Genomic DNA, 115,343 nt, shown 5'->3' with positions numbered 1-115,343 from the left:
ATAACCGCCTTCACGGCAGATGTTCCTATGTCCAGCCCCAAATACATTTGCGTTCCCTAATTAAATGACACCCAGGCCGCGTTACGTTTTGATGACCTGACGCAGGCATCGATAAATTGCACACCCTGCAATCCATCCTGAACAGTTGGATAAATAACCTCAGGGGGGCATTTTTCACCTGAGCGCGCTGCAATAATTGCCACGGCAGCCTCGCCATAAATATTTGCAAAACCCTCTAAATATCCTTCAGGATGACCGGGTGGGATCCGGCTCATCCGTGCTGCAGCTTCTCCGGAACCGGCTCCCCCTCGGGTTATCAGGCGCTTAGGTTCACCAAAGGGCGTATGCCACAGATAATTGGGGTCCTCTTGTGCCCATTCCAATCCGCCTTTTTCGCCATACACACGGATACGCAAGGAGTTTTCATTTCCGGGCGCAACCTGGCTGCTCCATAACATGCCGCGTGCACCGCCTTTGAAACGCAGCATTACATGAGCATTGTCATCCACGGCTCGCCCGGGAACGAAAGCCTGTAGATCTGCTGCCAAGCTATCCAGTTCCAGGCCAGTAACAAAACTAACGAGATTGAACGCGTGTGTTCCTATATCCCCTGTAGAACCACCAGCCCCGGCTCTCTCCGGATCGGTCCGCCATTGCGCTTGTTTATTGTCTTCGGCAACGGTTAGCCAGTCTTGAGGATATTCAACCTGAACAACACGGATGGCTCCAATCTCTCCTGCATGGATCATTTCTTGAGCCTGTCGCACCATCGGGTAACCGGTATAATTATGAGTAAGGATAAACAAAGCATCTGAAGCGTCTGCAACTTTCACTAACTTCTTTGCATCCCTTAAAGTGGATGTCAGAGGTTTATCACAAATAACGTGAATACCGCGCTTTAGAAATTCACGAGCGGCAGCAAAATGCACATGGTTCGGCGCAACTATCGACACTGCCTCAACACCGTTTTTGAGGCGTGCTTCGCGGATTGCCATTTGTTTGAAATCACCATAAATTCGATCCGGCGCCAACCCAAGCGCTTCACCCGATGCCCGCGCCTTCTCCGGTGTCGATGATAGGGCACCCGCTACCAAATCGAACTTTCCATCAATCCGGGATGCGATCCGATGCACCCCGCCAATAAATGCGTCATTACCGCCGCCAACCATTCCCAGGCGAATACGTCCAGCCGCCGTCATTACGAAATCCCCAGCATTTTTTTATTGGCCTCTTCATCTGTGCCGCCATCTGCGAAGTCATCAAATGCCCGTTCGGTCACTCGAATAATGTGATCTTTGACAAATTGAGCTCCTTCACGTGCGCCATCTTCAGGATGCTTGAGACAGCATTCCCACTCGACAACTGCCCAACCATCAAAATCATTCGCCGCCATCTTGGAAAAAATAGACACGAAATCGACTTGCCCGTCTCCTAAACTACGGAACCGTCCAGCTCGATCGACCCAAGGCTGATATCCGCTGTAAACTCCTTGTCTGCCTGTCGGGTTAAACTCCGCATCCTTGACGTGAAACATCTTGATACGGTCTTTATAAATATCGATATGATCGAGATAATCGAGGCATTGCAGAACATAGTGTGACGGATCATACAGCATGTTACAGCGAATGTGGTTATTGACCCTTTCCAGAAACATTTCAAAAGTGATGCCGTCGTGTAAATCTTCGCCGGGATGAATTTCATAACATACGTTAACGCCGCAATCTTCTGCGTGATCCAACAATGGCCGCCAGCGCTTGGCCAATTCGTCAAAGGCAGTATCGATAAGCCCTGCCGGCCGTTGCGGCCATGGATAAATATAGGGCCACGCCAGAGCGCCGGAAAACGTCACATGATCTGTCATTCCTAAATTCTTTGATGCGGATAACGCCATTTTCACCTGATTGACTGCCCATTCTTGACGCGCCTTTGGGTTTCCATGAACTTCTGGTGCGGCAAACCCATCAAATGCTGCATCATAAGCTGGGTGTACAGCGACCAGCTGTCCTTGCAGATGCGTCGAGAGTTCGGTTACCTGGATACCGTTTGCCGCGGCTTGGCCAGCAAACTCATCGCAATAATCTTTCGAGGTGGATGCCGTCGACAGATCAAATAATCGTGCGTCCCAACTGGGAACCTGCACGCCGCTATACCCGCATTCTGCGGCCCATTTGGTTATATTGTCCCATGAATCGAATGGTGCCTCGTCGCCAGCAAATTGGGCTAGAAACAGTGATGGACCTTTTATCGTTTTCATTATTTTCTCCCTGTTAAATCTTTTCGTCTAAAGGCGGCATGTTTTCACGAAGATAAACGTCAATTCTGATACGTTCTTGCGAAAGGTTAATTGGCAAATTGTCGACATTCGCACGTAGCACGCGGATCGTGCTTCTGACCAAATGACCTGTATCTTGTGAAATAATGGCATTGAATGACCCATGTTCAAGTGCTTCACGTGACAAGGCTGTGAGTTCATGAGCAACAACCATGACCTTATCGTCGAGGCTCGTTTTTCGCAGAAAGTTGATGAGCCCGGCATTTCCCGCAGCCGAAGAATAAATACCGGTGATATCGGGATGCTTGGCGAAAACACCGGGCAACAATTTTTCCAGCAGATCCGGGTCGTCCCGACCCTCCAGAGAGGACAGCACGTCGACCCCGCCAAAACTTTCATTGATGACCTGATCAAAGCCTTGCCTGCGCTCCAAATGATCTCGCGCGAGCATTGACCCCGTTATTACCAAGACCTTACCCTGGCCATTCGGTAGAAAATGCCCCATCAGTTGCGCTGCCGTCCGTCCGGCCGCAAGATTGTCAATTCCGACAAAATAATCACGTTCAGAGCTCGGCAAATCCGACACAAGGGCGATAACAGACATGCCACGTTTCTTGATTTGATCTATGGCTTCCTTGACCGCCGCCGTTTCCGGCCCAAAGATCGCAACTCCGTCTACATTCTCGGGATCCATTCGGGACAGAATACTGGCCAATGCTTGCGGATTAAACGCCGGGATTTTCTCGTAACTTATCTTGGTCCGCTCCAAAGCCAATACCTTGGAGATGCCCATAATTTGGTGTTCTAACGATGTCACAAATTCATTATTACTTTGCGGTAATAGAAATTGAAAATTGTAGACCCGCCCTCGCGCTAAATTTGCGGCTGCCGTGTCCCGGACATAACCGAGTTCCTGAATAGCGTCATAAACGCGTTCAATTGTAACGTTTCGGACGCCTGGACGGCCATTTAGGACCCTGTCCACCGTGGCAAGACTAACACCAGCCACCCGAGCAACGTCATTTACGGTCGGTTTCAAGCCTATATTGCGTCCATGCTTTCCCATTTCCGTCGTTTACGCCTCCCCAATCAACATCGGGCAGAAACGCCATGGATTTGACTTTCTACTCATAATCACGGCTTTCTCCAAGAAGGCACTTCAATCGACATCCGTATGGTGAACCATATTTTTTTATTGAAGGCAGTCTAATTGAGGTACATCTGTCAAGTCCATCATTTTTTGAGGTGCGTACCTCAAAACTGAGAAAAATCTGATTTGTTGTAAGTTAATTTTGAAGCCTCATTAGCCAAAATTACAGTAATATTCAACCTCAAAATACGATTTAATACTTAATAATTTACATTATAAATTTCTTTTAACTATATATTTATAATTAGAATTAAGTTCTTAATCAAAGAAATCCGATTTGAATTGACTGGTAATTCACCCTCAGCCCATTAACTGGCATTTTCCAAAATATTTTATTTAACCGGTGTTTTTCCGTCTCCCATATCCCAGAATAGACCCGTCATCATTTGCAACCCTTCGCGCATTATTGGTGCCAGTACATGTTCATTGGGCGCATGTTGCGAGCATGCCGCATAAGAATGTGGCACCCAAATAGTTGGCATACCGATGACGTCAGAGAAAACATCATTTGGCAGTGACCCTCCGAGATTTGGTAGAATTACTGGTGGCACTTTCATGGTCTTTTCAATGGATGCTGAGGCCCATTGCACCCAAGGATGATCTGGCAACAAACGGGTGGCTTGCATCATAAACCCGTCTTCCTGCTGACCGACAGCGACATCGTCAAAACCATGCTGATTCAGATGATCGCGAATGATGGATAAAAAAGTATCCGGGTCTCTATCGACGGTAAACCGAATTTGGCACCAGGCAGTAGCGCGCGGCGGCACCGCATTCACAACTTTTTCCGGATCGCCCGCTTTCATCGCTAGAACTTCAAAACTATTCCAAGCGAAGACTTGTTCTGCTGGCGTTAAACCAGGCTCGCCCCAATCCGGATCAACCTCCGGTGCCCCTTCCCCGCCCTCAATGGAACAACCCTGGAGCGCCTGGCGAACAGACTCAGGAATCTCTGCAGGTTTTAGTCCCGCTAAAAGAATTTTTCCTTTTTTATCGACAATACTCGAAATTGCGTTCGCAAGACGGATGCTGGCGCTAGACAACAATCCTCCCCAGTTTCCGGAATGATGCCCACCTTCTCGGAGATTAATAGTTAGTTCAAAATTTATGGCGCCGCGCGTCCCCATAAATAGAGTGGGTGCATCGGGTCTTAATCTAGGCCCGTCAGATCCGATTAGCACATCTGCTGCCAACGCCGCTTTCTGCGCCTGACAAAACTCCCGCAATCCGGCCGAGCCGGTTTCTTCTGAAGTTTCAATGAGGATGCGGGAATTAAAGCCAAGAGATCCCCTTGTTTTTAAAACATGGGCCAAAGCCGCAATATTAATTGAATGCTGGCCTTTGTTGTCTGCGGTTCCACGCCCGTACCACCGATCCCCCTGTTTTTCCATTTTCCACGGTGAACGCTCGTCACGCCATTTTCCTTCATGCCCGCGCACAACATCGCCGTGACCATATGTCAGGACTGTTGTTAAATCATCTCCTTCGTGGCGCTCGGCGATAAGCAAAGGTCCGCCGATAGGGTCGGGATTCTCATGAATGGAAATGCCATAGCCCATTTTTTCAAGGCAGGGACCAATTTCCTCAATCAAATAGGCGTAGAGAGCTGGTCTCTTCTCTGGATCCTGGCTTGTTGAGGGAATAGCGATGCGACGCGCCAGGTCTTCATAGAAATCGCCTTGATCAAAATATTCTTCTACGCTGCCGATGGCTGCTTCCCGGGTCATTTTTTTATTTCCTTCGATTTGTTTTTGCTTTTTATGCTCTCACTTAGAGACATCTCTTTTGTACTAGTAACAGGCTCCCTGAAAATTGACTCGCTTTCAACCACAAAAATAATCACACTTGCCGAAAGCAACCTAACTGTGAGCAGCCAATGGCCAGGCGGTACTATAATCTTCCCCCACTCAATACACTGGCTTCTTTCGAGTGCGCCGCAAGAAACCTGAGTATCAAGGATGCGGCTCAAGAACTTAATGTCACGCCTGGCGCTGTAAGCCACCAGATTAAAGCACTTGAAGGCGAGCTCGGAATTGCCTTGTTTGAGCGTAAGCATAGAGGTATCGGCCTGACGAAAGACGGTCAGAGGCTTTTTGTTTCCCTTCAAAGAAGCTTTTCGGATGTTTCGAGCACATTGTCTCATTTGCGCCGAACGAATTTCGATCATTCCGTCACCATTGCGGCAACAACAGCTGTCTCTTCGCTTTGGCTAACGCCACGATTGTCGCGATTTTGGAAAGAACATGGCAATATTCCAATTAACCAGTTGCTTTCCGATCATGCGCCGAAACGAGGCGAACGCGTGGATTTGAGAGTAAAATACGGCAAGAGTAGGGATACCAACAAAACCCATCAAAAGCTTTTCAGCGATCATCTGGTCCCAATTTGCAGTCCGACTTTGGCAAGAAAGTTTGCCGGAGCAGATTTAGAAGCCCTCGCTCAAATGCCACTTATTCACACAGAAGCGGAGGATGAGAGCTGGACAACTTGGACAAGCTGGTTTCGAGAACTCGGCTATTCAGGTGAGATTGCAGCCGGTATACATGTAAATAATTATACCATCGCGCTACAATCCGCGCAGGATGGGGCCGGAATTGTCCTTGGCTGGCAAAGATTAATACGGCCACTTCTCGAAAAGAAGGAGCTCATTCCATTTGGCCCGCATGTGTTAACCGCACCACATTCCTTTTATATTATTACGGACAGTGAAGACATGCTCAGCGACAATACGAAGCTCCTCCGGGATTGGTTGCTTGAGCATATTTGAACAAAAGCAAGTTTAGTTTTTTTGATCCAACATGGAATTTAACTGATGTTGAACATCAGCATTATTTGGCGCAAAGTTTCCCGGAAATCATAGTTGATGGGAGCCTTTTAAATGACACAGCATTCCTCTATCAATCAAGTGTTGGTCCCGGTAAACAAAGCGAAGGGGCTTCCAAACGAGCATTACATTTCACCAGAGATGTTTGCAGAAGAAAAACAATCTGTTCTGTTCAAAAATTGGCCAGGAATTGGTTTTGGCGTTGATGTTCCGAACCCCGGAGACGCCAAGCCAATTGACTTTCTGGGCATGCCGCTTCTTATGGTCCGAGACCGAGATCGAACAGTCGGGGTGTTTCAAAACACCTGTCGACACCGTGGTATGATCCTCGTAAATGAGCCAAAAAATATCCGCGGCACCATCCGCTGCCCGTATCATAGCTGGTGCTACGATCTAAATGGCAGTTTGCGCTCTACACCCCATGTCGGTGGCCCCGGGAATAATACACATGAAGATATTAATTGTGATGAACTTGGCCTTATTCGCATCCGATCCCATGTTTGGAAAGATGTTGTCTTCGTAAATATCTCAGGTGACGCACCTGAATTTGAAGAAGTTCACAAAAATCTTCTAGACCGCTGGAAAGAATTTGACCAACCCATGTTTCATGGTGGCAAGACCTCTTCTTTCAAGCTGGAAGTAGAAACGAATTGGAAACTGGCCGTCGAGAATTATTGTGAATCCTACCACCTTCCGTGGATTCACCCGGGCCTCAACAGCTATTCAAGACTTGAGGATCACTATCATATAGAAGTGCAGGGCGCATATTCCGGGCAGGGCACCTATGTTTATAGGCAGCTTAAAGATGATGATGGTCAGGTATTTCCTGATTTCGAAAATCTGAGCAACCAGTGGAATGAGGGTGCAGAGTATATAGCCGTCTACCCAAATATCCTCATGGGGATACATCGAGACCATTATTATTCGATATTGCTAGAACCCGTTGGCATCGATCGAACCGTAGAGCATGTAGAAATCTACTACCCCGAAGATTGTCAAAATGATCCAGCCTATACCAAATTGATAGCGAAAAATGCGGAGCAATGGAAAGGTATATTCGAAGAAGATTTGTTCGTCGTAGAGGGCATGCAGAAAGGCCGCAAAGGCGACTTGTTTGATGGCGGGAAATTCTCTCCGGCCATGGATGGTCCGACCCATAATTTTCATCACTGGGTAGCGTCTCAAGTAAAACAAAACCGAATGGAATAGATAAAAATAGCTTCCCACAAGCTTAGAAAAAAGACATTGGAAATTCTATTATTATTGTAATTCTTTGGAATATATATCACTTGACCGCGAAAATTCAGGTAATGAAACAGGTTTTATGAAGGAACAATGTGTCGGATTTGAACCAGTGAAAACATGCAAAAAAACTAAAATAGTATGGTAAAATACAAATGGATGGTGCGTAAAAGAGACATAGAATCTCTCTGCAAGCTATTGAGATAACAGTAAGATTTACTTAGAAACAGGGGAGAAGTATTATGTCGATAAAACCGCCGTTTACGGATCTGGATATCAATAAATCCGGATCTGGTTTTTATGAAGGCCATAGCGTCGAGATCGCGGTGCTTAGTAAGGGGATCATGGCCGCTCTTGTAATCTGGGCGCTTATGTGGCCAGCAAATGCGAACGGTGTCCTTGGCAGCCTCAATTGGAAATTACTCGAAGACTTCAACGTCTTCTATATCGTCATTGTCGGGTTTTTCGCCTTCTTCCTACTGGTCGTTGCGGTCATTCCGCAAACTGGAAAGCGCATTATGGGCCCGGCTGGTGAGAAACCGGAATTTTCGAACTTTTCATGGTTTTCCATGATGTTTGGCGCCGGACTTGGAGTTGGCCTGATGGTTTTTGCCACAGCAGAACCTCTTGGCCTTTGGGGATCAAACCCGGTCACAGTAGCAGGTGCGGTTGCGCCGAACACGGAAGCGTCCCTAACCAGCGGCTACCGATATACATTCCTGCACTATGGTTTTCATGCCTGGGCGATCTACGTGGTGACGGGACTTTCCCTCGCTTATTACGCCTATACTCGTAACATGCCGTTGACCATCCGATCCGCTCTAACTCCCCTCTTCGGGAAGCTCATGAACGGTGTTCTTGGCCATATTGTGGATGTTCTCGGCGTTGTTGCCACCATTCTCGGCGTTTCCGTGACGATCGGCTTTGGTGTCAGTCAATTTATTGACGGTATGTATGCAATTACCGGCATGGACTGGATGATGGATATGTCAGGCGACGCACCAGCCCCCGGCACCGTCGGGCTCATTGCTGGATTGCTCGTTATCATGGGGCTCTCTATTATTTCGGCTGTCTCTGGTGTTGGACGTGGCGTGAAGTATCTGTCGAATTTGAACCTTGTTCTGTCGATAATTCTCCTCATGACGTTCGTTATATTCGGTTCATTCGTGTTTGCGATGACTACATATGGAACGGCTTTCGTTGATTACATCCTGAACTTTGTCTCATTGAGTTTCGGTGCTTACGGGCCTCAATCTGCTGACGCCTTTGCCAGCGCATTGCCCGAAGCTGCAAAGCCTCTGGCAGGAGATTTGATGGCGGGTGCAACCAATGCCTGGGGATCTTTTGACGGATTTAAATCAGGTCTTGAAGGCGCAGCGGCGGCGCTTCCAGAAGAAACTCTGGCGGCTGTTTATGCAGCCGGCAATGACGGACGTCAGTTCGGTTGGCAAGCTGGTTGGACAACCTTCTATTGGGCGTGGTGGATCGCGTTCTCACCATTTGTTGGCTTGTTCCTAGCACGCATTTCTAAGGGCCGGAGTGTTCGCGAATTTATCGTCGGGTGTGTCTTCGCGCCAGCCATGGTTTGTTTTGCCTGGATGACGATCCTTGGTGGTACGGCTATTGATCTGGAGCTTACTGGCGGCGCAGGCGGTGCCATTATTGGAGCATCCAATACAGCCAAGCTGTTTGTGACGCTCGGTGCCATGATCGATGGTGGTTTCCTTACAGGGATTACCATCATGTGTGTTGTGCTTATCATGACATTCCTGGTGACATCTGCTGACTCAGGTATTCTCGTGATGAATACGATTATGTCCGGCGGCGCTCAAGAAACCGGTATAAAGCACCGGATTGTCTGGGGCGTTATCTTGACTTTGGTTATCGGCACATTACTGATTGCGGGTAAAACCAACGGGGGAGCGGATCCAATGGAAGCATTGAAGAGTGCCATGATTATTGGTGCCCTGCCCTTTACCATTGTCATGGGCCTTATGTGTATCTCGCTGATAAAAGCGCTTTACAGAGATGGGATGCGAGACAAGCATGCCGCGTTGGCGGAACAACCGGCAGAATAATGTCGATGCGCTTTCGCATTTAAGAAACTACGACAAGGGTCAGCATATTCATGCTGACCCTAACCTGATCAGTTTATAAAAACATCTTGTCCAATTGAGGACATCCCCATATTTCCTTCATTATGAGTGCTGAGGCCCAAATATGAGATCCCACGCGCAGGTCGTTGTCATAGGTGGCGGAGTAATCGGCTGTTCCATCCTCTATCATTTGACTAAACTCGGTTGGTCGGATGTTGTCCTGCTGGAACGTGATGAACTAACCTCCGGGTCTACTTGGCACGCCGCTGCCAATATTCACGGTTTGCATGATTCAACCAACATCAGCCGCATCCAGCATTACACTATGAATCTATACAAACAGTTGGAAGAAGAAACGGGACAAGGGTGTGGTGTCTTCCAGCCGGGATCGCTCTATCTAGCGCAAACAGAGGCACGTGAACATCAATTGCGGCTGCAAGCGGCCAAAGCAAAATACTATGATATGAATTTCCATGAAGTCACGCGCGCTGAAGCCGAGGTTTTACACCCGCTTGTCAATTATGACGGCGTGTGCTGTATCATGTTTGAACCGGATGGCGGTAATGTAGACCCTTCCGGTGTGACGCAGGCTTATGCCGCGGGTGCTCGCCAAAACGGGGCTGAAATTCACCGATTTACGCCCGTCACTGCGACAGAAAGTCAGCCCGATGGCAGCTGGATCGTTCGCACGGACAAAGGTGATATTCGCACCAAGTGGATCGTCAACGCGGCCGGTTTATGGGGCCGTGAAGTCGCAGCGATGGCGGGTGTCGAACTGCCTCTTCTTCCGACGGAACATCAGTACTTTGTGACGGAAGCGATTGTCGACATCGAAAAGATGGATCGACGGTTGCCCTCTGTTGCTGATAGGGATGGTGAATACTATCTTCGCCAAGAGGGAAATGGCCTTCTTATCGGCGCCTATGAAAAGGATGTGCGGTTCTGGGCAGAAGACGGAACCCCCAGTGATTTTGGTCATGAGCTGTTTCCCGATGACCTTGAGCGGATCATGGACAATGTGATGCGTGCCATGGACCGGGTACCGGTCGCTGCGGATGCGGGTGTTCGGCGGGTTATCAATGGGCCGATGATTTGGTCACCGGATTCAAATGCCTTGTTCGGGCCTGTGCCGGAAAAATCTGGTTATTTCTGCTGCAACGGCATCATCCCTGGATTTTCCCAATCCGGCGGTCTCGGAATGTTGACGGCAGAATGGATTGTTACCGGGGAATCCCATCTTGATATGTTCGCCTGGGACATGGCGCGGTTCGGAAGCTGGGCAGATAAAAAATTCACGAAAGCCCGAGTCGAAGATCAATATGCCAATCGGTTCGCCATCCATTTCCCAAATGAAGAACGATCGGCCGGCCGGCCGGCGCGTGCCCGCCCCGTCTACGAAACCCAAAAAAGTTTAGGTGCTGTTTTTGGCCTCAATTACGGATGGGAGCATCCGCTGTGGTTTGCGGAGGCACCCGGCGAAAAAGACACCAACGGTTTTACCCGGCAAAACTGGTTTGAGCCCGTGGGGCGTGAATGCCGGATGCTACGTGACAGGGCCGGTATCATTGATATTTCCAATTTCGCCAAATATTCCGTGAAGGGCGTTGGCGCAGAAGACTGGCTCAACAACCTTTTTGCCAACAAAATACCTAAAGCCGTCGGCCGTTCCTGCCTAACCCCGCTCATTGGCGTGCGCGGCGGTATCGCCGGTGATTTCACTGTGACGCGGTTGGCAGAAGACGAATTTCTCATCGTTGGATCCGGCATGGCGGAACGATACCATAAACGGTTTTTCGACGCGGTTCCCCTGCCGGACGATACGGTTTTCCAAAGCCGGACTGAAGCTATGTGCGGCTTTAACGTGGCTGGACCCCTGTCCAGAGATATTTTACAGCGCCTGACTAACGCTGATCTGTCGACCGCGGCCTTTCCGTTCATGCGCTCCCAGCATATCGAACTGGCAGGGATCAAGCTCATAGCTATCCGTGTTTCCTTTACCGGTGACCTGGGGTGGGAACTGCATTGCAAAGCTGACGACCAAGAGGCGCTGTATGAAGCGCTTTTAGAGGCAGGCAAAGAGTTTAATGCCGGACCGGTTGGCAGCCGCGCCCTGATGTCGCTGCGGATCGAAAAGGGATATGGCAGCTGGAGCCGCGAATACTCCCCAGAATATTGGCCACAAGAAGTAGGCCTCGATCGACTCATCAAGACCGGCAAGGACTTCCTGAACAAGGATGCCTATATAGCACTTCAGGACAATGCGCCGCGCGAGCTGCTCTGTATCATGGAGATTGAGGTGGCAGAGGCTGACGCCACCGGTGGTGAGCCTATCTTCCTTATCGATGGAACGCCGGTTGGCCGGGTCTCCTCTGGCGCTTATGGGTATTCCGTTGAAAAATCTCTTGCCTTGGGCTTTATCAAAACTAATCAGGCACAGCCGGGCACAAAACTTGAGGTCTATATTCTCGGACAGCCACATCAAGCCATCATTCTGGCCGAGCCCCCATTTGATCCCTCGGGAGAAAAGCTCAGAGCCTGAAGCTTATCACCGGCTATTGTCTCGACGCGCAAAGAAAGGCTAGATTGAGAGGAACAAGCCCGATATAAAAGACAGATACATTTTCTCCCGAACAAATAAACAAACAAGAATGGAGATAAGACGAAAATGAATCTCAATGGAAAAACCGCTATTATCACAGGTGGCGCTTCTGGTTTAGGGGCCGCAACAGCTCGAAAACTTGCCGCAGCAGGCGCCAAAGTCGGCTTATTTGATCTTAATGAAGAACTCGGCAACACCGTAGCCTCGGAAATTGGCGGCGCCTTTGCGAAAGTCGATGTTACCTCCGAGGAGCAGGTTGATGCGGGCTTCGCTTCAATCCGGGCCGCTCTTGGTCAGGAAAGTATCCTCGTCAATTGTGCCGGAACGGGCAATGCCGTCAAAACTGCCAGCCGAGATCGGGAAACCGGTGAGATAAAGCATTTTCCGTTGGACCGGTTCGAAATGATCATTCAGATCAACTTGATCGGTACATTCAGATGCATTGCAAAATCCGCCGCCGGCATGATGACCCTTGAACCAGAAAACGGGGAACGCGGCGTCATTATCAATACGGCTTCCGTTGCGGCCGAAGACGGTCAAGTCGGACAGGCGTCTTATTCCGCGTCAAAAGGCGGCGTCATCGGTATGACCCTGCCCATCGCCCGTGATCTGGCCCAAGAATTTATCCGAGTAAATACCATATTGCCGGGCCTCTTCGACACGCCGCTGCTGCAAGGCGCACCAGATCATGTCAAGGCGGCCCTCGCCGCACAGGTTCCAAATCCCTCTCGGTTAGGCAAACCAGAAGAATATGCCTCATTGGCTATTCAAATGTGTGAAAACGCCTATTTTAATGGAGAAGATGTCCGCCTTGATGGCGCAATTCGAATGGCACCGCGATAGCAATCAGAATAACACCACTAAAAATGGGAACTTAAAAAATGACCGACGCATATATTATTGATACCTGTCGCACACCCCGCGGCATTGGCAAGGTTGGTAAGGGCAGCCTTTCCCACCTCCACCCACAATATCTCGGTGCGACTGTGCTAAAAGCCCTTGCGGAACGCAACGATTTCAACACGGCAGAGGTCGACGATATTATCTGGGCTACTTCGTCGCAAACGGGAAAGCAATCCAATGACCTCGGCCGCATGGCTGCTCTGACAGCAGGATATGACCAAAAATCTTCTGGTGTTACATTGGACCGGTTCTGCGGATCGGGCATTACAACGGTCAATCTGGCCGCTGCACAAATCATGGCCGGTATGGAAGATCTAGTCATTGCTGGCGGGACGGAAATGATGAGCTATTCGGGATCTGTCGGAAACCCCGATGTGCTGCCCATGCTCGATCAGGGCAACCTGAAACTTCGTGAAATGCATCCACAATCACAGCAAGGAGTTTGTGCCGACGCTATTGCCACTCTTGAAGGGATCGATCGCAAAGCCGTCGATGAACTTGCCGTTGAAAGCCAAGTACGCGCTGACCGCGCCATTCGCGAAGGCCGGTTTGATAAATCGGTCATTGCGGTAAAGAACGAAGACGGATCTGTGGCCCTCGATCGTGAGGAGTTTCCGCGCCCCGGTACGACAATGGAGTCTCTCGCCGGTTTAAAAACCGTCTTCAGCATGTGGCGCGATATCCCGGTTGATGATACCGGGGAGACTTTCGGTACGCTGATCCAGCGGCAGTATCCGCAGATCAAGGAATTCGATCACGTGCATCATGCCGGTAATTCGTCTGGTGTCGTTGACGGGGCCGCTGCATTGCTTCTTGCCTCACGGGAGTATGCCGAGAAGAACAATCTTAAACCCCGTGCACGGATTGTCGCCACGGCCAATATGGGTGACTGCCCCACATTGATGCTCAATGCTCCTGTTCCTGCCGCACAAAAGGTTCTCGCCAAGGCAGGTATGACCACGGACGATATTGATCTGTGGGAAATCAATGAAGCCTTCGCCGTTGTTGCCGAGAAATTCATCCGCGACTTGAAATTGGATCGCGATAAAGTCAATGTCAATGGCGGTGCGATGGCTTTGGGACATCCTATCGGCGCGACTGGCTCTATTCTAATCAGCACCTTGCTGGACGAGTTGGAACGACAAGACAAGAAACGCGGATTGGTTACTATGTGTGCGGCCGGCGGAATGGCCCCAGCGATCATTATCGAACGGGTCTAATCCACCTGACAATCAAAAACAAGGTAACCCCACGCGGTTTCAATGTGCCAAATGCGTGGGGTTTCGTTGTTTTCTCAATCTAGTCAGGTATATCACTGACCTGACGAGCAATCTCGATGATCTTCTGGATCAGAGGTGAATTATTGGCAGTGGCGTAAATGCTGTAGAATGAAATGGCGGGCAGTTCAGGCTCGGTTTTCAGGACCTGCATGGTTGCCGCTTTTACATCTCCATCATAGTAATTCAAGGGCAGCAACGACACCCCAAGACCCGACCGCACAAGCCCCGCACTGATCTCCATGGAATTTGTTCGATCCTGCTTTTTTGGTCGGGCATCATGATCCTTGAACCAGCTTTCCTGAAGATCTGACAAAATGGAATTCGGGCCCAACGAAATTAGCGGCCAGTCTTCCAGATCTTTCGGCACCAACTGACGATCCGGCACCCCTAGTTTGGGCGACGCCATAAAGGCAAACCTGATGGCGCCCAAGGAAATGGCTTCAATCCCCTCTCCGAATTTTCCATTGCCGGGGATGATGCCAAGGTCCGTATCGCCGCTGAGTGTTTTCTCACGGATATCGCCCGCCAACCCGACTTCGAGCTCGATATCAATGTTGGGGAAAAGATGGCTGAGATTCGCGACCAGATCCGGCAACCAAGTCAAGGCGATAAGTTCGGCAACACCGATTTTAATAGATCCGGTCATGGTTTCAGGATTAGCAATTTTTGCCTTGAGTGCCGTCACCTGCTCATGAATATTTGTAGCATATTCCAGTAAATCCATACCGCTTCTGGTTAGCTTTATCTGTCGTTTAGTCCGATCCAAGAATTGAACACCCAATTCATTTTCCAGCTCGGATATACGCATAGAAATGGTGGATTGTGTGGTGTTTAATTTAACCGCTGCCTTGGTAAAAGAGCCCAATGCGGCAACCCAACGAAACGTTTCCAGCTGCTGCAGATTCATCAATAAATCCGATCAAAATCATCATATTTAATCATTTCCTATGATACTATAGTTCCTCTAACATACAGAAACAAATTTAAAACAACGCCGAAGATAAAGGATTTGACCATGATGGAACGCCCCTTTCGCGAAATCACCTCAGAAGAAATCGCGACATTTCATAAAGACGGCGTTGTCTTCCTGAAAGGTTTTTTCAATATCAGCTGGGTGGAGAAACTCCGCGAAGAGGCAGAGATTGACCTGGCCTCACCCGGCCGTCTGCATCAGGAATTGACCCAGGGGGATAGTAGCGGCCGTTTCTTTTTTGATACTTTTCTGTGGACTTTCAATGAAGGCTTCAAGGAATTTGTCATGTCCTCTCCCGCTGCCGAAATTGCCGGTCAAATGATGAAGGCCGACAAGATCAACGTGTTCTTCGACCAGCTCCTGATCAAGGAACCTGGCACTGCAGATCGCACGCCCTGGCATCAGGATCTACCCTACTGGCCTGTGGACGGAGAGCAGGTTTGCACCCTCTGGTTGGCGTTGGATCCCGTAGACGCGGAAACAGGCGCTGTGGAATATGTGAAGGGTTCACATCTGTGGGGTCAGGGCTACAAACCGCCGGCGTTCGCGGGGGATGACAAATACAAATTGCCACTGCCACCAGTACCGGATATCGAGGCACAACGAGATGAGTTGGATATTGCCCAATTTGAGTTCGAACCCGGCGACTGCACCATCCATCATGGCAAGCTGGTGCATGGCGCGCCCGGCAATGCCCGCTCTGACTTGCGACGGCGGGCCTATGTAACCCGGTGGACTGGAGACGATGCCATCTATACACCGGATCCGGAAAAACAGGAAATGATGTGGGATCCGGAGATAGAGGCCGGCGGACCGCTCGACAGTGATTTGTGGCCCGTTGTTTGGCGAAGGCCGTGATGCCAGACATGTAGGGCACCCAATTTGACCAGGAACTCGGAAGCGAATAGGTTTGACGAATGAATACGCCTGACAAGATAGATATTGGTATTAATGGGCCCACGGCCTGGACGACAAGCAGTCTGGGTCCGGATGGCGGTTTTTTTAATCTATCGCAACCCTGCCTTGATGAAATTCTGCAAATCAGTAATTTTCTGGAAGAAAACCCTCTTCCGGTTACCAGTTTGAATCCTAAGGAATTGGATTTACCGCTCTGCCGGGCAGCCATGCTGGATGTTCAAAAGGAACTGGATAAAGGCTGTGGTTTTGCTCTTATCGATAGACTTCCGCTAGATCATATACCGCCCGATATCGCAATTTCTGTCTACTGGATTCTCATAGGCATGATCGGACGGCCGGTCGCCCAGAAATGGGACGGAAAAATGGTCTATGGCGTGGCAGATTCCACGGGCAAGAAACCCGGCAATGGCGTTCGCGCCGATGTGACCAACGCAGAACAGAACTTTCATACCGACAATTCCTACAATATCTGCCCTCCCGATCACGTCACGTTACTCTGTCTGCATCCGGCACGCGAGGGCGGCATCAGCCGCGTCGTCAGCCTCAATTCGGCACATAATCGATTACGCACTTCGCATCCCGAGCTACTAGATCGGTTGTATGAACCCTTTTATTTTGACCGGCAGCGGGAGCACGGGCCAAAGGATGAGAAAATCATTAAACGGCCAGCCTTCTCTGTGGAAAATGGTCGCTTGAAATCCCGCCTCTCCGCCTCGCTTATCCGGCAGGGATATGAACTGACCACTGAGAAATTGGATACAAAGGGACAGGAGGCGGTTGCCGCGCTCTACGAAATCCTCGATGACCCGGAATTATATCGCGAGTTTTTCTTCAAGCCAGGACAGATACAGATTGTCGATAACCGGATGCTAGCGCATAAAAGAACACAATTTGTCGACTGGCCCGAACCGGAACGAAAGCGCCGACTCATCCGGCTCTGGCTCCGCGAAGACGGCAGAACCTTCTATAACGGATAAACGCCGCAATGATCCGACTGACAAAATTGACCGGGTTTATGGGTGCCGAGATTGATGGCGTTGATTTGAGCCGACCAATTTCCTCCGACCTTCGCACCGCCCTTCAAAATGCCCTGAATGATCATCATGTGATTATCCTACGGGATCAGAAATTGAGCCGCGAGCAGCATAAAAACGTCACGGCGATTTTTGGCTCTCTGATGAAGTTGCCCTATGTGGAACCGCTCCCCGATGATGACTATATCATAGCCGTCCTGAAAGAGACCGAAGAACAGGGAACCGGCGTATTTGGCGGGGAATGGCATTCTGATTTCAGTTTTTTGAAAAACCCACCGGCGGGATCCATTCTTTATGCTCATGAGGTACCGACCGTCGGCGGCGACACCCTTTGGGCCAGTCAGGCGGCAGCTTTTACCAGCTTGCCTGAGCAATTAAAAGAATTTGTTACCGGACGATATGCCATCCACGTAGGCGCCCCCTATGGTATAAAACACGCTCCACCCATTGACGCTCAAGCCAACGCCTCCATCCGTATGGCCCGAAATAATCCCGAGGCAGATCGAGAAATACAGCATCCCGCCGTGGTGACAGACCTGAAAACGGGCCGTAAATCGCTCTTTCTTAACCCCATTTATACGACCCGTTTCGAAGACATGAGTGCTTTGGACAGCGCCGACATCCTGCAAGAAATATACAGACATGCAACCCGCCCAGATTTTTCCTGCCGGCATCAGTGGAAAATCGGGGATGTCGTCATTTGGAATAATCGCACTTGCCTGCATTATGCGACCAATGATTATGATGGGAGTCGTCGGCTTCTGCACCGAACTACCTTCACGGGAGCGCCCCCGAGCTAAAATATTACTGACTTTTGATTGCAAGGTTGTCCCCGTCAAACGAGGGCATTTATGAGACAATATGCGCAGAATGTGAACTGCGACACAAAATTAGCGATAATTTCGACACTTATCGAAAGATCGAGTGACAACAATCTGCGTATGCCTATAGTAACCATCGGGGCGCCATCAGCAGGAGACTTTAAGAATGGGGACTGCCATCATTATTGGCGCGGGCGAAGGTTTATCCGCGTCTCTGGCGCGCAAACTTCACCATCGCGGACACAAACTAGTTTTGGCCGCGCGTAATATCGAGAAACTTGACGTATTGCAAAAGGAAACAGGTGCAACACTGGTTGCCTGCGATGCCGCAGATGCAGGCGACATGGAAAAAGTCTTCGCCGCCGCCGACGCCCTGGGCGGGCCCATTGAAATTGCCGTTTATAATCCATCGGCCCGAGTTCGCGGTGGCATAACAGAACTTGATCCTGACGCCGTAAAATCCGCCATTCTGATCACCAGCTACGGGGCCTTTCTTATGGCCCAGCAAGCCGCGAAACGCATGATCCCTAATGCTAGTGGCGCGATTTTATTCACTGGTGCGTCCGCTGGCGTTAAGGGGTACCCGAACTCATCCACTTTCGCCATTGGTAAATTTGGATTGAGGGGGCTGGCGCAAAGTCTTGCGCGGGAACTTCATCCGCAGGGCATTCATATTGGACATTTCGTCATTGATGGCGGTATCCGCAGTGCCGGACGGCCGGAGCGCATCGAGTCTCCAGATAATCCGGATTCCCTGCTGGACCCTGAAGCCATTGCCGACAGTTACCTGCATCTCCTCGATCAGCCCCGTTCGAGCTGGTCCTGGGAAATGGAAGTCCGCCCCTGGGTGGAAACATTCTGACCGCACTCGCAACGTCTATTTAATTCCAATCGACCTTCACCTATATTGTACGTACAACACAACAGCGATTGAACGCTGACGCATCACAGGAGATTACCAATAATGACTGAATCCTCACCTTATGTCCCACCAAAAATCTGGAAATGGGAAAGTGAAAACGGTGGCCAGTTCGCCAAAATCAACCGGCCAATCGCCGGTCATACCCATGAAAAGGAACTGCCTGTCGGAAAACACCCCATGCAACTCCACTCGCTGGGCACCCCCAATGGCGTGAAGGTGACGATCATGCTGGAAGAACTTCTGGCATTGGGTTTTGAAGGCGCCGAATATAATGCCTTTATCATCAACATCGGTGAGGGGGATCAGTTCAGCAGTGGCTTTGTCGATATCAATCCCAATTCAAAAATTCCCGCGCTTCTCGATCGCAGCACTGAGCCGCCCACAAGAGTTTTTGAATCTGGTGCCATCTTGCTCTATCTCGCCGAAAAATTTGGAGCGCTTATGCCCAAAGACCCAGCCCACCGGGCAGAATGCCTCTCTTGGCTCTTCTGGCAAATGGGTAGCGCGCCGTATCTAGGCGGTGGATTCGGCCATTTCTATGCCTATGCGCCATTTAAAATTGAGTATGCCATTGACCGATTTGCCATGGAAGTGAAGCGGCAACTGGATGTTCTGGATCGTCATCTAGCGGACAACCAGTATATGTGCGGGGATGAGTACACCATTGCCGATATTGCTATCTGGCCTTGGTATGGTCTTCTGGTCGCCGGTAAAGCCTACAGCGCCGGTGAATTTCTTGATACTAAATCTTACAAGAATGTAACACGCTGGATGGAGCAGATTGCAAAACGCGACGCGGTAAAACGCGGCCGCATCGTCAACAAAGCCAGCGGCGAGCCGCATGAGCAGCTGCGCGAACGTCATGATGCCAGCGATTTTGACACTAAGACACAAGATAAAATCGCCGACGAATAGATAAATTAGCGCAATATCCGGCGTCCGATTGGCGGCCGATATTGCGCTTTTAATTCTTAGCTCGACGGCGGACAATCGTAAAATTCGACCGGCGTCATAAGCCGGTTTTCTTGACTTTCCAACGCGCCAAGCTCCCCACTATGCTTTACATATTCAAGCCATTCCGCATCCGCCCAAAGGGCCGCGCGTTTGGCTTCGCGGTCACCCGCGTCTTTGAACATCCAAATATGTACAAACTCGTTGATATTTCCCGTTTCCGTTTTCAAGAAGGCCAGCGGTACCCCCAGTATTCTGGATTGCGGCGCTTTACCATATTTTTCATACAGGGCCAAATGGGGGTTCAGTTTTCCGGGTTTCGTCACATAGGTTCGAACATCGAGTAGCATCGGAGCCTCTTTCTTCTTGTTATCCTATAAGCCATCAAGGTCCCGCACCGTTTCTTCCATTGCGGATCTTGATATCTGTTTCGCGCCATAAGGACGATATCTCCTTCTGCGACATGGTTACAAGCCTTAACTAAAGGGTGCCGCAAAGGTAAAGATTTTCATCCCTCGCGGAATGAGGTAAAATGCGCCCAATCACACAATCAAAAAGAAAGTCCCGAACAATGACCGTGCCATCCGACGCCCAACTGGACCTGCAACTAGCCGCCCGCTCTCTCGCGCAATCTGACATTGGCCCCAACGCGGCCCTTACAGATAAGACGGAGCAGTATCCGTGGGACAATGTGGCGAAATTGACCGAGGCCGGGTTTATGGGCATGACCATTCCGACGGAATATGGCGGGCGCGGCCTCAGCTATTATGACGCGGTGCTGGTGATCGAGGAAATGGCCAAGGTTTGCGGTGTCACGGGACGGATTGTGGTGGAAGCCAATATGGGCGCCATTGGTGCGGTCATGAAATATGGATCGAAGGTGCAAAAGGAACTGGCCGCGAAACATGTCTTGGCCGGAGACAAACCCGCCATCTGCATCACGGAGCCCGGTGCGGGCAGCGCGGCGACGGAAATGACCACCACCGCCACCAAGAAAGATGGCCGTTATGTAATCAACGGCAAGAAGCACTGGATCACCGGCGGCGGGGTGTCAAAACTGCATATGATTTTCGCCCGGGTCATGGAAAATGGGGTCTCGCAGGGCATTGCCGGATTTCTCGCAGTACGCGATGAGACTAAGGGCCTGATCATCGGCAAACGCGAACCGGCCATGGGCTTACGCGGTATCCCGGAAACCGAAGTGATTTTTGAGAATATGGAAATCGATGAAGAGATGGCCGTCATCCCACCGGAAGGCTTGAAGCGAGGCTTTGCCGGACTGATGAAGGCTTATAATGGCCAGCGTATCGGGGCGGCCACAGTCGCCCTCGGGATCGGCCAAGGGTCCTACGAAGTGGCGCTTGATTACGCAAAATCTCGACATCAGTTTGGTCGTCCCATCGCTGAATTTCAGGGACTACAATGGAAACTGGCGGACATGTCCATCGGATTGGAAGCCTCCCGTGCGCTGATCCATAATGCCGCCGCTGGGGCCGGAGGTGGTTTTCCCGATATGCGCGCCGCGGCACAAGCCAAGGTGCTGGCCTCCGAGACCGCCATCAAGGTCACCAACGAGGCCCTGCAGATCCACGGCGCCATGGGCTATTCCCGCAATCTACCCTTGGAGCGCATGACCCGCGACGCCCGCATGTTCACCATCGGCGGTGGCACGGCAGAAATCCTGCGCACCCAAATCGCCGGCTCAATCCTCAGCATGAAAACCCCTCAGAACCGCGATGGCTATGTGAATTACTCCCGCGAAGCTGCGGAATAGGACGGCGTCATCGATTTAGGCAAAGCCGATCGTTCTTAATTGATGTCCCGTGTTGCCCCGGATACCCTAATTGAGCTGCCGGGCACGGAATCGAATTCAGCCGTTATCAATGAACGCGATCCCATATCTTCGCCTTGTATGAGGCTGAGCTTTCCGCCGTGGGGCCAGTCGATATCCCGCAAATACCCGGAAAAGGCGGCCGCGGCGGCCCCGGTTGCCGGATCTTCCAGAACGCCGCCAGACGCAAAGGCATTGCGCACGTGAAAGAGTTGATCATCTTGACGATACACCAACATGATCGTAATTAGCCCGCGTTTTCGCATAAATTGCCGTCCTGCATCCAGATCATATTGCATTGCCCGAAGGTCCTCCCGGCTCCGTAGCGATAGGACATAATGTTCTGCCCCACCATGGACACGCGCCGGCGGGATTCTCTCGTCCAGTTGTGACGCCTCATATCCGAACAATGCGAGTGACGCCTCAATCTCATCGGCATCTAATTGCTCACTCCTCGTAGCAGGCGATTGCAAAGCCGCGGTAAATTCATCACCATCCGCCGAACCCTCAACACTGATTTCGGCCTCGTTCAGCCGCAGCATGTATTTGCCCGGGCCCTTTTTCTCAGCCAAGGCCGCCCCGAGGGCTATGGTCGCATGACCGCAAAAGGGAACTTCAGATTCCGGCGAAAAATATCGAACCCGCCATGATTTTTTATCCGCTTCCAGGGCGGCAAACGCCGTTTCTGAAAAGGCGACTTGGACTGCCTTCGCCTGCATGACCTCCGGCGTAGGAAGCTCGTCGCATAACACAACGCCCGCCGGGTTGCCGCCTTCACGACCATCGGCAAAGGCCGCTATTTTCAAAACGTTCATCTTCATTCTCCATCCTATGGTTCGACTATAACCTTGAACATAGGGACTTCCTCACGCATACTACATAGCTAAACAACGTACTTTTCGCTAGTTACCTTCATATTATAAGGCAAATTGTAAAAATGGTCTCTGAAATTGAAAATTCCCTCGACGCGATGGACCTGACTATCCTTCAAAGCCTACAAACGGATGGCAGGATGAGGATGAGTGAGCTTGCCCAGATAGTCGGCATGTCAGCACCCAGCGTAAAAGATAGAATTCGGCGCATGGAAGACCGAGGCTTCATTCGAAAATTCACCATCGATCTCGACATGCGGGCCCTCGGCTATCAGCTGGAAGCAATCGTTCGAATAAAGCCACGGCCTAGCAATTTGCATTTGGTCGAAAAAATGATCGTCGAGGAACAGCGATTTACGTCTTGCGACAAAGTCACCGGCGATGATTGCTTTATTGCCCGCCTTGCCTTGAAAACCATCCAGGAGCTCGACGATTTATTAGACCCGTTTCACGAAAAAGCCGAAACCAATACATCGATCATAAAATCTTCGCCTATCAAAAACAGAACGCCTCTGAGCAGAAAATAAAATTCCGATACGGCCCTCTCCCGATTATCGCGGGTTGGTCAAGCCCGGCGTTCTCGCATTTCGCAGGCTCGGCAGGCTTGAGATAATAATACCCGGGGTCAGGATGATCAGGCTCACCACCCCCAGCCATGTCGGTGTTTCCCCAAGAAAAATATAAGCCAGAAATGCCCCAATCGCAGGCACACCGGACATCAATGCGGCGGTCACCGAGGGGCCGATATTGCGCACGGCGATAGAGATTAGGACGAGACCAATAATGTTGGGCACGATCCCCTGATACCCCATCTGGAACCAGAGTTGATCCATCGGGGTCTCACTGATACCAGAGGGCAGGAACAAAAAGTAAATGGGTAAAAACATGATTGCATTGAGGATCGATCCACAGAGCCAGATCTGTGTCACCGACAGATGCCAGACTCGATTGAGGATCATATAGCAGGCAAACAAGGACCCTGCGACGACGAACAGAAAATCGCCAAACCAGGTGGTAGCAATATCAAACCCGGCAATACCGAACGCTGCGAATCCCGCACCGATAATGATCAGGACTGCACCTACTATATGCTGCTTTGTCGGTTTTTCGCGAAACATGAAATAGCCCAAAACCATGATCAATGTGGGCAGCATGCCGTTCATGAACACTGCTCCATGGGCCGCCGGTGCATCGTGGAAGGCACTGAAAATTACCAGTGAATAGGGCAAGCCAATGATCGCCGTTGTCACCCAAAGCTGCTGAAATGTCATATGGCGCCACGGCTTGGCGTAGAGCACGAAGGGCAGTGCAAAAAGACTGGCGATGCCGAAGCGAAAGGCTAGCAAATCATAGACTGTCAGGCTCGATTGCACACCAGCGCGGCTGGTTACCAACCATCCCGACCAGATAATGACAATGGTCGACGCGGCCAGAAGGCCTAGCCAGGGGCGTGCCGGTTGCGTGTTTTCTGTTTCTTTTTTTTCTTTGGACATGCGGCAAACCCGGACGGGCTTCTCCTGAATGAATTTACGGAACAAATGCTAAGGTGGGAACGCGCAGCAATCGTTTGACAATAAACCTTTTATGATCCGCGTAAACGGTTAGTTGATCAGTATGTGCGTCTCGCTACTCAATCTCTGCCATCAATCGAGCAGATGTCATTGCCACAATCAATGGTCGGAATATTTTGCCCCAGCAACCGCATTAATGTCAGCGTAAGTGCAATGCCAATCATCATGGCGACGAAGGCTGGTAGAGCATGGGGTGATAGTGAAGGCAGCCCTTGAAACATCAACACATCATTGCCGCCAGGGATGAAACCGGCCCCCGCCCCCATAAGCACGCCACCAAACAAATAGTTAAGCCATTGGCGATTGGGAGCCAGAATCAGGCGAAACCGCCGGCCCTGCCAAGCGGAGAGAAAAACACCGATAACCAGCGCGGCAAAAAGCAGCCAGTAAATTGCCGCCGGCAGTGCGGATCCTGCCACTATGTCCCGCGCCGAATGACCCAACACATAGGTATAAGGCCAGGCGCCCACAAACACATAGAGGACAGCATTGCTTAGCCCCATCAATAATGCTGCCGTGGATAAGCGATAATGAGCGGCCGTGACTTTGCCTTTCCATCCTGAAGGACTAAAGCTATGCCGTAACTTTGCCAATTCCCAAATCATCCATGCAGATAAGGCGATGGCCAGCGGCAGGTGCCAGCTTGCCATAAGCGACATGCCGGTTTGTGTATCCATGGCCATGGGCGTGAAGTCGCCTAAGGGCACCAGTTCCAGCAATGCGGCACCGGTAACAAACCCGAACAGCGCAACCAGCATTCCCAAATTTCCCGCGCCGAGCCGGGTCAAAGTGGAAAAGGCACATCCGCCATTTATGGTCGCGCCAACACCGAAGAGCAATCCCCCTACCAAGGTCAAAAGAGACAGTTCCTTGCCCACCGTCATCATAACATCCACGGGCACAAACAAGGTAATCAGAAGCGTTGCCCCCATCACCCACAAAACAGACTTTATGAAACTGGCAATCATGAAGCCGCGCCTCGTCGTCAGCAACTCCTCCACTGCGCGGACCGAACACAGACTGGCGCGATGGGCGGAAAATCCAATAACTCCCGCCAAACCAACGCAAACAATACCAATCCAAAGTTCCATTTTCACCTCTTATACCAAATGCTAATTTGGCTGTTTAAAAACAACTTCCTTATGGCATGAAATCAGTGCGCCAAGAAACCCATCATAATCACATCTTCGCGCTTTAAGACACTCAACCCTTAAAGGTCTCCGCTAGATGACTGATCAGGGCCCGAATACGCGCCGTTAGATGGCGCCCCGGCGGATAGACGGCATTCAAGGTAATTTCCGTTGCTTCCTCTTTTTCAAACAAAATTTGCAATGTCCCTGCCTCCAGAAAAGGCTTCACAGAATAATGCGGACACATTCCTATCCCCGTGCCACCCGAAGCCATATGGGCAATGGCTCGCGGCGAATTAGCATGAAACGGCCCATCAACAGGGAAGGAAGCCACGTTGCCATTGATGCGGAACTTCCAGTTGTAAGGATCCGCAGAAGTAAGCTGTATCAAGCAATTATGGGTTTCCAGCGCACTTGGGTGTTTAGGCTCACCATGCTCTGCCAGATAATCCGGAGACGCGATGACCACCATGCGCATATCCATCATCTTCCGCGCCATCAGGCTGGAATCCTTCATCGCACCGAAGCGAATGGCCAAATCGAATCCGCCCTCAATCACCGCCACATGCTGATCAGACAAATGCAGGTCAACGGAAACATTGGGATGCGCCATTTGAAAGGGGCGCAATGCATTGACCAGCTCCCGGCTGCCAAACCCGGTGGGCGCCGTGATACGGATAGGGCCCGCAAGTTCTGATTGCCGTTCCTGCACCAGCCCTTCAAGCTCGTCGAATTGATCCAGCAAAGGCAGACAACGTTCTAGATAAGCTGTTCCCGTATCAGTGAGGCTCACACTGCGGGTGGTGCGGTTAAACAGTTGGGCGCCCAGATGTTCCTCAAGTTGGCGCACATATTTACTGGCAAGCTTGGTACTAATGCCCAGCTGTCCGGCGCCACCGGTAAAGGATTTCTGGCTGGCGACGGCCACAAATGTGCGCATGCCATCTATCGTATCCATGGGAATATCTTTCTCTACAAATATATTATCTCCAATATGTACATAATATATCTCCAAAAAGGCATATTATCAACAAACGGGTCAAGTGCTAAGTAAGGGTCATCACAAAATGAAAACCAAAGACTCTCTCTTGAAAAGGAAAATCAATGTCAAACGCTATCAAAATCCATAGCTTCCCCCTCTCCGGTCATGCCCATCGCATCGAGCTGTTCGCAAACCTCGCTGGTATCGCCCACGAAGTTATTTTTGTCGACCTTGCGGCCGGGGAGCACAAACAGGCTCCGTTTCTTGCTTTAAATCCCGCCGGGCAGGTGCCGGTGATCGAAGACGGCGATACGATCGTCACGGATTCAAATGCAATATTGGTATATCTGTCACGTAAATATGCCCCGGACTATCTTCCGAGCGATCCAAAATTGGAAGCCGAAGTCCAGAGGTTTTTAACATTGGCAGCGGGCGAGCTTGCCTTCGGTCCCGCAGCGGCTCGCCTGATCACTGTCTTCGGCGCGCCGCTTGACGTAGATTTTACCCAAACAACAGCGGCCAAGTTCCTCGGGAAGTTGGAAGCCCATATGAACGGTCGTAATTTTCTTGTGGGAGACGGCCCGACAATCGCTGACATTGCGATTTACAGCTATACTGCACATGCACCTGAAGGCAATGTCTCACTGGAACCCTACCCGAACGTCCGACGCTTGCTTGGTAATATTGAGGCACTTGAAGGATTTGTTCCCATGCCAGAGACCAAAGTCGGTCTTGTCGCCTAACATACGATTACTGACGTGGCAACCACGATGTCCTGCGGTTGCCACACTCCGACACACGCCCTAAAGGAGACTGAAAATGCAAAAATCGACTGATCCGGATGCAGCGACGTCGCCATTTCATCCGGGCGAACAGGAACTTCAGTCCCTTACGGGCAAACGCGACATGATGGAAAAGTTCGGTCGTCGCGCCATACGCGATCACATGCCGGATCAACATCGCGGCTTTTTCGCACAACTTCCTTTTCTCGTCGTCGGCAATGTCGATGACGCCGGCTGGCCATGGGTATCAATTTTATCCGGAAATCCAGGGTTCCTAAGCTCTCCCGACGCCAGTACGCTGCGGGTCACGGCGACAGCGGCAAAAGGTGATCCTCTCGGTGGTGCCCTTAGCAAAGACGGTGCACCACTTGGCTTGCTCGGCATAGAAATGATGACGCGACGCCGCAATAGGATGAATGGCCGCATTTCCGAAATCGGCCCATCCCATTTTGCAGTGACCGTCGATCAATCCTTCGGTAACTGCCCGCAGTATATTCAAAACCGGTCCGTAGATTTCGTTCGTGACCCAGCAATCCCAGCCAAAGACGCGCTTGCGGAAATATATACCAGCCTTGATCTCGAGGCCGTCCAGTTGATCCAGAATGCCGATACTTTTTTTGTCTCTAGCTATCTAGCCCCCAAAGATCAGCCGGAAATTGAAGGTGTGGATGTCTCCCATCGCGGCGGCATGCCGGGCTTTGTGAAAGTAGAAGGCGACACGCTCACAATACCCGATTACCCGGGCAATTATCATTTTAACACTTTTGGCAATTTCCTGCTTAATCCAAAAGCAGGCCTGACTTTCATGGATTTCAACACGGGTGATTTGCTGATGCTCACAGGTAGTGTGGAACTGCTATGGGACCAAGATGAAACCGTGACCGCTGTCAAAGGATCAGAACGGGCTTGGCGTTTTACGCTGGATCATGGCATCCGTTTAAAAGATGCATTGCCCTTCCGTGCAAAATTCTTCGACTATTCCCCCCATTCGGAAATGACCGGCACCTGGGCACAAGCCGACGCTTTAAAAGCCGCCGAAACGAAACGCGAAGAATGGCGCCCCTATCGCCTCGCCCGCATCAAAAACGAAAGCTCGGTGATCCGGTCTTTCTATTTTGAACCCGCAGATGGCCACACCCTATTGCCGTTTGAGGCAGGACAATTTTTAACGCTGCGCCTGACCACCGGGGAAAATACTGAGCCGGTCATCCGCACCTATACAGTCTCCTCGGCACCGGGAGAGGATTTCTACAGGATTTCGGTCAAGCGTGAAGATGAGGGCTATATCTCCCGCTATCTGCATGACAGACTAAAACCCGGCGATATCATCGAAGCCAAAGCACCACGCGGAGATTTCTTTATTGATCCTACCGAAATACGTCCTGCTGTTCTGTTGGCCGGTGGTGTTGGCATCACTCCCATGTTGTCCATGGCGCTGCATGTTGTCAGTGAAGGGGTCCGCACCCGGCATATGCGTCCACTCACCATTTTCCATTCAGCTCAAACGACAGAGCAACGCGCCTTCAGTGACCTGTTTAATCTCTTGCAGAAGCAGACTGAAGGGGTCCTGACCTTTTACTCATTTATTTCCAATCCAGCAGCGGATGAAAAGCCCGGCGTTGATTTTAACGGTCGTGGACGCATTCAGGCGGAGGCTTTCCGCCAAGCCCTCGGTCTCGATGATTACGATTTTTATCTCTGTGGTCCGCCCGCCTTTATGCAAGCCATGTATGATACGGTACGCGGCTTGGGCGTAAGAGATGCCCGTATTTTTGCCGAATCCTTTGGTCCCGCCTCTCTTGCTCGCTGGCCCGATGACGGGGCGACGGTATTTGAGCCGGAAGAAGAAGCAGAGCTCAGCATCATCACTTTCGCCGCTTCGGGCTTTGAACAACGTTGGAATGCCGGAGACGCCACCCTACTAGAGACAGCAGAAAATCATGGCCTTTCCCCAGCATTTAGTTGCCGGGATGGCAAATGTGGTTCCTGTGCCACCAAGATCAAAACTGGCAGGGTTGCTTACCGCACAAAACCAACGGCTAGCCTGGCTGAGGATGAAGTGCTTCTGTGTTGCTCTGTGCCCGCCAAAGGGTCAGATGTTATTGAGCTCGATCTTTAAAATAGTGAAAGGAAATCTTATGGAAACACGCCCCCCACTCCCGCCGTTTGATCGCAATACCGCCATCCAGAAAGTTCGCCTGGCCGAAGATGGTTGGAACAGTCGTGATGCATCAAAAGTCGCTATGGCTTATACTTTGGATACCAATTAGCGGAACCGATCTACCTTTATCAAAAATCGTGCCGAAGCCGAGGCGTTCCTCAGCGGAAAATGGATCAAGGAGCTGGATTACCGTCTAATCAAAGGGCTCTGGGCTTTTACGGAGAACCGTATCGCCGTTCGGTATGCCTATGAATGGCACGACGACAGCGACAACTGGTTCCGGTCCTATGGGAATGAAAACTGGGAATTCGCCCCATCAGGTCTGATGCAAAACCGGTTCGCCTGTATCAACGATTTACCAATCATGGTAGCGGATCGAAAGTTCCATTGGCCGCAAGGCCGCCGTCCCGATGATCACGCAGGCTTATCCGATCTCGGACTCTAGTATCCAAAAATGCTCTTCATCACGTAATTTCCATAAATACAGATTAGCAGTAGCTAAAAATACTGCTTACGTGACAGTAGAATGACTTAATCTCGAAAATTCCTTTAAAATTAAGGGCTTGAAAATTTTTCTTCGGCCAAGCATGTCATTTTTATGAATGCATTCATATTTTTGAAACGTTTCATATTGACAGCCCGAAACTGTCATGCTCAACTTATACCAGTCGCAAAGAACGACATAAAATCTAACGCACAAAACCTAGAAAATTGAGGGAGGTTGATATGAAACTAATGAAATTTGCCGCGATTGCCGTCACCGGTATCGCCCTTCTAACTGGCACTGCCCATGCAGCGGACAAGCCTGTAGTTGGTTTAGTAATGAAATCATTGGCTAACGAGTTTTTCCAGAATATGCTGGAAGGTGCAAAAATGCATGAAAAACAGCGGGGCGATTATGAATTGCGAGCTGTTGGCATGCAAAATGAAACGGATTTTGAATCTCAAATCAACGCCGTTGAAAATTTCATCACACAAGGTGTAGACGCCATTGTTATAGCCCCTGCCGATTCGAGAGCCATGGTACGTCCGCTTAAAAAAGCGATGGCCGCAGGTATCGTTGTAATCAACTTTGACGTCTCCTTGGACGCAGAAGCAAAAAAACAGCAAGGCGTTGAACTGGCCTTTGTCGGACCAGATAACCGCGGTGGTGCCAAACTTGCAGGTGATGCTCTCGGTAAGAAACTGGGCGCGGGTGCAAAAGTCGTCATCATCGAAGGCAATCCTGGCGCTGATAACGCCAACGAGCGTCGCCTTGGTTTTGAAGCCTCTGTCGCAGAATACAAAATGAACCTGCTCGACAGTCGCACCGCCCATTGGGAAACCGAAGAAGCAAACGCTGTCTTTTCAACAATGCTGACAGCCCATCCCGATCTGCAAGGTGTTATGGCTGCCAATGATTCAATGGCAATCGGTGTTGTCAAAGCGCTAGAATCAGCTGGTCGCAAGGATATCACGGTTGTTGGTTTCGATAATATTCCAGCTGTTGGTCCTATGATTTCAGATGGACGCATGCTCGCTACCGTTGATCAGTTTGGCCAGCAAATGGCCGCAAACTCGATCGATCTTGCGTTGGATATCATTGCCGGCGGTCCGAAATTGACAGGTTGGGTTAAAACCCCGATCGAGCTCGTTACAAAAAAGTAACCTACCTGGGATAGTTCCCGCTCCGCTTAACGGCCAACGCTGGCCAAAGGTGCGGGAACTATCTAAAGTTCTGCTATATCAACGAAAATGGGAAACGATTGATGGCGTCTGGGCAGCTTACCGATCAACAAAAATCGACGGATGCAAAGAACTTCCTCCATGTCGACGGCCTTAAAAAGCATTTTGGCGGCGTCAAGGCACTGGACGGCGCAAGCTTTTCTCTGACGCGCGGAGAAGTCCACGCCCTTGTCGGCGAAAATGGAGCCGGCAAATCCACTTTGATCAAAATATTATCCGGGGTCTTTCCTTTTGATGCCGGGACGATTTTTCTTGGTGGTACCCCTTATGCGCCGACCACGCCACATGAAGCGAAGGCGTCCGGTGTCCAGGTTGTCCATCAGGAATTTAACCTCCTCAATCATCTGAGCGTTGCCGAGAATATTTCCATTGAGGCCCTGCCTCGCAACCGCTTCGGTCTGCTGGATATTCGGGAAATGAACCGACGTGCCCGCGTCGCACTGGATGCTGTCGGTATGCAGGATGTGGATATCCGTACGCCTGTGGAAACGCTTGGTATTGCCCATCGACAACTGATAGAAATTGCCCGCGCTTTGCAATCGGATAGCAAGATACTTATCCTCGACGAGCCGACAGCGACCCTAACAGAGCGGGAAACGAAACGACTGTTTAAAATCATTGAAGGCATTAAGGCAAAGGGTGTGACCGTTGTATTCGTCTCCCACCACTTGGAGGAAGTTTTTGCCATTTGTGACCGGGTTACCGTTTTCAGAAGCGGCGTCACCATCATCACGGAAAATATCGCAGATACAACGCCCACCGGAATCGTCCAGCATATGGTCGGCCGCCAGCTGGCGCAGGAGATGGAAACCGGGCTGGACACCCATATCCTCGACCATATCGCCCTCAGCGTAAAAAATCTCTGCGTCGCAAAAAACCCGCGAAATGACGGCATCACCTTCGACTTGCGTTACGGAGAAATTCTTGGCATCGCCGGACTGGTTGGTGCTGGCCGAACGGAATTGCTCCGCGGTATTTTCGGTACCGATCCTGTTCGGTCAGGTACCATCGAGCGGGACGGAAAACCTGTAAGCTTTTCAAACCCTCGGGATGCGATCGCCTCTGGAATTGGATTTGTCACAGAAGACCGTAAAGATGAAGGGCTCATCCTTGATATGTCCATCGCCGCCAATATTTCGCTAGCAAATTTGAGTAAGCTGTCTTCCTACGGTTTGTTGAGATTCCCCGAAGAAGCGCAGATGGCGCGGAGCGGCGGCGAGCGTCTCAAACTGAAATATGGAAAACTTAGCGATCCCACATCCAGCTTGTCTGGTGGCAACCAGCAGAAAGTAGTTCTGGCTAAATGGCTAGCAAGAAATCCGAAGGTCCTTATTCTGGACGAACCAACCCGCGGCGTTGACGTGGGAGCCAAAGCGGAAATCTATTCAATACTGAAGGGCTTGGCCCGGGAAGGGGTAGCCCTTCTCATCGTCTCGTCAGAGCTGCCGGAATTAATGACCTTGTCTAATCGGATCCTTGTTATGGCTGGCCACCGCGTCAGCGGAGCCCTCGCCCGACCGGATTTTTCCGAGGAGAGCATCCTTAAACTGGCTTATGGTCAAAATATGAATGTCGAAGGAGACGCTCGTGACACTATCCATTGATCCGGCAGAAGATAGAGACCGGCGCGGTATTTCCGTCCGGTCCATTATCAATAGCGCTGGAATCGGCCTTGCCCTGATTGCCCTGATTATCTTTTTTTCAGTCTTCACAGAGCATTTCCTAAGTCCCAACAATCTGACCAACATCCTGACGCAAATTACCATCAACATGATATTGGCCGTTGGCATGACCTTCGTCATTCTAATCGGTGGTATTGATTTGTCCGTCGGATCTGTGATGGCATTCGCCGCAGTTGTTGCCGGCAAGGCTATTACATTACCCGGCTTAGGTCCTGTCGAATTAATTATTCTAGCTACCGGTGCTGGCTTGCTGGCGGGTGTCGCCTGCGGATTGATCAACGGCTTGGTCAGCGCCTATTGGGCCCTGCCGTCTTTTATCATCACCTTGGGTATGCTCAATATTGCGCGTGGTGCTGCGCTTCATGTTTCGGATGCAAAAACCATTTATTCGTTCCCCTTCGCTTTTGAAGAATTCGGGTCAATGTTGTTGTTCGGTATTCCTGTCGTTTTTCTGGTAGCATTAGTACTTGTTTTTATTGCGTGGTTTATCCTCAACCGAACGGTATTCGGTCGATTGCTCTATGGTATCGGCAATAACGAGGAAGCCGTCCGTTTAGCCGGACACCCCGTTTTTTGGTACAAGGTCGCGGCTTTCGCCATTTGCGGTCTGACAGCCGGTATTGCCGCCATTGTCTATATGGCCCGCCTCAATATCTCGAGCCCCATTGCCGGTATCGGCTTTGAACTTAATGCCATTGCCGCGGTAATTATTGGGGGTACTAGCTTAAATGGCGGACGTGGGTCCATCATCGGTACCTTGCTTGGTGCTTTCATCATCGGCGTTCTGGCCAACGGTCTGATCCTGATTGGCCTCAATGATTTTATGCGACAGATGATAACTGGAGTTGTTATTATTATCGCTGTAATTCTCGACCATTATCGCGCGAAGTATATGTCACGATGAAAAGAACACTTCTTCTAAATCGGCACCTGAGTGCCCTCATTGCCCGACTTGGGCATCTGGATGAAATTGTTGTCGCCGATGCCGGTTTACCGATGCCGGACAATGTGGAAGTCATCGATCTTGCGATCATTCCGGGCCTCCCAAGATTTGTTGATGTTCTACGTGCCTTGCGTACAGAGCTGATCATTGAATCAGCAGTTCACGCATCGGAAGCAGCCCCGGACCTTATCGATGACATGCAAAAGGAGCTAGATATATGGTCAAGAGAATGTGATCAGAAGATCTCTTTTCAAGGTATTCCCCATCAAGATTTCAAACGTCGTTCCGCCAATGCGAAAGCCGTTATCCGCACGGGTGAAGTCATCCCGTACGCTAATATTATTTTAATCAGCGGGGTGGCGTTTTGACGGATGTCATTGTTGTCGGTAGCGTGAATATTGATTTCACCAATTACTTGATCGACTGGCCCCGTGTAGGAGAAACAGTCAATACGCAGGACACGAAAATATCCTTAGGCGGCAAAGGAGCCAATCAATGTGTTGCCGCATCTAATCTCGGAAGTACAGTTACCATGCTCGGTGCCATCGGCGATGACAGCTTCGGTCGGGAAGCCATACACGCCTTACAAAGACCAGGCATCACTCTACAGTTTGAACAACGATCTGATGCCACAACCGGTATGGCATTTATCGATGTTGTCTCCAACGGATCGAATGTGATCCGGGTCGCCGCCGGAGCTAATAATTGTTTGACCACTGGACTTATCGAAAAAAACGCGCACCTGTTTGCCTCAGCAAAAGTAATCTTACTACAGAATGAAATCCCTCTGGCCGTCTCCCTCACCGCCGCGCGAATAGGGCGTGAAAATGGCGCACTAGTCGTTATGGATCCAGCGCCAGCGCCGAGCGAACTATGGCAAGGCTCTATTCATTCGGCGTTCGATATCCTAACGCCGAATGCCGAGGAGGCACATTTGCTTCTCGGCGAGAAACCAGTAACCCTTGAAGACGCATTGGGAGCCGCCAATGCTGTTCGAAATTTGGGTGCCCGTGGGGCGATTGTCACCATGGGAGGAAAAGGTGTTTCTTGGTCGCTCCCCTCTTCCAGCGGAACTATGGCGGCACCAATGGTGAATGCTGTCGATACAGTTGCCGCAGGAGACTGTTTTAATGGTGCTCTGGCAGCAGCTTATGTCGATCAGAAGAATGATGAAGAGGCCATCCGCTTTGCCATGCTTGCGGCCGCCCTGACAACGACGAAAAAAGGGGCTTCAGAGGCCATTCCAGTAAAAGCAGATGTATTGGCGATGAAATGGCCAGAACCGCAAATTTCTTGATATAGTCCTAAGATGCGATCGCTAGATAAATCATACCTGCTGCTGGAGAGCTCCAAATGACGACGGTACGAGATGTTGCAAAACGGGCAGGCGTTTCTGTCGGCACCGTCTCTCGTGTCCTGTCCAAGAATGAAACAGTGAAGCAACCGTTGAAAGAACGGGTGCAAAAGGCCATGCAGGATCTTGACTATAAACCCAACCTTGCGGCGCGGGCTTTGCGAACAAGTCAAGTTGCTGTAATTGGCCTGGTAGTCCCCGATATCACCAATCCATTTTTTGCTCAGCTGGCAAAATGTATCGAAACAGAGGCCGCAAAACGCAATCATTCGGTAATGCTCGCTAATTCCCATGATGACGAGGAGACAGAACGTAAACAAATTTCTGCTCTACTTGATCATGCGCCGCGCGGCGTCATTGTCGTCGCCGCCTCAGACACAGGCGCGTTGGGCTATGAGACTATCGTCCCTATCATCTCTCTAGACAGGAGATTTGAGAAATATCCTCTTATTGCCACGGATCATTCGGATGGTTCGGCGAAAATCGCTGATCACTTATACGACCTTGGCCATCGCAAAATCGCCTATATCTCTGGCCCCCAAAATACCGAGGTTGGGCGATCCCGTAGAAATGGCTTTCTCTCTCGTATCAAAACACTGGGGCACGACGGAGATCCAGTTACTTTGCAAGTATTCGAAGGACAGTTCGACTATGAGCATGGTGAAGAAATTGGACGTGAGATTTTGCAGTCGAACAATTTTGAACGACCGACTGCCATTGCAGCCGCTAGTGATCAGCTCGCCATCGGCGTGCTGCGCGCCGCCCGCGATTTAAAAATTGATGTCCCAACTGAGCTTTCAGTAACTGGCTTTGATGACATTTCCCTCGCCCGCCTTGTTGTCCCGCGCTTGACAACTATTCGGCAACCAACTGACTTGTTGGCGCAAACTGCCCTCGAACAAATTTTCGAAGAAAGAGGAACCCGAGAAGAACAAGCCCTCAAAGGAGATATCGTTATCAGAGGCTCCACAAGTCCACCATCGCTTTGATTAATTGCCCGTCATTAGATAAGGCTACTGTCCTTTGTATTGGAAAGTTCGGGAAACCATAATATAACTTAGTAGGTTAGAGTAATACAGTAAGCAATTGTAATTAAATCAGTAATTGAATTTTTATAATAACTGGTTAATATTATTAAACTGGGATAAATAATATTCTGTCGAAAATTTATCCGAGATCATTTGATACAGGTTGTTTGCACCTCACGCTGCCTTATCGTATGTAGTTAGGTATGCCAAAAAAGTATCTGCAAGATGTTGCTCTGAAGCTCATCAACTGGTTTAATTCTGAAGGCCGTCTGATCAATGAAGCAGGTGTGCTGGATCAAGCAATCGTAGATCGATTACTGGCCACGGGCATTCCCCTTTATCGGTATACCACTGGCATGCCCAGCCTGCATCCCATGGTCGACAGTTTTTCCACCTTATGGGAAGAAGGTAAGGGAATTACTTTTCGGCAATTCAAACGGGCAGATTTCCCCAATTTAGGCGTTTCTACCAATGCCTTCCAGACAGCCTACAAGACTGGTGGAAATGTCCGCTGCCGCCTCGATGGCCCACCGGAAGAAGATATTTTCGATATTCTGGCCGAACTCCGTGCAGAAGGATGTACAGACTATCTTGTCATAGCCCTGCCTTTTTCGGATGGAGCCAACAAGGCGGTAGGTTATGCAACGCGTGCTGCCGGCGGATTTTCTGACGATCACATTTTCTTGCTGAAGCAGATCCGCTTTGCCATGGCCGCGACACTGGCAGTTCGCTACTTACGGCATATGGCCTCAACCGTGATGAACACTTATGTGGGTCCGACCGCTGGTCAGCGCGTCCTCGACGGAGAAATCAAGCGTGGCACAGGCGAGACCATTCGCGCCGCCCTTTGGTTCAGTGATCTAAAAGGCTTTACTGTCCTTTCCGAAAGTCTCGACAGTGAATCCTTGCTGGAGCTTCTTAACGCCTATTTCGATGCAATCACCGGCGCCATCGAAGCTAATGGTGGTGAAGTTTTGAAATTTATCGGCGATGCTGTGTTAGCGATCTTCTCTCCGCCAAATGCCGATGAAGCAGCCGCTGCCCAAAATGCGTTAAGCGCTGCCCGCGCCGCCATGTCGAGCCTTGCGGATATAAATCGAAAGCGACACGGCGAGAACCTAACGGAAATTCAATACGGAATCGCACTGCATTTTGGGGATGTCTTCTATGGCAATGTGGGCGGTAAGACCCGTCTTGACTTCACAGTCATCGGACCGGCGGTCAATCTCGCTAGCCGCATCGAGGGACTGACCCGAGATCTCGGAAGAAATATCCTGGTCTCCCAAAATTTTGCTGATCTTCACCCGGAAAAATTTAGCAGCAAAGGCCATTTCTCTTTGAAGGGCATCGCCGAAGAAGCAGAGGTTTTTGTCCCCACTAAACTCCGTTGACCCCGCCATTTAGGATCCGTCTACCAGCACAAACACTACCCGGCAAATGGCACCAGAGCGATTAGCCCAACCGTGATTTGTACCTCGCTGGATCAAGATATCCCCGGCCTTGAGAACGGTTTCCCCTTCGTCCATTATAGCCGTCAGTTCACCCTCAACAACGATGGCATAGTCAACGGTGCTGGTTTTATGCATGCCATAATGTCGGGTATCGCTGGGCGCATGATCGGCGTCCGGATAAAGCTGCTTGAACGTCTCATCCATTATCTTCTGAAATTCTTCCGGATCCATGGGTTCGGGCGGAATATCAATGGCTCGGATGACCGTCCCCATCTGCTGCGGCATTACACCGTGATGATCAATGATATCATCTTCGGCAAGCACGTCGGATGGGGATTTTCCGGTCCGCCAGATATTGGTGACGGCGTATCCTGGACGGACGTCAATGGTTTTGATGGCGGGCGACGGACCATCTTCTTCTATCACACTAGCCCCGGCCGCATTATGGCCAGTCACCACACGACGCACGGGTTTGAGTTTCTGAGGCATTTTTTTAACTTTTGCGCTTCCTATCGGTTTGTCAGACAGCAAAGAGTATCATATTCGGCTAACACCGGAAACTGTCTCGGGCAAATCAGAGATCTAGCCTTCAAATACTACCGTGCGGCTGCCATTGATGAAAACCCGCTGTTCTGCATGTAGTTTGATGGACGCGACAGCACATGGGCTTCGATATCGCCGCCGCGGCCTCAAATTGCCTGATACCAACAGAGGCATAGTATAATGGCTAATTTCGAAATAATGGATTGAACAATTAAGAGACATGATCAACAGTGTCCTGACCCTATGGCACAATGGGAGGAGACCATGTCCGACGCACCCTTGATTGATCTGCATCATATCACGACGTATCAAAATGATGGCGTGGTCTTGATTAAAGGCCTTTTCGCGGATTGGACGGACACTATCTCCGCCGGGATCGAACGAAATATGCGTGATCCCGGTCGTTACGCGTCGGAAAACCTTCAAGCGGACGAAGACGGGCGATTTTTTGACGATTACTGCAACTGGAACCGCATACCAGAATTCGAGCAGGTGGTCCACCAATCTCCAGCCGCCGCCGCTGCTGCGGCCCTAATGAATTCAAAGCAAGTCCAATTGTTCCATGACCATGTGCTGGTCAAGGAACCCGGAACCTCGAAGCCAACGCCGTGGCATCAGGATGCACCTTACTATTTTGTAGAGGGAGAGCAGACGGTCTCGTTCTGGTCTCCCATGGATCCTGTGAAAGAGGCGACTTTGCGATGTGTCGCGGGATCTCATAAATGGGAGAAACTGGTCTTGCCCATGCGCTGGTTGTCGGGAGACGGCTTTTACAACAACACGGATGAGTATATGCCAGTACCCGATCCTGATTCAGATCCTGATTTGTATCGGGTGGCGGAATGGGAAATGGCGCCGGGAGATGCCATCGCTTTTAATTATAGGACCCTTCATGGCGCACGCGGCAACAATACAGCCATTCGGCGACGGGCATTTTCGTTACGCTTTGTCGGCGATGATGCGCGCTATACGGCGCGGCCAGGACCAACTTCACCGCCCTTTCCAGGACACGGCATGACGGAGGGTCAAAAATTGCGCGAGGACTGGTTTCCAATCGTCTACCGCGACGAATGAAACCTTTAAAGCTTATGGCCTAAGGCCGCCATCACCCTATTCTTGATATACACACCATCGCGCGAGGGAAGAACTCGCGGTACTTCCACCGCGTCAATGGCAATGGTTGCACAGTTGAGCGCATTTCGCGCGTGAATACGTTCGCGAAGATCCTGAACTCCGGTCATATCCAATATTCGCGCGGTCCAGTCGAACTTGACACTTGCCGCGACCTTATCGAGCTCCACACCGCGACCTGCATGACTGAGCTGCATGCCGGTTTCACCGTAATAACCATTATCCAGAATGGCTATGGTCAGATTTTTAGGGGCTTGTACGGCAATGGTGGCAAAAGCCCCCATGGCCATGAGCATTTCCCCGTCCCCCGTAACCACCAGCACATTATGATCGGGTCGCGATTTCGCCAGCCCAAGGCCAACCATGGCCGCCCCGCCCATGGCGCCCCAAAGATAATAATTCAAATCATGATCGCCCGCGGCCATCACATCGTAAGACGGCGACCCTAACCCAGTGACGACGATCGTGTCACCACGATCCTGCAATAACTCGGTAACAACTTCACGGCGTTTCAAGAGAATATGGGTCATATTATTTCGTCCACTCCTTTTTCCCTATCAGACGCTGCCCGAGCAGTACCGCACATGCTTGATCCCCATCGAATGCCATCGTAGCCGCACCGCGCACAAGTGGTTCCACATCTTCAGGTCTGTCGGCGCGCCATGTGAGAACCCCCATCAAATTCAAGGCTGCTTCTGCTGCCTGCCCCATGGGATTTTGCCATTGATTAAATTCAGCCCAATCACCGCGCATGGTAATAAGCATCAAAAGTGGAAAACGGGCGTTGTTTTGCAGGGATAACATGTTGATGCAATTGCCGGCACCGCTGGATTGCATGAGCAACACGCCGCGATCACCGCCAAGGCTCGCTCCCGCGAGATACGGAATCCCCTCTTCTTCCGTCGTCAAAACAACGGCTGTCACATCGCTGTCCGCTTCAAATTGTTTGATGGCCGTTGCGTGTCCAGCATCCGGTACATAGGCCATATGTCGAACATCAAATTCTTTCAGAATATTATAGATCTGAGATTGCCAGTCTGTCTGAGTATCGTTCTTCGGTGTCATACGCGTCATAAATGCAATCCAATAGTCTATGTTTTCTTTTAAAAAACATAACAGCTTATTTTCGACTGCACAATTTGCGTCGTTAGCAAATTGTTTAATGCAGCATGGTCTTGGCCGGATTGGCTATGACCCTGAAAGATGCTCTTTTCTCAATCGCCGCGATATTAGGCGTCACCTGCCGTAAGGCTAAGCGCCGCATTGGCAAGTGAAGCGATCGGTCCGACAACTCCTGTGCCCAGCCAATTATGACTGGTTGGGCGACGCGCACCGTCGCTGGTTCGAGAAAATGTGATATCAGTTGCGTGACTTGCACTTCGTCGCCAGCTTGCGCCAACGCGATGGATTGCAGTATTCGCCATTCATCATCTGATATCCCGCCGCAGCACGGGCAGCGAATATCTACTGCACGGCTGTGGCCAGAAATTACTAGCGACAGCAGATTATCGAGGGCTATCAGACCATTAGAACATCTAGCGCGCTGATAAGCTTCACGCAATGTTGCATAAGGAGAGTAGTTTTGCCGGTGTCCATCCGACCAAATACGAATACTCCATAGCGTTAATTGTTCAGGATAGGATAGATCCTTGAGATGGTTTGGAACTGTTTCACTAAATTTCATAATCAATCTCGTTTAATAATGTAATTTATTAATAATGATAATCATTAGCAATAAAGCAAGAACTATTTCAATATTCTTATTTAGTTTGGAAACAGCCCTTTTAATCCCTATGTAAATATGTGGAGATTCAATGATGCAATACCAAAATCTGCGCCGCTATATGAAGACATTTGCTGCGGCCGCGGTGATGCTGAACCTTCTGATCGGTGCCCTTACTGCAACTACAAGCGCAACTCCAGCAGTTACAACATTGCAATCGAACACCCCTCACGCATGGCCAGAAGAAGACTGGGATATATTTAAGGAGAAGATGGCTTGGGCCGGCGAGCAGCGGCTTGAGGAACTGCCAATTCGGGAGATCATCCTCCAATTTGGACTATCCTTTCAAGGCGCGCGTTATGCCGCACATACACTAGAGAAAAACACAAGTATAGAACGACTGGTAGTCAACTTCCGCGAATTCGATTGTGTTACTTTCATTGAGAATATGCTTGCGATGGCCCGCCTTATCAAAGACGACCGGTACACACCGCAACTGACGCCCGAAAAGACACGCGCCCTATATGAAAAGATCTTGAGTGGCATACGCTATCGAGATGGCATCATAGACGGTTACCCAAGTCGTCTGCATTACTTCACGGACTGGGTTCGAAGTAACACCGCTAACGGTACTGTCATGGACATCACGGAAGATTTACGAGGACAGCAGGAAAGCAATACCATCAATTTCATGAGTAAAAATCCAGACGCTTACCCGCGTCTGTCAAATCCTGAAAATCTAAATCGTATCTTACAAAATGAAGCAGCTATCACAGAAACTGCCCGACATGTTATAGCACAAGACACGATTGCCCTGATCGAACATAATATCCGCGACGGCGATATCGTGGCAATGACAACACCCTTGGAGGGTCTCGATGTCATCCATGCGGGGATCGCTATCTGGCGTGCCGGCCAACTTCACATTTTGCATGCACCCCTTCCTGGCCGACCTGTTGAGGTGAGCAATCGAACACTCTCCAAACGGACGCTAGAAATGAGAAATCAAACCGGCATCACCGTGGCTCGACCGTTGGATAACTAACGAGCCAACGGCGGTCTTGGAGTCTCCATCGCCGAATGTTGATGGTAAAATATCTAAGCCCGCATATTCGCACCATTCGCATCATAAATCGGCGCGCCGAGAATATTCGCGTTATACAATTCTCCCAATATTTCCACCTCCACCAATGTACCTGGTGTTGTATGCCCAATATCCACATAGCCCATGGCCATGGATTTCGAAACATGATGTGCGTATCCGCCTGAGCTGATGTAGCCCACAGCTTTCCCGTTTTTTAGAATGGCTTCATCATTGGACACATCGATGCCGTCCACATCAATTGTCAGTGTCACCAGCTTGCGGCGAACACCGGCAGTTCGAATTTGCTCGGTCGCCTGTTTGCCCACAAAATCTTTCTTCCAATTGATAAATACATCCATGCCCGATTCAACTGCATTGAAATCCGGGCGGAAATCTAAGGTCCAGACACCCCAGCCTTTTTCCAATCGCATCGACATCAATGACCGTGCGCCATACCAGCCATAGCCAAGGTCTTGGCCCGCCTCCTCGACCGCCTCGGCTAAACGCAAAAGATATTGTGGGCGGCAGTAAATTTCGTAACCCAGTTCGCCCGAAAAACTGATCCGATTTAGGATAACCGGTACACCGCCGACAAATGTTTCGCGCATATCGCGAAACCGGAACGCCTCAGACGACACATCATCGCGGGTTAGCCGAGACAAAAGCGTCCGCGATTTTGGTCCGGAAAGCGCTATCCCATGCCAGTCATCTGATACATTGGCATAAGTCACATTTTCCGGCAGGTCTTTTTCGAACCAACGACGATGAGCGTCCTGCATGGCGCCAGAGCCAAAAATCATGAAATGATCCTCTGCGAGACACGCAACGGTTAAATCCCCGTAAAGCTTCCCTTTTGGTGTCAACATCGGCGTCAAGGTGAGTCGCCCAGGTTGGGGAACGTATCCTGCCAGAATATAATCAAGATAAGTACGGGCGCCCGCGCCCTTAAATTCATGCTTGGCGAAATTGGCGATTTCGATGCCGCCCACAGCTTCACGCACCCTCTTGATTTCCTGCGCGACGTAGTCATGGGATCGATTGCGTTCAAACGTTGGTTCTTCATGGGCGGTGTCCGGCCCATCTGCGAACCACAAGGCATGCTCAAGGCCAAAGGCCTGCCCCATTACCGCACCTTTCGCAACCAGCCGATCATACAACGCCGTAGTTTTTTGCATCCGCCCCTTAGGCAGCGTTTCGTTTGGGAATGTCATGACGAACCGACGTTCATAATTTTCCGTCGATTTGATGGTTCCCCAATCAGGGGACGCAAAATCACCAAACCGGGCCACATCCATAGCCCAAACGTCAATGCTCGGTTCACCATCAATCATCCATTCGGCCATTGTTAGACCTACCCCGCCGCCTTGGCAAAAGCCGGCCATGACACCCACAGCAACCCAATAATTTTTCATGCCCGGCACAGGTCCGATCATCGGATTTCCATCAGGGCCGAAGGTGAACGGTCCGTTGATAAAATTCTTGATCCCGGCCTGACCAATAGCCGGAAGGCGATCGAAGGACATTTCCAATCGGTCTGCGATTCGATCAATATCTGGCGGCAGCAACTCATGACCAAAGTCCCAAGGTGTGCCCTCTACTTTCCATGGTGTTCCTTTGGGCTCATAGGTCCCCAGCAGCATTCCCTGTCGTTCCTGTCGAAAATAGATGTTGGCTTCGTAATCGATGCCCGCAGGCAACCTCGTTCCGTGATTTTTTACGGCATCAATATCTTCGGTTATCAGGTAATGATGCTCCATGGGCTGAACTGGCAAATTAATACCTTGCATATGCCCGACCTCACGAGCCCACAGACCGCCGCAATTGACGATATGTTCTGCATTGATAACGCCTTTAGGCGTTGTCACATCCCACGATCCATCGGGGCGCTGACGGGTGGCGGTCGCCGGCGTATGCGTGAAATACTGGGCACCATGGACTTTCGCAGATTTGGCAAAAGCATAGGTGGCGCCAGAGGGATCTAGGTCGCCATCCTGATCATCCCAGAGTGCCGCATGATAATGTTTCGGATCAATCAACGGATGGCGGTCTGCCACTTCTTGCGGTGAGATAAATTCCTGACGCAATCCCATATGGCGCGCTTTAGACCGCTCCCGTTTGAGATAGTCATACCAGTCTTTGTTCGAGGCCAAATAAAATCCGCCGGTGATATGCAGCCCGACGGAATGTCCGGAAGTCTCTTCAATTTCTTTATATAGGTCAATCGTATAGCTTTGCAGGCGGGAAATATTGGGATCGGAACTAATCGTATGTATTTGGCCGGCTGCATGCCAGGATGAACCAGAAGTCAGTTCATCTCGTTCCAGTAGCACCGCATCTTTCCAGCCGAATTTTGCCAGGTGAAAAAGAATGGAACACCCAACTACACCGCCACCAATTACCACCACCTTGGCATGTGAAGGTAACTTCTTTTGCGGCACGCTTGTATCTTTTAGAATTTCAGGCATCAGGGTCTCCGGATCTTTCAGCAGGCTAAAACACTCGAAATTAGAAGGATCAATACCAGGCGTCAGGAAGCTCTTCTTTCCGTCTGGCGACAAATTCTTGCAAGGCTTCACGCTTGCTATCTTCGATCGGCGGTGGTTGATAGTCGCGCAACATACCAGTCCATTTTTCGTAGGCGCGGGTTCGCATATCAGTCGAGCCTCCCTCTTCCCAGCTTTCAACATTTTCACTGTCAGACAACTGGGCTTCATAAAATGCCGTCTGGTAATTTCTCATCGTGTGGGAGGAGCCTAAAAAATGCCCTCCGGGTTCCACTTCACCATAGGCGTCCCGTGCGAAGGCCTCGTCCGAGACATCCAATCCATGGTCGAGTATTTTCTGATAGCTTCCCAACCGATCCGCATCCATGATCAGTTTTTCGAACCCAGTACAAAGCCCGCCTTCCAGCCATCCTGCCGCATGCAACACGTAATTAGCGCCAGCCAGCATGGTGGAATGCATGGAGTCGGCTGATTCATAGGCAGCTTGTGCATCTTCAATTTTAGACGCAGTCAATGAACCGCCACACCGCAACGGAAGCCCCACCCGACGAGCAAGCTGGCCGATGACGTAATTACTCAAGACTGGTTCTGGCATCCCAAAAGTTGGTGCACCGGACTTTAGGGACATGGAAGACAGAAAATTACCTAGGACAAACGGCGCGCCCGGCTTTACCAATTGAGAGAAAGCGCAGACCATCATGGCTTCTGCCATGGCCTGAGTAACAGACGCGGTCGTCGAGGCCGGTCCCATGGCGCCACTCAAAATAAAAGGCACGACAATGATCCCCTGCCCACGAGAACAATAAACCTGTATAGCTTCGGTCACGACTTTGTCGACCAGCATTGGCGAATTGGTGTTTACATTGCCAAGAATAACGCAGTTTTTCTCCATAACCTCTTTGCCAAACACGATTTCGGCCATATCGACACTGTCCTGGGCCCGCGACATTTCTGTTATGGCCCCAAGATGCGGTTTATCGCTTAGCGTCATATGCGTATAGAGCATATCCAGATGCCGCTTGGACACCGGAACATCGCAAGGTTCGCAGGTGACAAAACCACCATGATGCAAATTTGGATGCATATATGTCAGTTTGACTAGATTCTCAAAACTATCCATATCCCCATAACGTCGACCTTCTTTTAAGTCTCGCACGAACGGCGCACCATAAATTGGAGCGAAAACTTGATTGGTCCCACCAATTGTTACAGTCCGCTCGGGATTGCGGGCTAGTTGCGTAAACTCGCTCGGGGCACTCTTACATAAATCCCGGATCCAGTCAGCCGGCGCGCGAATGATATCACCGTCAATCTTCGCCCCAGCTCGGCGCCAGATTTTATGGGCTTCCGGGTCGTCGCGAAAGGCAACACCCACATCCTCAATGAGCCAATCCACTTGGGCTTCCAACTTCGTCAATTGCTCATCATCTAGCACATCGTAAAAAGGCAAGCGTCGCTGGATATTAGGCGATGCAGGAATACCTGTCGCCGCCATATTGCGATCCCTTGAGGCTCTTGAACGACGTGCCATCATTTCCCCTTTTTGTATTTTGTCTTATGCTACACCATCACACATATGTTGTGATGCTTGAAAAAACTGATTAATTGGATAATGTCAGCTTATGCAAGAACTCTGGAAATTAATATCGTCTCCACGCCATCTAATCGTCTTCGAAGCGGCCGCGCGGCATGCCTCCTTTACTCAGGCGGCCCGGGAACTGAATGTACAACAGCCTGCCGTTAGCGCTGCTATCAAGCAACTAGAAGATAGCCTTGGAGTTTTATTATTCGAACGCACCCACAAAAAGGTTTCCCTGACCAGCTCCGGACAACGTTTTTTTGTCGATGTCTCGAAGGCACTTGACGGACTATTGGCCTCGGCACAAACGCTGCATGGTAGCACCCAGAATAATCAGGTTACACTGAACGCCTCTTCTGCTTTCAATTTTTACTGGATGATGCCACGGCTCCACGATCTGCGTCACCAGTTTCCGGGAATCGACCTTCGGCTGCAAACCAGCGATCACGAACCTAATATCGACGCAGAGAATATTAACCTGGCGATCCGGCGCGGGAGCGGTGACTGGGAAGACTGCCACTCAGCTATAATCGCTAGTGAAGTCATTTATCCTATTGCCAATCCACGCGTAATTCAGTCAACAATTGACTTGAAAACCATCGCTAATCTGCAATATGAACGGTTAATTCACTTGGAAGAGCCGATCCGCGAACGGCCAACCTGGAAAGATTGGTTTACCCATTTCGGCGTGGCCAATATTGGCGCATCATCGACAATCCGTCTAAACGACTATGCTCTTGTTCTACAAGCCGCCATCGCCGGGGAAGGCTTCGCATTTGGCTGGAAGCATCTTACAGATCCTTTGATTGAGCAAGGACTATTGGCGGGCCTCAAGGACTGGTCCTGGGAAACCGGCCTCGGTTTTTATCTCGTCTGGTCGCAACGCAAAGAACTTAGCCCAAAGGCAAAATTCGTTCGCGATTGGATTTTGTCTTCTTGTAATTTTAACGCCCGATAAAAAGTGGCTAGCTTCAATAAATTGTCGGCAAAGAAAAGCCTCGTTATTGCTTTGTTGCTGGAAGCCAGGCTTGTCCTATGTTTGAGTTTATTTGGCGAGGGCGCGAAGTAGTCGCCGTCGCCAACCATGAAATAAACCAGCTCAGGATTACTTTACAGCCTTTCAATATTTTGCATTGTCATTCACCAGGTTACACAAGATGATACACATATGGATCCTACCTTGATAACCCTAAGCGTCACCGTCTTCTTTGCCGCGGCATTGCAATCTGCAACGGGGATCGGATTTGGCGTGATTGCCGGTCCTATCATGTTATTATTATTAAACAGCAGCAACTCCATTCAGATTAGTATCGTCTTAAACCTACTCATTGCTGTTTTACTGGTACGCAGTATTCGACTTGAGTTTGATAAAACTATTCTCATACAACTTCTTATCGGATCTGCCGTTGGTCTACCGTTGGGGCTTCTGATCTTCTTGAATGTTGATGTGGTGATGTTAAAATTTTTTGCCGGTACGGCCGTCGCACTTACCGCCCTTCTCGTTATCCGAAACAATATCATAAAATCGAAACCCGCGGCGGCGGTCCCGTCCAACATCAGCGCACTAGCTACTGGAATTGTCTCTGGTTTGATGAGTAGCAGCTTGGCCATGCCGGGTCCCGTCGTGGCCGCGTGGATGTCCGCAACAGGAATTGAAAAACAAGTGGTCCGCGCGACGACCCTGAAGTTATTCGTATTTTCCTTCGGAGCGGCTCTTTTATTCCAGATCCCGTTTGCTGGAATTGAAACGGGCACCCTGTGGATCTGTCTAAAATTGGCACCTGCAACGATTGCTGGTATTTATGTCGGGCGATTGATAACAACCTGGATCACAGAGCGTATCTTCTCATGGATGATTATTGTCATCCTCCTGTTGACGGCCACTTTCCTGTTCACCACAAGCGTTTAAAAAGGGGTATTTTTTATGAATTCGACCATTAAATCTGCCAAAGACCTTGGACGGCTTTATGATCTCCCCCGTGCACGACTTTTTACGGGAACACCCCCTATAGAGGCGATGCATAATTTAGAGAAAACATTAAGTACATCCTGTAACCTATTTATAAAAAGGGATGATTGCACGGAGTTAGCTTTTGGCGGAAACAAAGTTCGTCAATTAGAGTTCTACCTTGGTGAAGCCGTCGCAAGACAAGCTAACACGATCCTGATCACAGGCGCGGTTCAGTCAAATTTTGTCCGTTTGGCAGCAGCGGGTGCCCGCAAGCTCGGAATGGATTGCCATATCCAATTGGAAGAACGGGTCAAGAAAAACAACCCCGATTACTACAAATCCGGCAACGTTTTTCTAGATCATCTTCTTGGCGCGACCATGCATAGCTATCCTGAAGGAGAAGACGAACATGGCGCAGACCAGCAGTTAAAAACTATTGCCGAAGAGCTGCGATTAAACGGAAAAATCCCTTATATTATACCCCTAAGTCCAAATCATCTGCCATTGGGTGCATTAGGGTATGTCGTCGCCGCGCAGGAGATTTTGGAGCAGCTTTACGCTCAACAAATCAGTATTGATGAAATTATCGTTGCCTCTGGTAGTGGAGCCACCCATAGCGGGTTACTTTTTGGCCTACGAGCGCTCGGATCGAACATCAAGGTGAGGGGTATTTGCGTCCGCCGTGCCGCAACTGACCAGATGTCGCGCATTACCGACAAGTGCCGAAAAATTAGCACCATGCTTGATATTAAAAACCCTGTTGTCAAATCGGATATCATTCTTGACGATACGTTCTTGGCTCCAGGCTACGGACAAGCTGGAAAAGATTGTGTTGAAGCCATTAAACTATGTGCCCGAACTGAAGCGCTGATCTTGGACCCCACATATACTGGAAAAACAATGGCCGGATTTATCCATCGGGTAAAATCCTTGAATGCAGGGCAATCCTTTCTGTTTATACATACTGGCGGTACACCCGCCATTTTCGCGTATATGGACGATCTCGCTTGAATGAAATTCTTTGATCCGACCGCTAAATGAATAACGACATACTGTAGGGCGCCCCAAGAATTCAATCCTATTTGAGGCTCCTCAAATTATTTTTTCATTCGGATCATTTTGCAATCGTTCTGACCAGAATTTACCGACACTCGCCAAATGTTGTTGGAGGATTTTTTCTCCTGCGTCAAAATCACGCTTACGCAGCGCTGCCAGCAGTTTTACATGATCTTGATGGGAACGGAAGCTTTGTTCCATCGTTTTGAAAAATACCTTTCGGCGCGCGCGTGACGTCAAATAGAACGAATTAACAAGGCGCAAATACACTTGATTATGGGCCGCCTCGACCAATGCTAAATGAAATACGGCATCCTGTTCAGCCAAAGTTATTCCAGCTTCAAGATTTCGCTCACAAGTTTCAATGACATCAACTAAGCGTTCGATATCTGCGTCGGTATGGCGCTGACAAGCCAACCGGAATGATTCAATTTCCAAGATGCGCCGTGTTTCCAAAAAATCTGACACCTCTCCTTCCAGCAACGGAACACCCGCGTCCGAGAACATTACCATTGCATCAACACTGGTATCCTTGCCAAGCGCTTGTAAATATATGCCGGAGTTTGGTCTCCTTTCAACGACACGCATAATTTCCAACGCTGTCAAGGCTTCACGAACTGAATTACGGCTTGCATTGAATTTTGTGCACAAGTCGCGCTCAGACGGTAGTCTATCACCAGCATCCAGCCGGTGATACCGTATATAGGGGAGCAGTTCTGCAACTATTCTTTTGACTTCAACCTGGTTCATGGAATTACCTTAGTTAGAGAAATCTCATTGCGTTTTCAGATAAAGGCCGTAGCCCCACGCCGAGGCAAGAGCAAGCGCCACAGCTATAGCAAAAACCAACAGAACAATGCCACCAACTTTTATAAGCTTTCGAGGACTTCCTCCGGCGACGCAAAAAGGCATAAGATTAAAAACAAGGCCACCAACAACTACGCCAATACAACCCGCAGAAAACAGAAATTGGCTGAAGGGCTGGAAAATACAAAATAACGCTAATGCGCAAAGTCCGATAATGCCATATTCAAGCCACTTAGCTTGTTTGACAGAAAATCCAGTATTTATTTTTCCGCTCATGAGGTGACCAACCTTTCCTCATTGTCAAAGATAAGGACTTGATCAGCGCGCGAAACCACATTTAGCTTTTCACCAACGCTCACTTGCTGCTCACGTTCAAGCACAATTCGAATTTCCATATCTTCCACCATTGCATGGATGAGAGTTTCTGCGCCCATGGGCTCGATTAAATCGACAACAACGGCAAGACTGCCTTCAGTGGGTTCTGAAACGAGCTTGAATGCCCGCGGCCTAATTCCAACGGTAACCGAGGTATCTTGAGAAAGGCGAGAGATTTCCTGGCCCACTGTGAGTGACACATGTTGTCCGCATAAATCTATATTCCCCTGCCCTTCACTCAGGCTTTTCAACGTGCCTGGTATCAGGTTCATCGCTGGTGTCCCAATAAATCCGGCAACAAACAAATTTGCCGGTCTTGTAAATATTTCATGAGGTGTCGCAATTTGTTCGATTGCCCCATTTCGCATTACAGCAATGCGATCTGCCATGGTCAATGCTTCCAATTGATCATGGGTAACGATCACGGTTGCTTTTGACAATCCGTTAAGGATTTCCTTTATTTCTCCCCGCATGGTTTGGCGCAAAGTCACATCAAGACGGCTTAACGGTTCATCAAAAAGGAAGCAATTTGGATCTCGGATCACGGCACGGGCAACAGCCACCCGTTGCTTTTCTCCCTCACCTAGTTGACCTGGCGTTCGGTTCAAGACTTCTTGTAACTGTAACGACTTCGCCACTTCGTCAATACGACTAGCAATCTTTTCTTTTGAGAGCGCACTTGATCTCAAAGGGAATCCGATATTCTGCCCAACAGTCAGTGTTGGATAAAGCGCATAGAACTGAAACACCATGGCGATATCGCGATCAGAAGGTGAAAGATGATTAACTTGTTTTCCGCCAATGAAAATATCACCTTCTGATTCCTGCTCAAGGCCGGCGATCATCCGCAATGTCGTTGTCTTGCCACAACCGGAAGGCCCTAGAAGACAAAGGACTTCACCTTCTTCAATCCTCATATGAACTGCGTCAACAGCCGTTAGAGCGCCAAATCGCTTCGTTAGATTTTCAACCTGTATTGATCCCATAAATCTGGCCTACTTCTTAACTGTGCCGAAAGTGACACCGCGCAGCAAATGGTTCTGCAATAGATAGGTCACCACAAATACTGGAATGAGGAATAATGTGATAATTGCCGCCAACAACCCCCAGTCTACTCCAAGCTGTCCACCCATTGATCTCGCCATTGCGACGGGAACTGTACGGGTATCGTTGCCAGTAAGTAAAAGTGCGAATAGGAATTCGTTCCATGTCAGAATGATCGCAAAAACTGATGTAGCCGCTAGCCCTGCTTTCAATTGAGGGACGCAAATTTTGAAGAAAACTTTCCATTCTCCCGCGCCTTCCAATCGCGCCGCATCCTCCACATCCGTCGAGAGTTCATCGAAGAAACTCTTCATCATCCAAACTGAGAAGGCCAAATTAAACATGGCATATAAAAGGATTATTCCAATATAGCTGCCGCTCAGGCCGGTGATGCGGAACATCAAAAAGATTGGAACAATCACAACAATCGGCGGCAACATGCGGGTGGTCAAAATTACGAAAAGATAGGTGTTGTTACCTTTAAGCGGATATCTGGAAAATCCATATGCCGCACTCGTACCGATTACAACTGCCAGCAAAACACCTCCGCCGGCGATAAAGATCGAATTAAAGAAAAACAAGGACATGCCAGTCGACATTTGCTCTCCATCTGACGTTAGGCGATAGAAAACACGAACGAAATTATCAAGAGTCGGAGTGAACAAAAAACTGGGAGGCGTGGCAAGTGCCACTTGCCGGGTCTTAAAGGCCGTCGAAATAATCCACAATACCGGGAAGAAGTAAATTAAACCAACGATACCGCAAATGATAGAACGCCCCCATCCAGCTTCCCGAATACCGCGTTTTTTCCGTGATCTACGGAACATGATCAAACCTCCTGTTCGCGGCGATTAACAAAATACAAATACAGGTTTGTCAGCACGATTACGACAAACAGGAGAATATAGGAGAGCGCAGACGATTGACTTGTCTTGAAAAATTGAAAAGCCATCCGGTATACGTAAACGGCAATGGTTTCCGTTGATGTTCCTGGGCCACCGGCCGTAATAATGTAAACAACATCAAATAGCTTAAAAGTCTCGATTGTGCGAAACAAGAGGGCTAGCAATAACAGGCCTTTTACATATGGAAAAGTGACAGTCTTAAATCGTTCCCACGCTGTAGCGCGATCAACTTCCGCAGCCTCATAAAGATAGTTCGGCACGCTTACTAGACCCGCAAGTACTAAAAGCATGACAAAAGGTGTCCACATCCACGCATCAGCAATTACAATCCCGGCAATAGCACCCCACGTCGTTGACAAAAGAGCAAAAGGTTCCCCGGTAAAATAAATAAAGGCCTGGCTGATCAACCCGAAAGTCGGCTCATAAAAAAGTTTAAAAAACACACCCACCGCGACAAATGACAACATCATTGGTGTTAAAATCAGCATCAATATTTCACGGCGTAACGGGAATTTTTTGGCAAAAAGTAGAGCTAAAGCAAAACCAAAAACCATTTGCACAAATACACTTGAAGCAACTATAAGGGCTGTTGTTTGAAAGCGCTCCCAAACGACGGGATCGCTGAGAATTTTTTCATAATAATACAAACCCGCAAACCGAGGCGGTTTAAGGGAAGAAGCCTTATAATGGAAGAAACTCAATCCAAAGGACCACATCAGCGGAAAGATGTTCATAACAAACAGCAATATGATTGCTGGCGTCACAAGCAACGCACCTCGACGTTTTGGATCCATTATCCAGTTAAAAAATCCGCTCATTTTGGATATTCCGGTTCATTAGGCTTAGAAATAATACGCTGAAAGACGGAGCGGGCATCTCATGCACGAGACTCCCGCTCCACACTTTTAAGGAGCGCCTTAATTGATACGACCGACTTCCGTCAGCAATTCTTGCTGATACTTAGCAATCGCATCCATGGCTTCCTTAGCCGTAACTTGACCTGTGATGGCTTTATCAAACTCTTCTTGTTGCTGTGTCAGCAGTTCGAAGAATTCAGGAACATGCCAGAAGTCCAACTGCCATGGTAGAAGTTCAACATGAGCTCTGTTCCAGGGCTCAAGATCACTATAGCCAGGAGAGTTCATCACACTTTGAAGAGCCGAGCTTCCGCCATTTTTTGCGAAATTAGTTTGCGTATCACCTGATAACCACCATTTCACAATATTTAGAGACTCTTGAACAACCTCCTCATCATTCCATGATGTCAGAACAAACGGCTGACCACCGATGTTATCCCAGCGAACCATCTTGCCATCAACCATGGTTCCGGGGGGAAGTGCGTAAGCTGTTTTATCCGCGACTGTTGATACTTCAGGATTTACAGCTGTCGCCGATACAGCATTCCAGTTGATGATCGCTGCAATTTTACCCTGCATATACAAGTCATTTATTTGGAAAATGTCCATCTGACCAGTTTTCCATACAGGCGGTGCATATTGTAGATAGCTGAGATACTTATCGAACGCTGCAACTGCTTCTGGTGAGTTTACGACACCTTCGGCTTGCGCATTGGGTTGGTCTGATTCATCCCAAATTGACGCACCACCCTGCCAGATGAAGGCATTGATTTGACCAGACGAGAAATCATAGCCTTTACCAGCTTGATATGCGACGCCGTAAAAATCCTCGGTAAGCGTTTCACCCGCAAGTTTTTCACCAGCTTTACGTGTAAAAAATTCACCGATATTTCCCCAAGTATCCCAATCAACGGCTTCCCAGTCTTCGTACGAGCATGGTAGAACCTTGCTGTACTTCGCTTTAAATGCCGCTCTCTCCCCTGCCTCACAGAAAAGGTCTGTTCGGTAAACACTGACTTTAGTGTCGGGCATCTGAGGAAAGCCATAAATATTCTCAGATTTATAGGGATAAGTAGCATAAGCCGTCGTCAACGCCGGATGTACATCTTTCAAGATGCCCTCTAATTCGGGATCCTTATCGATATATTCGTTCAGTTTCATGAACTGGCCGCCCTCGATAAAGGTACCGATCCACTGACTGTCAGAAACAACAAGCTGGTATTTCTTTTCGCCAGACGCCATAGAGGCTGCCACGCGTTCATAAAAACTTGGCCATGGAATAAAATCAATCGCAAGCTTTACATTATTGCCGCTCGGTGACTTGTAAGTCTTGTCTGCATATTCCTGCATAAACCGTGTTGGGCCCCAGTCCGGCGCTGCCATTTGAATAACAATGTCTTTGGCAGAAGCAGAGGTTGTGAACCCTGCCGTCAATGCCATCATCGCGGTTGCCGCAATGATGCCTCCCTTTACAATGACATTTTTCATCTTACTCTCCTTGATTATTGTCCTGAAAAATGAACAGGTGATTTCATTTTTTCCGGTAAGCTCACCCAATTACTGTACCGGTTTCCTTCGCAAATACATGTGTCGCACTTATTTGAAAACCACAAGTCAGCTCATCTCCTACATTGAACAACACGGCTTTCTCTTCTGGAAGAACCATTTTAAGGCGGCAGTCATTGGCCACTAAATCAAGAATTACGACATCGCCTAGTGGCTCAGTTAATCGAATTTTGGCGTTGAAGGTCGGTCCATCATATGATTCTCCAGTTCCGACCAATTTGATATCATGCGGTCGCACTCCAAATAGCAATTCTTCCCCGACAGCGAAGTCACCCAACGCTTTCCCCCATTTTCCGCCAGAATACTCTCCAAGCCCTATGGAAATACTAGCTTGACTGTCAGAACCTTTTCGGTGGCCCTCAAGAAAATTCATCGGCGGCGAACCCACCATTCGCGCGACAAACTGACTATCGGGACGGTCGTAAAGTTCATAGGGGGTGCCCACTTGAACCATTTTACCATCTCGAAGAATTCCGATGCGATCACCCATGGTAAGTGCTTCCAATTCATCCGGCGTTGCGTAAATAATTGTAATTCCCCGTTCCCTTTGAATTCGTTTGAATTCAGCTCGGGTATCATGACGTAACTTGGCATCCAAATTCGTAAGCGGCTCATCCAATAACAAAAGCTCTGGTTTCTGTATCAGCGCGCGTCCAATAGCAATGCGCTGCTGTTCACCACCGCTCGCCGTTCCAGGTTTACGGTCTAATGTTTGCGACAATTTTAGCAACTCCGCTATTTCTGCTATTCGCCTTTCAATTTCATTCGCATCCAGCTTTTGTGCGGTCAGTGGAAAACGAAGATTATCACGGACGGTCAAATGCGGATAAAGTGCAAACGTTTGGAAAACCATGGCAACACCGCGATCCCGCATTGGCGCGTTCGTCTTATCAACACCGTCGAATTCAATGCGCCCAGCACTTGGTGTTTCAATGCCACAAATCGTTCGAAAGGCAGTAGTTTTTCCGCTCGCACTTGGCCCCAAAAGCACGTAAAATTCACCTGTATTGACCTGCAGATCCAATCCGTCAACAGCTACGACATTATCAAAATTCTTGACCAATCCTGTAACTTTCAATGCAGACATATCCGGCTTATCCTTGAGCAAAAAATATAATAGGACTGAACATCACGCGGTTCCTGCATAGATTGACAAAGGCGCCGGTTGCTTATTTTGCAAAATCGCAGACACATTGTCGGCAATAAAGTTGCTCGTCTCAGCCCATGTCTGTTTGGTCAGGGAAGCCATATGCGGCGTCACAGCGCAATTTTCATGGGCAATCAGCGAATTATTCTTCTGTGGTGGTTGCACAGCCATCACATCCGCCGCGTAAAAGCCTATTGCGCCATTATTCAGGCCATCGCAAATATCGTTTTCATCAATAAGGCCGCCACGCGACGTATTGATCAAAACAACACCTGATTTACACAGACGAATAATATCGCCATTAATCATGCCTTCAGTTTCGTCGTTCAGGGGCAAATGAAGCGAGATCAGGTCCAAAGACGACGCAACGCTACCCAGCTGCTTTATCAAATGGTCATGACCTTCGCCATCTCGACTAATCATGAACACATCCATTGAAAAAGCACGGCACAAGTCGGCGACTCGACGGCCAATACTACCTGATCCGATAATCCCAACTGATTTCCCTCTCAGATCATCTCCTTCATAGGTTTCTCGGTAATCCCAGTTACCACTTTTTACTTCCCGCGATGCTCTTGGTCCCCGACGTAGGCAATTTAACATCAGCATCAAAGTATGTTCCGCGACGGCTGCGGCGTTCAAACCAGGTGCAAAGACGACTTTTATTCCTGTAGCTTTCGCTGCGTCCAAATCAAGATTATTAAGTCCTGCACCTGCCCGTGCTATCACTTTCAATTTTGGACAAGCCGCCATCAATTGCGCATCAATACGGCCTAAACCACGGGTGATAATCGCTTCAACACCATTAAATGGTAAATCGTGGCTCCGAGCATTTGGATCGGGAGACATAACAAGATCATGAAGGTGGTTTAGTTTATCCATTGCAGATTGATCGAGTGTTTCAAGCATAAGAACGGACATCAATCTGTTCCACGTCGCTGATCATTCCGTCCGGAAACAAAAAGCTCATTTCCTTCTGTCAATTCGAGCGCAGAATTGGATGCAACATCTGCATCTAGCTCTGAATCTCGAAGACTCGCGATTTCCAGTAAGTTGCCGGAAGGATCACGCGCAAACATCTGCATACTACCCGAAGGTAACCGGCGCCCTTTACCCCACGGCTCAATATCAATGGCCCCCGCTGCATCAAGCCGCCGAAAAACGCTATTAAAATCATCTACAACAAGGCAAAAATGGGCGCGAAATGGCCTTGTTTCGGCAAATTCATTCATATGAATTTGAGCACCATTGGCAAGCTTGAAAAATTGAGCCGGAAAATCAAGCGCCGGTGTGTCGTCCAAAGTCAGGCCAACAACATCGCGATAGAATGCGACACCTTCTTCAAGATTATCAACCAGTATATTTATGTGTTGTAATGCTTGAGTTGCTGACATTTTTCCAATTTCCGCTTTCGTTTTTGTGGCAACTATTTTGAAAATTCGGTGACGAAGTCTTGATTGAGCGTCAATCCCCAACCACTACCAATCGGAGGTGAAAATTTACCGCCGTCCGATTCAATCACTTCGTTGACCATTTCTTTCAACAATGGATTGGCCCCCAAAGAAAATTCAATTAATCGTGCTGCCGGGCTTGCAAATGACAAGGTTAGCCCGGCGATAAATGAAAAAGCTGACCCCCAACAATGCGGTGCAAGCTCGAGTTGGTTGGCCACCGCCAGAGCTGAAATCTTCAACCCCTCCGTCATGCCCCCGCAAATGGCCATATCAGGCTGAAGTACATCCGCGGCATCACGGTCAATCAAATCCTGAAAGTCGAAGCAAGTAAATTCGCTTTCACCCATGGAGATAGGCATGGTCGCATTCTGTTTTACAGATCGCATGGCACCTCTTGCATCGGAACTTACTGGCTCTTCAAACCAGCGCAAATTCAATTCTGCAGTTCTACGACAAAATTCACGTGCTTCCGCCGGGTTAAAGGTGCCATGCGCATCAACCATAATCGCACAATCAGAGCCGAGTGCCTCACGAGCGGCAGTAACGCGTGCGACGCTCGCATTGACAGAACCATCCATGATCCCTACCCGCATTTTCACGGCATCAAAACCATGTTTCGTGTAGGAAATAAGTTGCTCACCAATATTGTCCACATCAGCCCATCCGCCGCTGGCGTAGCCTTTCATGACGTCTTTTGATGCGCCCCCTAACAACTCGAGCACCGGAACGCCTAGACGTTTGCCGGCTAAATCCCAAAGAGCTAAATCAACGCCACTCATAGCCGAAATCCAAAGGCCCTTACGGCCTAAAACGTGAAAAGAACGACCTTCACTCTCTGCATATCCCGCACGTGGGCCATTGTACAAACAGCCCCATAACTGGTTAATATTACGGCTATCTTTACCCACTAACTGCGGCTTTAAATCATTTTCAATGACAGCAACCAAACTCTGGCATGAGCCTTGACTGCCAACAGCCGCTTTTGCTTCACCATATCCTACAAGGCCATTTTCCAGAGTGATAGTAACGAGGGCCATATCAAAACTATCGATCCGGCCAAAATCAGAAACATGCTGTTTTTCATATGGAATAGGACAGCTTATCCAGGTCGCTGTAACGTCAGAAATGTACGTGCTCGTGTCTAACATTATGATATCAACGGTACAATATGATTGCAGGACCGTTTGACCATTTCAGTATAGAATTCTTCACTCAACAGGCTACTGCCATGGTCCTCAATGAATTTCAGTTGCTCCGGCGAAATATCTACAGGATTGGTTTCTACCTGATTGGTCCATTTAGTTACAGGCGTGCGGTCAATGGGTGTCACGAATTCAAGTGTCAAAGCGCCGTCGTATCCTACACCTTTCAGTGTCTTTACGATGTCTGCCCAGTTGAGCTGACCCATTCCAGGTGGCATTCGGTTATTGTCGGCGACATGAAAATCAAACAATAAATCACCGGCCGTGTGAATGGCGGCCATGAAATCGTCTTCCTCAATATTCATGTGAAAAGCATCCAGGCAAACACCCGCATTGGGGCCAACTGCTTTCGCTAACGCTACTGCCTGGTCTGCCCGATTAAGGAAATAGGTTTCAAATCGGTTGAGGGGTTCGAGCGCCATTTTAACCCCGTATTTCTCTGTTAATTCGTAGACCTCTTTCAATCCATCTACGACCCACTGCCATTCTTCCTCTGGCGCCCCATCCGGGCTTACTTTCCCCACGGTCGCAGGGACTACTGTAAGTTCCGTTCCTTCCAGTTCATGTACCATTGTCGCGACACTTTTCATATAATCAACGGTCGCTGCACGCTGCCCCTCATCTTTAGAGGCAAGGTTACGATCCCCCAATGTCAACGTCACGGAACCCCAGCAGAACATATCCAATTCCTTTAGAACGGATCGTACGTCGGAGGTTTTATATTGCTCTGGTTCACCACTGATCTCAATACTTTGCAATCCCCACTGCTTACCACGCCGCAGCGTGGTTTCTACTGGCTCGGCACGCATCCAGTTATGAGTTGACAGATGCATCTTATTTCCTCCCGCGGTGATTTTCTACTATCGTTGAATGACTACATATCTTCTTTGCATCCGGTTTCCGACGTCCACTTCTTCTGCAAGAATTCGTCCGAAACTATTCTGCTATTTTTGGAGTACCAATTTGGCCCAACCAATTCAAGCACCATTTTTCAAATTGCTATCGTTTGCGTTTTGATAAATTCTAGAAATTTGATTAAAATGTTTAAATACAGACTGTTAGAGAAAATTAAAAATATGAATTCGCTCTGGAAAATTCAGGTATTTTTAGAAATCACAGCCTTTACTATAGCCATTTAGGCACCCTTTTTCACAAAAACAAGCGAGATATGGTCGAATCAACAATTTAGGTCGGGTAAAATTATGGCCTAAAAACTATACGGCTGATCACGAAGATACACACCTTAATTAAGAAGCTTTAGTATTCGTCAATTGTATTGCTGTGGCATGTGACGCGGCACGAATTTCTTCTGCTAATTCGGAATCTGGCAGCGTACGAGCCAATACCATACCGCCCACGCAAAGGGCCGCGAGGGACAAGATCTTTTGGCGATTATTTTCATCATTATCCACTATACTATTTTCGAACAGCCAAACCATAGCGTTCAGTAGTTTCTGATATGAATTTTGAACTTCAGGACTCGAACGAGCCACATCGGATGGCAATGCAATCATCGGACATTGACCATCAAGATCTCCAAGATGTTCTGAAGAAAGATAAGCATCAATCATATGATGCGCCATTTCCGGCTTAAGGTCTGCCATATCTATGCCAGCTTCTGATCTCCAGCGAGCACCTCTCCCCATCAGAAAACTTGATACAGCTACTTCGAACAAGGCTTCTTTATTTTTGAAATGGTTATAAAAACCCCCTCGTGTCAGGCCTGCCTCAGCCATGACCATGTCGATTGTTACATTCTGAAAACCATATCTGTTAAACAAAACCCGAGCAGTTTCTATTATGTTGGCCCGTGTCTTTTCTTTGTGCTCCGCGCTATACGGCATATAATTCCCTCCACTTTACTAAGACTATATCAACAATCTAAATATGTTCTTTATCATATACAGAAGCATGTCATAAAGATGATCTCTTTTTCTAAATCAGGAGTATCTTTCATGCCTAAATTCGTACTCGCCTATCACGGAAGCCCACAATTCAAAACGAAAGAAGAAGGTACGGCACATATGGTCGCCTGGAGACAATGGAGCCAGGGTTTGGGTGACGCCGTCGTCGACCCTGGAATGCCTGTCGGATCTTCCAAAACTGTCAGCGCCACTGGTGTTGAAAATGGCGGCGGAGCGAACCCCCTGGCCGGTATAACAATTCTTCAGGCCGAGACGATTGATGCCGCTGTAACCATGGCGCAAGCCTGCCCTCACCTTGATGCTGGTGGTACTATTGAGGTTGCAGAAGCCATGGAAATGGAAATGTAGACCTATTCCTGATCCCCAAATATGTTAGCAAGCAAAATCTGTAGGCTTGGATCGCGAGATTTCAACGAGCTTTTTTAGGAACTCGACGGCAGTTTATTTCGCATCAAAAAATTCTGTGTCGTCGCCATCTGCCTCTGGATTTTCAATGTAAAATTTCGCACGTTTCAAATAATGTTCAGCCACGCCGTCCTCTGGCCAATTCTGAACGAATATTTCGAGTAACGGAGCCGCTTCAACCCAATAGCCCTTCCTAAAGTAGGAGAACAATATTTGCCAACTCTCCACCATTTTTAAGAACTCCGAATTATCGGTATCTTTCCGGCCAAGCAGTTCAAATATATCGACCGGCCTACTCACTCCTTTTGGTGCCACTCGACCTACCGGTCGCCAAAGGAATTCCTCCCCTGCCGCTTCCTGAACTGACGATGACGCCAAGATTTCTGTACCAAAAACCTTGTTTAGGCCTTCCAGACGACTTGCCAAATTAACTTCGGATCCCATGACAGTGTAATTTAATCTTTCAGTCGAACCAACATTGCCGACAATTACATTTCCTTTGTGTAATCCATACCTTGTGATGAAGACCGGGTCGCCCGCAGCCAGCCATTGCTGGTTTTGCATTCTCAGCTTTTCCCTTGCTGCTAACACCGCTAAGCAGGCGTTTTTTTCCATCTCCGGATCTTCAAGAGGCGCATTCCAAAAAGCCATAATCGAGTCACCAATATACTTATCAATCGTTCCGGCATGCTCCAATATTGCATTGGATTGAGATTCCAGATAATCGGACAATTGCCGCATCAAATCTTCGGAGGCTGCTGCTTCTGCAATATTTGTAAAGTCCTTAATGTCGCAAAACATGATGACCATGTCACGGCGCTTGCCGCCGAGTTCGCCCCCTGTTCCTGAGTGCAACAACTGTTTGACGAGTGTTTTGGGCACGAATTTTCCAAATACACCAAGAACAGATTTCATGGATTTAGTTGCGGCCATCAAGTCGTGGATCTCCGAAATACGGGAATCGAGATCAACATCGTCTTTTAGTTCCAAACGGCTTATTTTTTTAGCTTCCGCAGTGAGAGCTTCAATAGGTTTTGCCAACCTCTTTGCAAAAAATAAAGCAATCAACATCACTATTATACAAAGCCCGAAGGCCACAACTAGAGACTGATTGCGAGCCTTAGTTGCTGCTGCAGCGATTTCCTCCCAGGGAACAGCCAGTAAAATCCGCTTATTTACCGCTTCCGTAGCGCCTAACTGAAGCGGGATACTACGAAAGAGAAACTCTTCCCCATCCGCAAAAATATGGCCTTCTGACAGTGCGCTATCTGACGATTCAAGGACAGTATTTAAGATATTATCACCTGCTTCGGACAAGGTCATCAAAGACAGAATATCTTTTCCTTCAGACTGTTTCGCAACACTTACACCGGTAGTCTCCGAATGAGCTAGAATTAGACCGTCATTGGTCGTTATCGCAACGCGTGATCGAGGAGTTACCTTGAGCTTCTGGAGAAAACTCTGGATCGTTTGCAAATCCAGATCCACTCCAATGACACCGGGATTATCTCCTAACGTCGATTTAGAAAAAGTTATTCCCGGTAGCCTCGATGTTCTAAAAACATAGGGTTCCGTTCTTTGCAGCTCTGAAGATTGTGCAGCTGGACCAAACCAAGGACGCGTTCTCGGATCATATTCCGCGGGGCGCGTCCATTCATTTTGGCTAGGGTTTCCGTCTTCCAGAAGAGGACGGGTGGTCCTGATTTTTCCCTTCGAGGTGCCACCACGGATGGTTACATACGCAAATTTTGCTGCATCATTTGCTTTGTAGATACCTCTGCTTTTCTCATTTTTACCCATAAATGAAACGACCTGTGAGAAGTCTCCATTTTGATAGCCAATATAGACAGATCGAATATGGTCGTTGAGGTTTAATGTTGGAACAGTAACTTGCACGAACCGATTTCCATTCGTATCAGCATACAATAAATGGGGGTCTTCACGACCTAGACGGTCAATACTTTGCATGACAGGACGTATAAACGCTTGAATTTGGTCGGATATATAATCCGTCGCTTCATCCATTTGCCTTTCAGTTTCAATTTGGGCAAAATTCGTTACTTGATAATAATTGGATAAGGCAACGAGTCCACTAGCGGTAGCAACAAGTGCGACAGCTGCAGCCGTTAAACTGATACTAAATTTGATCCCTTTGAATTTGCGCTTTCCCGCCATATTTTACAACAACCCTAACCAATACTATTAAGTATTTGTTCAGAACCAACCAATATTAGTATTTTCGAAATATAATACTACATATTACTCAAGCTGCCAAAAAATTAAAACAAAAGCGGCAACGTAAATTTCCTTCATTCTATTGGCGTATCATTGATATGACTGACTGTGCCCGCATACGTTTACCAGCAGCATCGATTAGTTTATCCGCGCGAGCTAGAGTGGCAAAACCGCGTAACGTTTCGATCCCGATCACCAATTCCAATTTTCCTGTAGTAATATACAATTATTTAAATTTGACTGAAATATGACTGTACATCCATAGTTCAGTCCAATTGAGCCTGCGGCATGTAATGGGATTAGGACCAAAAATGGAAAATCGGAAGCAAAATTATATCGATGGTCAATGGGTTACAGGAGACTCTGAGATAGAGAACCGCAACCCTTCAGATATTTCCGAACTAATAGGTCTTTACGCCCAAGCCAACTCGGATCAGTTGGAAAATGCTCTTGATTCCGCTCGTGCAGCTCAACGAGAATGGGCCCGGTCCGGAATTGAACGACGATATGAAGCTCTCATGGGCATTGGCGCCGAACTAATGGCACGGTCCGCCGAGCTGGGAGAGCTTTTGTCGCGCGAAGAAGGCAAGCCTTTAGCCGAAGGAAAAGGCGAAGTCTATCGGGCAGGCCAATTTTTTACGTATTATGCAGCCGAAACCCTCAGACAAATTGGTGATAACGCTGAGTCTGTTCGTGAAGGAATAGAAATCGATATTCGCCGCGAGCCTGTTGGTGTGATTGGAATCATTTCACCATGGAATTTCCCAACAGCAACAGCGAGTTGGAAAATAGCACCAGCACTAGCCTACGGAAACGCTGTTATTTGGAAGCCAGCGAACGCAACACCTGCTTCTGCAGTCGCCTTAACCGAAATTATCGCAAAGCAGAATATTCCGGCTGGCCTTTTTAATCTAGTCATGGGATCTGGTCGCTCCATCGGTCAACGGCTTGTGGAAAGCCCCAAAATCGACGCTATTTCCTTCACTGGATCCGTACCGGTTGGCCAAGGTATTGCAACTGCGGCAGTCCAGAACTTTACGAAAATTCAATTGGAAATGGGCTCAAAAAATGCACTCGCCGTCATGGACGACGGCGATTTGGATATAGCAGTAGCCGTCGCACTCGGGGGTGCATTTGGCGGATCCGGACAAAAATGTACCGCATCATCGCGACTGATTGTTCATGAACAAGTTCATGACGCATTTGTCGACAAGTTTATTGCTGGAACCAAAGATCTGAAAGTTGGGCATGCGCTTGATGAACAAACGCAGTTAGGGCCCGTTGTGAGCAGTGAACAACTGGAAGAAAACCTCAAATACATCGCCGTTGGAAAAGACGAAAATGCAGAGTTACTATGTGGCGGCGATAGACTGGATATGCCCACAGAAGGCTTCTATATGGCTCCAGCAGTATTTGTTGGTACGAAGAACAGTATGCGCATAAATCGGGAGGAAATGTTCGCTCCTATTGCCAGCATTATAAAAGTTGGATCGTATGACGAAGCTTTATCGACGGTAAATGATACGAAATTTGGCCTAACGTCAGGAATAGTCACCCGATCTCTAGCGCGCGCAACGCATTTCCGCCGCAACGCCCGAACGGGCTGTGTCATGATAAACCTGCCGACTGCCGGAACCGATTATCATGTCCCGTTCGGCGGTCGCGGTGACAGCTCATATGGACCACGGGAACAAGGCTCATATGCGGCGGAGTTTTATACAATTGTCAAAACCACATATACCGCCTCAGGTCACCCAGAATAGCCAACCCAGTTCATATGTTATTACGATAATCTTAATTGGCAGCTGTTGTCTCGGATTTTGAGGATCCAAAGATTGAGGCAAACACTTGATCGAGTGAGATCAGGCCGGGCCCTTTGACGACGAGATAAATAAGTGGAAACATCCATAATAAACGCTGATCCAAGATAACGCCATCTTGCACGCGGTCAAATAATTGACCAATCGTCTTGGCATCAACATTATGACCACAGATATCAACAATACTCATGATGACTATCATGACTGCCATGCCAATGGATGCGAGCCGTGTTGCTAGGCCTACTAGTATTAAAGCCGGAAGAATAAATTCTGCGTATGTTGCCGCGAAAACTACAACCGTATGTAAGGAAGATAATTGGTCTGCATCATACTCAGCAGCTTCCAACGCCTTAGGAAATATCTGCGCGTAGGCCCCGACGGAAGGCGAGAACAGACTATTGCCAATTTTAGTCAGCGCCGACTGCCAAAAGAAACCGAGCAGGACGCTCGAAAAAATGAGACGTGCAGCAAGCCCCGGAAACCAGTTTTGCAACATTGTTTCCAACTGTCCAAATACAGCGATGTAAACATTGCTGGTTGATTGTATAAGATTGACCATGGATCATTACTCTCGATTAATGGCTGTTATTAGCCTAGTTTCAATTAAAGTCGCTATACTGCTCGAAAGATCGAAGCCCTCAATCTCGCTCGCTTTTTCCGCGCTTTCACCAAGTGAAAAGTCATGCTGTAGATTTGTTAAGAAATTTACAGCACCAGCAGAAAGAAGGTGCATTCTGACGTTATTATCAAGCCGCCATACCAACACGTCTTCGCCATTAAGCGGAATTTGTGGCTTGGCAGAATCTACGTCGACATTGTTCCAGTTCCATATGGAAACCACTGGTGTCTCAAAGACCGCAAATGCCGTTGCAGGATGAAGTGACAGGAAAACCGATGGTAAATCTGTTTCCGAAATGTTTGTAAAAGCATCCTGTGAAACGGAGACCATATCAGCTCCATGATAAACCTGCCGTCGCAACTGTTCGAGATCGGCCACCTCAGGTAAATATACAAGATCTGCAACCGGTTCAAAATTCGAAAGGAAGTTTGGAAATTTATCACCATACAACATCAAAACAGGCGAATTTGGTGGATAACGTCGAACAAAAACCGCGGCCATAGCGCCAAAAAATTCATCTCCTACAATTTTTAAAACTGTAGGAAAGGCTGTTTTGAGGGCCGAGATAAGGCTAGAAACAACGTTATTGCGATACACGGAAAACCGTTTGCCAAGATCAATTCCATCACGAATTGCCAACTCCACAGGCGGTAGGTGTTCTGGATCTAGCAGTCCTTCAGAAAAGGATTTTTGTAATAGATTAATAGGCATTGAGGGTCTCAACGGACGGTGTTGCAGCGCCAAGGAATTGCTCAGCCTTGCGAGCTTCAGTGTTCAAAACTTCCCACGAAGGAAGGTCATTATCCCATTCGATCAGCGTGGGTACATGCCCGATGCGCCCTATCAAATTCACGTAGAGGCGCCATACGGGATCCGCTATGGCCCGATCATGGGCATCAATCAATAAAGCCGTATCGACCATATCAGGATCTTCTGCAAAGCCACCTAGATGAATTTCGCGAACCAGGCTGATCGGAAAATCAGTCAAATATTCTTGGGCATCAAAGCCAAGATTGGTTGCCGAGACATAAACATTATTTACGTCTAGCAGCAAACCACACCCAGTCCGAGAGGTCACTTCTCTTAGAAACTCGATTTCTGTAAGACTATTTTGATGGAAAGATAGGTAAAGGGAAGGGTTTTCCAAGAGCATCTGCCGGCCAAGGTAATTCTGAATTTGATCAATATGGTTGCTAACCAACTCAACCGTTTCTTCCGTGTAGGGTAGCGGAAGCAAATCGTTGAGATAATATCCACCATGACCACTCCAGGCGAGATGCTCGGAAAACAGTGCCGGTTCGTATCGATCACAAAGATCTTTCAAGCGTTTCAGGTGAGTTTGATCAAGCCCTTCCGCAGACCCAATAGATAAACCGACACCATGACAGGAAATTGGATATTCAGAGCGAAGCCTCTCAAGCATCTGGTGAGGTCGGCCGCCTGCCCCCATATAATTTTCCGCATGGATTTCAAACCAACTGGCATTGTGATTTTCAGAGAGAATTTCGTCAAAATGCGCTGACTTAAATCCAGCTCCAGCGTCCAGCACAGGTTTTGAAAGAATTTTTGATTCTGGCGCATTCATTTCCCGATCCTTAACTTGCGCTGAAGCCTGATATTGCAGTTATGAAAAGACTGCGAATACAGGGCTTCAGCGAAAAAAGTGGTGTTTTAGGCAGCAGGATCACGCTTTAATTCCGTCAATGATCCCTCACGGACATTGCCACCGCTATCCTTTGGTAATTCCATTGATAGGCAACTTCCCTTAGGGACCAGCTTCCAAGCATTCCCTTGATAATCAGCCGTTGAAGTGCCCGCACATGTCGTACCCGGGCCTGCCGCACAATCATTTTCACCAGCAAGTGAAACCCCAAAACATTTTTCTTTAGCAGCAGCTTCCACTGTATTTGCGTTCAACGCGACGGTTGACAAAGCTGCGGTCATAGCACCGGCAAGGGCAACTGCCGTCAATGTTTTTGATGCCATTATTAAGATTCCTTTAGTTAGGTTAATATACAAGTAGCTCTGATTGTAAGAGACTTAACTACTCCTACAATCAGAGACATTACTGTTGATGGACCTATTTCTGCAAGGCTTCAGGAGCCGTGTCCTTGATATCGACCCAATTGGAATTAGCCTGTACAATAAAATCTGCTTCTTCGCTTACCCAACGCTTTTGTACTGCTGGAGAAAGATTTAGATACAATTTTTTGTCGACAATCTTCCAAACGGAAGGATCGCCATCAAACTTGAAACCCATAGCTGTTCCGAATGCACAATACCCACCATACGCTGGTGCAAAAGCAACAGGATCTGCTTCAAATTCTTCCTTATTGTTTTTAGAGGCAAAACGGTAAGTAGCGCCGTTATATTCTGTCGTATATTTCAAATCTCCGGCGACAGGACCACTATCTTGAAAATAAGAAACCGGATCAAATCCGCGCATTGCAAGACCAGTAGTCGTCGCATTCACATCGTTTCCTGCAGCAAAAGCCGAAGTAAACAAAGCGGTAGATAGAGCCAAACCGATAAGAGCGGTCCGTAAGAACTTAATCATATTTATTCTCCTGTTGCGGCGATTTACGTCGCCTCTCTTTAAGCAAATAATTTTTCCGCCGGCGCATTTAGTAACGAGTTGTTTGCCAACCGATAAAAAACATATATAATTAGGAACCAATTGGTACAATACACATATTTGTGAACGGTTCGTGATGGAAAATATGCGTATGTATAAAAGCATGCAGGAGAAGGACATTGGCCAGACCAAGAGAATTTAATGTTGATGACGCGCTTGAAGGCGCTATGCAATTATTCTGGAAAAAGGGATATGGCGCGACCAACTTGCCTGATTTATTAAAGGCAATGAATATTACTCGTGGTTCTTTCTACAAAGCCTTTGGCGATAAAAAATCAGTTTATGTAGAGGCTCTCAAAAGATATGATCGACTACAAATTGGATCCGCCGTCACGATGCTGGGAGACAGTAAAGCTGGCAGTAATATGGATCGTCTCAATGCGCTTTTTTCCATTAATATAAATGATGATAATCCAAGGGAAGAAAGACGGGGATGTCTGATGTGTAACGCAATGGTCGAACTGGGACCGACAGATGCAACAGTCGCTAATCTAACCAGCAAAATGTATGCATCCATACAGAAGAGTATCTTCTCCGCGCTTTCAGAAAACACTACCTCATCAACAACGGCCGATAAAATTCTAAATGACAAATCGGTAATTTTGACCAATTTATATTTCGGGTCACATGCAATCAGTAAATCTGGTCAGCCCGCGCCAAACTGGCGTGTTATTATCAAGGCAATCGCCGGCGAAAACTAATTTTAACGGCTTTTTTTTAGATACAATTCTGTCTGCAGATGACAGGGCATGCTAATGAAGTTAAGGTCAGAAATTCCGTCAAAATCTTACAGTCAAAAAATTTAGCGCTTAAACCCGCCGAGCATAGAAATAGTCAAAAAAGAGAGAATAAATACATGCTGCAAACTAAGCGCGCATATGGCGGAATGGTCACGGCTCCTCATCACCTGGCGTCGCGCGCCGGCATTCGAGTTCTGGAAGAAGGTGGTAACGCCATAGAAGCGATGATCGCTGCAGCAGCGATGATTACTGTCGCCTATCCTCATATGAATGCCATGGGAGGAGATAATTTTTGGCTGATCCATACGCCAGGTAAAAGTGTGCAAGGGATTGACGCTTGTGGAGGAGCGGCAGCGAAAGCAGATATCGCTTATTATGAAAATCAGGGATTTAATACAATTCCGTCGCGTGGTAGCCAGGCAGCGCTGACTGTCGCAGGAGCAGTCTCCGGTTGGCAAGAAGCATACAATTTCAGCCAAAACAACTGGGGCGGAACTCTACCGATGGATCGCCTGCTCGAAGATGCAATTCATTATGCAGAGCAAGGCATTTCTGTTTCACAAACTCTTGCGAATAATGCCAAAGCTAAATTTGATGAGCTTCAGAATTCCTCCGGTTTCAAAAATACATATTTTATAGATGGAGCGCTTCCGAAAATTGGTGCGCGGTTTTGTCAGCCACGAATTGCAGAAACCCTTCGACATCTAGCTAAGTCTGGATTGGATGATTTCTATCATGGCGATACGGCACGTAAAATTGCAGCCGATCTCGAACGTGTGGGAAGCCCTTTGCGCCTGGAAGATCTTGAGCGGCACCGCGCACTTTCCATCACACCCCTCTCAGTTGACGTCGCCGGCCATAAAGTATTCAACATGCCGCCGCCTACACAGGGATTAGCATCGCTTCTGCTGCTCGGAGTTTATGAACGTCTTCAAATTCCCGAAGCAGAAACTTTCGAATACATCCACGGACTAGTTGAATCTACCAAGCGTGCCTTCAGAATTCGCGACCAACATGTTACTGATCCCGATTATATGAAGATTAGGTCGACCGAATTATTGACCGCATCACATTTGCAGAACATGGCTTCTGATATTGATATGGGTAAGGCCCTGCCATGGCCAGATGCATCGGCGAAAGGAGATACTGTTTGGTTAGGCGCTGTTGACAATCAGGGGCGTGCTGTCAGCTTTATCCAAAGTATATTCTGGGAATTTGGCTCCGGTGTAGTTCTGGACGAAACAGGAATCACCTGGCAGAACAGAGGTACCAGCTTCTCATTAGATCAAAACCATCACAATAGCCTCAAACCCTTACGTCGGCCGTTCCACACCATCCAACCGGCATTGGCACAATTAAAAGACGGCCGAGTTATGCCATTCGGAACAATGGGCGGTGAAGGTCAGCCTCAAACACAGGCAATGGTCTTCAGTCGGCATGTTCTTTATGGTCAGGACTTACAAAAAGCTATCTCGGCCCCCCGATGGCTCTTGGGTCGGACCTGGGGTGCAGAGACTTCGAACCTTCGGATCGAAAATCGCATTGCGCCCAACGTTATTCAACAATTGAAAGAGGCGGGTCATGATCTGGAGGTGATCGGTGCATATGATGAAGTGATGGGACATGCCGGTGCTTTAGTTCATCATCCCGATGGCCTTATTGAGGGCGCAGCAGATCCTCGCAGTGATGGGTCGGCTCTTGGATTTTAAAGGCGGAATTTCAACCGTATAGACATCGTCATTATCTCACTAATCTTCCTCGGTAGCTGATTAAATCGGGCTTAATCAGCTTAGAAGGTCTGCCGTATTCATAAAAACAAGAGTAGACTCCAAATCTATGACACCGGCATCGGAGCCTAATCCGGATGCCACAAGGCCAGAGGTCGCCGTTCCAAGGCGGCAGGCATCCTCTAGGCCATAATTCATGCTCATGCCAGCAATAAAACCACCGCAGTAACTATCACCGCAACCCGTCGTATCCTCAACTATCACTTTGTACGCTGGAATTCGAAATTCGGCGTCCGATGTTTTTATAAAGGAACCCTTAGAGCCCCACTTAAAAATACAATTTGAAGCCCCGAGATCCATAAAATACTGCGCAATATCACCGGGATCTTTTAAGCCGGACATTTCCGCAGCTTCTTCCATCGATGGCATAAAATAATCCACATAAGGCAATAGATCTCGCAATTTACCAACCGTATCTTCTTCAGGGGCAATCAGATCGAATGTCGTTGTCAGCCCCTTGGATTTGGCATACTGGAGAAGTTTCGCTCCCTGCCCCGTTTCCATAGCTCTAATAAATCCTGTTCCGCCATAATGTAAAAACCTGGCGTCACAAACATCATCGAACAATTCATCACCAACAAACAAATAATCTGAAGCGCCACGAGAATGCAAACACGGACGGTCCCCGTTCGGGCGAATTGTCAGTATCGTAGAAGATGTCTGGGCCCTATTGGTGCGCTGTGTCAAAGAACAATCCAGTCCTAATTTTTCACATGCTTGAAGAACAAAATCCCCTTTTTCATCATCCCCTATGCAAGAGACAAGAGACGAACTAATTCCGAGTTTAGCAGCATTGAGAGCCGCACCAGATGCGGTACCTGCAGGGTTCAATCTGATCTCATCAATAAAGGCCAGCCCCCCACCCTCCGGAAGGTCGGGTACCGGGCGACCGGATATGTCCAGCGTCGCAAATCCTACGAAAACAGCCTCAAATTTTGGCATAAAAACCACATATAAATTTTAAACAGATAGAGAATATTAGCCAGATGCAGATTGTTTGCAAGTTGGACATTGATTAGTTTGATTTCAAATCAAAGAGAATTTCCACACCAATCAAGTCTTAGTCCATCATTGCACCATAGACCCAGTTTCTGATCCTAGGGCGATATAAGGATCTTCTGTTTGGTTGCTGCATCATGAAGACAATAATCAACTCCTGAACTGGATCGATCCAGAAATATGTTCCTGCATAACCTCCCCACCAATAGCTCCCTTTTGATCCCGCCGCAAACCCCTGATCAGTAAGTCTTATGGCAAAACCAAAACCAAAACCATTTGCATCGGTGAGGAGGTCGTAGTTACCAGGGCGCACATCACCAAGTTGATCCTGCGTCATCATGGTAACTGTTTCGTCTTTTAGGATACGTGTGCCCTCGTATATACCGCCATTCAGCATCATACTGCTGAAAATAAGATAATCATCAGCAGTCGACATCAGTCCGCCACCTCCTGAATGCAATTTGGGTTCTTTGAGCGGATTAGACAGTCCTTTAAATTGCGGCTCCACAATTCTGTCTCTTTTTTCGCCAGCAACATAAAACGCGGTATCAACCATTCCCAAAGGATCAAGTATTTCCTTCTTCAGAAATTGATCCAATCTTTTGCCGGAGACGACTTCAATGACGCGACCGAGAACATCAGTCGAATGGCTGTACTCCCACGCAGTGCCCGGCTGATGCTCTAGCGGAAGGGCCGCCAACAAATCCACCATTTCTGTTGTTGTTTGAGTCACATCACGTAAGTCAACCTTTCGGTATTCAGTTCGGACTTCAGTATCGCCAAAAAACCCATAAACGATCCCGGAGGTATGACGAAGAAGGTCTGCAATAGTGATCAGGTTGTCTGGGGCATAGAGATCTCCCAGTTCCATAACTTTGGTATCTGCAAAGGCGGGAATGAATTTAGAAACTGGATCATCAAGTTGAATTTTTCCTTGCTCGAACAACATCATAATACCAACCGTCGTAATTGGCTTGGTCATGGAATAAATTCGGAATAAATCGTCTGTTTTCAACGGTCCGGGTACAGCACCTCGCCCCCGCGTGCCGAAGGCTTTATAATAAGCAAGTTTGCCATGACGCATCACTGCTACTGTGGCACCCGAAATAATCCCATTGTCAATGTCCTCTTGGATATTAGTATCAATAATTTCCAATTTCTCGGAAGAAAGCCCTACTTTTTCTGGTGGCGTAATGTCCGTCGCGAAAACAGTATTTGAAAACGCAAAAAGAGTAATCAATGCTGTATAAAATTGTATTTTCATATTCTCTCTTATTGTTTGATCCGTATTTCTGGATACTGATTTTACACTAGTTTTTTTAGTAAGGATTAAGTGAAATATTCTAGTTCGTTCGATATAATTCTTTATTTTCATCTGCCAAATTGAGTAACAAGTGTAAAGTCTCCCCGAGAATACAGTATGCAGATTGTATAACTCAAAAACAGCCCGTATATTATTCTAACCGCACTGGATGGTGGCGCAGAAACCTTACTTCGTAATTTTACCCGGAATAGAATTGTAGACTTAATATGGATATTATTGTTTTAGGTGCGGCCGCAGGTGGCGGATTCCCACAATGGAATTGCAACTGTTCCGTATGCGCGATGGCACGCCAATTTCCCGACAAAGCCATTCCCAGAACTCAATCCTCCCTCGCAATCAATATTGACGGCCACAAAAAGAAATGGGTGCTACTTAACGCGTCTCCAGATTTGAGACAGCAGATAAACGACAACAGACAGCTCTGGCCTGATGCGACTACCAGTAGAGGGACAGGCATTGCCGGTACGATTCTAACGAACGGTGATGTAGATCATATCTGCGGGTTGGTGAATTTGCGCGAAAGCCAGAAACTAAACCTTTATGCAACGCAGCGAATATTGACAGCTTTGTCCGATAACACGGTGTTCGATGTGCTTAATCCGAAATTTGTCGAGCGTCACCGGATCACGCTAGATGAAGCCTTCTTACCACTTGACCCCGAAGAAGGCGAAACAAACATTTCCGTTCTTCCCTTTGCGGTACCCGGAAAAGTCGCGCTTTACTTGGAAGATGAGAAATCAGGTAAAAATTTTGGAAGTCGACCTGAAGATACAATTGGACTGGAAATTCGATCTCTGTCAACGGATCAGCGCTTCTTTTATGTTCCTGGCTGCGCTGCGATGACACCAGACCTTGCCGATCGCCTACGAGATGCCGACCTGGTGTTCTTCGACGGAACCCTTTGGCGAGATGATGAAATGATCAATGCTGGCGTCGGCATAAAAACCGGAAAACGAATGGGGCATATGAGTATGGCCGGGTCAGAAGGATCGCTCGCGGCTTTGGCCAATCTCAATATTAAAAGAAAAATATTTGTTCATATCAACAATACCAACCCAGTACTGATAGAAAATTCACACGAGAGGCGAGAAGCCGAAAATGCTGGTTGGGAAATTAGCTTTGATGGAATGGAAGTTAAACTATGAGTAGGATTTCCGCGACAACAAAAAAAATTACTGAAGCTTTGAGTGCCGATGCATTAGAGGCCCGTTTGTACGAAATTGGGGCCGAACGCTATCACAATTTACATCCATTTCATGAGCTCCTGCACACCGGTGCATTAACTCGCGGACAAGTGCAAGCCTGGGCCCTCAACCGATATTGTTATCAGGCGGCCATACCCATGAAAGATGCTTCCCTCATGGGCCGCATCGAGGACCGGGAGTTACGAAAACAATGGCTGCACCGGGTGACCGACCATGACGGATATGAGGAAGACGAAGGCGGTATCATGCGATGGCTCATTTTAACCGACGGGCTTGGACTAGATCGGGACTACGTAATTTCTCGCGAGGGCGCTCTACCTGCTGTCCGTTTTGCTGTGGAGGCATATATACGGTATGTTCGCGAACAGCCATTGTTACAGGCAATCGCTTCTTCCTTGACTGAGTTATTCGCACCAAAAATTCACCGCGACCGGATTGCCGGCATGCTCAAAAACTACGATTTCATAGATGATAGGCTCATGAGTTATGGGACACGGCGACTTAATCAAGCCCCGGTTGATGCTGAATTTGCCCTGAAATATGTACGGCAGAATGCGGTCCGGGCTGACCAGCAGCAACAGGTAATTGACGCACTTCTATTTAAACTAAATGTACTTTGGATACAGCTTGACGCTCTCCATCTGGCGTATGTTGAGCCAAAATTTATCCCGCCAGGTGCTTTCATTCCGGAGGGTTAACCAACATCCGATTTCCGCGACATACTCTACATCTAAGAAAAACTACTTATAGAGCAGTAATATCATTGTTGATTAATGTAAGAATTGTGCTTAGAGTTAAATCACCTTAGTAAAATAAAAGATTTGGGAGACAAAAATGAGCTGGAATAAACCCAAAATTGTTGAAATTGCCGTAGGCATGGAAATCAACTGCTACGCCTGCGCTGAAGACTAACAAAAAATTGTTGTAGGTTGCGACTGATAATACACGCTAGAAACAGTGTTTCTAGCGGTGTTTTTCTGTGAGGTGATCAGATTGAATTCTGCCGATATTACAAATGACAGTTGCCCGAAACTCGCGGCAGGTGTCCGGCTGAAATTCGACGACACAAGAAAGACTTGGACGATACTCGCTCCTGAGCGCGTATTCATGCTGGACGAAATTGCCGGGGAGATTTTATTGGGGTGCGACGGCAAAAATTTCTCAGAGCTCATTGATCTTCTTCTTATCAAATTTGATGCACCGAGACTTGAGGTTGAAAAAGACGTAAAAGACGTTCTTGCCAACCTTGTTGTCAAAGGGGTGCTGGACATATGAATACGATTGATCCACCGCTCGCTCTTTTAGCCGAACTAACTCATCGCTGCCCTCTTAGTTGCCCTTATTGCTCTAACCCTTTGGAGATGGATGCCCGTTCTGCCGAACTCGATACAGAAACCTGGTGTCGTGTCCTAACAGAAGCAAAAGAAATTGGGGCATTACAAGTACATTTTTCTGGCGGGGAGCCTACATTGCGCCCTGATCTGGCGGATCTAATCGCACATGCAGATAAAATTGGCCTCTACTGCAATCTGATTACGGCCGCTGTTTCTTTGACAGAAAAACGACTGGAAAGTTTGAAAGACGCTGGTCTCGCACACGTCCAAATTAGTTTTCAGGGAACAGACACTGAAATTGCGGATCGGATTGCTGGTTACAAAGGAGCTTTCGAACGCAAAACGGAAGCTGCTGCACGTGTTATCAACGCGGGCCTCGCGCTTACTTTAAACGCGGTAATTAATAGACATAATGTCGAGCAACTTCCAGATTTTTTTAAAATGGCAGCGCGACTGAAAGCTCGGCGTCTAGAAGTAGCGCATGTGCAATATTACGGTTGGGCCCTGAAAAACCGGGCTGCGCTCCTACCCAGTAGAGCGCAGGTTGAACGGACCACACAGCTGGTTGAAGACGCACGCCAAGAGTATGAGGGGAAAATGGTGATCGACTACGTTGTTCCCGATTACTATGCTCGCCGACCGAAAAGCTGCATGAATGGATGGGCTCGGCGGTTTTTCAATATTACGCCGGCTGGAAAGGTTCTGCCTTGCCATGCGGCAGAAACCATACCGCATTTGTCGTTTCCGACGGTCCATGATGGATCTCTTTTGGACATATGGCATAATGATCCTGCATTTAATGCTTATCGTGGTACGGACTGGATGCCAGAAACCTGCCAGAAATGTGACAACCGGGAAATTGACTGGGGCGGGTGTCGCTGTCAGGCAATGGCATTGACAGGTGATGCCGCGAATATGGATCCGGTTTGCGAACTATCCCCGTTTAAGGATAAAGTCCTTGAAATCGCAAAAAATGATGCTGGCGGGGAAGCGCCTGAGTTCATTTATCGAGTTTCACCTAGTTTATCAAAAGAGAACGCTTCCGGCAGCCCTGATAGAAATACGGACTGATAATTCCATGATGCGCGTTGGTTTCATTGCACTTGCTTGTTTAATCTCTCTGTCCAACCTGAGCTATGCGGACAACCACCTTAAATCCGTGAAAGTAGCTGTTCTAAAATTCGGAACTGTTATGTGGGAGCTGGAGACAATTAAGCGATATGGTCTAGACACACGTCATAATTTCAAACTTGAAATTCAACCTGTCGCAAACAAGCAGGCCGCGGCTGTGATGTTGCAAGCTGGCGAGACTGATGCGATTGTCAGTGACTGGATCTGGGCGGCGCGTCAATGGGACATCCGACCATTTGTCGTTCTTCCTTATTCTAAATCAGTCGGCGGCGTAATGATTAGGGGCGAAAGTATAAAAACTATCACCGACCTCAAGGGAAAACGAATTGCCATTGCCGGTGGACCCCTCGACAAGAATTGGATAATGCTGCAAGCCGTCGCACTAAGCCAATATGGTTTCAACCTTGCGGAATCGGCAGATGTAGTTTTTGCGGCACCACCACTCATTCATCGGAAAATGTTAGACGGCGAATTTGATGCAGAAATCAATTTCTGGCCGTATTTGGCGAGATCGAGAGCAAATGGACTCAAATTCCTGACGACTACCAAACAATTAAGTAATTCAGCCAATTTAAGTGCAGAAGTGCCGTTACTAGCTTATGTTTTTAAGCAGGGCTGGGCAGCAAAAAACCCAGATCTTGTCAGATCATTCTTTTTAAGCTCACAAGAAGCAAAAACTTTATTGCAACAGGATGAGGCTGCTTGGCTGGCACTCAAACCAACGATGAAGGTGAATAACGAACGTGAATTTGTTGCCTTGCGCAACGGGTTTATTGAAGGCATCCCTTCTACGAGGGAATGGCCCCACATATCAAAAATGTTGTCCTGGATAACCTTCTTGAGAAACAATGGTGGCGAAAAATTGGTTGGAACCAGCAAGACACTCGCGCCAGAAATGTTTTTGTCAATCAATGAGTAAAACGACGCCTCCTTTCTTAAAAAATCACACACAGAGAAGATCCCATACTCTTCCAAATCGAAACTGGCTATATTTTCCTACATCTATTGTTCTTTTCCTCATAATTTGGCAAATTTTTTCTTGGTTTGTCGCCAGCGACTTATTTCCAAGCCCAGTTGCCGTAGCACAAACAATCATCCAAAAATCTCTCTATGGCGGTTTGATTAAAGATGTTTCCATAACATTGGCGCGGGTCGCGGCCGCGTTCTTTTTCGCCATGGCAATTGGTTGCTTTATCGGTGTGCTTCTTGGACTAAAAAAACGCAGTGATTTGTTTTTTGACAGTTGGTTGATTATTGCTCTCAATCTGCCTGCGCTCGTAATTATAGTTCTTTGCTATATCTGGTTTGGTTTAACTGAAGTCGCGGCCATTACTGCCGTAGCCATTAATAAAATCCCCCTTGTTGCGGTCATTATGCGCGAAGGAACGCGTGCTCTTGATCCCAAGCTTACCGAAATGGCGCAACTCTACAGATATTCGAAAATGCGCACTTTGAGAGATCTGATTTCCCCGCAACTTGCTCCCTATGCGGCTGCTTCAGCGCGCACCGGCCTCGCGTTAATTTGGAAAATCGTGCTTGTGGTCGAATTACTTGGCAGACCCAACGGGATCGGATTTCAAATACAGCTAAATTTTCAATTGTTTGATATCACGGCCATTCTCGCTTACGCCTTTGCTTTTCTGATTGTCATTCAACTGATTGAAGCTTTTGTTATCAAGCCTTGGGAGCGCCACGCAAATCGCTGGCGTGCCATCTGAACAATGAAAATAGAGATAGAAAGTAAAAGATTTACCAATAAACAGATATTCTCGAATTTTGATTTGGTCCTGAAAGAGTCGGAATTCTTAGCAATCTCCGGCCCATCAGGCTGCGGCAAAACTACTCTATTAAGGCTGGTTGCAGGGCTGGATACGGATGCACAGGTGAGAATTTCCGGTTTGATCAACCGCGTTGGCTTTGTGTTTCAGGAACCTCGGCTTTTACCATGGCGCACCATAAGAGAAAATCTACGATTGGTATGCGCCGATTCAGAGGCGGGGAGAGAGCAGGCTGATTTGGCGCTGCAGACCGTAAATTTGTGGCAAGAACGTGATGAATTTCCAGACGCCCTATCGCTTGGCATGAAACGACGGGTCGAATTAGCGCGCGCAATTGCCGTTAAGCCAGACTTAATATTATTGGATGAACCGTTCGTCTCACTGGATCCAGCATCCGCCAAAGAACTACAAGAGCTGCTCTTAACTGTATGGGAAACAGAAAAGCCGAAAATTATTATGGTGTCTCACAATCTCGAGGAATGCCTCTCCTTGGCAGATCGCATCGTTTTATTGGAAGGCCAACCCGCAAAAATTATGAATAGCGTCACCATTGATCAAACCAGGAACCAACGAGACGCAAGCTGGATAACCAGCCAGATGGTCACCCTCAAAGCTTCCTCAACATTCTGACGTGAACTTTACGGGCGTGTTACAATACCCCAAGGAAACCGTCCGACCTTGATAGTTTTGATTACCTTTAATTCCTCGACATCTATGACGGACACATCTCCACTTACGCCATTGGTTGTCAGCAAGTATTTTTCGTCCGGCGTAAAATCCATGTGCCATACGCGACGGCCAACCAAAAGATACTCTTCAACGTCAAAACTCTCGGTGTTCACAACCGCAATTCGATTTGCTGGACCCAATGCAACAAACGCCCATTTTCCATTTGAAGACAACCGAATGCCGACGGGCTGAACCCGTCCATCCTCGATGCCAACTACAGAAAATGATATTTTTTCGATGATTTTTTTACTTTGAACGTCGATTATTGAAACGGTGCCGCCGATTTCCGAAGAAACCCAAAGCCGCTGGCCATCTGGAGAAAATTCCGCATGACGCGGACGTTGGTCAACAAGTGTATTTTCGACAACACTCATCTTATCGGTGTCGATCCAATGCACCATATTTGTTGTTTCTGAAGTATTTACCGCCCATTTTCCATCCGGGCTTATAGCCATTCCCTCAGGCTCGACACCAACCTCAATCTCATTTATTGCCTTGCCGGTTTCAACGTCAACGACCGTGGTCATATTATCGTCTTCGTTCGCAATAAAAAGCCTCTTACCGTCAGGGTGTAGTGCGAATTGCTCTGGATCATCCCCGGATGGGAGTTCCTGAATTATTTGGTTTGTTGTCAAGTCGAGAACCTGAACTGTATCGCTGTCCGACGCGCAGATATATAGTTTGGATCGGTCCTTTGATAACAAGATAGCGCGAGGGCGCTTTCCAACTCTAAGGGTTTCTATTACGTCAAAGGTTTTCAGATCGATTACTGAAATACTGTCGTCTTTTTCATTGGATACATATGCCGTTTGGCTCCAGGCTGACCCGGTCAGAAATCCGAGGGCAAGGACAAACCCTATAACCCCCAAGCCCATGTTATTCGATTTTGGGTATATGCTTTTCATTTCGTCGCCCCTAGGAAGTTTTTAACGCGATGTAGATTTATACCGTAAATTTCATCGATTTGGACTAACAATTTTTCCTGTTATCCAATTATCGAATTAAATTCAAATTCTTCGGACACTTTTTTGGATGGTAACTTTTTTGAACTCAAACACATCCAAGGAAAATCATCAATGAGCAGTAATAAATTATGTGAGAGCCAGCAGTTGTTTGACAAAAACACCCCAAGTCTTATCTTGAGCACTCAAGCTATGGCCAAAAGGAATATGAAATGATTGAGAGATGCTCAGTGCCCTTTATGCTTGGACGAGCCCTATGTCTCGTTTTTTCACTTTTTGTTTTTATGGCTATTTTTATTACCGATGCCGGGGCCAACCCGTCAGTTACGCTGCATTACATTGAGCGGGTTATTGACCGCCCTCCTGTTCTGTCAAATTTACATGCTATGCCTGAGGATCAAGGGCTAATTGGTGCACGGCTCGGTGTCGCAGATGTCAACGCCACGGGTAAATTCACCAATCACGAAATCAATCTGATTGAGCATATTCTCCACCCAGAAGATAGCCTTGCTGATCTTGCCAAGGATATAAATGCGGAAAGCATGCTGATTATTGCCAACCTTCCTGTAGATGACCTTCTTGAACTCGCAAATTTCCCGTGGAAAAACGATGTTGTGATTATCAATACCATTGAAAAAGACAATTCCCTGAGATCGGAGAAATGTCACCAAAATGTTCTTCATACGATTCCAAGCCGTGCAATGCTGAGTGATTCTTTGGCTCAATTTCTGTTATTAAAACGCTGGCAAAAATGGTTTCTCATAGAGGGCGGACAAGTGGGAGACCAACAATTTGCATCGGCCCTTCGCAATTCCGCCAAAAAATTTGGAGCGGAAATAGTAGGCGATAAAAAGTGGCTATTTGATGCGGACATGCGTCGCAATGCCCAATCCGAAGTCCCGCCATTTACGCAGGGCTCAGAGTATGACGTTGTTGTTGTTGCCGATGAATCCGGCGACTTCGGTGACTATTTATTGTATCACACATGGTATCCCCGGCCGGTGGTCGGAACTCAAGGCATGTTCCCAGTTGCCTGGCATCCTGTTGTAGAGCAGTATGGCGCTACTCAGCTTCAAAACCGCTTCAAAAAATTGGCAAAAAGACCTATGAACGACGTTGATTACGCAGCCTGGCTCGCAGTTTCTTCTGTAGGAGAAGCCATAATCAGAGGAAACAAAAAATCGGCGTCTGATATAAAAACATATCTGCTCTCAGACGCTTTTCGCGTGGCGGCGTTTAAGGGCCGTGCGCTAACTTTTCGGCCTTGGTCAGGGCAGATGCGACAACCGATCCCGCTCGTACATCGCGGCGCAGTTGTCTCAATGTCTCCGCAACCGGGATTTTTGCATCAAAGAACCGAGCTAGATACTTTGGGGCTTGATACAAACAATGTCGCAAGATGCGGGGAAGAATAAATTGAATACAGGTATAGAAGTCAATAATCTCTCGTATGACTACGGATCGAAAAAAGCGCTCGATGACATTACTTTTTCCGCCGTATCCGGAAAATTTACGGCTCTTTTAGGTCCAAATGGCGCCGGAAAGTCAACTTTATATCATCTGCTAACACGCATCATGAAATTGCAGACTGGCCAAATACGTATTTTTGGCAATGATCTGAGAAAATCCCCCCTACCTGCAATGGCTTCTATGGGGATCGTCTTTCAACAACAAACGCTGGATCTTGATTTAACCATACGGCAAAACTTAAAATATTTTGCTGCATTACATGGTTTGCCTGCCGGAAACCTGGAAAGCAATATAACGGAGCGTTTAAAATCATTAGATATTGAAGAAAGAGGCGATGAAAAAGTTCGCACTCTCAACGGAGGGCATCGACGCCGGGCGGAGATCGCCCGTGCACTCTTGCATAACCCCCGCATCCTTCTGCTTGATGAACCGACGGTTGGACTTGATGTCCCAAGCCGTAAAGCAATAGTTGATTATGTTCATATGCTTTGCCGTGAGCAACAGTTGACCGTACTTTGGGCCACTCATTTGGTTGACGAAGTCATGCAAGAAGATGACCTCATCATACTGCATCAAGGAAAAATACGCGCAAATGGAAACGTCTCCACGTTATCCAAAGAACATGAATGCTCGACCGTAGACGACCTCTTCAGAAAACTTGTTATGTCTGGAGAAAAAGCATGACGAATAACGATATCAGCCTATCCCGGCAATCAGTATTAGCGACCTATTTCAGATGCATGAAAGGTGTCGTTTGGAGAGAAGGCCTTCGGTTTTTCCAGCAACGAGGACGTTTGATAGCAGCTCTAGTGCGCCCGCTGGTATGGCTGCTTATATTTGCCGCTGGATTTCGTGCAACGCTGGGTTTGTCAATTATTCCCCCTTACGAGACCTATATTCTTTACGACGTGTATATTGTTCCAGGCCTTGTTGGGATGATACAAATGTTTAATGGCATGCAAAGCTCGCTCTCACTGGTATATGACCGGGAAATGGGGAGCATGAAAGTTCTCATGACCAGCCCCCTTCCCCGATGGTATCTGCTAACCTGCAAACTCCTGGCAGGATGCCTCGTTTCGCTATTACAAGTATATGCCTTCCTTTTGGTAGCTTATTTATTCGGAATTGAACTCCCTCTATTGGGGTATTTGGCAGTGCTACCTGTTTTAATTGTCACGGGCTTAATGTTGGGCGCTGTAGGAATGCTACTTTCCACATTTGTCAAACAATTGGAAAATTTTGCTGGCGTAATGAATTTCGTAATATTTCCCGCGTTTTTTCTTTCCAGCGCCTTATATCCGCTTTGGAAAATGAAGGAATCCAGCGAACTTCTATACTGGCTTTGCACCTTTAATCCATTTACTTATGCAGTTGAATTTCTTCGGTTCAGCCTTTATTTAAAATTTAGCTTACCGGCTGCGGGATGGACATTCTTCTGTCTAGCATTATTCCTTGGCGCAGCTATATGGGCATATGATCCAAAACGAGGACTTGGGGGTGCCGGTCGCGGCTAAACTTAGTCCTTGGTCAACATAGCGGGAGAAACTTGGCCGAAAACCGCTGGTTTTCCTGGTGCGATGTAAGACATATGTGACATTTTCGCAATTTTTTCCATCTCACCATTTTTGAGGAACTCAAGAATAGTTTCATTTACTTCTGAAATTGGTGCGGTCCCATTCTTTAGTGCGGCAAAACCTATATTATAGGAAATAGAATGTAGATACTCGGTCGAGGTCAACTTGGTTTCTGGATTGCGTTGTTTATAGCGATCAAACCGATGTCTCTCAACTAGCACTGCATCAACTTCTTCGGCTTCGAGATTGGAAAATATGTCACCGGGCTTAAAGTGCTTTGATTGATTCGCGAGAAGCCCATTTTGATATCGGATCAAAATGGCACTGGATAGAGTTGTTACCTCGGCGCCGACTGATAATTCGTTCAAATCCGACAATCGTTTGACTATAGTACCTGCGTTTTTTGGTGATAAAACAACGGTTAATCCTGCGTGAATGAAAGGAATCGTCGACGTCAATTCACCTAGGTCGACCCTCGTTCCACGCTCACTCCGCTTCATGCCTTCATAATCTGGAAGGGCCGCAGATGGTTGAACAGGTGTCCTAAGGTTGCTTTCAATTAGAGCCAGTCCGCCAACAAAGTCGCAAAAATTTGCTGAAAGAAGTGCATTCACTTCATAGATTGGTACAACTTCATCATCATCCTCAGATTCGTACCATTGCACATGTAATTTTTTATCCAATTTTTGTGCCAGTCGCTCCGCCAAAAGCAATTCAAATCCGCCCATTCGTTTACCAAATTTATAGGAATAAGGCGGGCTACCATCTTCCAGGCAAAACCGGAGTTCACCGTCATCGGCATTAGCCCAATTTGGTAAAGCCAAAGTTAGCGCAACACCAATAAAAAGACCTATTCTCGCGTCACGCCGCGTGATTCCAAACATTATTATTTACCTCTAGTCTTTACATATTCCCAGATTTCTAGAATTTCCTCTTCCGACAGAATATCCTTCCAGGACGGCATATCTTTTTTCCCATCCTTAACGGATTTGAGAAACCGAGGGCGATCTTTTAGTGGGAATTTTCGCAAATCATATGAGCGTGTTCCAATATTGACCATATTTGGTCCATGGCAGTTTATGCAATATAAACTGTAGTGACCTTTCCCAGCATTTTGGGCGTCTTCTTTAGTACCTGCTGCTAACGGCGACCCACTAATTAAAATGGCTACAGAAAGTAACCCTATAGCAGCCAACATTAACCATCCATATTTTTTAATCAACACGACCTCTACCAAGTTTATTTGCATATTATTATTACGGGGTCAGACAAATTAAAGTCACGCCCGACATCAGGCGTGACTTTTTTTCGTTTAAGTTTCCAAATCCTATTGTAGCGCAAATGTCCAGATAGATCCTCCTTCTGGAACAGAGGCCATAAGCTTATTCAGCTCGACATTCTTAGCACCGAATACCGGTATGAAATTCCGGTAAGCGCCGCCGATACCGCTTGCAATAGAAATATACTGCTTACCGTCTTGTTCCCAGGTCATCGGTTGTCCGATAATGCCAGAGCCAGTCTGGAAGGACCAAACTTCATCACCTGTATTTGCATCAAAGGCTTTGAATTGTCCGGTGTAGGTGCCGGTAAATACTAGATCCCCGGCTGTCACCATAGTGCCACCCCAGTTAGCTGCCTGACTACCGACTTCCCATTTGATATCTCCATTTAAAGGATCAATCGCTCTCAAATAACCGGTATTCCCATCGTCAGGGAACAAAAACTGTAATTGAGCTAAATCAAGGCCAAAATAGAAAGTACCTTTTTTGAATACTGGCTCTACCGGCTTATAACTCATTCCCATTTCCAATGTATTCGCATACACGAAACCCGACTTAGGGCTATAGCTCATTGGGAACCAGTTTTTACCACCAAACGCAGACGGCCAAACATCAATTTTCTCGCCGGTTGCACGCATTTTCTTTGTAAGAGCGCTATCAATCGGACGTCCAGTTTTCATATCGATACCATCCGCCCAATTGAGCTTCTTGATATACTGACTGGCGCGCAGTAACTTGCCGTCGGTCCGGTCGATCACATAAAGATAACCGTTTCTGTCAGCATGCATAATAACTTTTTGCATTTTGCCATCAATTTCGACGTCCGCGATGATATTTTCGTTCACACCATCGTAATCATAGGGATCATTAGGCGAGAATTGATAGTGCCAGGCAATTTCACCCGTTTTTGGCTTAAGTGCCAGAACAGATCCAACGTATAAATTGTCGCCTTTGCGGAATTCTGCATTCCATGGGCCACCGTTGCCAGCGCCCCAATATACCAAGTCCAATTCCGGATCGTAAGTACCTGTGATCCACGTCGGCGCTCCGCCATGCTTGTAAGTTTCGCCAGGCCAGGTATCCCCGCCCTCTTCATCGGGAGCTGGAACGGTATATCTGCGCCAAAGATGCTTGCCCGTTTCAGGATCCCATCCGTCAATAAAGCCACGTATACCGTATTCGCCGCCAGAAATGCCTGTAATAACGACACCATTCGCAATCAATGGCGCCATTGTCATCGAGTAGCCTTCTGAATAATCAATCGCCTTAGATTTCCAGATTTCTGTGCCGTCTTCCATATTCAACGCAACGACATGTGCGTCCAGCGTCGCGCGATATAGTTTGCCATTATATATTGCCGCACCACGGTTAACAATTCCGCAGCACACAATACGGGGCGTTTCAGGAGGATATTCAAATTTATTCACCCAAATACCGCGACCCGTCTTGGGGTCAATAGCGTGAGTGGAATCATGGGTCGTCACATACATAACGCCCTTGTAGACAAGCGGCTGACTTTCCTGTCCGCGATTATCACCGAAGCTATAATTCCAGACCGGAACGAGGCTCTTTACATTCGACGTATTGACTTTATCAAGAGCGCTGAAACGTTGCTGTCCTTGACCCAAACCTACCGTCAGTACCTGATCTGTGGTTTTCGCATCGTTAGCCAAATCGGTCGCGGATTGCGCCCATGACTTTTCTGCACCGATCATCGCCAAGCAGATTGTAACTGCGGATAACCAGTTCTTGGAAATTGCTAGCATGGGTTCCCCCCGTTTGTTTTCGTTATGTGCGATTTATCGCAATTTTTATTTTAGCAGTTTCATGATTTCATATTTCTAATGTTGATGTAAAGGTATATTCCGATCACAATGCCGCTTTAGAGGGCTGTGATCATCTGACACGGGAACCGCATGGTGAAAAAGTGAAATTAATAGTATTTTTGTCGTTGTTTTTAATTCCATGGAATACAGTTTATGCCGATGAAAAAGCAGTTGGCGTAGAAATTGTCCTTGCCGTCGATGTCTCAAGCAGCGTTAGCCAAAAAGAACATGAAGCACAGATCGAAGGCATCGCGAAAGTGTTTGAAGATCCGACAATACTCAAAATCATTGATTCTTTACCGACGGGAAAAATAGCTGTTTCGCTGCTTCTATGGGCAGGAGAAAATCAGCAATTGATTGCTGTTCCCTGGCAAGAGATAAGCGATCAAAAAACCGCTCAAAATTTTGCCACTTATGTACGCAACAACCAGAAAAAACCGTGGACCGGATTATTATACACCGCACTGGGCGATGCACTGCAAGCAGCAGGAAAGTCGTTTGAGCAAAATGAATTCGAAGGCGACCGAAAAGTAATTGATATTTCCAGTGACGACCCAAGTAATCGAGGCGCAGAACCCGCTATTGTTCGAGAAATCCTACTTTCCCAAGGTATAACGATCAACGGCCTTCCGATCTTAGCTGACCGAGCCGATCAGGAAACACGGCGAGAGCTGGTCGATTATTTTCGCGTTAATGTCATTGGAGGGCCGCTTTCTTTCGTGAATCCGGCGGTCTCTTTCGAACATTATGCAGAGGCTTTCTCTCAGAAATTTTCAATCGAAATTTCTGGAATTCCGTGGTCTGGAAACTTTGCCTCTTACTCCGACGCCGATTTGGATCCATCTTCTTTAGAACTAAAAGTCACGGCACAATTTGCAAAGCGGGATAATTGAACTTTATTCCCTCCCGATACGTCATGCCAAAGGTATGAATCTTCAGCGGGCCCGAAATATGTATAATTCTTAAACAAATACCGAAACATATCTAGACACCAAATAGTTTGACTGGGCATCAAGCGGACTGAGGTCAAACCGTCACGGTCATCAAAATAGTACTCGGCAAGGAAATTAAATCCCCCAAAGTTAGCTGAAGATTTCAATTTCGGAAGAATTTCCCAATATGCCGCGTTTTTAAGTTGCGCCTCGTAGATTTCGGTCCCTGAAACATCCGTCACCTGTTGTACGGTCATTCCCCATTCAGTATCTCGCCAGCCGGCATTTGCAGAACTTGCAGTGAGTATCACGCAAAGAGTGAGAGTAAAATAAATTGGCCGCATAAAGGGATCCACAATGGTTAGAAAAATCGGTAGAGCAACGAATTGCTCTACCGAAATCTAATTACCAGATTTCTTAGCCGGTAAGGGCTTCTTTAATTGCTTCAGGTGTCATCGGCAAATGCCGGACTCGCACACCAGTCGCATTGAAAATCGCGTTGGCAATAGCAGGCGCGACAACCGTCACTCCTGGCTCCCCGCATCCGACAGGATACTCACCTGGAGACAATACAATAATTTCCATTTCCGGTACATCTTCCATACGTAAGACATCGTAAGTGTCGAAATTGGTTTGCTGTATAGCCCCGTCTTCCATAATCGCTTCTTCTTTTGTCGCGATTGATAATCCCCAAAGAGCCGATCCTTCGACCTGCGCTTTTACGGCATCTGGATTGACAGCCGTCCCGACATCGATGGCAATGGTCATTTTCTTAACTTTGTAATCACCACTCGTTTTGTTGACGTCGACTTCGACAACGCAGGCCGTCCAGGTCGGCGTTGCCCGTTCTTGAGCACTGGATATGGAAAGACCCATCCCACTGCCTTCGGCCATCTTCTTACCCCACTCAGCTTTATCAGTTGCGGCTTTAAGAACACCTGCCAACCGTTTGGCACCGCCAACACTCATTGGCGCGCTTCCAGCTTGTTTGCCGGCCGCATCAAGCATCGACATCCGAAACGCCAACGGGTCGATTTTCAATTCATGGGCCAATTCATCCATGAAGCTTTCAACCGCGAAGAAGGTATACCCAGGTGCGACGGACCGCAGATTACCCGCAGGCGCCGCTGCATCTCCTTGCTTTGACTTCGCTACCCGTACCCGATGATTTGGAACCGAATACCAAAAATCTGCACCATTAATTGCGAAATAGTCAATTTTACCTTCTGGCGCATCAGCCAAAAATGCCGGAGCAAGGCGACTAGTTGCCCAAGTACAAACAGCATCGTGGGTCATGCTATCCAGTTTTCCATCTTTGATACCTGCCTTCAACGACTGAAGTACTTGGCTCCGCGGATAATCAAACTGTGTATCGGCTGCACGGTCGTAAATCATTTTTACAGGTTTTTTCGCGCCTTTAGCGGCAAGAGCCGCAACGACAACGTAATCTGCTTCCAGTCTACGGCCGAAGCCGCCCCCCAAAGCTACTTGTTTAATGACAATTGCCGAGGGATCAACACCAAGGACGATAGGAAGAACGCCCGCAAGAACGGTTTGGAACTGATTTCCCGTTGTCACATGCCAGATATCATCTTCTTCCCAAACGGTCGCGTTCATGGGCTCTAACGGCATATGTAGATTCAAGCTGGTCGTATATTCAGCCGTAAATTTCGTCGTGGCCTCTGCCATACCTTTTTTAACATCGCCGTCATCAACAAAGGTTCTACCTCCTTCGCCCGCCTTAATCATTTCTTCGGCTTCTTTCATGATGCTTTCAGAACTGACTTTTGCGTTAGGCCCCAAATCATAGTCAACTTCAAGTGCTTCTGCAGCTTTTAGTGCCGCAGGATAACTGTCAGCAAGAGCGACAATCCAACCGGTAACCATTTTTGTCGGATCTTCAAGAACGACATGCCCTTGATAACCCGCAACTTTTTTTGCCGCACTATCATCGACCTTTTTAACTGTCGCCCCGTAACGCACTGGCGGGGTCCGCGGTGCGCCATAAACCATTCCGTCTACGAAGGTATCGATGCCGTATTTGATGCTCCCATTCGTTTTACTGGGAATATCCAAATTGGCGACCGATTTTCCAATAATCTTTCTGTCTTTTGGTGCTTTTAATGTAATGGCTTCCAACTGAGCTTTATTGAAACTTCGAGATATAATACCGCCTTTAACCAAATCACCGTAGCTCACTTTCCGATTAGATTTGTCGTGGTAGATCATCCCTTGATCGGCACGTAATTCAGCAACCGGCACACCCCAATTTTTGACTGCTTGCTCCATCAAGACAATTCGTCCGGCAGCGCCTGCCTGTGACATCGCCGCAAAAGTCCAGTTGATTGACCAACTTCCGCCCGTAATAAACAACCCCCATTGGGGCGCAACATCTGGGAAATTCAACCGAATATTTTCCCAAGGTACTTCCAATTCGTCCGCTAAAGATTGGGCGATAGCCGTTCCGACATGCTGACCCATTTCAGCCTTTACGATATTGACGGTTGTGATGCCCGCGTCATCCATCGAAAACCAGATGTTGGGAGAAAATGACCCGGCGGCCATCGCTTCCTTTACACCGCCACCGACAGGAAGGGCACCGTATCCCATTACAAGGCCGAGACCTGCTGCTGAGCCGACCAGAAAATCTCTCCGGGAGACACCGCGTTTATCGCTGTTCGCGATCTTTTTTTGAAGTTTCATGATGCCCCCTATGCTTTCATTTCGTCTGCAGCACGCCGTACTGCTTTTTTGATACGAATATATGACATGCAACGGCAGATATTCCCTGTCATTGCTTCCACTATATCTTCATCACTTGGATTCTTATTTTCTTCAAGAAAGGAAGCGGCGGTCATAATCTGACCTGATTGACAATATCCACATTGTGGTACCTGTTCTGCTATCCAGGCCTTTTGCAATGGGTGCATTCCGTTTTCGTCCAGTCCCTCGATTGTCGTAATTTTGGTACCAGCGGCATCGCTTACGTCGGTTATACATGTCCGCGTCGCTTCTCCGTCAATATGTACGGTACAAGCACCACAAAGGCCTGCGCCACAACCGAACTTAGTGCCCGTCATTTGCAAATGTTCACGGATCACCCACAGCAATGGCGTGTCATCAGGCACATCAACATTGAGATCTTTTCCGTTTATTGTTAATTTTACCATTAGTCCCTCCCCGGATCTTCTTCATTATATATTTTTTACTTAATCTAAATGGCGGCTTAACCTTGTGTCCGTTTTATAGACGAAACCTTTGTAAAATGCTCCTCTATATATGTCGGTTACCACAAGTCAGTTTAGCTGTGCGACTTGCAATTTTTAATAACCTTACATCAGTTCTATACGGACAACATGCAAATACGAAATGATGAAAGCGCTCTCTTTTTTCTTCTGAGCTAACCTAATTCACCGACACTGGATCCCTACATCCCACCAACAATTTTTACGTCGTTAGGCCTTTTGTATTTAATTATTTAGGTTGCATATTCATTAAAGTTCAGTTTTGTAATATAGTCAACGGTCTTATGGTAGAAGACACAGGACAACAATGTAACATCAGAAATAACTTGTGTTTTGGGAAGATCTACTCTGTTAAGCGAGCAGCGAAAACGCGTTATTTCCTTCTCTCTCGAATTGACCGAAAGAATAGTTCTACATTGCGCAAATTTTCTGGCCGGATCCGCGTACTACCGTTAGGGTGAATTTCCAAAATCAGGAAATGAACTTTGAAGGGGAGAGGCATGCGCCTACAATTGAGAACGTGGCCGGAAGTAGAGGAGTATCTGAACAATTCGACTGGTATCATCATTCCCATTGGTTCGACCGAGCAACATGGACCAACAGGTTTTATCGGAACTGACGCCCTTTGCCCTGAATTAGTCGCGCATGAAATCGGAAAGCGACAGAATGTTATGGTTGCGCCAACCTTGAGCATCGGCATGGCTCAACATCACCTAGGATTTTCCGGTTCGATAACGCTACGTCCGACCACACTGATTGCTGTGGTTTGCGATGTGGTTAATTCATTAACCCGCCACGGATTTAATCGTTTCTTTTTTCTAAATGGGCATGGCGGCAATATTGCCACCTGCGAAGCCGCGTTTTCTGAAATTTATGCCGAAAGCAGTCTGGGCATAACAGGACAAAACCGACCTTCTGTACGTTGCCATTTAGAAAACTGGTGGAACAGTGAGACTATTAAAGAAATATCGAAAAGAGAATACGGTGACGCAGAAGGCAGCCATGCCACGCCGTCAGAAGTATCGCTGACCTATTTTGGTTATCCAGAGGACGGCGCAAGAGTTAAGCGCGACGAATTAACTCCGCGTATTGCTCCTCGTGGTCCGATTTACGATGCCGATGATTTCCGTGGACGGTTTGCCGATGGTCGGATGGGATCAGATCCAACGCTTTCTACCGCCGAGGTTGGTCAGGAGTTATTTGAAGCCTCCGTCCGTTCAGTGGGACAAGCATATGATAACTTTGTAACCGCGAGATAAGAAGGGAAATTGACGCAATAAACACGTGGCAACTGCAAATACCACTGCCTAGATACTTCCCCTCAAGTTTTTCTGCGCTTGCTGTGTTTGGCATGGCAATATATCTAGACTGATGTCTTTAGGATTCGTGCCGCTGTTGCGTCAAAGGCTTCGCGAGATCTAAGGGTAGTCGAAATTATCATTGCACCTTCCAGCGCGGAGACGATTTCAAGTGGAGCCATTCTGATTGGGTTATCCGGGGCGTTTTTGAAGCGCTTTGAAAGCCAGTCTGTGTTCATCTGAAAAAAACTCTGGACGCCGTCTCTGATACGTGGCGCCAGACCATTGGCTTCCGCCCCAAGAATGGCGCAGAGACAAACAGAATCACCAAGTATCAGCGCCTGACCATAGAGTCCGACAAAAGCCGTTAGCGCATTTTTCAGATCTAGTATGTCGGTATCAAGTTTGTCCAATTCACTTCTGAACTGTTCTGTATAACGATCGACTAAGGCTTCTCCTAAGTCTTCCTTCTTCACGAAATAATAGTGAACGCTCGAACTTTTAACGCCGACATCGGCTGCCAGATCGCGAAAGCTGACAGCATTATATCCTACGTGGCGGACTCTTTTCTCCGCCGCCGCCAGTATCTTCTCCCGGATTGATCCCGCTTCCATTCCATACCTCTACTTTGTTCCGCAATTGAAGAGCCGACCGGCCAAGTGCGGAACATCTTTCTAAACTATATATCGTTTTTCTCTATCTACTGATAGATAATTCTTGACGCCCCTTCAGTCAAGAGGTAAGAAGGGTTTACTTTTTGATTCTACCTACTGATAGATAGAAAAAACAATTAGATGTAAAGGAAAGCGACATGAAGGTTTTTGATATTGAAGGATTTCCCAATCCAGCTCGGGTGCGGATCGCCTTGGCCGAAAAGGGGGCAACAGATCAAGTGGAGTTTATGCCGGTTGATGTGATGGCTGGAGAACACCGCACTGACGCTTACAAACAACGTAACCCCGATGCAACTGTTCCCTACATTGAGCTAAACGATGGCTCTTGTATCTCGCAATGTACCGCGATCACAGAGTATATTAACGGCACCTTTGAAGGGCCGGATCTGATTGGCACCACACCAATTGAAAGGGCCAAAGTCCATATGATGAATCTCAGAGCCGAAGCCGGCTTGGTTGACGCTGTCGGCGCCTATTTCCATCATGCCACACCCGGTTTAGGTCCGGATCTTGAAACTTATCAAAATACCGACTGGGGCACAAAGAAGAAAGAAGTGGCTTTGGACACGATGCGCTATTTGGATGGCGTCTTGACAACAGATCAGTATCTTGCCGGAGATAAATTCTCCATGGCGGATATTACAGCGTTTGCCGGCCTCGCCTTCGCTGATTTTGCCAAAGTCGATATTCCGGAGGACCTCACACATCTAATCGCATGGCGCCAAAAGATGGCAACGCGGCCAAGTTGTGCTAATTAGAAACCTGAATGGACTTAGGAGAAGACAGCTATGGAATTAAATGCTGATTTTGATAAACGCGTTGTAATGCATGCAGACGAAATTGAGTGGCTGTCGTCTCCCATTCCGGGTGTGGATCGCCGCATGCTAGATCGCATTGGTGACGAAGTCGCACGGGCGACAACTATTGTCCGTTACGCTCCGAAAAGCGAGTTCTCTCCCCATGTCCATACGGGCGGCGAGGAATTTATCGTTCTTGCGGGCGTATTTCAGGATGAACATGGCGATTTCCCCGTCGGATCTTATATCCGCAACCCTCCGACTTCACGTCACACGCCAGGCTCAGACAAAGGCTGTGTGATTTTTGTAAAGCTCTGGCAATTTGATCTGGACGACAGGACGCCCGTCAAGATTGACATGAATAAAATGGGAATGGTTCGTGATGCCGACCGACCCAGTGTATCGGTGATGCCCTTGTTTTTAGATAAGCGAGAAACCGTTCAGATGGAAACTTGGGAGGCGGAAGCAGAGATTAATCTGGATCTGCCTGAAGGTGGAGAATTTCTGGTTCTGGATGGTGAATTTTCCGAAACCGGTGATAGGTTCCGGGCCCATTCCTGGCTACGCATTCCAAAAGGCGGTCGACTAAATGCTAGGGCGGGCCAACAAGGTGCCAAAGTCTGGATCAAAACGCGTCATTTGCGATATGTTGACGCGCCGGTCGCAACTTGACGAACCCTAAAGATTCTCCGGCCGACAACAAGAAAGTGTTCGATGTCATCATTATCGGAGGCGGCCTCTCTGGCCTCTCTGCAGCTTTACTGTTGCAGGAGGCTGGAAAATCCATTTCAGTTGTTGAGGCCAGCAATCGCGTTGGCGGGCGTATTCGCAGTGTTTTCGACGAAGGTACTGGCGCCTATTTGGCCGACCTCGGTCCAACTTGGATTTGGCCTGACTTCCAACCAATCGTCCAACGCTGGTTGACCAAACTTAACCTTGAAAGTTCCCCCCAATTCAATATTGGGCACACTATTTTGGATTACGGGCCTGAAACCAGACCTGAGCGGCACCGCCTGCCCGGTCAAGAAGGCAGCGTCCGTCCCTCTGGCGGTCCGCAGGCCTTTGTCGATGCTCTCATGGCACGATTGAGCAAGGGAACGGTGACGCGCGGCAACCGGGCCCGATCTGTAATTGTCAGAGATCACTATGTAGAGATTGATCTCGCTGGTGCCGATCAACCGCCTCTTCGTTGTAAGCAAGTTATTGTGGCAATCCCACCCCGGATAGCTCTCAAAACCCTTACCTTTAATCCCCCGTTGCCTCCAACCCTAAGGCAAGCACTTTCTGTCATGCCGACTTGGATGGCGTCTCATGCCAAAGCTGTTATTCTTTTCGAAACAGCCTTTTGGCGAGAGGTTGGATTATCCGGGCGTATTGCAAGCCGTGAGGGGCCCTTGGTTGAAACTCACGACCATAGCGGCCCGACAGGAGACCCTGCTGCCATATTCGGTTTCATCGGCTGGCCACATCAATTGCGAAAACAGTTTGCGGATGAACTGCCAACCCGCATTGCGGCACAATTGAAAAGATGTTTCGGCGAAGACTGCCCGTCTCCACTCGCCATTCATATCGAAGACTGGGCTGAAGATTCCCTAACCGCATCACCTGATGATTTAACAGGCCCAATGCCCCATCCAAGCACTGGCCCGGATATTCTTCGCGTCCCATATTTCGACCGACAGATCTTTTTTGCTGGAGCTGAATTGGCCCAGCAGAACCCGGGACTAATTGCAGGCGCGTTTGAAGCCGCCGAAAATTCGGCCGCCGCGATATTGAAACAATAAATCTAAGGTGTGAAATTTCCGGACCTATTTCGGGCGCGAAACAGAAGCCAGCCTCAATATTTTATAATCCTATTGAACCAAGTCATCAGAACATTGAAAACTTATTGAGTCATCTTCGTAAATCTATCTGGAGACAGAATGGCTTCGCTTAATCCAACCGCCAAATGTTCGGTTGGCAAGGCACCATGTCTGATCAAATGGGCTGCGGCGCACGCCATTGCCGGACATGTCTGAATTCCATAGCCTCCCTGTCCGGCAAGCCAGAAGAAATTGTCAGTAGTACGATCGAAACCGACAACCGTCGTTCTATCCGGCGCAAATGTTCGTAATCCCGCCCAACTACTTAGAATCTTCTTAACCCGGAGAGTTGTCGCTTTTTCAATTCGATCAACGGTAATGGCGATATCCATTTCATCTGGTTGGACGTCACATGGCGCCATTTTTGTCTCGTCAGCAGGAGAGCAGAACAAGCTTCCGGCTTCCGGCTTAAAATAAAAGTTCTCGTCAACATCAATCACCACCGGCCAATTCGCAGCGTCAGGATGATCGAACGCTATTGTCAGGGCCGTCCGGCGCAAGGGCTGCACACCAATCTGCTGTAACCCTGCAAGGGAAGCAATTTCATCGACCCAAGCACCCGCCGCATTAATAACAATTTTCGCTCGAAAGGTTCCTGCTTTGGTTTCTACAGTCCAATTATTATTCTGACGGACCAAGCGTCGAACGTCAGCATTCGTTACCATCTGGCCTCCCCGTTGTTTGGTCTGACGCAAATAGCCAGAATGGATGGCATGTACATCGAGCTCCTTTGCATCTGGTTCCAACACTCCGGCCGCCGCATACCCGGTTTCCAGTATGGGAACCATTGCCTTGACCTCATCCGCATCAAGCCAGTTGAGGTTTTTTGCCAGTAATTTCGTCGTCTCGTAATGATGCCGAAGGCTTTCGCTTTGGTCAGCCCGACCGATGAGTACAACCCGGCGATCACGCCATAGGGGAATGTCTGAAAATCCGCTTGGAGGTGCTTCAAAAAAGGAACGACTTAAGACTGTAAGTTTCCGTATCGCTTCATTGCCATAGGTTTCTGAATAGACTGCAGCGGAACGGCCCGTCGTATGGTATCCGGGCAGATTTTCGCGTTCTAGCACGAGCACTTTATGGTCCGCAGCTAAATCCGCCGCGAGCGAGGCCCCGGCAATCCCAGCACCAATAATTATTACGTCAAAAACGTCTTCCATCAGATTTCAGAATGCCTTCTTGGTGGAAATGAAAAATATTAGTCACCACAACAAACTTCGTTAGGCTTTTCAAGGTCGAGATTAATCCGACTGCACCTCAATAACCAGAGTTAGCGACACGAACGGCCATCAAAACTTTTTTAATACGACACTTTCGCATCGCGTCTTACCTAAAAACGGCAGAGGGCAAGTATCGAGTTTGGATTAGCATGATATGGTCAGTTTCAGCCAGATTAGCTTCTCTGGCAATGCGCTTTTAGTCCAGTTCATTTTAAACGCCCGATATTGCATCCAATGAAAACATTTGCGTTCCTAGTTTCATGAGTTAGTTTTTAGGGATTGCCAAGGGTCGATATTCCCTCGCCTCTGTAAATTAGGTACGGTGCATAAAAGTAACACAGAAGCTTAAGCGTAAGGATCATGTTGTGAGCGAGCAAATAAGTAAAAAAACCGGAACCGCCCCAGACGAAATGATTGTCGATGAACTGGTTGCCAAAGCGCGTTTGGCTCAGCAGAAGTTCGAAAAGGACGCCAACCAAGAGCGTTATGACAATGCAGCGCTTTCCGCAGCTTGGGCTCTGATGGAGCCCAGGCGTAACGCGGAACTGGCGGAATTAGCGGTTCAATTAACGGGGCTCGGAAATGTCAAAGACAAGATAACGAAAAACCACCGGAAAACACTCGGTTTGCTGCGTGATATCAAACACGCGAAAACCTGCGGTATTATAGGCGAGGATACGGCGTCCGGCATCACGGAGATTGCGCGTCCTGTCGGGGTCGTAGGCGCAGTTGTCCCGTCAACCAATCCCGTCGCAACCCCTACTAATAATGTGGTGAATGCGCTCAAATGCGGAAATGCCATCATATTGTCCCCATCGCCCAAAGGCGTTGCTGTATGTGAAAAACTCGTCGCTTATATGCATGCTGAATTCGACAAGACGGGTATTGATAAAGATCTTGTCCAAATGATCCCGGCCCCAGTTTCCAAAGCGAAAGCCCAACGGCTGATGGAAGCCGTGGATATTCTGGTTGTCACAGGAAGTCAGGACAATGTGCGCCGGGCCTATTCGTCCGGAACACCTGCCCTTGGCGTTGGCACTGGAAATGTCACGGTCATTGTAGACGATACCGCTGATCTTGCGGTGTCAGCCCAAAAAATCACGGATTCAAAATGCTTTGATAATGCCACTTCCTGCTCATCGGAGAATATCCTGATCGTTGTCGAGGACATTCGGGAAGGGTTTATGTCTGAACTTCATAAAGCCGGCGGCCGCTTTCTTGATGCCGAGAATACGGCGACGTTGAAATCAGTTCTTTTTCAAAACGGACATCTCAATCGCCAAATCATTGCCCGCGACATTGACAAAGTAATTGACGTCGCCGGCATCGACGTTGAAGACCCGGACACGGCCAAATTCTTGCTCATTGAAGGAGCAGGAATTGGGCCAGAGTTCCCTGAGTCCGGAGAAAAACTCTCGCTTGTCACAACCGTCTATTTTGCGAAAGACTTTGAAGACGCGAAATCCCTCGCCTCAAAGGTCTTAAACCATCAAGGTGCCGGGCATTCCATTGGCATTCATACGTCCAACGACAGACACGCTGTTATGCTCGGGGAAGAATTACCCACATGTCGCGTCATCGTCAATCAAGCTCACTGCTTTGCGACCGGTGGCTCCTTCGACAACGGCATGCCCTTTTCCCTTTCTATGGGCTGCGGGACATGGGGCGGAAATTCCATTGATGATAATTTCAACCATAAACATCTGATGAACATCACCAAAGTCGTACGGACAATTCCTGTCAACGAACCTACTCTGGATGAAATATTTGGATCTTACTGGCAGGACGCTGGAAAATGACGGAGTCTTCGGGACTCCAGCGAGAAGATCCGCAGGAGACGATTTTCGAGCTGATAAATCGCCGCGCTATTGAAACACCGTCGGCGACCTACCTGATTGATCCAGAAACCGGCGACGCCACGACGTTCGCAGATCTCAAACAACAAGTAACCGCAGTGGCGGTAAATATTCGGTCGCAAGGCATCAGGCCCGGTGACAGCGTTGCCTATGCTCTGACCAACAGTCCAAAAACAGCCACCCTCATTCTTGGAATTGTTTATGGCGGATATCTGGCGACCGCTATTAATCTCGTTGCTGGCTCCGAGACCATTGCCTATGTGGTCGAGCATTCGGAAACAAGTCTGATCCTTGCCGACGAGGCTGGAAAATCAATCCTTGAGAAAGCGCTTCATCAACTTGATGGCACGCCGCCGATCCTTGTCTCGGATCCTCATTTTTTTGCTGCGGTGGAAGACGAAATTCCAGCGCGGCAAACACACGAAACCCTCGGGCTGCTGATGTACACCTCCGGTACAACGGGGCAGCCGAAAGGCGTGCTCCTGACACAGGGCAACTTGATCTCAGGGGGACGGAATGCGGCGCAGGCACACCGCCTGGCAGCTGCAGATTGCGGACTATGTATCTTGCCGCTGTATCACATCAACGGATTATGCGTGAGTGTTCTGGGAACGCTGGTATCGGGCGGCAGTCTTGTCATTCCGCCAAAATTTTCTGTCACGACCTTCTGGACGCAGATTGAACAATATCGGTGCACGTGGTTTTCTGTTGTGCCCACGCAGATATCCTATTTACTGCATGATGAGGCCACCCGCCCGTCGCTTGCAGCGTTGACGACTATACGGTTTTGCCGCTCGGCATCGGCTCCGCTGTCACCGGAAGTCCAAACCGCGTTCGAAACCCGCTTTGGCATCCCGATCATTGAAACCATGGGTCTGACCGAAACCGCGGCTCAAATTCTCTCCAACCCCTTGCCGCCCGGCATTCGCAAGATCGGCTCTGCCGGTATGGGCTTTGGTAATGAGATCAGAATTGGCGATACCAAACAGCAAGAAATGGCGCGCGGCGACGAGGGCGAAGTGCTGGTGCGCGGACCGAACGTCATGCAGCGTTACTTTGAAAACAAGACCGCCACGTCCGAGGCACTCACAGCAGACGGCTGGCTGCGCAGCGGCGATCTGGGTCGCATGGATGCCGACGGATATGTGTTTATTACCGGGCGCCTCAAAGAGCTGATCATAAAAGGCGGCGAGAATATCGCGCCGCGTGAGATCGATGAGGCCCTGTATGGCCATCCTGACATTGTCGAGGCGGCGGCCTTTTCCATTAAATCCGCGCACTACGGTGAAACCGTTGAAGCGGCTGTCATGCGGTGTGAGGGATCCAGCGTGACGGAAGATGAGTTGATCGAGATGTGCAAATCCCGCATTGGCGCGTTCAAGGCGCCGGACCGAATTCATTTTCTGACCGAGTTGCCAAAAGGCCCCTCAGGAAAAATCCAGCGGATTAAAATAGCGGAATTGGTGGCCAACAAAACACCCCCCAAAAACAGTCTTTGAAAGACAAAAAGTTGCGCTGGCTACCTATTTACGAATAAGCTTGTCCCCCCAGCGGAGGACAAAATGAGTATTGAATTTTTCCTGACATCAATGGTTGTTATCCTGTTGCCCGGAACAGGCGTTCTTTATACCCTTGCCATTGGCTTGGGACGCGGCTTTCGCGCCAGTGTGGCCGCTGCATTCGGCTGCACCCTGGGGATCGTGCCCGCCGCCGTCGCCAGCATCGTCGGCCTTGCGGCCATTTTCCATACCAGCGCCATCGCGTTTCAATCGGTCAAGTATCTGGGCGTGGCGTATTTGCTGTATATGGCCTGGAGCATTTTACGCCAAGGCGGTGCCCTCGACGTGAGTGAAAATAAGAAACCTCTCTCACTTTTCAAAACCGCCCTTAACGGGACGCTTATCAACGTCTTAAACCCGAAACTTTCCCTGTTCTTCCTGGCATTTTTGCCGCAATTTGTCGATGTCAGTCAGGTTAACGCTGCCCCGACCATGTTTCTTCTGGCCGGAATTTTTATGGCGCTGACTTTTATCGTCTTTGTCGGGTATGGCGGCTGCGCGGCTCTGGCCCGGGATTATGTCATTACCCGACCCGCCATTATGAAATGGATGAAACGGTCTTTTGCCGGCGCCTTTATCTTTCTGGGTGCCCGATTGGCTTTGAACGAAAAATAAAAACGACGATCAAAATGGTCTTAAAAAAAGGAGAAAACGCATGATTATAGCATTGGTACAGATCCCGTCCGACGGCCCAAAGCGGGACCGCGACGTTGTTGTTGATATGTCGCTTGAGTCAACAAAGATTTATCGTGAGGTCAAAGGCCTACGGCGCAAATATTACCTAAACGGCGAAAAAGCCGGCGGGGGCGTCTATGAATTCGCCACACGAGAAGAGGCCGAGGAGTGGTTCCACGATGGATGGGCTGACTGGATGGAGGGACGCTTCGGTGTTCGCCCGACCTTAACGCTGTTCGATAATCACGTGGTCCTCGATAACGAAAAAGGTGAAGTCCGGGTGGATGGTCTGTCGGTACCGGCTCCCTGGGCAGAAGACGCAGCCGAGTAAAGCGCCACTGTTTCTAGCCACTGAACGCTGAACTATAAATTATGCCACCCTTGGGAACTGTTCCGTCAAAGGACAGCCACTGGACGAATTCTGACGGTAAATCTTCATAACTCAGGTCACCGTTATTTGTGAATCCAAACCGCCTGTAATACTCAGGGTCGCCAACTAGCACACATCCTGTGGCCCCTTGCAATTTCAAAATACCGAGACCGTCGCGCACCAACTGACTACCGATGCCCAATCGCTGCTGCGCCGGAGCGACAGAGACGGGTCCCAACCCAAACCACTGGCCGGCCCCTCCCTCAACCCGAACCGGGGAAAAGGCAATATGGCCAACGATCTCCCCCTCTTTTTCCATGACACGTGAGAGAAAGAGGTCACCATTTTTTCTAAGCCTGTCGATGATTGCCGGCTCTGACCCATCGCTATAGGGAACTGCCTCGAATGCGGCGCATGTCAGTCTGGCAATCGCGTCCAGATCGGCAGGTTCTTCATTTCGAATTTGCATATTCAACTGACCCCGCAGGATTTGGATAGCTAAAGATTCACGGCTTTGATTGCAAAATTGTTGCAGATGTCGCATTTTTTGCAAAGACTTATTTAATACAGGCTCCCTCTACCGCAAAATAAAGGCACCCCATAATGAATGATCCAGAAACCAATCGTAAAAACGCCATTGCGTTCTATGATATGATGTTCAATCAATGTGAGGCGGAACGGGCAATCGCGGCCTATGTCGGCGACCAGTATATTCAACATAACCCCCATGTCGCAAATGGCAAACAAGGCTTCATCGACTATTTCAATCAAATGGCGCAAGACTATCCGGGCAAGCAAGTTATCGTCAAACGCTCCATCGCCGATGGCAATATGGTCGTTCTGCATTGCCACCAGATTTGGCCGGATGATCTTGAATATGCTGGCATGGACATTTTCAGGTTCGATGACGACGGCAAAATTGTCGAGCACTGGGATGTGTTGCAAACCCTGCCCGAAACCAGCGCCCATGCCAACGGGATGTTCTGAGGCAAACGCCGTACTCACGCTGTCGACTTGCCAGCACACGGGTCCCTCACTCCCAATAATCTACCGCTTGCACCCGGCACGTTTTTATGGGACAAATCGTGAACATTCAATCTATCAGGGGATTTGCCAATGGAAGATTTCTCGCTCTATTTACCCGGTATCATACTGGCCTACTCCGCCTTTTTATTAGGTATTGCAAGCCCCGGCCCCAATATCCTTGCCGTGATCGGGACCTCCATGAGCCTTGGTCGCAAATCGGGAATTGCCTTGGCTCTTGGCGTCGCTGGCGGCTCTTTCACCTGGGCCGTGCTAACGGTTATCGGACTTTCGGCATTGCTGGAGGCGTATTCCTCGGCCTTAATCGCCATCAAGATATTCGGCGGATTTTATCTTTTATGGCTCGCCTATAAATCTTTCAAGTCAGCCGCTTCTGTTCAGGATATGCAGGCAAAGCAATTGGCGGGCGGTAAACGATCACCGGTCGGCTACATGATCCGCGGATATATTATTCAAATGACCAACCCGAAAGCCGCTTTATCCTGGATTGCCATTATCTCACTTGGCATGAAACAAGACGCACCGCTTTGGGTGGGCGTGTCTATTGTTGTCGGAACCTTCATCCTTTCCATCCTCCTGCACACACTGTACGCCGTTGCCTTTTCCACGCCCGTGATGGTGCGGGTATATGGCAAAGCACGTCGCTATATTCAGGCGACCCTCGGCGCCTTCTTCGCTTTTGCCGGCATCAAGCTCCTCCTAAGCCGCAGTTAAAAAGACGGTACGACAAACAGATCGACGGAGATCCACAGATGAGATTGTCCCTGCGCCAAAAAGCAATTGCCGTTTGCGACGATAAGATTGCCAAGAAGGGCGAGGCTGTTGGCCTCTCTTTCTACGCCTTCTTTGCGAACAAGAATGACGATCCAGAACTTCTCATGGAAGCCGCCACCTGGTGGATAGAGACTCACAAACTCGATCATTTCGAGAAAGCCCGCAAAATAAAGGAGTTGATTATCTCCTCCGGCAATTAACAATTTTCACCCGGGCATGAATATGATAGCCCTGTTATCAGAGCATCTTCATAAATATGACGGTCCAGCGGGTACAAGGTGTCGTTTATTCCCCGCAGGATAAGGAACTGTGCCGATGAATGACGACGCAAATCAGACGATCCCGAAAAAATCGAGTTATGATGTTGTCATCGTCGGTGGCGCCATGCTGGGGTCTTCCGTCGCGTGGTTTTTGTCCAGCAATAAGGATTTCGGGGGTTCCATTCTCGTCGTCGAAAAAGACCCGACGTACGAGTTTGCCTCAACCAGCCATACCAACAGCTGTATGCGCCAGCAATTCTCAGCAGAAATCAATGTGCGCATTTCCCAGTTTGCGGCGGATTTCGTCAAAAATTTTCGTGATTACATGGGGAGCGATGCCCGTGTACCGGATATCCCGTTGCACAGCCACGGATATATGTACCTGGCCGATAACGAAGAATTTGCGGCGGTATTGCGGGAAAATCAAAAACTTCAAACCGCCTGTGGCGCCGGTACCAAAATCATGTCGCCTGAAGACATCGGGCGCGATTACCCTTTTTATAATCTGGACGATATTGTTGCCGGCAGCATCAATCTGGTCGATGAAGGGTATTTCGACGGCAACACCTTGTTTGACTGGTGGAAACGATCAGCCCGCGAACAGGGCGTTGACTATATCGCGAACGAAGTCGTCACCATGAGCCGAAGCGGCAATGGCCGAAAGGTTGAAAATATCACCCTTAAATCCGGGGAGACAATTGCTTGCGGCACTGTCGTCAATGCGTCGGGACCGCGGGCTGTGCTCACCTCACGCATGGCCGGCATCGAAATTCCGGTGGAGCCGCGCAAACGCTATACGTTTATTTTCGATGCGGAAACTCCTCTGGACCGCGACCTTCCCCTGACCATTGATCCCTCTGGTGTTCATATGCGCACCGATGGTGCTTATTATCTCGCTGGATGCCCGCCAGACGAAGATCCGGCTGTGGCGTATGATGACTTTGTTCAGGATCATGATATCTGGGAGACCAAGGCCTGGCCGGCCATCGCAACCCGTATTCCACAATTTGAGGCAATCAAGCTCATCAATTCCTGGGCCGGGCATTACGCCTTCAACGCGTTTGACCAGAACGCCATCATTGGACCCCATACGGAGGTCGAGAATTTCCTGTTCGTCAACGGTTTTTCAGGTCACGGATTTCAACAATCCCCGGCCATGGGCCGTGGGATTTCGGAACTTATAGCTTATGGCGAATATCGCAGCCTTGATCTCACGCCCTTCAGTTTTGCCCGCATCGAAGAGGGGCGTCCGTTTGTTGAAAAAGCAGTTATTTAAGATGTCTTTTAACAATCAATTAGGTGATCACATAGCAATGATAAATCAGATGAAAATAAAAAGGTAACACATTGAAAATATTCAATAAAGCCTCTGACAAGTTGCCGGAAGAAAATACCCTCGATAAACCTAAATTCGGGTTTTCCATTCTGCTGGTTTTGCTGCTCTCTTTTGTGGTTATTCCCTCTTACATCACGGATACTGACGCCCATACCGGTGTCTGGCTCAATCTGATTTTCTCGAGCATTTTACTCTCCTCCTTGTATCTGGTCGCCCATGAAAGAAGGGAATTTCTCATTGGCTGCCTGATCGCAGCGGCAACGTTGCTGTTTAGCTGGACCGACTATGTCCGCACCGATACCCTGGGGTCACATCTGGCCATTGGTCTGTATATTGTTTTCTTCTGCTACATCATATTTATGCTGGCCCGGTATCTGTTCGAAACCAATGAGGTGTCGGCAAACATGATCTACGCGTCCGTCTGCCTGTATTTGTTGATGGGTCTGATGTGGACGTTTATCTATTTCTGGATCGAGAAAATCCATCCCGGCTCTTTTTCAAATACGCCCCTTATCACCGACCCGGATCAATCCTTCCTGCTGGTGCATTTCTCGTATTTCAGTTTCGTGACCATCTCCACCCTCGGGTATGGCGATATTGTTCCCATAACCCGTATCGCCCGCTCCTGGACTAATCTCGAAGCGATCGCCGGGCAGTTCTATCTGGCGATTGTGGTTGCGCGGCTGGTCGGCCTGCATATTTCAGCCAACCGAAAATAGCCTCTCACTCGAATATTTGGGGGACCGTGTGCCGGAACGGAATTTCCGGCAACACATGGGGCTCTTTGGGCAACCGTTCTGGTAGCTCCGGAGCATGAAACGGGACCCGTTCATAAGGAATAGTCTCGAGCATATGGGTAATGCAGTTAAGCCGGGCCACGCGCTTGTCCTCAGAGGGCACCCGAAACCACGGGGAGAAGTCCGTATCCGTCCCCTCGATCATATCCTCATAGGCTTCGGTATAGCGCCACCAATATTCAAACGATTTCAAATCTATGCCGCTTAGCTTCCAGTGCTTTCGGGCATCGGTCATCCGCGACTTGAACCGTTTTTCCTGTTCTTCTTGGGTCACGTCGAAAAAATATTTTATCAGGATAATGCCTGACTCAATTAGATACTGTTCAAAGATCGGGCAGGAGACCATAAAGTTACGATATTCCTGTTCGGTGCAAAACCCCATGATCCGCTCGACACCGGCGCGGTTATACCAGCTTCGGTCAAACAGGATAATTTCACCCGCTGCCGGTAAATGCGCTACATAGCGCTGAAAATACACCTGCGACTGTTCCCGCTCGGTTGGGGCTGGCAGGGCGGCAATGCGAAACACCCGCGGGCTCACCCGTTCCGTAATGGCCTTTATGACACCGCCTTTCCCCGCCGCATCCCGCCCTTCAAAGACGACAACAACACGGGCGCCGGAATGTTTCACCCAGCGTTGCAATTCACACAGCTCCGCTTGTAGCTTGTCGAGTTCGCCTTCATAGGTTTTACGTTTCATGGCTGTGATATCCCCTTATGGCACGCCGCGACCGCGGACAAATTATCGTCTTTTATGAGACGGATTTTGCGGCGGCGGAAATCATAAGTCCAGTATCAATACAAAGGGCCGGACGCGGATGAGGATAAACGGCCAAAAATGAGCCTGTAGAAAAACTACTGGCTCATTTTGGAACTATTCCGGTATTTTCTGTCGACTGCGCACGACTTCGCGCCAGGCCAAAAGCAGCGCGCCGGACAAGATGATCATCCCGCCGACGGCACTCACCCAGTCGGGCAGCACGCCAAAAATCCAGAAATCGTACAAAGTGGCAAACACCAAAGTCGAATAGGAAAACGGCAAAGCAAAACTGGCGTCACCACTGCGCATGGATTGAATAAACAACGATTGCGCCGTTACCATAACCAGGCCGATGGCCGCCAGCGCCATCCATTGCGACGGGCTTGGGGCAATCCAGACGAAACTGGCCGCGCTGCAGGCGATGATCGCGCCAATGCTGTTATTGATGGTCAAAATCTGCAACGGCGCTTCCCGCCCCGACAGCTTCTTGATCAGGATCACTTCAATCCCCATAAACAGCGCCGCCGTCAACGCAATCAGGGCCGCCGGATCAAAGGCGGAGCTGCCGGGCCGCAGCAGCACTAATGCCCCCACCAGGGCAATCGCCGCTGCGGTCCAGCGGATGGGCCCGACCCGCTCTCCCAACAAGGGGATCGCCAACAGCATGCCGAATATCGGATTGAGGAAACTGATGGCGGTTGCATCGGACACCGGAATGCGGGCAACGGCGGCAAACATCAATGTCACCCCGGCCCAGCCAAAAAACGATCGGCCCACATGCAATCGGATATGCGGTCGGTGAAAGGTCGGTCGCAAGACGGCCAACGCCACCGACAAACCGACCAGCGCAAAAATAAACCGGCCCGCGCTGATTTGCAAAGGATGCAGGGGCGGCCCGCCATATCCCGTGCCCAAGCCCTTGGCAATGATCGTCGTCAAGGCAATCAGCGCACAGGCCGCCAGCATCATGCCCGCGGATCGCAAGGGATTTGAAGTTCCCGATTGAAAAAAACGCGAAATCATATGCCGGCCGTAAGTGAGCTTTCAGTGTCAGAAGAAACCTGGTGAAAAGACGTGACGTAAACGTCCCGTCACTGTGGCCCTAAACCGCCCAAAAAATCAATACCGCAACCAACTTTCAAACCGGCAGTTCAGCGGCGCTGCGATAACAGCTTATTCAATGACACATACTAAAATAAAATCGAATTTTGGGATCACTTAATAACGTCGAACATTCACCCAATTGGACGGGTATTTATTCAGGTGATTTCCATTCCTGATAATATTCATCCAGAACTTTTCGGGTACATTGACCGATGGATAAATAGTCATTTTCCCGTAAGTTCGCGAGAGAGACACGCGCCGACGGATGCGTATCTTCAAAGCCTTTTCCCGGCAACAAGACAACGCTGGTTTCGCGCGCCAGACGAAATAAAAATTCGATGCTGATTTCCCGTTTCAAGAGCCAAGCCGCAAATTTTGACCCGTATAGTTGGCGGCCAATGACTTCCAAATCAAGCAAGGTGTAATAATCCACATCATTGTCGGTACTTTGCGGAGCTACTCCGAGGGCCTGATACAGTAACCCATGGCGTCGGCGGATCAGTCGCTTGGCCGCGCCTTTGTAGGTTTCATCTTCATCCAGTAATCCGGCAAGAGCAAATAAGGTCATTTGCAGCTGCTGCGGTAAAGACAATCCGGCCGTATGATTGAGCGCCACCGCCCGGCTATCCGCCACCAACCGATCAATAAAGCGTAACGCCCGCGGCTGATCCGTCAGGGAGGCATATCGTCGGTCAGTTTCCGCCAGTGCCTTGCCCGATAATTTAGCCAGACTGTCGTCGAAGATGTTTTCTGCGTGAACCCCGATAACACCCAACCGCCAACCCGTGGCACCGAAATATTTCGAGAAGGAATAAACGCACAGAGTGTTGTAAGGACAGACGGCAAACAGCGATTCAAAATTGTCCGAGAATGTGGCGTAAACGTCATCGGTCACGATCATCAAATCCGGACGCTTCTTCTTGACCAGATCAGACAGCATCTTCAACACATCCGCACTCATTTTCACCGATGGCGGATTGCTGGGGTTGACCACGCAAAGAATTTTAATATCAGGATCTTCCAGTTTCTTAATTTCTGACGTTGGCAACTGCCATCCATTGGCTTCATCTGCCCGGATATCAACAATCTCCAGGTCGTATTCCGGCAGCACCGGTATCTCCAGATACGGAGAAAAAATAGGGGTAACCAAGGCAATTTTATCTTTGGGCTTCGTCAAGCCATTGGCTTTCAATGTTTGAAAGATGTATGTCATGGCGGCGGTGCCGCCTTCTGTTGCGAACAGGTCAAAGTCATGATCGTTATCAAGCGATCCGTACATCTCTTGAGCGAGGTAGTGATTGACGACTTTCTCAAAGCTTGCCAGCATTCGCGGCGGAACCGGATAATTACCTCCCAGGAAAGCCGATGTCATTTCAAACAGAAAGTCTTGTTTGGAAAGACCGATATGATCTTCGGCAAAGGCAAGGGATGCTCGCAAAAAGTCCAACCCGTCTTGCCCTTCATTGAGCATGCAAAAGGTATCAAATCGATTGACGATATCCTGTTTTTCCGGCAATCCGCCAAATCCGCTGCTCAAGTAGGAATAGGATCTTTCCGCTTCCCTGACGGCAAAGTCACCCAGCCGCAAAAATGCATGTCGGGGATGTGTGGCAAGAAAGTTGGGATTGCCGCGCCCGGCATTCAACATCATCTGGTCCGCATGGGATGAGGCAATTTCTATCAACTGATCCTTCAACTCGAACGGGCTTAGCTCTTCGCCTTTTTTAGATGCCACCGTAATAACCTCCTCAGTTAAATGATATCAGCTGGCGTTGACGCTGATGATACCAACGATAATAGGGCCCCAGAGTGTCAGCCAGATATTGGCCAGAGTGTAGGTAACCGTAAAGGGGACCACCGGTGTTGCATTTCCGCATTTTTCCAGCAAGGCCGCGAACCCGGGATTAGCACTCCGCCCCCCGGCAATACACCCCAACAGCTCGATGGGATTTTTAATTCTCAACACATAGTAGGAAAAATAAAAGGTAATGATCTGCGGCACAATGGTGACCGCGATCCCCAGCATAAACAGGGTCAATCCATATTTCTGGATGGTCACAAAGGCCTGCGGGCCTGCGGTAATACCCACAACCCCGACAAACACTGCTAACCCGAAGTCCCGCAAGAAATTGGAGGCCCCGGTGGGCAGGGCCGCGAACCGCGGATGCGTCGCCCGCAACCAGCCAAAAAACAATCCGGACAATAAACAACCGCCGCCGGTGCCGACACTGACCGGTATGCCGGCGAGTTTGAATTCCACCATGCCCAGCAATATTCCTGCCGCGATCCCGATACCAAAGAAAATGAAATCGGTTATGGCGGCAGCGGATATGACATATCCCAGTTTTGACGTGACCCGGTCCAGATCCTTGGAGCGCCCGACGAAGCGGATTTCATCGCCTTTTTTCAAGATAACATCTTTTAGGAGAGGCAGTTCCCGGCCCATACGAAAAGCCGCCGTGGCGAAAACCCCGTAACGTGTCTGTGCCGAATTCTGAGTTTGCAGCTCGCCAAAGCTTTTACCCGCAACCTGTCTATTGGTCAGGATGACATCACGGGTTTCCTCAATCAGTTCCATGCCGTCCGGACGTTGAACTTCCGGGCCAAAATAATCGTGATGATCCACATAGGCGCCGATACGCGCCGTAACCGCGACAATGTCCCCCGCTTCAATTTTCAGGGCCGGCTCGATGGGAACAACCTGCCCGCCTCTCATGAGGGCTTCCACCGTTGCTTCTTCATCGTCGACAAATATATCGATAACGGTTTCGCCGATGGCTTTGGCCTCTGGTGATATTTGATAAACCCGCGTATCCAGATCGCGCAACGCATGAAACTGACCCGGCTCCAGTTCGGCTTTACCGCCGCCAAGCTTCTGCGCCAGTTTCTTGGCTTCTTCGCGGATATCCCAACCCATAATTCCCGGGAAGAACGCACTGATCATCAAAATCGGTCCGAGGGAGCCAAAAATATAACATACAGCATAGCCGACAGCGATGTTGGTTTGCATGATTTTGATGGCGTCAGCAGAAAGATTTAATTTAGAAATCGCGTCTCCGGCCGTCCCGATGATGGCCGATTGGGTCAATCCACCAGCCGCAAGCCCCGCTGCCGTTCCGCGATCAAGATCAAATCCCCATGCGGCAACCAACACACAGATCAGACCAACAACACACATGATGGTGGCGCTCGCCAGCTGCTTGATTGATTCCCGGTTTAGGGACTGGAAAAACTGTGGCCCCCCTTGATAGCCGACAGCATAGATAAACATCGCGAAAAAGATGGTTTTCAAGTCGGAGTCAATATCGATCCCGATCTGGCCGATCAGGACACCAACCAGCAATGTCCCCGCAATACCACCCAGTACGAAGCGCTTGATCCTGAATTTGCCGACGAAATACCCCAGCGACAACGTGACAAACAAGGCAAGCAACGGTGCGTCGTTGAATAAGGTGTGAAGTATTTCCATATTCCAATGTCTCCGGACGGTGCTGACATCATACTCAAATACAAACTGATAGTCTGAATTTGCGGATGCGCTGTCAATTGAAATCCGGTTGGCGCCACTCGATGTTTCTAAAAACAAGCTATCCGTAACACAGAATTATTGGCCGCGGTTTCCCAACAGGTCCGGCAGCAATTTCTATGCTTTTACGTCACGGCAGGTTTGTCGAAAACCAGCCATCCGAAAAGGAGCGCCCCTAACATCACCCAGGCTGCGAGATAAAAAACATCCTGAAAGCCGCCACTTGCCAGCAATACAGTACTGGACAACGCGACCCCCAAGGTCCCACCCAGCAATCGGGACGTGACCCCTATTCCGCTTACCTCTCCCTGTTTTTCTGCTGGAACTGAATTTGCCATGGCACGTAACGTCGGCGCATAACAAAAGGGCATCCCCACCCCCCAGATTATCAGGCCGGGCAGAAGGCTGAGATAGCTCTCGGCGACAGTGGCGATGGCAACCCAAAACATCCCCAAAGTGGCAAAGGCAAGCCCACCCAGCACCAAATTCCGTGCACCGAAAAGATCAGCGAGACGGCCCACGGGGATCGACAGGATTGGGAAAGCGGCAACGCAAGCTAACAAAGCAAGACCCGATTGAAACGGCGACAGACCCAACTTGTCTTGCAGAAACAACGCCCCGAAAACAACCAGGGACAATTTGCTAAACTGCCCGGCGAAAAGGATCAAATTGGCGGATGAAAATGAGGCGACATGAAAGAGACGGACATCTATCAGCGGCTGTTCCGATCGCCGTTCGATAAAATAAAATACCACGATAGAGGCAAGACCGCCGATGAGGGCGCTCAAGATATAAACCTGCGTCCATCCCCAGCTGGCACCCTGCATAAGGGCAAAGACAAACAGACTGAGACCGAGGGTCATCAGGATAAACCCCGTTATGTCAAAAATTGACCCTTCGTTGACATTTTTGGGCAATGTCCAGGACAGGGAGACAATCGTTATAATGATGATTGCAATGGGCGCGTTGATCCAGAACACCCAGCGCCAAGACAGGATTTCCGTCAGTGCGCCGCCAATCAGCGGCCCTGTGGCCAGAAACACCGTACCCGTGGCCGCCAGAATTCCGATAGCCATGCCGCGCTGTTCTTTTGGAAAAACCAGCGCCAGCATGGCGACGGACGCCGGGAATATGATGGCGGCACCAACCCCTTGAATTGCCCGGGCAAACAAAAGCACGTCCCCGGTTTGAGCCCATCCGCACAGAAAGGAGGCGGCGCCAAAAATTGTGATGCCTGCCGTAAACAGCACACGGAATCCAATCAGGTCCCCAATTTTCCCCGCGGCTGCGGCCAGGGTGGCAAAGACCAGCATGTAAATACTGACAGTCCAATGTCCGGCGACTTCCGTCATGCCAAGATCCTGGCGGATAGTCGGCAGAGCGACGCCGATCACCGTCTCGTCAAGCATGATAAGTCCCGCGCCGGCGCCCAAAGCTGTTAAAATCCACCATTTCCGATTGTCGTCAGTGATCTTGAGCATTGAACCCTACATTGCTGTTTCCGATGAAGTTTCATTTTCTCCGGCTTGCGCCGCATAAATCGAGGTATAGCCAGCCGACCAATCCGGCGGCATCTGACACGGACGCGGGTCATGATGGGCCCATTTCACAGCCTCCCCTCGCAGCAACTTATAGGTATTGGACGTCGGCTGTGGATGCGCCGTATAGGGCTTGGCATCGGCTGATGTAAAACAGTTTAAAAGCAAAGGTCGGGGCAAGGGCGATTTGGACGATGGCGAATAATGCAAGGTCCGGGCATTGTGAATGGTCAACGAACCGGCGGCCCCGGTCAAATAGTCAACCCGCCCCTGGTCGAGACCCGCCGCGTCGTCATCTGACAGCATCCCGGTCCAATTACCCTCGGCATCATACTGATCAAACAGATCATCATTATGGGAGTCTTTAAGCACAGCCAAGGGACCATTATTCATGTCGGTATCCGCCAGATAGCAGCCGATGGTCAAAACATTGTAATTGGTATGGGGGAAAAACTGGATATCCTGATGCCACTTGACCGTATCGCTTTCGTCAAACCATTTGAAATTGAGTTTCGAATGATGAAAAACCACGTTGGGTCCCACCAGGTCCGCCGCCACATCGGCCATCAATCCTGTGGTAAATTTCCAGTAGATATCGCTGCGCTCATCCGGGCTTTTCAAACGGCGCAGCAAAGGGTCCGCCGCCGAGTGGCTGGGACCTAAATCAAACACATTGTTGGATTGGTCAACTTTTCGGCTCTGCTCAAAAAAGGATGTTGTTGTCGCCTGCAATTCGCTTAAAATTTCAGCGGGAACGAAGTCCTCGACACTGACATATCCGTGAGCAAAATAATGTTCCCGTTGCTGCTGTGACAAGATCCGTGCTGGATAGCGTAAAATTTCTTCAGGACGCATGAGGAGATTCCTTCCTTACTTTCGATCACCCGCAAGAGCTTCAACCAGCTTCGCTGTGTCTGCTGGTTTCATTGTATAGCTATAGTCCGCGTCAGGGAAGGTGCCCGTGCTTCTGCTGTCCTCGACAGAGGGGCTTTTGTATAGCCCTGCCGCTAACCGCAGGGGATGTGGCGACAGAATTTCCTAATATTTTAGATTAAATAATGGTTTTAAAATATTGATATTAATTATTATTCATCTTTTCATCTAACCAGCGGACAACCGTCCGCGCCATTGCTAACGCAAGAACGTCGCTGGCAAAGACCAGATTTCGGTAGTGACTGATCGGGAACCAGCCGCTTCTATCTTCGACATCCCGGCGATACTGTTCAAACCCATACGTGCCGTCCGCTCTCAGAAAAATATCGACACAGAGATCCCGCTCTTTGGTTTCTATGGACCGGATAACTTTTGGCTTTGCCGACATGACAGCTGCCTTTCCCTGGCTCAGGAGATCATTCATACCGTTCGGAGGCTTCATAATAGTCCTTGAAACCGACAAGATCCTGCAACGTGGAAAACCGCATAAGCTCCTGCGAATGTTGCTGTGTCGCCTTTAGATCTGACAGGACATTTGACATAGCTTGCAGGGAGGCCGAAAATAACGTCAACGGATAGATGGCAAGCTTGTAGCCAATATCCTGCAGTTGCTCTGGCGACAACATGGGGGTATCGCCATCCTCGACAAGATTGGCAAGGTGCACACCGGGTGCCTCAGCACAGATCTGGCGCATCTCCGCTTCGCTTTTCGGGGCTTCAACAAACAGGATATCGGCACCGGCATCGCGGAAGGCATTGGCGCGCCGAATGGCTTCTTCCAACCCATGTGTCGCCCGTGTATCGGTGCGCGCGAGGATAAGAATATCTGCCCCTTCATCGCGAGCGTCAACGGCCGCTTTCACCCGGGTTACCGCTTCATCAAAATCAACTGTCTGCTTTCCTGCAGTGTGGCCGCACCGCTTGGGCCAGGCCTGATCTTCAATCAGAACGCATCCAAATCCTGCGTCGGCAAATCCATTAACGGTGCGCTTCACGTTCAATGCATTACCATACCCCGTATCACCATCTCCTATAATGGGAATGGACACGGCATGGGTCATCAAACGTCCTTGATCCAGGATCTCTCCATAAGACAGTAAGCCCAGATCGGGTACACCAAAATTCGCGCCCGCCGTCGCAAAACCACTCATAAAGGCCATGGGGAAGCCATGCTGTTCGATCAATCGCGCCGATATGGCATCAAAGCAAGAGGGAACCGTCAGAATTCCCGGGGCATTAAGTTGATCACGAACTTTTTGTGCAGCAGACATTTTTTTCCTCAGTTTTTGATTACGGTGATTGTGGGATTACGCGGAAAATGGAATATATAAAGCAATAGCCGGAAAGAAATATACGGCAACAACGCTTAGCAACATGAGTAGAACAAACGGCCATACACCAGCGGAAACTTCCGCCATGGTCGCCTTCCCTACCGCCTGAATGACATAGATATTCAGTCCAACGGGCGGCGTGATCAAAGCGCATTCGATCATGATAACAAAGACAATGCCGAACCAGATTGGATCGACGCCGAAAACCAGTAACGTCGGTAGTAATAAAGGCACCATGATCAGCATCATTGAGAGGGCTTCCAGAAACAATCCGAAAACCAACAGGGACAGACAAATGGCCAGGATCATCGACCCTTGGCTCTGAAAAGTATCCGCAATCAGGGTCGAAAACTCTTGCGGCAACTGATAAAGGGTAATGGCTTTACCGAAAATTTTGGCGCCCGCGACAATCAACAAAATCGTAACGGTGGTTTTCATGCTGTCGATCAGGGCTTCCTTGAAATCCGACCAGCTTAACCGTCTTTGGATAACCGTCGTCAGGAGCAACGCACAAACGAAACCAACACCCCCCGCTTCCGACGGAGTAAAAACACCCGCGTATAAACCACCCAGCATAATGATGACGAGCACCAATGTAGGGAGCGTTTGCTTCGTGCGTAATTTACGCTCTGCCCAGTCAGCCTTCGGCTGCATCTGGAACCGCTTGTCAAATTTTGCGTAGAGCATGGAAAAGCCGCAGAACAGCACGATCAAAAGGATGCCCGGGCCGATCCCGGCGAGGAACATGTCGAGAATGGATTCCTCCGTTACGACGCCATAGACAATCATTGGAATAGACGGCGGGATTAATATGCCCAAGGTACCGCCGGCGGCCAGTAAGCCGAGCGCAAACTTTCGGGAATATCCCCGTTGGATCATTTCTGGAATGGAGACGACACCAATTGTCGCCGCCGTCGCCACGGAACTTCCGGAGACTGCTGCGAAAACGCCGCAAGACAGAACTGTTGCTACCGCAAGACCGCCCGGCAAATGACCGACCCACGCCTGGGCCGCCCCAAACAGGTCTTTGCCCACACCAGCCTTTAACAGAATATTGGACATCAGCAGGAACAGGGGGACAGCAATCAGGACGAAGCTATCCATGGCGCTATACAAGGTTTGCGGCGCCATAAGGGACGAAAAATCACCGAAATATAAGAGCATTGCCCCTAATCCACCGAGGGCGAATGCAATGGGAATACCGGCGAACAATAAACCGAATAACACCAATAAAATGATGACTGTTTCC

General features: G+C 48.7%; 111 protein-coding genes and 1 pseudogene (2 of these 112 cut by a window edge). 57 read left to right on the top strand and 55 right to left on the bottom strand.

The features are described 5' to 3' along the window. From xylB to V7723_RS03820, 5 genes are all read right to left on the bottom strand, one after another. Positions 1 to 47 carry the 5' end (the start) of a xylulokinase gene (gene xylB, locus V7723_RS03840; protein WP_335683112.1) on the bottom strand. 1,414 nt of this gene lie to the left of the window's left edge, so the window shows 47 of its 1,461 coding nt (coding positions 1-47); the start codon lies at positions 45 to 47; the stop codon falls past the left edge of the window. Between the two features lie 9 nt (positions 48 to 56). Beyond that, complete coding sequence (locus tag V7723_RS03835) at positions 57 to 1,199, bottom strand: Gfo/Idh/MocA family protein (RefSeq protein WP_335683111.1); 1,143 nt, start codon at positions 1,197 to 1,199, stop codon at positions 57 to 59. Further along, positions 1,199 to 2,254, bottom strand: coding sequence for a sugar phosphate isomerase/epimerase family protein (locus V7723_RS03830; protein ID WP_335683110.1), 1,056 nt, complete (start codon positions 2,252 to 2,254; stop codon positions 1,199 to 1,201). The genes V7723_RS03835 and V7723_RS03830 overlap by 1 nt, the downstream gene beginning before the upstream one ends. A gap of 13 nt (positions 2,255 to 2,267) precedes the next feature. Beyond that, positions 2,268 to 3,338, bottom strand: coding sequence for a LacI family DNA-binding transcriptional regulator (locus V7723_RS03825; RefSeq protein ID WP_335683109.1), 1,071 nt, complete (start codon positions 3,336 to 3,338; stop codon positions 2,268 to 2,270). 416 nt (positions 3,339 to 3,754) lie between these two features. Further along, positions 3,755 to 5,149, bottom strand: a complete 1,395-nt coding sequence (locus V7723_RS03820; RefSeq protein WP_335683108.1) for a M20 family metallopeptidase — start codon at positions 5,147 to 5,149, stop codon at positions 3,755 to 3,757. 149 nt (positions 5,150 to 5,298) lie between these two features. Here V7723_RS03820 and V7723_RS03815 point away from each other — a divergent pair, with 149 nt between their 5' ends. The 6 genes from V7723_RS03815 to V7723_RS03790 all read left to right on the top strand — a co-directional run bounded on the left by V7723_RS03815 (position 5,299) and on the right by V7723_RS03790 (position 14,306). Then, positions 5,299 to 6,189 carry a LysR substrate-binding domain-containing protein gene (locus V7723_RS03815; protein WP_335683107.1) on the top strand — a complete coding sequence of 297 codons (891 nt, stop codon included), beginning with the start codon at positions 5,299 to 5,301 and terminating at the stop codon, positions 6,187 to 6,189. 111 nt (positions 6,190 to 6,300) lie between these two features. Further along, positions 6,301 to 7,455, top strand: a complete 1,155-nt coding sequence (locus V7723_RS03810; RefSeq protein ID WP_335683106.1) for an aromatic ring-hydroxylating oxygenase subunit alpha — start codon at positions 6,301 to 6,303, stop codon at positions 7,453 to 7,455. Positions 7,456 to 7,730: 275 nt separating this feature from the next. Continuing rightward, positions 7,731 to 9,566 carry a BCCT family transporter gene (locus V7723_RS03805; protein WP_335683105.1) on the top strand — a complete coding sequence of 612 codons (1,836 nt, stop codon included), beginning with the start codon at positions 7,731 to 7,733 and terminating at the stop codon, positions 9,564 to 9,566. Between the two features lie 142 nt (positions 9,567 to 9,708). Further along, complete coding sequence (locus tag V7723_RS03800; RefSeq protein WP_335683104.1) at positions 9,709 to 12,123, top strand: GcvT family protein; 2,415 nt, start codon at positions 9,709 to 9,711, stop codon at positions 12,121 to 12,123. Positions 12,124 to 12,249: 126 nt separating this feature from the next. After that, positions 12,250 to 13,026, top strand: coding sequence for an SDR family NAD(P)-dependent oxidoreductase (locus tag V7723_RS03795; RefSeq protein WP_335683103.1), 777 nt, complete (start codon positions 12,250 to 12,252; stop codon positions 13,024 to 13,026). A 38-nt stretch (positions 13,027 to 13,064) separates the two neighbouring features. After that, positions 13,065 to 14,306, top strand: coding sequence for an acetyl-CoA C-acetyltransferase (locus tag V7723_RS03790; RefSeq protein WP_335683102.1), 1,242 nt, complete (start codon positions 13,065 to 13,067; stop codon positions 14,304 to 14,306). Positions 14,307 to 14,385: 79 nt separating this feature from the next. Here the strand turns inward: V7723_RS03790 and V7723_RS03785 are convergent, their stop codons facing one another. Next, on the bottom strand, positions 14,386 to 15,273 hold the full coding sequence (locus V7723_RS03785) for a LysR family transcriptional regulator (RefSeq protein WP_335683101.1): 888 nt from the start codon (positions 15,271 to 15,273) through the stop codon (positions 14,386 to 14,388). Positions 15,274 to 15,381: 108 nt separating this feature from the next. On the opposite strand from V7723_RS03785, the gene V7723_RS03780 reads away from it, so the two are divergent. From V7723_RS03780 to yghU, 5 genes are all read left to right on the top strand, one after another. After that, positions 15,382 to 16,197: a phytanoyl-CoA dioxygenase family protein gene (locus tag V7723_RS03780; protein ID WP_335683100.1), complete on the top strand. Its 816-nt coding sequence runs from the start codon at positions 15,382 to 15,384 to the stop codon at positions 16,195 to 16,197. A 59-nt stretch (positions 16,198 to 16,256) separates the two neighbouring features. Continuing rightward, positions 16,257 to 17,234 (top strand): TauD/TfdA family dioxygenase, encoded by a 978-nt coding sequence (locus V7723_RS03775; RefSeq protein WP_335683099.1) that lies wholly within the window; start codon positions 16,257 to 16,259, stop codon positions 17,232 to 17,234. An 8-nt stretch (positions 17,235 to 17,242) separates the two neighbouring features. After that, positions 17,243 to 18,091, top strand: a complete 849-nt coding sequence (locus tag V7723_RS03770; RefSeq protein WP_335683098.1) for a TauD/TfdA dioxygenase family protein — start codon at positions 17,243 to 17,245, stop codon at positions 18,089 to 18,091. 187 nt (positions 18,092 to 18,278) lie between these two features. After that, a complete protein-coding gene (locus V7723_RS03765; RefSeq protein WP_335683097.1) occupies positions 18,279 to 18,974 on the top strand; it encodes an SDR family NAD(P)-dependent oxidoreductase in 696 nt (231 codons plus the stop codon). 102 nt (positions 18,975 to 19,076) lie between these two features. After that, a complete protein-coding gene (gene yghU, locus V7723_RS03760) occupies positions 19,077 to 19,949 on the top strand; it encodes a glutathione-dependent disulfide-bond oxidoreductase (protein ID WP_335683096.1) in 873 nt (290 codons plus the stop codon). A gap of 56 nt (positions 19,950 to 20,005) precedes the next feature. Here the strand turns inward: yghU and V7723_RS03755 are convergent, their stop codons facing one another. Next, the gene (locus tag V7723_RS03755) at positions 20,006 to 20,335 is read right to left on the bottom strand and encodes an NIPSNAP family protein (protein WP_335683095.1); all 330 of its coding nucleotides are present in this window, start codon (positions 20,333 to 20,335) and stop codon (positions 20,006 to 20,008) included. A 221-nt stretch (positions 20,336 to 20,556) separates the two neighbouring features. Between V7723_RS03755 and acdA the strand changes: the two genes are divergently transcribed. Further along, a complete protein-coding gene (gene acdA / locus V7723_RS03750) occupies positions 20,557 to 21,759 on the top strand; it encodes a 3-sulfinopropanoyl-CoA desulfinase (RefSeq protein ID WP_335683094.1) in 1,203 nt (400 codons plus the stop codon). Between the two features lie 35 nt (positions 21,760 to 21,794). On the opposite strand, the gene V7723_RS03745 is transcribed toward acdA, so the two are convergent. After that, positions 21,795 to 22,631, bottom strand: coding sequence for a PhzF family phenazine biosynthesis protein (locus V7723_RS03745; RefSeq protein WP_335683093.1), 837 nt, complete (start codon positions 22,629 to 22,631; stop codon positions 21,795 to 21,797). A gap of 122 nt (positions 22,632 to 22,753) precedes the next feature. Between V7723_RS03745 and V7723_RS03740 the strand changes: the two genes are divergently transcribed. Then, positions 22,754 to 23,215, top strand: a complete 462-nt coding sequence (locus V7723_RS03740; protein ID WP_335683092.1) for an Lrp/AsnC family transcriptional regulator — start codon at positions 22,754 to 22,756, stop codon at positions 23,213 to 23,215. Positions 23,216 to 23,239: 24 nt separating this feature from the next. Here the strand turns inward: V7723_RS03740 and V7723_RS03735 are convergent, their stop codons facing one another. The 3 genes from V7723_RS03735 to V7723_RS03725 all read right to left on the bottom strand — a co-directional run bounded on the left by V7723_RS03735 (position 23,240) and on the right by V7723_RS03725 (position 26,347). Then, positions 23,240 to 24,181, bottom strand: a complete 942-nt coding sequence (locus V7723_RS03735; protein ID WP_335683091.1) for a DMT family transporter — start codon at positions 24,179 to 24,181, stop codon at positions 23,240 to 23,242. Positions 24,182 to 24,318: 137 nt separating this feature from the next. Beyond that, a complete protein-coding gene (locus V7723_RS03730; RefSeq protein WP_335683090.1) occupies positions 24,319 to 25,350 on the bottom strand; it encodes a YeeE/YedE thiosulfate transporter family protein in 1,032 nt (343 codons plus the stop codon). A gap of 112 nt (positions 25,351 to 25,462) precedes the next feature. Continuing rightward, the gene (locus tag V7723_RS03725; protein WP_335683089.1) at positions 25,463 to 26,347 is read right to left on the bottom strand and encodes a LysR family transcriptional regulator; all 885 of its coding nucleotides are present in this window, start codon (positions 26,345 to 26,347) and stop codon (positions 25,463 to 25,465) included. Positions 26,348 to 26,493: 146 nt separating this feature from the next. Between V7723_RS03725 and V7723_RS03720 the strand changes: the two genes are divergently transcribed. The 10 genes and pseudogenes from V7723_RS03720 (at position 26,494) to V7723_RS03675 (ending at position 37,437) form a co-directional block, all read left to right on the top strand. Then, positions 26,494 to 27,114 carry a glutathione S-transferase family protein gene (locus V7723_RS03720; protein ID WP_335683088.1) on the top strand — a complete coding sequence of 207 codons (621 nt, stop codon included), beginning with the start codon at positions 26,494 to 26,496 and terminating at the stop codon, positions 27,112 to 27,114. A 76-nt stretch (positions 27,115 to 27,190) separates the two neighbouring features. Then, positions 27,191 to 29,272 (top strand): FAD-binding oxidoreductase, encoded by a 2,082-nt coding sequence (locus tag V7723_RS03715; RefSeq protein WP_335683087.1) that lies wholly within the window; start codon positions 27,191 to 27,193, stop codon positions 29,270 to 29,272. A gap of 19 nt (positions 29,273 to 29,291) precedes the next feature. Next, a pseudogene (locus V7723_RS03710) lies at positions 29,292 to 29,759 on the top strand (nuclear transport factor 2 family protein). A gap of 281 nt (positions 29,760 to 30,040) precedes the next feature. After that, positions 30,041 to 30,961, top strand: a complete 921-nt coding sequence (locus tag V7723_RS03705) for a sugar ABC transporter substrate-binding protein (protein WP_335683086.1) — start codon at positions 30,041 to 30,043, stop codon at positions 30,959 to 30,961. Between the two features lie 101 nt (positions 30,962 to 31,062). Next, a complete protein-coding gene (locus V7723_RS03700; RefSeq protein WP_335683085.1) occupies positions 31,063 to 32,643 on the top strand; it encodes a sugar ABC transporter ATP-binding protein in 1,581 nt (526 codons plus the stop codon). Beyond that, the gene (locus V7723_RS03695; protein WP_443024182.1) at positions 32,639 to 33,625 is read left to right on the top strand and encodes an ABC transporter permease; all 987 of its coding nucleotides are present in this window, start codon (positions 32,639 to 32,641) and stop codon (positions 33,623 to 33,625) included. The genes V7723_RS03700 and V7723_RS03695 overlap by 5 nt, the downstream gene beginning before the upstream one ends. Continuing rightward, positions 33,622 to 34,032, top strand: coding sequence for a D-ribose pyranase (rbsD, locus tag V7723_RS03690; RefSeq protein ID WP_335683083.1), 411 nt, complete (start codon positions 33,622 to 33,624; stop codon positions 34,030 to 34,032). Before V7723_RS03695 ends, rbsD begins: the two co-directional genes overlap by 4 nt. Further along, entirely contained in the window at positions 34,029 to 34,961 is a 933-nt protein-coding gene (locus V7723_RS03685; RefSeq protein ID WP_335683082.1) for a ribokinase, read from the top strand. The genes rbsD and V7723_RS03685 overlap by 4 nt, the downstream gene beginning before the upstream one ends. Positions 34,962 to 35,017: 56 nt before the next feature. Continuing rightward, on the top strand, positions 35,018 to 36,007 hold the full coding sequence (locus V7723_RS03680; protein ID WP_335683081.1) for a LacI family DNA-binding transcriptional regulator: 990 nt from the start codon (positions 35,018 to 35,020) through the stop codon (positions 36,005 to 36,007). A gap of 242 nt (positions 36,008 to 36,249) precedes the next feature. Further along, complete coding sequence (locus tag V7723_RS03675; RefSeq protein WP_335683080.1) at positions 36,250 to 37,437, top strand: adenylate/guanylate cyclase domain-containing protein; 1,188 nt, start codon at positions 36,250 to 36,252, stop codon at positions 37,435 to 37,437. A gap of 9 nt (positions 37,438 to 37,446) precedes the next feature. Here the strand turns inward: V7723_RS03675 and V7723_RS03670 are convergent, their stop codons facing one another. Continuing rightward, the gene (locus tag V7723_RS03670) at positions 37,447 to 37,986 is read right to left on the bottom strand and encodes a cupin domain-containing protein (protein ID WP_335683079.1); all 540 of its coding nucleotides are present in this window, start codon (positions 37,984 to 37,986) and stop codon (positions 37,447 to 37,449) included. A gap of 318 nt (positions 37,987 to 38,304) precedes the next feature. Here V7723_RS03670 and V7723_RS03665 point away from each other — a divergent pair, with 318 nt between their 5' ends. Next, positions 38,305 to 39,114: a phytanoyl-CoA dioxygenase family protein gene (locus tag V7723_RS03665; RefSeq protein WP_335683078.1), complete on the top strand. Its 810-nt coding sequence runs from the start codon at positions 38,305 to 38,307 to the stop codon at positions 39,112 to 39,114. 5 nt (positions 39,115 to 39,119) lie between these two features. Here V7723_RS03665 and V7723_RS03660 read toward each other — a convergent pair whose 3' ends face one another. The 3 genes from V7723_RS03660 to V7723_RS03650 form a co-directional block, all read right to left on the bottom strand. Then, positions 39,120 to 39,701: a thiamine pyrophosphate-dependent enzyme gene (locus V7723_RS03660; RefSeq protein WP_335683077.1), complete on the bottom strand. Its 582-nt coding sequence runs from the start codon at positions 39,699 to 39,701 to the stop codon at positions 39,120 to 39,122. Position 39,702: 1 nt separating this feature from the next. After that, on the bottom strand, positions 39,703 to 40,236 hold the full coding sequence (locus V7723_RS03655; protein WP_443024180.1) for a phosphonopyruvate decarboxylase: 534 nt from the start codon (positions 40,234 to 40,236) through the stop codon (positions 39,703 to 39,705). A gap of 94 nt (positions 40,237 to 40,330) precedes the next feature. After that, positions 40,331 to 40,855: a hypothetical protein gene (locus V7723_RS03650; RefSeq protein ID WP_335683075.1), complete on the bottom strand. Its 525-nt coding sequence runs from the start codon at positions 40,853 to 40,855 to the stop codon at positions 40,331 to 40,333. 130 nt (positions 40,856 to 40,985) lie between these two features. Here V7723_RS03650 and V7723_RS03645 point away from each other — a divergent pair, with 130 nt between their 5' ends. Further along, positions 40,986 to 41,939: an N-acetylmuramoyl-L-alanine amidase-like domain-containing protein gene (locus V7723_RS03645; protein WP_335683074.1), complete on the top strand. Its 954-nt coding sequence runs from the start codon at positions 40,986 to 40,988 to the stop codon at positions 41,937 to 41,939. 53 nt (positions 41,940 to 41,992) lie between these two features. Here the strand turns inward: V7723_RS03645 and V7723_RS03640 are convergent, their stop codons facing one another. Beyond that, on the bottom strand, positions 41,993 to 44,443 hold the full coding sequence (locus tag V7723_RS03640; RefSeq protein ID WP_335683073.1) for a GcvT family protein: 2,451 nt from the start codon (positions 44,441 to 44,443) through the stop codon (positions 41,993 to 41,995). 49 nt (positions 44,444 to 44,492) lie between these two features. Next, positions 44,493 to 46,013: a trimethylamine methyltransferase family protein gene (locus tag V7723_RS03635; RefSeq protein WP_335683072.1), complete on the bottom strand. Its 1,521-nt coding sequence runs from the start codon at positions 46,011 to 46,013 to the stop codon at positions 44,493 to 44,495. Between the two features lie 91 nt (positions 46,014 to 46,104). Here V7723_RS03635 and V7723_RS03630 point away from each other — a divergent pair, with 91 nt between their 5' ends. The 3 genes from V7723_RS03630 (at position 46,105) to V7723_RS03620 (ending at position 49,023) form a co-directional block, all read left to right on the top strand. After that, positions 46,105 to 47,019, top strand: coding sequence for a LysR substrate-binding domain-containing protein (locus V7723_RS03630; RefSeq protein WP_335683071.1), 915 nt, complete (start codon positions 46,105 to 46,107; stop codon positions 47,017 to 47,019). A gap of 210 nt (positions 47,020 to 47,229) precedes the next feature. Further along, positions 47,230 to 47,970, top strand: a complete 741-nt coding sequence (locus tag V7723_RS03625; protein WP_335683070.1) for a sulfite exporter TauE/SafE family protein — start codon at positions 47,230 to 47,232, stop codon at positions 47,968 to 47,970. Between the two features lie 15 nt (positions 47,971 to 47,985). Further along, on the top strand, positions 47,986 to 49,023 hold the full coding sequence (locus V7723_RS03620; RefSeq protein WP_335683069.1) for a D-cysteine desulfhydrase family protein: 1,038 nt from the start codon (positions 47,986 to 47,988) through the stop codon (positions 49,021 to 49,023). A gap of 81 nt (positions 49,024 to 49,104) precedes the next feature. On the opposite strand, the gene V7723_RS03615 is transcribed toward V7723_RS03620, so the two are convergent. From V7723_RS03615 to V7723_RS03560, 12 genes are all read right to left on the bottom strand, one after another. Further along, positions 49,105 to 49,818 (bottom strand): FadR/GntR family transcriptional regulator, encoded by a 714-nt coding sequence (locus V7723_RS03615; RefSeq protein WP_335683068.1) that lies wholly within the window; start codon positions 49,816 to 49,818, stop codon positions 49,105 to 49,107. Between the two features lie 24 nt (positions 49,819 to 49,842). After that, a complete protein-coding gene (locus tag V7723_RS03610; RefSeq protein ID WP_335683067.1) occupies positions 49,843 to 50,151 on the bottom strand; it encodes a hypothetical protein in 309 nt (102 codons plus the stop codon). After that, the gene (locus tag V7723_RS03605; RefSeq protein ID WP_335683066.1) at positions 50,148 to 51,236 is read right to left on the bottom strand and encodes an ABC transporter ATP-binding protein; all 1,089 of its coding nucleotides are present in this window, start codon (positions 51,234 to 51,236) and stop codon (positions 50,148 to 50,150) included. The genes V7723_RS03610 and V7723_RS03605 overlap by 4 nt, the downstream gene beginning before the upstream one ends. Before the next feature lie 9 nt (positions 51,237 to 51,245). Continuing rightward, positions 51,246 to 52,121, bottom strand: a complete 876-nt coding sequence (locus V7723_RS03600) for a carbohydrate ABC transporter permease (RefSeq protein ID WP_335683065.1) — start codon at positions 52,119 to 52,121, stop codon at positions 51,246 to 51,248. 2 nt (positions 52,122 to 52,123) lie between these two features. Next, positions 52,124 to 53,017, bottom strand: a complete 894-nt coding sequence (locus V7723_RS03595) for a carbohydrate ABC transporter permease (protein WP_335683064.1) — start codon at positions 53,015 to 53,017, stop codon at positions 52,124 to 52,126. A gap of 99 nt (positions 53,018 to 53,116) precedes the next feature. Next, on the bottom strand, positions 53,117 to 54,544 hold the full coding sequence (locus V7723_RS03590) for an extracellular solute-binding protein (RefSeq protein ID WP_335683063.1): 1,428 nt from the start codon (positions 54,542 to 54,544) through the stop codon (positions 53,117 to 53,119). Between the two features lie 61 nt (positions 54,545 to 54,605). After that, a complete protein-coding gene (locus V7723_RS03585) occupies positions 54,606 to 55,709 on the bottom strand; it encodes an ABC transporter ATP-binding protein (RefSeq protein ID WP_335683062.1) in 1,104 nt (367 codons plus the stop codon). A gap of 42 nt (positions 55,710 to 55,751) precedes the next feature. After that, positions 55,752 to 56,690, bottom strand: a complete 939-nt coding sequence (locus tag V7723_RS03580; RefSeq protein ID WP_335683061.1) for an NAD(P)-dependent oxidoreductase — start codon at positions 56,688 to 56,690, stop codon at positions 55,752 to 55,754. Then, positions 56,690 to 57,163, bottom strand: a complete 474-nt coding sequence (locus V7723_RS03575; RefSeq protein WP_335683060.1) for a VOC family protein — start codon at positions 57,161 to 57,163, stop codon at positions 56,690 to 56,692. The genes V7723_RS03580 and V7723_RS03575 overlap by 1 nt, the downstream gene beginning before the upstream one ends. A gap of 32 nt (positions 57,164 to 57,195) precedes the next feature. Next, positions 57,196 to 58,371: a mandelate racemase/muconate lactonizing enzyme family protein gene (locus tag V7723_RS03570; protein ID WP_335683059.1), complete on the bottom strand. Its 1,176-nt coding sequence runs from the start codon at positions 58,369 to 58,371 to the stop codon at positions 57,196 to 57,198. Next, entirely contained in the window at positions 58,371 to 59,258 is an 888-nt protein-coding gene (locus V7723_RS03565) for a sugar phosphate isomerase/epimerase family protein (protein ID WP_335683058.1), read from the bottom strand. Before V7723_RS03565 ends, V7723_RS03570 begins: the two co-directional genes overlap by 1 nt. Before the next feature lie 414 nt (positions 59,259 to 59,672). Next, complete coding sequence (locus tag V7723_RS03560; RefSeq protein WP_335683057.1) at positions 59,673 to 60,269, bottom strand: TetR/AcrR family transcriptional regulator; 597 nt, start codon at positions 60,267 to 60,269, stop codon at positions 59,673 to 59,675. A gap of 111 nt (positions 60,270 to 60,380) precedes the next feature. On the opposite strand from V7723_RS03560, the gene V7723_RS03555 reads away from it, so the two are divergent. Beyond that, entirely contained in the window at positions 60,381 to 60,698 is a 318-nt protein-coding gene (locus tag V7723_RS03555; protein WP_335683056.1) for a hypothetical protein, read from the top strand. Between the two features lie 93 nt (positions 60,699 to 60,791). Here the strand turns inward: V7723_RS03555 and V7723_RS03550 are convergent, their stop codons facing one another. Further along, positions 60,792 to 62,930, bottom strand: coding sequence for an adenylate/guanylate cyclase domain-containing protein (locus V7723_RS03550; protein WP_335683055.1), 2,139 nt, complete (start codon positions 62,928 to 62,930; stop codon positions 60,792 to 60,794). A gap of 371 nt (positions 62,931 to 63,301) precedes the next feature. Here V7723_RS03550 and V7723_RS03545 point away from each other — a divergent pair, with 371 nt between their 5' ends. Continuing rightward, a complete protein-coding gene (locus V7723_RS03545; protein WP_335683054.1) occupies positions 63,302 to 64,753 on the top strand; it encodes an aldehyde dehydrogenase family protein in 1,452 nt (483 codons plus the stop codon). Positions 64,754 to 64,784: 31 nt separating this feature from the next. On the opposite strand, the gene V7723_RS03540 is transcribed toward V7723_RS03545, so the two are convergent. The 5 genes from V7723_RS03540 to V7723_RS03520 form a co-directional block, all read right to left on the bottom strand. Then, on the bottom strand, positions 64,785 to 65,369 hold the full coding sequence (locus V7723_RS03540; RefSeq protein ID WP_335683053.1) for a DoxX family protein: 585 nt from the start codon (positions 65,367 to 65,369) through the stop codon (positions 64,785 to 64,787). 6 nt (positions 65,370 to 65,375) lie between these two features. Continuing rightward, positions 65,376 to 66,140 carry a DNA-binding domain-containing protein gene (locus V7723_RS03535; protein ID WP_335683052.1) on the bottom strand — a complete coding sequence of 255 codons (765 nt, stop codon included), beginning with the start codon at positions 66,138 to 66,140 and terminating at the stop codon, positions 65,376 to 65,378. Continuing rightward, on the bottom strand, positions 66,130 to 67,014 hold the full coding sequence (bufB, locus tag V7723_RS03530) for an MNIO family bufferin maturase (protein WP_335683051.1): 885 nt from the start codon (positions 67,012 to 67,014) through the stop codon (positions 66,130 to 66,132). The genes V7723_RS03535 and bufB overlap by 11 nt, the downstream gene beginning before the upstream one ends. Before the next feature lie 86 nt (positions 67,015 to 67,100). Continuing rightward, positions 67,101 to 67,415, bottom strand: a complete 315-nt coding sequence (locus V7723_RS03525; RefSeq protein WP_335683050.1) for a BufA1 family periplasmic bufferin-type metallophore — start codon at positions 67,413 to 67,415, stop codon at positions 67,101 to 67,103. A gap of 94 nt (positions 67,416 to 67,509) precedes the next feature. Beyond that, a complete protein-coding gene (locus tag V7723_RS03520; protein WP_335683049.1) occupies positions 67,510 to 67,986 on the bottom strand; it encodes a YHS domain-containing (seleno)protein in 477 nt (158 codons plus the stop codon). Positions 67,987 to 68,183: 197 nt separating this feature from the next. On the opposite strand from V7723_RS03520, the gene V7723_RS03515 reads away from it, so the two are divergent. Both V7723_RS03515 and V7723_RS03510 read left to right on the top strand, forming a co-directional pair. Then, entirely contained in the window at positions 68,184 to 68,765 is a 582-nt protein-coding gene (locus V7723_RS03515) for a TetR/AcrR family transcriptional regulator (protein WP_335683048.1), read from the top strand. Positions 68,766 to 68,920: 155 nt separating this feature from the next. Then, positions 68,921 to 70,513: a gamma-glutamyltransferase family protein gene (locus V7723_RS03510; RefSeq protein ID WP_335683047.1), complete on the top strand. Its 1,593-nt coding sequence runs from the start codon at positions 68,921 to 68,923 to the stop codon at positions 70,511 to 70,513. Between the two features lie 75 nt (positions 70,514 to 70,588). On the opposite strand, the gene V7723_RS03505 is transcribed toward V7723_RS03510, so the two are convergent. Together V7723_RS03505 and V7723_RS03500 are read right to left on the bottom strand one after the other, a co-directional pair. Next, a complete protein-coding gene (locus tag V7723_RS03505) occupies positions 70,589 to 71,533 on the bottom strand; it encodes a carbohydrate kinase family protein (RefSeq protein WP_335683046.1) in 945 nt (314 codons plus the stop codon). Between the two features lie 118 nt (positions 71,534 to 71,651). Continuing rightward, positions 71,652 to 72,854 carry a serine hydrolase domain-containing protein gene (locus V7723_RS03500; protein WP_335683045.1) on the bottom strand — a complete coding sequence of 401 codons (1,203 nt, stop codon included), beginning with the start codon at positions 72,852 to 72,854 and terminating at the stop codon, positions 71,652 to 71,654. Positions 72,855 to 73,120: 266 nt separating this feature from the next. Between V7723_RS03500 and pqqB the strand changes: the two genes are divergently transcribed. The 8 genes from pqqB (at position 73,121) to V7723_RS03460 (ending at position 78,992) form a co-directional block, all read left to right on the top strand. Then, positions 73,121 to 74,059, top strand: a complete 939-nt coding sequence (gene pqqB / locus V7723_RS03495) for a pyrroloquinoline quinone biosynthesis protein PqqB (protein ID WP_335683044.1) — start codon at positions 73,121 to 73,123, stop codon at positions 74,057 to 74,059. Beyond that, a complete protein-coding gene (gene pqqC, locus V7723_RS03490) occupies positions 74,056 to 74,817 on the top strand; it encodes a pyrroloquinoline-quinone synthase PqqC (RefSeq protein ID WP_335683043.1) in 762 nt (253 codons plus the stop codon). Before pqqB ends, pqqC begins: the two co-directional genes overlap by 4 nt. A 136-nt stretch (positions 74,818 to 74,953) precedes the next feature. Continuing rightward, positions 74,954 to 75,031, top strand: a complete 78-nt coding sequence (pqqA, locus tag V7723_RS03485) for a pyrroloquinoline quinone precursor peptide PqqA (protein WP_251938092.1) — start codon at positions 74,954 to 74,956, stop codon at positions 75,029 to 75,031. An 81-nt stretch (positions 75,032 to 75,112) separates the two neighbouring features. Then, the gene (gene pqqD, locus V7723_RS03480; RefSeq protein ID WP_335683042.1) at positions 75,113 to 75,394 is read left to right on the top strand and encodes a pyrroloquinoline quinone biosynthesis peptide chaperone PqqD; all 282 of its coding nucleotides are present in this window, start codon (positions 75,113 to 75,115) and stop codon (positions 75,392 to 75,394) included. Beyond that, entirely contained in the window at positions 75,391 to 76,524 is a 1,134-nt protein-coding gene (pqqE, locus tag V7723_RS03475) for a pyrroloquinoline quinone biosynthesis protein PqqE (RefSeq protein ID WP_335683041.1), read from the top strand. Before pqqD ends, pqqE begins: the two co-directional genes overlap by 4 nt. Continuing rightward, the gene (locus V7723_RS03470; RefSeq protein WP_335683040.1) at positions 76,412 to 77,503 is read left to right on the top strand and encodes an ABC transporter substrate-binding protein; all 1,092 of its coding nucleotides are present in this window, start codon (positions 76,412 to 76,414) and stop codon (positions 77,501 to 77,503) included. Before pqqE ends, V7723_RS03470 begins: the two co-directional genes overlap by 113 nt. Beyond that, on the top strand, positions 77,496 to 78,302 hold the full coding sequence (locus V7723_RS03465) for an ABC transporter permease (RefSeq protein ID WP_335683039.1): 807 nt from the start codon (positions 77,496 to 77,498) through the stop codon (positions 78,300 to 78,302). Before V7723_RS03470 ends, V7723_RS03465 begins: the two co-directional genes overlap by 8 nt. A gap of 3 nt (positions 78,303 to 78,305) precedes the next feature. Continuing rightward, the gene (locus tag V7723_RS03460; protein WP_335683038.1) at positions 78,306 to 78,992 is read left to right on the top strand and encodes an ABC transporter ATP-binding protein; all 687 of its coding nucleotides are present in this window, start codon (positions 78,306 to 78,308) and stop codon (positions 78,990 to 78,992) included. A gap of 8 nt (positions 78,993 to 79,000) precedes the next feature. On the opposite strand, the gene V7723_RS03455 is transcribed toward V7723_RS03460, so the two are convergent. After that, entirely contained in the window at positions 79,001 to 79,966 is a 966-nt protein-coding gene (locus V7723_RS03455) for a YVTN family beta-propeller repeat protein (protein ID WP_443024179.1), read from the bottom strand. Positions 79,967 to 80,265: 299 nt separating this feature from the next. Between V7723_RS03455 and V7723_RS03450 the strand changes: the two genes are divergently transcribed. The 3 genes from V7723_RS03450 to V7723_RS03440 are packed head-to-tail and all read left to right on the top strand — an operon-like array spanning position 80,266 to position 83,037. Next, positions 80,266 to 81,468, top strand: a complete 1,203-nt coding sequence (locus V7723_RS03450) for an ABC transporter substrate-binding protein (protein ID WP_335683036.1) — start codon at positions 80,266 to 80,268, stop codon at positions 81,466 to 81,468. Continuing rightward, positions 81,443 to 82,207: an ABC transporter ATP-binding protein gene (locus V7723_RS03445; protein WP_443024175.1), complete on the top strand. Its 765-nt coding sequence runs from the start codon at positions 81,443 to 81,445 to the stop codon at positions 82,205 to 82,207. Before V7723_RS03450 ends, V7723_RS03445 begins: the two co-directional genes overlap by 26 nt. Continuing rightward, entirely contained in the window at positions 82,204 to 83,037 is an 834-nt protein-coding gene (locus tag V7723_RS03440) for an ABC transporter permease (protein WP_335683034.1), read from the top strand. The genes V7723_RS03445 and V7723_RS03440 overlap by 4 nt, the downstream gene beginning before the upstream one ends. A 2-nt stretch (positions 83,038 to 83,039) precedes the next feature. Here V7723_RS03440 and V7723_RS03435 read toward each other — a convergent pair whose 3' ends face one another. The 3 genes from V7723_RS03435 to V7723_RS03425 form a co-directional block, all read right to left on the bottom strand. After that, positions 83,040 to 83,981: a transporter substrate-binding domain-containing protein gene (locus V7723_RS03435; RefSeq protein ID WP_335683033.1), complete on the bottom strand. Its 942-nt coding sequence runs from the start codon at positions 83,979 to 83,981 to the stop codon at positions 83,040 to 83,042. Positions 83,982 to 83,983: 2 nt separating this feature from the next. After that, positions 83,984 to 84,295, bottom strand: coding sequence for a c-type cytochrome (locus tag V7723_RS03430; RefSeq protein ID WP_335683032.1), 312 nt, complete (start codon positions 84,293 to 84,295; stop codon positions 83,984 to 83,986). Between the two features lie 129 nt (positions 84,296 to 84,424). Then, positions 84,425 to 86,143, bottom strand: a complete 1,719-nt coding sequence (locus tag V7723_RS03425) for a PQQ-dependent dehydrogenase, methanol/ethanol family (RefSeq protein ID WP_335683031.1) — start codon at positions 86,141 to 86,143, stop codon at positions 84,425 to 84,427. Positions 86,144 to 86,304: 161 nt separating this feature from the next. On the opposite strand from V7723_RS03425, the gene V7723_RS03420 reads away from it, so the two are divergent. Continuing rightward, positions 86,305 to 87,096, top strand: a complete 792-nt coding sequence (locus tag V7723_RS03420; RefSeq protein WP_335683030.1) for a DUF1194 domain-containing protein — start codon at positions 86,305 to 86,307, stop codon at positions 87,094 to 87,096. Positions 87,097 to 87,552: 456 nt separating this feature from the next. Here V7723_RS03420 and V7723_RS03415 read toward each other — a convergent pair whose 3' ends face one another. Together V7723_RS03415 and V7723_RS03410 are read right to left on the bottom strand one after the other, a co-directional pair. Then, positions 87,553 to 89,838 carry a xanthine dehydrogenase family protein molybdopterin-binding subunit gene (locus tag V7723_RS03415; protein WP_335683029.1) on the bottom strand — a complete coding sequence of 762 codons (2,286 nt, stop codon included), beginning with the start codon at positions 89,836 to 89,838 and terminating at the stop codon, positions 87,553 to 87,555. A gap of 8 nt (positions 89,839 to 89,846) precedes the next feature. Next, the gene (locus V7723_RS03410) at positions 89,847 to 90,305 is read right to left on the bottom strand and encodes a (2Fe-2S)-binding protein (protein ID WP_335683028.1); all 459 of its coding nucleotides are present in this window, start codon (positions 90,303 to 90,305) and stop codon (positions 89,847 to 89,849) included. Between the two features lie 575 nt (positions 90,306 to 90,880). On the opposite strand from V7723_RS03410, the gene V7723_RS03405 reads away from it, so the two are divergent. Next, positions 90,881 to 91,639, top strand: coding sequence for a creatininase family protein (locus tag V7723_RS03405; RefSeq protein WP_335683027.1), 759 nt, complete (start codon positions 90,881 to 90,883; stop codon positions 91,637 to 91,639). Between the two features lie 104 nt (positions 91,640 to 91,743). On the opposite strand, the gene V7723_RS03400 is transcribed toward V7723_RS03405, so the two are convergent. Beyond that, on the bottom strand, positions 91,744 to 92,292 hold the full coding sequence (locus tag V7723_RS03400) for a TetR/AcrR family transcriptional regulator (protein WP_335683026.1): 549 nt from the start codon (positions 92,290 to 92,292) through the stop codon (positions 91,744 to 91,746). Positions 92,293 to 92,489: 197 nt separating this feature from the next. On the opposite strand from V7723_RS03400, the gene V7723_RS03395 reads away from it, so the two are divergent. The 3 genes from V7723_RS03395 to V7723_RS03385 are packed head-to-tail and all read left to right on the top strand — an operon-like array spanning position 92,490 to position 94,933. Continuing rightward, on the top strand, positions 92,490 to 93,110 hold the full coding sequence (locus V7723_RS03395; RefSeq protein ID WP_335683025.1) for a glutathione S-transferase: 621 nt from the start codon (positions 92,490 to 92,492) through the stop codon (positions 93,108 to 93,110). Positions 93,111 to 93,140: 30 nt separating this feature from the next. Then, a complete protein-coding gene (locus tag V7723_RS03390) occupies positions 93,141 to 93,821 on the top strand; it encodes a cupin domain-containing protein (RefSeq protein WP_335683024.1) in 681 nt (226 codons plus the stop codon). Next, positions 93,818 to 94,933: a flavin monoamine oxidase family protein gene (locus V7723_RS03385; RefSeq protein WP_335683023.1), complete on the top strand. Its 1,116-nt coding sequence runs from the start codon at positions 93,818 to 93,820 to the stop codon at positions 94,931 to 94,933. The genes V7723_RS03390 and V7723_RS03385 overlap by 4 nt, the downstream gene beginning before the upstream one ends. A 101-nt stretch (positions 94,934 to 95,034) precedes the next feature. Here the strand turns inward: V7723_RS03385 and V7723_RS03380 are convergent, their stop codons facing one another. After that, positions 95,035 to 96,171, bottom strand: a complete 1,137-nt coding sequence (locus tag V7723_RS03380) for an NAD(P)/FAD-dependent oxidoreductase (protein ID WP_335683022.1) — start codon at positions 96,169 to 96,171, stop codon at positions 95,035 to 95,037. A gap of 470 nt (positions 96,172 to 96,641) precedes the next feature. Between V7723_RS03380 and sauS the strand changes: the two genes are divergently transcribed. The 4 genes from sauS (at position 96,642) to V7723_RS03360 (ending at position 100,652) form a co-directional block, all read left to right on the top strand. After that, on the top strand, positions 96,642 to 98,030 hold the full coding sequence (gene sauS, locus V7723_RS03375) for an acylating sulfoacetaldehyde dehydrogenase (RefSeq protein ID WP_443024178.1): 1,389 nt from the start codon (positions 96,642 to 96,644) through the stop codon (positions 98,028 to 98,030). After that, a complete protein-coding gene (locus V7723_RS03370; protein WP_335683020.1) occupies positions 98,027 to 99,586 on the top strand; it encodes an AMP-binding protein in 1,560 nt (519 codons plus the stop codon). Before sauS ends, V7723_RS03370 begins: the two co-directional genes overlap by 4 nt. A 63-nt stretch (positions 99,587 to 99,649) precedes the next feature. After that, positions 99,650 to 100,261 carry a LysE family translocator gene (locus tag V7723_RS03365; protein ID WP_335683019.1) on the top strand — a complete coding sequence of 204 codons (612 nt, stop codon included), beginning with the start codon at positions 99,650 to 99,652 and terminating at the stop codon, positions 100,259 to 100,261. 40 nt (positions 100,262 to 100,301) lie between these two features. Further along, positions 100,302 to 100,652 carry a hypothetical protein gene (locus V7723_RS03360; RefSeq protein WP_335683018.1) on the top strand — a complete coding sequence of 117 codons (351 nt, stop codon included), beginning with the start codon at positions 100,302 to 100,304 and terminating at the stop codon, positions 100,650 to 100,652. A 13-nt stretch (positions 100,653 to 100,665) separates the two neighbouring features. Here the strand turns inward: V7723_RS03360 and V7723_RS03355 are convergent, their stop codons facing one another. Then, positions 100,666 to 101,160 (bottom strand): GNAT family N-acetyltransferase, encoded by a 495-nt coding sequence (locus V7723_RS03355; protein ID WP_335683017.1) that lies wholly within the window; start codon positions 101,158 to 101,160, stop codon positions 100,666 to 100,668. 134 nt (positions 101,161 to 101,294) lie between these two features. On the opposite strand from V7723_RS03355, the gene V7723_RS03350 reads away from it, so the two are divergent. The 5 genes from V7723_RS03350 (at position 101,295) to V7723_RS03330 (ending at position 104,824) form a co-directional block, all read left to right on the top strand. After that, positions 101,295 to 101,678, top strand: coding sequence for a nuclear transport factor 2 family protein (locus V7723_RS03350; RefSeq protein WP_335683016.1), 384 nt, complete (start codon positions 101,295 to 101,297; stop codon positions 101,676 to 101,678). A gap of 129 nt (positions 101,679 to 101,807) precedes the next feature. Then, on the top strand, positions 101,808 to 102,449 hold the full coding sequence (locus tag V7723_RS03345; RefSeq protein ID WP_335683015.1) for a LysE family translocator: 642 nt from the start codon (positions 101,808 to 101,810) through the stop codon (positions 102,447 to 102,449). 38 nt (positions 102,450 to 102,487) lie between these two features. Next, on the top strand, positions 102,488 to 102,709 hold the full coding sequence (locus V7723_RS03340) for a DUF6500 family protein (protein WP_335683014.1): 222 nt from the start codon (positions 102,488 to 102,490) through the stop codon (positions 102,707 to 102,709). A gap of 115 nt (positions 102,710 to 102,824) precedes the next feature. Then, complete coding sequence (locus V7723_RS03335) at positions 102,825 to 104,045, top strand: NAD(P)/FAD-dependent oxidoreductase (RefSeq protein ID WP_335683013.1); 1,221 nt, start codon at positions 102,825 to 102,827, stop codon at positions 104,043 to 104,045. 71 nt (positions 104,046 to 104,116) lie between these two features. After that, entirely contained in the window at positions 104,117 to 104,824 is a 708-nt protein-coding gene (locus V7723_RS03330) for an ion channel (protein ID WP_335683012.1), read from the top strand. A 4-nt stretch (positions 104,825 to 104,828) separates the two neighbouring features. Here the strand turns inward: V7723_RS03330 and ppk2 are convergent, their stop codons facing one another. From ppk2 to V7723_RS03285, 9 genes are all read right to left on the bottom strand, one after another. Further along, positions 104,829 to 105,602 (bottom strand): polyphosphate kinase 2, encoded by a 774-nt coding sequence (ppk2, locus tag V7723_RS03325; protein WP_335683011.1) that lies wholly within the window; start codon positions 105,600 to 105,602, stop codon positions 104,829 to 104,831. Positions 105,603 to 105,776: 174 nt separating this feature from the next. Further along, entirely contained in the window at positions 105,777 to 106,631 is an 855-nt protein-coding gene (locus tag V7723_RS03320; protein WP_335683010.1) for a DMT family transporter, read from the bottom strand. Between the two features lie 286 nt (positions 106,632 to 106,917). Continuing rightward, on the bottom strand, positions 106,918 to 108,501 hold the full coding sequence (locus V7723_RS03315; protein WP_335683009.1) for a bifunctional aspartate transaminase/aspartate 4-decarboxylase: 1,584 nt from the start codon (positions 108,499 to 108,501) through the stop codon (positions 106,918 to 106,920). Positions 108,502 to 108,528: 27 nt separating this feature from the next. After that, complete coding sequence (gene aspT / locus V7723_RS03310) at positions 108,529 to 110,235, bottom strand: aspartate-alanine antiporter (protein WP_335683008.1); 1,707 nt, start codon at positions 110,233 to 110,235, stop codon at positions 108,529 to 108,531. Positions 110,236 to 110,417: 182 nt separating this feature from the next. After that, positions 110,418 to 111,773: an MFS transporter gene (locus tag V7723_RS03305; protein WP_335683007.1), complete on the bottom strand. Its 1,356-nt coding sequence runs from the start codon at positions 111,771 to 111,773 to the stop codon at positions 110,418 to 110,420. 6 nt (positions 111,774 to 111,779) lie between these two features. Next, positions 111,780 to 112,685: a phytanoyl-CoA dioxygenase family protein gene (locus V7723_RS03300; protein ID WP_335683006.1), complete on the bottom strand. Its 906-nt coding sequence runs from the start codon at positions 112,683 to 112,685 to the stop codon at positions 111,780 to 111,782. 223 nt (positions 112,686 to 112,908) lie between these two features. Continuing rightward, the gene (locus tag V7723_RS03295; protein WP_335683005.1) at positions 112,909 to 113,205 is read right to left on the bottom strand and encodes a hypothetical protein; all 297 of its coding nucleotides are present in this window, start codon (positions 113,203 to 113,205) and stop codon (positions 112,909 to 112,911) included. Continuing rightward, entirely contained in the window at positions 113,180 to 114,034 is an 855-nt protein-coding gene (locus tag V7723_RS03290) for an isocitrate lyase/PEP mutase family protein (RefSeq protein ID WP_335683004.1), read from the bottom strand. Before V7723_RS03290 ends, V7723_RS03295 begins: the two co-directional genes overlap by 26 nt. Positions 114,035 to 114,070: 36 nt before the next feature. After that, positions 114,071 to 115,343, bottom strand: the 3' portion of a protein-coding gene (locus tag V7723_RS03285) for a TRAP transporter large permease (protein WP_443024177.1). The gene runs 2 nt beyond the window's last position; the window shows 1,273 of its 1,275 coding nt (coding positions 3-1,275); its start codon straddles the right edge of the window (only 1 of its three bases is visible, at position 115,343); its stop codon occupies positions 114,071 to 114,073.

Origin of the sequence: Sneathiella sp., assembly GCF_036960985.1 — a bacterium.
Lineage (GTDB): Bacteria > Pseudomonadota > Alphaproteobacteria > Sneathiellales > Sneathiellaceae > Sneathiella.
The sequence above is the reverse complement of the archived record's forward strand: the minus strand, read 5'-3'. Positions and strand labels throughout refer to the sequence as shown.

Bases quoted from the DNA above. Each gene is read 5' to 3' on its own strand.
- V7723_RS03835 (WP_335683111.1), bottom strand. From the start codon at position 1,199: ATGACGGCGGCTGGACGTATTCGCCTGGGAATGGTTGGCGGCGGTAAT.
- V7723_RS03830 (WP_335683110.1), bottom strand. From the start codon at position 2,254: ATGAAAACGATAAAAGGTCCATCACTGTTTCTAGCCCAATTTGCTGGC.
- V7723_RS03825 (WP_335683109.1), bottom strand. From the start codon at position 3,338: ATGGGAAAGCATGGACGCAATATAGGCTTGAAACCGACCGTAAATGAC.
- V7723_RS03820 (WP_335683108.1), bottom strand. From the start codon at position 5,149: ATGACCCGGGAAGCAGCCATCGGCAGCGTAGAAGAATATTTTGATCAA.
- V7723_RS03815 (WP_335683107.1), top strand. From the start codon at position 5,299: ATGGCCAGGCGGTACTATAATCTTCCCCCACTCAATACACTGGCTTCT.
- V7723_RS03810 (WP_335683106.1), top strand. From the start codon at position 6,301: ATGACACAGCATTCCTCTATCAATCAAGTGTTGGTCCCGGTAAACAAA.
- V7723_RS03805 (WP_335683105.1), top strand. From the start codon at position 7,731: ATGTCGATAAAACCGCCGTTTACGGATCTGGATATCAATAAATCCGGA.
- V7723_RS03800 (WP_335683104.1), top strand. From the start codon at position 9,709: ATGAGATCCCACGCGCAGGTCGTTGTCATAGGTGGCGGAGTAATCGGC.
- V7723_RS03795 (WP_335683103.1), top strand. From the start codon at position 12,250: ATGAATCTCAATGGAAAAACCGCTATTATCACAGGTGGCGCTTCTGGT.
- V7723_RS03790 (WP_335683102.1), top strand. From the start codon at position 13,065: ATGACCGACGCATATATTATTGATACCTGTCGCACACCCCGCGGCATT.
- V7723_RS03785 (WP_335683101.1), bottom strand. From the start codon at position 15,273: ATGAATCTGCAGCAGCTGGAAACGTTTCGTTGGGTTGCCGCATTGGGC.
- V7723_RS03780 (WP_335683100.1), top strand. From the start codon at position 15,382: ATGATGGAACGCCCCTTTCGCGAAATCACCTCAGAAGAAATCGCGACA.
- V7723_RS03775 (WP_335683099.1), top strand. From the start codon at position 16,257: ATGAATACGCCTGACAAGATAGATATTGGTATTAATGGGCCCACGGCC.
- V7723_RS03770 (WP_335683098.1), top strand. From the start codon at position 17,243: ATGATCCGACTGACAAAATTGACCGGGTTTATGGGTGCCGAGATTGAT.
- V7723_RS03765 (WP_335683097.1), top strand. From the start codon at position 18,279: ATGGGGACTGCCATCATTATTGGCGCGGGCGAAGGTTTATCCGCGTCT.
- yghU (WP_335683096.1), top strand. From the start codon at position 19,077: ATGACTGAATCCTCACCTTATGTCCCACCAAAAATCTGGAAATGGGAA.
- V7723_RS03755 (WP_335683095.1), bottom strand. From the start codon at position 20,335: ATGCTACTCGATGTTCGAACCTATGTGACGAAACCCGGAAAACTGAAC.
- acdA (WP_335683094.1), top strand. From the start codon at position 20,557: ATGACCGTGCCATCCGACGCCCAACTGGACCTGCAACTAGCCGCCCGC.
- V7723_RS03745 (WP_335683093.1), bottom strand. From the start codon at position 22,631: ATGAACGTTTTGAAAATAGCGGCCTTTGCCGATGGTCGTGAAGGCGGC.
- V7723_RS03740 (WP_335683092.1), top strand. From the start codon at position 22,754: ATGGTCTCTGAAATTGAAAATTCCCTCGACGCGATGGACCTGACTATC.
- V7723_RS03735 (WP_335683091.1), bottom strand. From the start codon at position 24,181: ATGTCCAAAGAAAAAAAAGAAACAGAAAACACGCAACCGGCACGCCCC.
- V7723_RS03730 (WP_335683090.1), bottom strand. From the start codon at position 25,350: ATGGAACTTTGGATTGGTATTGTTTGCGTTGGTTTGGCGGGAGTTATT.
- V7723_RS03725 (WP_335683089.1), bottom strand. From the start codon at position 26,347: ATGGATACGATAGATGGCATGCGCACATTTGTGGCCGTCGCCAGCCAG.
- V7723_RS03720 (WP_335683088.1), top strand. From the start codon at position 26,494: ATGTCAAACGCTATCAAAATCCATAGCTTCCCCCTCTCCGGTCATGCC.
- V7723_RS03715 (WP_335683087.1), top strand. From the start codon at position 27,191: ATGCAAAAATCGACTGATCCGGATGCAGCGACGTCGCCATTTCATCCG.
- V7723_RS03705 (WP_335683086.1), top strand. From the start codon at position 30,041: ATGAAACTAATGAAATTTGCCGCGATTGCCGTCACCGGTATCGCCCTT.
- V7723_RS03700 (WP_335683085.1), top strand. From the start codon at position 31,063: ATGGCGTCTGGGCAGCTTACCGATCAACAAAAATCGACGGATGCAAAG.
- rbsD (WP_335683083.1), top strand. From the start codon at position 33,622: ATGAAAAGAACACTTCTTCTAAATCGGCACCTGAGTGCCCTCATTGCC.
- V7723_RS03680 (WP_335683081.1), top strand. From the start codon at position 35,018: ATGACGACGGTACGAGATGTTGCAAAACGGGCAGGCGTTTCTGTCGGC.
- V7723_RS03675 (WP_335683080.1), top strand. From the start codon at position 36,250: ATGCCAAAAAAGTATCTGCAAGATGTTGCTCTGAAGCTCATCAACTGG.
- V7723_RS03670 (WP_335683079.1), bottom strand. From the start codon at position 37,986: ATGCCTCAGAAACTCAAACCCGTGCGTCGTGTGGTGACTGGCCATAAT.
- V7723_RS03665 (WP_335683078.1), top strand. From the start codon at position 38,305: ATGTCCGACGCACCCTTGATTGATCTGCATCATATCACGACGTATCAA.
- V7723_RS03660 (WP_335683077.1), bottom strand. From the start codon at position 39,701: ATGACCCATATTCTCTTGAAACGCCGTGAAGTTGTTACCGAGTTATTG.
- V7723_RS03655 (WP_443024180.1), bottom strand. From the start codon at position 40,236: ATGACACCGAAGAACGATACTCAGACAGACTGGCAATCTCAGATCTAT.
- V7723_RS03650 (WP_335683075.1), bottom strand. From the start codon at position 40,855: ATGAAATTTAGTGAAACAGTTCCAAACCATCTCAAGGATCTATCCTAT.
- V7723_RS03645 (WP_335683074.1), top strand. From the start codon at position 40,986: ATGATGCAATACCAAAATCTGCGCCGCTATATGAAGACATTTGCTGCG.
- V7723_RS03640 (WP_335683073.1), bottom strand. From the start codon at position 44,443: ATGCCTGAAATTCTAAAAGATACAAGCGTGCCGCAAAAGAAGTTACCT.
- V7723_RS03635 (WP_335683072.1), bottom strand. From the start codon at position 46,013: ATGGCACGTCGTTCAAGAGCCTCAAGGGATCGCAATATGGCGGCGACA.
- V7723_RS03630 (WP_335683071.1), top strand. From the start codon at position 46,105: ATGCAAGAACTCTGGAAATTAATATCGTCTCCACGCCATCTAATCGTC.
- V7723_RS03625 (WP_335683070.1), top strand. From the start codon at position 47,230: ATGGATCCTACCTTGATAACCCTAAGCGTCACCGTCTTCTTTGCCGCG.
- V7723_RS03620 (WP_335683069.1), top strand. From the start codon at position 47,986: ATGAATTCGACCATTAAATCTGCCAAAGACCTTGGACGGCTTTATGAT.
- V7723_RS03615 (WP_335683068.1), bottom strand. From the start codon at position 49,818: ATGAACCAGGTTGAAGTCAAAAGAATAGTTGCAGAACTGCTCCCCTAT.
- V7723_RS03610 (WP_335683067.1), bottom strand. From the start codon at position 50,151: ATGAGCGGAAAAATAAATACTGGATTTTCTGTCAAACAAGCTAAGTGG.
- V7723_RS03605 (WP_335683066.1), bottom strand. From the start codon at position 51,236: ATGGGATCAATACAGGTTGAAAATCTAACGAAGCGATTTGGCGCTCTA.
- V7723_RS03600 (WP_335683065.1), bottom strand. From the start codon at position 52,121: ATGTTCCGTAGATCACGGAAAAAACGCGGTATTCGGGAAGCTGGATGG.
- V7723_RS03595 (WP_335683064.1), bottom strand. From the start codon at position 53,017: ATGAGCGGATTTTTTAACTGGATAATGGATCCAAAACGTCGAGGTGCG.
- V7723_RS03590 (WP_335683063.1), bottom strand. From the start codon at position 54,544: ATGAAAAATGTCATTGTAAAGGGAGGCATCATTGCGGCAACCGCGATG.
- V7723_RS03585 (WP_335683062.1), bottom strand. From the start codon at position 55,709: ATGTCTGCATTGAAAGTTACAGGATTGGTCAAGAATTTTGATAATGTC.
- V7723_RS03580 (WP_335683061.1), bottom strand. From the start codon at position 56,690: ATGTCCGTTCTTATGCTTGAAACACTCGATCAATCTGCAATGGATAAA.
- V7723_RS03575 (WP_335683060.1), bottom strand. From the start codon at position 57,163: ATGTCAGCAACTCAAGCATTACAACACATAAATATACTGGTTGATAAT.
- V7723_RS03570 (WP_335683059.1), bottom strand. From the start codon at position 58,371: ATGTTAGACACGAGCACGTACATTTCTGACGTTACAGCGACCTGGATA.
- V7723_RS03565 (WP_335683058.1), bottom strand. From the start codon at position 59,258: ATGCATCTGTCAACTCATAACTGGATGCGTGCCGAGCCAGTAGAAACC.
- V7723_RS03560 (WP_335683057.1), bottom strand. From the start codon at position 60,269: ATGCCGTATAGCGCGGAGCACAAAGAAAAGACACGGGCCAACATAATA.
- V7723_RS03555 (WP_335683056.1), top strand. From the start codon at position 60,381: ATGCCTAAATTCGTACTCGCCTATCACGGAAGCCCACAATTCAAAACG.
- V7723_RS03550 (WP_335683055.1), bottom strand. From the start codon at position 62,930: ATGGCGGGAAAGCGCAAATTCAAAGGGATCAAATTTAGTATCAGTTTA.
- V7723_RS03545 (WP_335683054.1), top strand. From the start codon at position 63,302: ATGGAAAATCGGAAGCAAAATTATATCGATGGTCAATGGGTTACAGGA.
- V7723_RS03540 (WP_335683053.1), bottom strand. From the start codon at position 65,369: ATGGTCAATCTTATACAATCAACCAGCAATGTTTACATCGCTGTATTT.
- V7723_RS03535 (WP_335683052.1), bottom strand. From the start codon at position 66,140: ATGCCTATTAATCTATTACAAAAATCCTTTTCTGAAGGACTGCTAGAT.
- bufB (WP_335683051.1), bottom strand. From the start codon at position 67,014: ATGAATGCGCCAGAATCAAAAATTCTTTCAAAACCTGTGCTGGACGCT.
- V7723_RS03525 (WP_335683050.1), bottom strand. From the start codon at position 67,415: ATGGCATCAAAAACATTGACGGCAGTTGCCCTTGCCGGTGCTATGACC.
- V7723_RS03520 (WP_335683049.1), bottom strand. From the start codon at position 67,986: ATGATTAAGTTCTTACGGACCGCTCTTATCGGTTTGGCTCTATCTACC.
- V7723_RS03510 (WP_335683047.1), top strand. From the start codon at position 68,921: ATGCTGCAAACTAAGCGCGCATATGGCGGAATGGTCACGGCTCCTCAT.
- V7723_RS03505 (WP_335683046.1), bottom strand. From the start codon at position 71,533: ATGCCAAAATTTGAGGCTGTTTTCGTAGGATTTGCGACGCTGGACATA.
- V7723_RS03500 (WP_335683045.1), bottom strand. From the start codon at position 72,854: ATGAAAATACAATTTTATACAGCATTGATTACTCTTTTTGCGTTTTCA.
- pqqB (WP_335683044.1), top strand. From the start codon at position 73,121: ATGGATATTATTGTTTTAGGTGCGGCCGCAGGTGGCGGATTCCCACAA.
- pqqC (WP_335683043.1), top strand. From the start codon at position 74,056: ATGAGTAGGATTTCCGCGACAACAAAAAAAATTACTGAAGCTTTGAGT.
- pqqA (WP_251938092.1), top strand. From the start codon at position 74,954: ATGAGCTGGAATAAACCCAAAATTGTTGAAATTGCCGTAGGCATGGAA.
- pqqE (WP_335683041.1), top strand. From the start codon at position 75,391: ATGAATACGATTGATCCACCGCTCGCTCTTTTAGCCGAACTAACTCAT.
- V7723_RS03465 (WP_335683039.1), top strand. From the start codon at position 77,496: ATGAGTAAAACGACGCCTCCTTTCTTAAAAAATCACACACAGAGAAGA.
- V7723_RS03460 (WP_335683038.1), top strand. From the start codon at position 78,306: ATGAAAATAGAGATAGAAAGTAAAAGATTTACCAATAAACAGATATTC.
- V7723_RS03455 (WP_443024179.1), bottom strand. From the start codon at position 79,966: ATGGGCTTGGGGGTTATAGGGTTTGTCCTTGCCCTCGGATTTCTGACC.
- V7723_RS03450 (WP_335683036.1), top strand. From the start codon at position 80,266: ATGATTGAGAGATGCTCAGTGCCCTTTATGCTTGGACGAGCCCTATGT.
- V7723_RS03445 (WP_443024175.1), top strand. From the start codon at position 81,443: ATGTCGCAAGATGCGGGGAAGAATAAATTGAATACAGGTATAGAAGTC.
- V7723_RS03440 (WP_335683034.1), top strand. From the start codon at position 82,204: ATGACGAATAACGATATCAGCCTATCCCGGCAATCAGTATTAGCGACC.
- V7723_RS03435 (WP_335683033.1), bottom strand. From the start codon at position 83,981: ATGTTTGGAATCACGCGGCGTGACGCGAGAATAGGTCTTTTTATTGGT.
- V7723_RS03430 (WP_335683032.1), bottom strand. From the start codon at position 84,295: ATGTTGGCTGCTATAGGGTTACTTTCTGTAGCCATTTTAATTAGTGGG.
- V7723_RS03425 (WP_335683031.1), bottom strand. From the start codon at position 86,143: ATGCTAGCAATTTCCAAGAACTGGTTATCCGCAGTTACAATCTGCTTG.
- V7723_RS03415 (WP_335683029.1), bottom strand. From the start codon at position 89,838: ATGAAACTTCAAAAAAAGATCGCGAACAGCGATAAACGCGGTGTCTCC.
- V7723_RS03410 (WP_335683028.1), bottom strand. From the start codon at position 90,305: ATGGTAAAATTAACAATAAACGGAAAAGATCTCAATGTTGATGTGCCT.
- V7723_RS03405 (WP_335683027.1), top strand. From the start codon at position 90,881: ATGCGCCTACAATTGAGAACGTGGCCGGAAGTAGAGGAGTATCTGAAC.
- V7723_RS03400 (WP_335683026.1), bottom strand. From the start codon at position 92,292: ATGGAAGCGGGATCAATCCGGGAGAAGATACTGGCGGCGGCGGAGAAA.
- V7723_RS03395 (WP_335683025.1), top strand. From the start codon at position 92,490: ATGAAGGTTTTTGATATTGAAGGATTTCCCAATCCAGCTCGGGTGCGG.
- V7723_RS03390 (WP_335683024.1), top strand. From the start codon at position 93,141: ATGGAATTAAATGCTGATTTTGATAAACGCGTTGTAATGCATGCAGAC.
- V7723_RS03380 (WP_335683022.1), bottom strand. From the start codon at position 96,171: ATGGAAGACGTTTTTGACGTAATAATTATTGGTGCTGGGATTGCCGGG.
- sauS (WP_443024178.1), top strand. From the start codon at position 96,642: ATGATTGTCGATGAACTGGTTGCCAAAGCGCGTTTGGCTCAGCAGAAG.
- V7723_RS03370 (WP_335683020.1), top strand. From the start codon at position 98,027: ATGACGGAGTCTTCGGGACTCCAGCGAGAAGATCCGCAGGAGACGATT.
- V7723_RS03365 (WP_335683019.1), top strand. From the start codon at position 99,650: ATGAGTATTGAATTTTTCCTGACATCAATGGTTGTTATCCTGTTGCCC.
- V7723_RS03360 (WP_335683018.1), top strand. From the start codon at position 100,302: ATGATTATAGCATTGGTACAGATCCCGTCCGACGGCCCAAAGCGGGAC.
- V7723_RS03355 (WP_335683017.1), bottom strand. From the start codon at position 101,160: ATGCAAATTCGAAATGAAGAACCTGCCGATCTGGACGCGATTGCCAGA.
- V7723_RS03350 (WP_335683016.1), top strand. From the start codon at position 101,295: ATGAATGATCCAGAAACCAATCGTAAAAACGCCATTGCGTTCTATGAT.
- V7723_RS03345 (WP_335683015.1), top strand. From the start codon at position 101,808: ATGGAAGATTTCTCGCTCTATTTACCCGGTATCATACTGGCCTACTCC.
- V7723_RS03340 (WP_335683014.1), top strand. From the start codon at position 102,488: ATGAGATTGTCCCTGCGCCAAAAAGCAATTGCCGTTTGCGACGATAAG.
- V7723_RS03335 (WP_335683013.1), top strand. From the start codon at position 102,825: ATGAATGACGACGCAAATCAGACGATCCCGAAAAAATCGAGTTATGAT.
- ppk2 (WP_335683011.1), bottom strand. From the start codon at position 105,602: ATGAAACGTAAAACCTATGAAGGCGAACTCGACAAGCTACAAGCGGAG.
- V7723_RS03320 (WP_335683010.1), bottom strand. From the start codon at position 106,631: ATGATGCTGGCGGCCTGTGCGCTGATTGCCTTGACGACGATCATTGCC.
- aspT (WP_335683008.1), bottom strand. From the start codon at position 110,235: ATGGAAATACTTCACACCTTATTCAACGACGCACCGTTGCTTGCCTTG.
- V7723_RS03305 (WP_335683007.1), bottom strand. From the start codon at position 111,773: ATGCTCAAGATCACTGACGACAATCGGAAATGGTGGATTTTAACAGCT.
- V7723_RS03300 (WP_335683006.1), bottom strand. From the start codon at position 112,685: ATGCGTCCTGAAGAAATTTTACGCTATCCAGCACGGATCTTGTCACAG.
- V7723_RS03295 (WP_335683005.1), bottom strand. From the start codon at position 113,205: ATGAAGCCTCCGAACGGTATGAATGATCTCCTGAGCCAGGGAAAGGCA.
- V7723_RS03290 (WP_335683004.1), bottom strand. From the start codon at position 114,034: ATGTCTGCTGCACAAAAAGTTCGTGATCAACTTAATGCCCCGGGAATT.